The sequence below is a fragment of the Salipiger sp. 1_MG-2023 genome, from assembly GCF_030547555.1.
In the GTDB taxonomy this organism is placed as follows: domain Bacteria; phylum Pseudomonadota; class Alphaproteobacteria; order Rhodobacterales; family Rhodobacteraceae; genus Salipiger.
In genome coordinates this window covers 1-95,626 of record NZ_JAUOQN010000014.1, presented here as the reverse complement: position 1 = coordinate 95,626, position 95,626 = coordinate 1, and the positions used below count along the sequence as shown (strand labels likewise).

General features: G+C 64.5%; 83 protein-coding genes and 1 riboswitch. Of the genes, 40 read left to right on the top strand and 43 right to left on the bottom strand.

From position 1 onward, the window contains the following. Positions 1-332 precede the first annotated feature (332 nt). The 4 genes from Q4543_RS09275 to Q4543_RS09260 form a co-directional block, all read right to left on the bottom strand. Positions 333-458: a hypothetical protein gene (locus Q4543_RS09275; protein ID WP_256444141.1), complete on the bottom strand. Its 126-nt coding sequence runs from the start codon at positions 456-458 to the stop codon at positions 333-335. A 236-nt stretch (positions 459-694) separates the two neighbouring features. Next, positions 695-1,096 (bottom strand): 8-oxo-dGTP diphosphatase MutT, encoded by a 402-nt coding sequence (gene mutT / locus Q4543_RS09270; protein WP_216001907.1) that lies wholly within the window; start codon positions 1,094-1,096, stop codon positions 695-697. An 86-nt stretch (positions 1,097-1,182) separates the two neighbouring features. Next, positions 1,183-2,412, bottom strand: a complete 1,230-nt coding sequence (gene argJ, locus Q4543_RS09265) for a bifunctional glutamate N-acetyltransferase/amino-acid acetyltransferase ArgJ (protein ID WP_303437605.1) — start codon at positions 2,410-2,412, stop codon at positions 1,183-1,185. Further along, positions 2,412-3,257, bottom strand: coding sequence for a peptidylprolyl isomerase (locus Q4543_RS09260; protein WP_303437604.1), 846 nt, complete (start codon positions 3,255-3,257; stop codon positions 2,412-2,414). Before Q4543_RS09260 ends, argJ begins: the two co-directional genes overlap by 1 nt. 221 nt (positions 3,258-3,478) lie before the next feature. On the opposite strand from Q4543_RS09260, the gene secA reads away from it, so the two are divergent. The 5 genes from secA to Q4543_RS09235 all read left to right on the top strand — a co-directional run bounded on the left by secA (position 3,479) and on the right by Q4543_RS09235 (position 11,051). Beyond that, entirely contained in the window at positions 3,479-6,226 is a 2,748-nt protein-coding gene (gene secA / locus Q4543_RS09255) for a preprotein translocase subunit SecA (RefSeq protein ID WP_303437603.1), read from the top strand. Between the two features lie 556 nt (positions 6,227-6,782). Then, the gene (locus Q4543_RS09250) at positions 6,783-7,862 is read left to right on the top strand and encodes an MlaE family lipid ABC transporter permease subunit (RefSeq protein WP_303437602.1); all 1,080 of its coding nucleotides are present in this window, start codon (positions 6,783-6,785) and stop codon (positions 7,860-7,862) included. Continuing rightward, on the top strand, positions 7,862-8,689 hold the full coding sequence (locus Q4543_RS09245) for an ABC transporter ATP-binding protein (RefSeq protein ID WP_303437601.1): 828 nt from the start codon (positions 7,862-7,864) through the stop codon (positions 8,687-8,689). Before Q4543_RS09250 ends, Q4543_RS09245 begins: the two co-directional genes overlap by 1 nt. After that, a complete protein-coding gene (locus Q4543_RS09240; protein ID WP_303437600.1) occupies positions 8,679-10,421 on the top strand; it encodes an MlaD family protein in 1,743 nt (580 codons plus the stop codon). The genes Q4543_RS09245 and Q4543_RS09240 overlap by 11 nt, the downstream gene beginning before the upstream one ends. Before the next feature lie 6 nt (positions 10,422-10,427). Further along, a complete protein-coding gene (locus Q4543_RS09235) occupies positions 10,428-11,051 on the top strand; it encodes an ABC-type transport auxiliary lipoprotein family protein (RefSeq protein ID WP_303437599.1) in 624 nt (207 codons plus the stop codon). A 223-nt stretch (positions 11,052-11,274) separates the two neighbouring features. On the opposite strand, the gene Q4543_RS09230 is transcribed toward Q4543_RS09235, so the two are convergent. Next, entirely contained in the window at positions 11,275-12,168 is an 894-nt protein-coding gene (locus tag Q4543_RS09230) for a LysR family transcriptional regulator (protein WP_303437597.1), read from the bottom strand. A 202-nt stretch (positions 12,169-12,370) separates the two neighbouring features. Here Q4543_RS09230 and Q4543_RS09225 point away from each other — a divergent pair, with 202 nt between their 5' ends. Genes Q4543_RS09225 through Q4543_RS09205 form a run of 5 tightly spaced genes read left to right on the top strand, consistent with a single transcriptional unit; the run spans position 12,371 to position 19,427 of the window. Beyond that, the gene (locus Q4543_RS09225) at positions 12,371-13,936 is read left to right on the top strand and encodes an ABC transporter substrate-binding protein (protein ID WP_303437596.1); all 1,566 of its coding nucleotides are present in this window, start codon (positions 12,371-12,373) and stop codon (positions 13,934-13,936) included. Between the two features lie 11 nt (positions 13,937-13,947). Then, entirely contained in the window at positions 13,948-14,871 is a 924-nt protein-coding gene (locus tag Q4543_RS09220; RefSeq protein WP_303437595.1) for an ABC transporter permease, read from the top strand. Between the two features lie 12 nt (positions 14,872-14,883). Beyond that, positions 14,884-16,866, top strand: coding sequence for a dipeptide/oligopeptide/nickel ABC transporter permease/ATP-binding protein (locus Q4543_RS09215; RefSeq protein WP_303437594.1), 1,983 nt, complete (start codon positions 14,884-14,886; stop codon positions 16,864-16,866). Continuing rightward, complete coding sequence (locus Q4543_RS09210; RefSeq protein WP_303437593.1) at positions 16,856-18,010, top strand: ABC transporter ATP-binding protein; 1,155 nt, start codon at positions 16,856-16,858, stop codon at positions 18,008-18,010. The genes Q4543_RS09215 and Q4543_RS09210 overlap by 11 nt, the downstream gene beginning before the upstream one ends. A 31-nt stretch (positions 18,011-18,041) precedes the next feature. Beyond that, positions 18,042-19,427: an LLM class flavin-dependent oxidoreductase gene (locus tag Q4543_RS09205; RefSeq protein ID WP_303437591.1), complete on the top strand. Its 1,386-nt coding sequence runs from the start codon at positions 18,042-18,044 to the stop codon at positions 19,425-19,427. A gap of 127 nt (positions 19,428-19,554) precedes the next feature. Here the strand turns inward: Q4543_RS09205 and Q4543_RS09200 are convergent, their stop codons facing one another. The 7 genes from Q4543_RS09200 to Q4543_RS09170 form a co-directional block, all read right to left on the bottom strand. Next, positions 19,555-20,910, bottom strand: a complete 1,356-nt coding sequence (locus Q4543_RS09200; protein WP_303437590.1) for an LLM class flavin-dependent oxidoreductase — start codon at positions 20,908-20,910, stop codon at positions 19,555-19,557. Positions 20,911-20,997: 87 nt separating this feature from the next. Next, positions 20,998-22,737 (bottom strand): ABC transporter substrate-binding protein, encoded by a 1,740-nt coding sequence (locus tag Q4543_RS09195; RefSeq protein ID WP_303437589.1) that lies wholly within the window; start codon positions 22,735-22,737, stop codon positions 20,998-21,000. A gap of 38 nt (positions 22,738-22,775) precedes the next feature. After that, positions 22,776-23,768, bottom strand: a complete 993-nt coding sequence (locus tag Q4543_RS09190; protein ID WP_303437588.1) for an ABC transporter ATP-binding protein — start codon at positions 23,766-23,768, stop codon at positions 22,776-22,778. Continuing rightward, complete coding sequence (locus Q4543_RS09185; RefSeq protein WP_303437587.1) at positions 23,765-24,778, bottom strand: ABC transporter ATP-binding protein; 1,014 nt, start codon at positions 24,776-24,778, stop codon at positions 23,765-23,767. Before Q4543_RS09185 ends, Q4543_RS09190 begins: the two co-directional genes overlap by 4 nt. Beyond that, on the bottom strand, positions 24,753-25,697 hold the full coding sequence (locus Q4543_RS09180; protein ID WP_303437585.1) for an ABC transporter permease: 945 nt from the start codon (positions 25,695-25,697) through the stop codon (positions 24,753-24,755). The genes Q4543_RS09185 and Q4543_RS09180 overlap by 26 nt, the downstream gene beginning before the upstream one ends. A gap of 4 nt (positions 25,698-25,701) precedes the next feature. After that, on the bottom strand, positions 25,702-26,670 hold the full coding sequence (locus tag Q4543_RS09175) for an ABC transporter permease (protein ID WP_303437584.1): 969 nt from the start codon (positions 26,668-26,670) through the stop codon (positions 25,702-25,704). Between the two features lie 215 nt (positions 26,671-26,885). Then, positions 26,886-27,824, bottom strand: coding sequence for a LysR substrate-binding domain-containing protein (locus tag Q4543_RS09170; protein ID WP_303437583.1), 939 nt, complete (start codon positions 27,822-27,824; stop codon positions 26,886-26,888). An 881-nt stretch (positions 27,825-28,705) separates the two neighbouring features. Here Q4543_RS09170 and Q4543_RS09165 point away from each other — a divergent pair. Beyond that, positions 28,706-29,662 (top strand): translocase, encoded by a 957-nt coding sequence (locus Q4543_RS09165; protein WP_303437580.1) that lies wholly within the window; start codon positions 28,706-28,708, stop codon positions 29,660-29,662. 44 nt (positions 29,663-29,706) lie between these two features. Next, complete coding sequence (locus Q4543_RS09160; RefSeq protein WP_303437578.1) at positions 29,707-31,260, top strand: phosphate ABC transporter substrate-binding/OmpA family protein; 1,554 nt, start codon at positions 29,707-29,709, stop codon at positions 31,258-31,260. Here Q4543_RS09160 and radC read toward each other — a convergent pair. The 4 genes from radC to dnaK all read right to left on the bottom strand — a co-directional run bounded on the left by radC (position 31,257) and on the right by dnaK (position 35,966). After that, on the bottom strand, positions 31,257-32,021 hold the full coding sequence (radC, locus tag Q4543_RS09155; protein ID WP_303437577.1) for a DNA repair protein RadC: 765 nt from the start codon (positions 32,019-32,021) through the stop codon (positions 31,257-31,259). The genes Q4543_RS09160 and radC overlap by 4 nt on opposite strands. Before the next feature lie 34 nt (positions 32,022-32,055). Then, positions 32,056-32,682 carry a DedA family protein gene (locus tag Q4543_RS09150; RefSeq protein ID WP_303437575.1) on the bottom strand — a complete coding sequence of 209 codons (627 nt, stop codon included), beginning with the start codon at positions 32,680-32,682 and terminating at the stop codon, positions 32,056-32,058. A gap of 129 nt (positions 32,683-32,811) precedes the next feature. Continuing rightward, entirely contained in the window at positions 32,812-33,966 is a 1,155-nt protein-coding gene (dnaJ, locus tag Q4543_RS09145; protein WP_303437574.1) for a molecular chaperone DnaJ, read from the bottom strand. An 80-nt stretch (positions 33,967-34,046) separates the two neighbouring features. Continuing rightward, entirely contained in the window at positions 34,047-35,966 is a 1,920-nt protein-coding gene (gene dnaK, locus Q4543_RS09140) for a molecular chaperone DnaK (protein WP_303437573.1), read from the bottom strand. Between the two features lie 219 nt (positions 35,967-36,185). Here dnaK and Q4543_RS09135 point away from each other — a divergent pair, with 219 nt between their 5' ends. Continuing rightward, the gene (locus Q4543_RS09135; protein WP_303437572.1) at positions 36,186-36,791 is read left to right on the top strand and encodes an alpha-ketoglutarate-dependent dioxygenase AlkB; all 606 of its coding nucleotides are present in this window, start codon (positions 36,186-36,188) and stop codon (positions 36,789-36,791) included. A gap of 117 nt (positions 36,792-36,908) precedes the next feature. Here Q4543_RS09135 and gcvP read toward each other — a convergent pair whose 3' ends face one another. The 4 genes from gcvP to Q4543_RS09115 all read right to left on the bottom strand — a co-directional run bounded on the left by gcvP (position 36,909) and on the right by Q4543_RS09115 (position 42,158). Continuing rightward, complete coding sequence (gcvP, locus tag Q4543_RS09130; protein WP_303437570.1) at positions 36,909-39,752, bottom strand: aminomethyl-transferring glycine dehydrogenase; 2,844 nt, start codon at positions 39,750-39,752, stop codon at positions 36,909-36,911. 116 nt (positions 39,753-39,868) lie between these two features. Next, the gene (gene gcvH, locus Q4543_RS09125) at positions 39,869-40,228 is read right to left on the bottom strand and encodes a glycine cleavage system protein GcvH (RefSeq protein ID WP_216002081.1); all 360 of its coding nucleotides are present in this window, start codon (positions 40,226-40,228) and stop codon (positions 39,869-39,871) included. Positions 40,229-40,250: 22 nt separating this feature from the next. Beyond that, positions 40,251-41,366: a glycine cleavage system aminomethyltransferase GcvT gene (gcvT, locus tag Q4543_RS09120; protein WP_303437568.1), complete on the bottom strand. Its 1,116-nt coding sequence runs from the start codon at positions 41,364-41,366 to the stop codon at positions 40,251-40,253. Between the two features lie 182 nt (positions 41,367-41,548). Next, positions 41,549-41,634: riboswitch (glycine riboswitch) on the bottom strand. Positions 41,635-41,654: 20 nt separating this feature from the next. Beyond that, positions 41,655-42,158, bottom strand: a complete 504-nt coding sequence (locus Q4543_RS09115) for an Rrf2 family transcriptional regulator (RefSeq protein ID WP_303437567.1) — start codon at positions 42,156-42,158, stop codon at positions 41,655-41,657. 106 nt (positions 42,159-42,264) lie between these two features. Here Q4543_RS09115 and Q4543_RS09110 point away from each other — a divergent pair, with 106 nt between their 5' ends. Together Q4543_RS09110 and Q4543_RS09105 are read left to right on the top strand one after the other, a co-directional pair. Continuing rightward, positions 42,265-42,831, top strand: coding sequence for a gamma-glutamylcyclotransferase (locus tag Q4543_RS09110; protein WP_303437565.1), 567 nt, complete (start codon positions 42,265-42,267; stop codon positions 42,829-42,831). Continuing rightward, positions 42,828-44,057 carry a DUF2254 domain-containing protein gene (locus Q4543_RS09105; RefSeq protein ID WP_303437564.1) on the top strand — a complete coding sequence of 410 codons (1,230 nt, stop codon included), beginning with the start codon at positions 42,828-42,830 and terminating at the stop codon, positions 44,055-44,057. Before Q4543_RS09110 ends, Q4543_RS09105 begins: the two co-directional genes overlap by 4 nt. Here Q4543_RS09105 and gltX read toward each other — a convergent pair. Next, positions 44,054-45,391 (bottom strand): glutamate--tRNA ligase, encoded by a 1,338-nt coding sequence (gene gltX, locus Q4543_RS09100; protein WP_216002082.1) that lies wholly within the window; start codon positions 45,389-45,391, stop codon positions 44,054-44,056. The two genes, Q4543_RS09105 and gltX, sit on opposite strands and share 4 nt — an antisense overlap. Before the next feature lie 121 nt (positions 45,392-45,512). Here gltX and Q4543_RS09095 point away from each other — a divergent pair, with 121 nt between their 5' ends. Next, positions 45,513-46,463, top strand: coding sequence for a 1-phosphofructokinase family hexose kinase (locus Q4543_RS09095; RefSeq protein WP_303437562.1), 951 nt, complete (start codon positions 45,513-45,515; stop codon positions 46,461-46,463). A 335-nt stretch (positions 46,464-46,798) separates the two neighbouring features. Next, complete coding sequence (locus Q4543_RS09090; protein WP_303437561.1) at positions 46,799-47,725, top strand: MBL fold metallo-hydrolase; 927 nt, start codon at positions 46,799-46,801, stop codon at positions 47,723-47,725. A gap of 50 nt (positions 47,726-47,775) precedes the next feature. On the opposite strand, the gene Q4543_RS09085 is transcribed toward Q4543_RS09090, so the two are convergent. After that, entirely contained in the window at positions 47,776-48,327 is a 552-nt protein-coding gene (locus Q4543_RS09085; protein WP_303437560.1) for a 2OG-Fe(II) oxygenase, read from the bottom strand. 126 nt (positions 48,328-48,453) lie between these two features. Between Q4543_RS09085 and Q4543_RS09080 the strand changes: the two genes are divergently transcribed. Further along, positions 48,454-48,843 (top strand): metallopeptidase family protein, encoded by a 390-nt coding sequence (locus Q4543_RS09080; RefSeq protein WP_216001944.1) that lies wholly within the window; start codon positions 48,454-48,456, stop codon positions 48,841-48,843. Here Q4543_RS09080 and Q4543_RS09075 read toward each other — a convergent pair. After that, positions 48,840-49,886 (bottom strand): glycosyltransferase family 4 protein, encoded by a 1,047-nt coding sequence (locus Q4543_RS09075; RefSeq protein WP_303437559.1) that lies wholly within the window; start codon positions 49,884-49,886, stop codon positions 48,840-48,842. The two genes, Q4543_RS09080 and Q4543_RS09075, sit on opposite strands and share 4 nt — an antisense overlap. After that, complete coding sequence (locus tag Q4543_RS09070; protein ID WP_303437558.1) at positions 49,879-51,537, bottom strand: NAD+ synthase; 1,659 nt, start codon at positions 51,535-51,537, stop codon at positions 49,879-49,881. Before Q4543_RS09070 ends, Q4543_RS09075 begins: the two co-directional genes overlap by 8 nt. 149 nt (positions 51,538-51,686) lie before the next feature. Between Q4543_RS09070 and Q4543_RS09065 the strand changes: the two genes are divergently transcribed. After that, positions 51,687-53,132 carry an MORN repeat-containing protein gene (locus Q4543_RS09065; RefSeq protein WP_303437556.1) on the top strand — a complete coding sequence of 482 codons (1,446 nt, stop codon included), beginning with the start codon at positions 51,687-51,689 and terminating at the stop codon, positions 53,130-53,132. Positions 53,133-53,135: 3 nt separating this feature from the next. Here Q4543_RS09065 and Q4543_RS09060 read toward each other — a convergent pair whose 3' ends face one another. Further along, positions 53,136-53,585 carry a hypothetical protein gene (locus Q4543_RS09060; protein ID WP_303437554.1) on the bottom strand — a complete coding sequence of 150 codons (450 nt, stop codon included), beginning with the start codon at positions 53,583-53,585 and terminating at the stop codon, positions 53,136-53,138. A 167-nt stretch (positions 53,586-53,752) separates the two neighbouring features. On the opposite strand from Q4543_RS09060, the gene Q4543_RS09055 reads away from it, so the two are divergent. Next, positions 53,753-54,664 carry a YihY/virulence factor BrkB family protein gene (locus Q4543_RS09055; protein WP_216002083.1) on the top strand — a complete coding sequence of 304 codons (912 nt, stop codon included), beginning with the start codon at positions 53,753-53,755 and terminating at the stop codon, positions 54,662-54,664. 216 nt (positions 54,665-54,880) lie between these two features. Here Q4543_RS09055 and Q4543_RS09050 read toward each other — a convergent pair whose 3' ends face one another. The 3 genes from Q4543_RS09050 to Q4543_RS09040 form a co-directional block, all read right to left on the bottom strand. Further along, on the bottom strand, positions 54,881-55,942 hold the full coding sequence (locus Q4543_RS09050; protein WP_303437553.1) for an AI-2E family transporter: 1,062 nt from the start codon (positions 55,940-55,942) through the stop codon (positions 54,881-54,883). A 200-nt stretch (positions 55,943-56,142) separates the two neighbouring features. Next, the gene (locus Q4543_RS09045) at positions 56,143-57,018 is read right to left on the bottom strand and encodes a metallophosphoesterase (protein ID WP_303437552.1); all 876 of its coding nucleotides are present in this window, start codon (positions 57,016-57,018) and stop codon (positions 56,143-56,145) included. Continuing rightward, positions 57,015-57,968: a diacylglycerol kinase family protein gene (locus Q4543_RS09040; protein ID WP_303437551.1), complete on the bottom strand. Its 954-nt coding sequence runs from the start codon at positions 57,966-57,968 to the stop codon at positions 57,015-57,017. Before Q4543_RS09040 ends, Q4543_RS09045 begins: the two co-directional genes overlap by 4 nt. A gap of 210 nt (positions 57,969-58,178) precedes the next feature. On the opposite strand from Q4543_RS09040, the gene Q4543_RS09035 reads away from it, so the two are divergent. Further along, entirely contained in the window at positions 58,179-58,898 is a 720-nt protein-coding gene (locus Q4543_RS09035; RefSeq protein WP_303437550.1) for a CbiX/SirB N-terminal domain-containing protein, read from the top strand. Continuing rightward, positions 58,895-59,329 carry a GNAT family N-acetyltransferase gene (locus Q4543_RS09030; RefSeq protein WP_303437548.1) on the top strand — a complete coding sequence of 145 codons (435 nt, stop codon included), beginning with the start codon at positions 58,895-58,897 and terminating at the stop codon, positions 59,327-59,329. The genes Q4543_RS09035 and Q4543_RS09030 overlap by 4 nt, the downstream gene beginning before the upstream one ends. Before the next feature lies 1 nt (position 59,330). On the opposite strand, the gene polA is transcribed toward Q4543_RS09030, so the two are convergent. Together polA and mbfA are read right to left on the bottom strand one after the other, a co-directional pair. Then, on the bottom strand, positions 59,331-62,135 hold the full coding sequence (polA, locus tag Q4543_RS09025) for a DNA polymerase I (RefSeq protein ID WP_303437546.1): 2,805 nt from the start codon (positions 62,133-62,135) through the stop codon (positions 59,331-59,333). Positions 62,136-62,371: 236 nt separating this feature from the next. Continuing rightward, complete coding sequence (gene mbfA / locus Q4543_RS09020; protein ID WP_303437545.1) at positions 62,372-63,346, bottom strand: iron exporter MbfA; 975 nt, start codon at positions 63,344-63,346, stop codon at positions 62,372-62,374. 179 nt (positions 63,347-63,525) lie between these two features. On the opposite strand from mbfA, the gene Q4543_RS09015 reads away from it, so the two are divergent. Next, positions 63,526-64,146, top strand: a complete 621-nt coding sequence (locus Q4543_RS09015; protein WP_303437544.1) for a TetR/AcrR family transcriptional regulator — start codon at positions 63,526-63,528, stop codon at positions 64,144-64,146. A gap of 66 nt (positions 64,147-64,212) precedes the next feature. Here the strand turns inward: Q4543_RS09015 and Q4543_RS09010 are convergent, their stop codons facing one another. From Q4543_RS09010 to gloB, 5 genes are all read right to left on the bottom strand, one after another. Then, positions 64,213-64,923 carry an NYN domain-containing protein gene (locus tag Q4543_RS09010; RefSeq protein WP_216001956.1) on the bottom strand — a complete coding sequence of 237 codons (711 nt, stop codon included), beginning with the start codon at positions 64,921-64,923 and terminating at the stop codon, positions 64,213-64,215. Beyond that, positions 64,924-65,445, bottom strand: coding sequence for a GNAT family N-acetyltransferase (locus tag Q4543_RS09005; protein WP_303437541.1), 522 nt, complete (start codon positions 65,443-65,445; stop codon positions 64,924-64,926). Beyond that, a complete protein-coding gene (locus tag Q4543_RS09000; RefSeq protein ID WP_303437539.1) occupies positions 65,442-66,215 on the bottom strand; it encodes an ion channel in 774 nt (257 codons plus the stop codon). Before Q4543_RS09000 ends, Q4543_RS09005 begins: the two co-directional genes overlap by 4 nt. Before the next feature lie 215 nt (positions 66,216-66,430). Next, on the bottom strand, positions 66,431-68,761 hold the full coding sequence (gene clpA, locus Q4543_RS08995) for an ATP-dependent Clp protease ATP-binding subunit ClpA (RefSeq protein WP_216001959.1): 2,331 nt from the start codon (positions 68,759-68,761) through the stop codon (positions 66,431-66,433). 160 nt (positions 68,762-68,921) lie between these two features. Then, positions 68,922-69,677 carry a hydroxyacylglutathione hydrolase gene (gene gloB / locus Q4543_RS08990; RefSeq protein ID WP_303437537.1) on the bottom strand — a complete coding sequence of 252 codons (756 nt, stop codon included), beginning with the start codon at positions 69,675-69,677 and terminating at the stop codon, positions 68,922-68,924. A 63-nt stretch (positions 69,678-69,740) separates the two neighbouring features. Between gloB and Q4543_RS08985 the strand changes: the two genes are divergently transcribed. From Q4543_RS08985 to Q4543_RS08950, 8 genes are all read left to right on the top strand, one after another. After that, positions 69,741-70,490 carry a class I SAM-dependent methyltransferase gene (locus tag Q4543_RS08985; RefSeq protein ID WP_303437536.1) on the top strand — a complete coding sequence of 250 codons (750 nt, stop codon included), beginning with the start codon at positions 69,741-69,743 and terminating at the stop codon, positions 70,488-70,490. Between the two features lie 475 nt (positions 70,491-70,965). Beyond that, positions 70,966-71,559: a F0F1 ATP synthase subunit delta gene (locus Q4543_RS08980; protein WP_303437535.1), complete on the top strand. Its 594-nt coding sequence runs from the start codon at positions 70,966-70,968 to the stop codon at positions 71,557-71,559. Continuing rightward, complete coding sequence (atpA, locus tag Q4543_RS08975; RefSeq protein ID WP_303437534.1) at positions 71,560-73,098, top strand: F0F1 ATP synthase subunit alpha; 1,539 nt, start codon at positions 71,560-71,562, stop codon at positions 73,096-73,098. It abuts the gene before it with no gap. 21 nt (positions 73,099-73,119) lie between these two features. Continuing rightward, positions 73,120-74,001, top strand: coding sequence for a F0F1 ATP synthase subunit gamma (locus tag Q4543_RS08970; RefSeq protein ID WP_216001964.1), 882 nt, complete (start codon positions 73,120-73,122; stop codon positions 73,999-74,001). A 16-nt stretch (positions 74,002-74,017) separates the two neighbouring features. Beyond that, a complete protein-coding gene (gene atpD, locus Q4543_RS08965; protein WP_303437533.1) occupies positions 74,018-75,442 on the top strand; it encodes a F0F1 ATP synthase subunit beta in 1,425 nt (474 codons plus the stop codon). A 51-nt stretch (positions 75,443-75,493) separates the two neighbouring features. Further along, a complete protein-coding gene (locus Q4543_RS08960; protein ID WP_303437532.1) occupies positions 75,494-75,928 on the top strand; it encodes a F0F1 ATP synthase subunit epsilon in 435 nt (144 codons plus the stop codon). A gap of 152 nt (positions 75,929-76,080) precedes the next feature. Then, the gene (locus tag Q4543_RS08955; RefSeq protein ID WP_303437531.1) at positions 76,081-76,749 is read left to right on the top strand and encodes a MarC family protein; all 669 of its coding nucleotides are present in this window, start codon (positions 76,081-76,083) and stop codon (positions 76,747-76,749) included. Between the two features lie 57 nt (positions 76,750-76,806). Continuing rightward, complete coding sequence (locus Q4543_RS08950) at positions 76,807-77,157, top strand: H-type lectin domain-containing protein (protein WP_216001968.1); 351 nt, start codon at positions 76,807-76,809, stop codon at positions 77,155-77,157. 4 nt (positions 77,158-77,161) lie between these two features. Here Q4543_RS08950 and Q4543_RS08945 read toward each other — a convergent pair whose 3' ends face one another. Beyond that, entirely contained in the window at positions 77,162-78,172 is a 1,011-nt protein-coding gene (locus Q4543_RS08945) for a ribose-phosphate pyrophosphokinase (RefSeq protein ID WP_216001969.1), read from the bottom strand. A gap of 100 nt (positions 78,173-78,272) precedes the next feature. Here Q4543_RS08945 and Q4543_RS08940 point away from each other — a divergent pair, with 100 nt between their 5' ends. Then, on the top strand, positions 78,273-78,872 hold the full coding sequence (locus tag Q4543_RS08940; RefSeq protein WP_303437528.1) for a 2-hydroxychromene-2-carboxylate isomerase: 600 nt from the start codon (positions 78,273-78,275) through the stop codon (positions 78,870-78,872). Between the two features lie 621 nt (positions 78,873-79,493). Here Q4543_RS08940 and plsY read toward each other — a convergent pair. From plsY to Q4543_RS08920, 4 genes are all read right to left on the bottom strand, one after another. Beyond that, entirely contained in the window at positions 79,494-80,102 is a 609-nt protein-coding gene (plsY, locus tag Q4543_RS08935; protein WP_303437526.1) for a glycerol-3-phosphate 1-O-acyltransferase PlsY, read from the bottom strand. A 3-nt stretch (positions 80,103-80,105) separates the two neighbouring features. Further along, positions 80,106-81,386 carry a dihydroorotase gene (gene pyrC, locus Q4543_RS08930; protein WP_303437524.1) on the bottom strand — a complete coding sequence of 427 codons (1,281 nt, stop codon included), beginning with the start codon at positions 81,384-81,386 and terminating at the stop codon, positions 80,106-80,108. Between the two features lie 141 nt (positions 81,387-81,527). Continuing rightward, positions 81,528-82,073, bottom strand: coding sequence for an aspartate carbamoyltransferase catalytic subunit (locus Q4543_RS08925; protein WP_303437522.1), 546 nt, complete (start codon positions 82,071-82,073; stop codon positions 81,528-81,530). Continuing rightward, on the bottom strand, positions 82,070-83,020 hold the full coding sequence (locus Q4543_RS08920) for an aspartate carbamoyltransferase catalytic subunit (RefSeq protein WP_303437520.1): 951 nt from the start codon (positions 83,018-83,020) through the stop codon (positions 82,070-82,072). The genes Q4543_RS08925 and Q4543_RS08920 overlap by 4 nt, the downstream gene beginning before the upstream one ends. Before the next feature lie 151 nt (positions 83,021-83,171). Here Q4543_RS08920 and Q4543_RS08915 point away from each other — a divergent pair, with 151 nt between their 5' ends. From Q4543_RS08915 to Q4543_RS08895, 5 genes are all read left to right on the top strand, one after another. After that, complete coding sequence (locus Q4543_RS08915; protein ID WP_303437519.1) at positions 83,172-83,957, top strand: uracil-DNA glycosylase family protein; 786 nt, start codon at positions 83,172-83,174, stop codon at positions 83,955-83,957. Next, positions 83,954-84,484: a hypothetical protein gene (locus Q4543_RS08910; protein WP_303437518.1), complete on the top strand. Its 531-nt coding sequence runs from the start codon at positions 83,954-83,956 to the stop codon at positions 84,482-84,484. The genes Q4543_RS08915 and Q4543_RS08910 overlap by 4 nt, the downstream gene beginning before the upstream one ends. 4 nt (positions 84,485-84,488) lie before the next feature. Continuing rightward, positions 84,489-85,031: a molybdenum cofactor biosynthesis protein B gene (gene moaB, locus Q4543_RS08905; protein ID WP_303437517.1), complete on the top strand. Its 543-nt coding sequence runs from the start codon at positions 84,489-84,491 to the stop codon at positions 85,029-85,031. Positions 85,032-85,126: 95 nt separating this feature from the next. Beyond that, positions 85,127-86,572, top strand: a complete 1,446-nt coding sequence (locus Q4543_RS08900; protein WP_303437516.1) for an efflux RND transporter periplasmic adaptor subunit — start codon at positions 85,127-85,129, stop codon at positions 86,570-86,572. A gap of 2 nt (positions 86,573-86,574) precedes the next feature. Beyond that, entirely contained in the window at positions 86,575-89,955 is a 3,381-nt protein-coding gene (locus Q4543_RS08895) for an efflux RND transporter permease subunit (RefSeq protein ID WP_303437515.1), read from the top strand. Here Q4543_RS08895 and Q4543_RS08890 read toward each other — a convergent pair. Further along, entirely contained in the window at positions 89,952-90,734 is a 783-nt protein-coding gene (locus Q4543_RS08890) for a protein-disulfide reductase DsbD domain-containing protein (RefSeq protein ID WP_303437514.1), read from the bottom strand. The genes Q4543_RS08895 and Q4543_RS08890 overlap by 4 nt on opposite strands. Positions 90,735-90,885: 151 nt before the next feature. Between Q4543_RS08890 and Q4543_RS08885 the strand changes: the two genes are divergently transcribed. Further along, a complete protein-coding gene (locus Q4543_RS08885; RefSeq protein WP_216001981.1) occupies positions 90,886-91,461 on the top strand; it encodes a YqgE/AlgH family protein in 576 nt (191 codons plus the stop codon). 85 nt (positions 91,462-91,546) lie between these two features. Here the strand turns inward: Q4543_RS08885 and Q4543_RS08880 are convergent, their stop codons facing one another. Continuing rightward, a complete protein-coding gene (locus Q4543_RS08880; protein WP_303437513.1) occupies positions 91,547-92,494 on the bottom strand; it encodes an L-threonylcarbamoyladenylate synthase in 948 nt (315 codons plus the stop codon). Positions 92,495-92,613: 119 nt separating this feature from the next. Here Q4543_RS08880 and Q4543_RS08875 point away from each other — a divergent pair, with 119 nt between their 5' ends. Continuing rightward, on the top strand, positions 92,614-94,314 hold the full coding sequence (locus tag Q4543_RS08875) for an acyl-CoA dehydrogenase (protein ID WP_303437512.1): 1,701 nt from the start codon (positions 92,614-92,616) through the stop codon (positions 94,312-94,314). A gap of 24 nt (positions 94,315-94,338) precedes the next feature. Continuing rightward, positions 94,339-95,358 carry an MBL fold metallo-hydrolase gene (locus tag Q4543_RS08870; protein ID WP_303437510.1) on the top strand — a complete coding sequence of 340 codons (1,020 nt, stop codon included), beginning with the start codon at positions 94,339-94,341 and terminating at the stop codon, positions 95,356-95,358. On the opposite strand, the gene Q4543_RS08865 is transcribed toward Q4543_RS08870, so the two are convergent. Continuing rightward, positions 95,355-95,626: integrase core domain-containing protein (locus Q4543_RS08865; protein WP_303437508.1), on the bottom strand; the 272-nt coding region annotated here is incomplete at its 5' end. The genes Q4543_RS08870 and Q4543_RS08865 overlap by 4 nt on opposite strands.

The following is a 95,626-nucleotide window of genomic DNA, read 5'->3' as shown; positions in this document are numbered from 1 at the left end:
GTGTCTTCTTCATCGGAATCTCCTCGTTCATCCTGCCGAGAAAATTCTACTTCCGCATCCACTTAAGATCGGGGGGGATTACCCCATGCGGGCGCAACGCTCAGGATCGTCGGTCAGGTGATCGGTGCAAAGCGTTCAGTAGACGGCGAGATCAGGCGAGAATAGCGGCGGGCATCCGACTGCCTTGCCGATCTGGTTCGGTATCTGGCCACCACTCCCACAGGCAGTACACGCCGCCCATTGCGGGTTTGATGTGGTGGAGAAAAGAAAACGCCCGGGCAAAGGCCCGGGCGCTGGTCGAAATCTGGTGACGCGTGAAAGCGCGCGAATCTTCAGGCGGCGGGACGGCCGGTAAAGATCTGGCCGCCGACGCGGACCGAAATACGACCGTCCGGCAGCACCTTTTCAACGATGCCCTGAACGGAGTGACAAGTTCCAACGATGATCGTACGCAGCATTTTCAAGTTCCCCGTGTTCGCTTTGGAGTTTCCCCGGATGGTTGAGTGTTCGACCCGGAAGCCAGTGTTACGGAAATATGAATACGCAAGAATCGTTAACAAAACTAGAAGAAACCGTGTCAATGGCGCCTAAGTGTTAACCAAATGTAGGTTTTTCTTTAGGCAATCCATGCTGCGCTGCAGAAAAAGCTTTACAAAGTTGCGAGTGCACTCGGATTAAGCGCAGATTTTCCGAATCACAGCCAGTCGCGAAGAATCGGAATCAGCGGAATATCGGCCGGGGGCATTGGATAAGACGCCAGTTCGTGCGCCTTGACCCATTTGAGTGCCTGGCCTTCCTGCGACCGGGGCGTGCCCTGCCATTTTCGACAGGCGAAAAGCGGCATCAGCAGGTGAAAATCCTTGTAGGCGTGCGAGGCGAAGGTCAGCGGCGCGAGGCAGCTTTGCCATGTGTCGATGCCGAGCTCTTCCTGCAATTCGCGGATCAGTGCCTGTTCGGGAGATTCGCCCGGCTCGACCTTGCCGCCTGGAAATTCCCAGAGACCGGCAAGGGATTTGCCCTCGGGGCGTTGGGCCAGCAGGATGCGGCCGTCCGGATCGATCAGGGCGACGGCTGAGACGAGGACGATCTTGGTCATGTGCCTGTCCATGTTGTGACGGCAGACGTGGGGGCCAGCCCCCACACCCCCGGAGTTTAAGGGCAAGATGAAGGGGCGGGCCGCGCTCAGGAGCGGTAGTCGGCGTTGATGCTGATGTAGCCGTGGGTGAGATCGCAGGTCCAGACGGTAGCGGCGCCAGTGCCAAGACCGATGTCGACGGAAATCGCGATCTCGGGCTGTTTCATGATCGCGGCGCCGTCGGCTTCCTTGTAATCGGGCGACACCCAGCCTTTTTCGGCGACAAGCACGTCACCGAAGCGGATGGTGAGCGCGTCGCGCTCGGCGGCGGCGCCGGATTTGCCGATGGCCATGACGATGCGGCCCCAGTTGGGATCTTCGCCAGCGATGGCGGTTTTGACCAGCGGCGAATTGGCGATGGCCATGGCGTGGGTGCGAGCGTCGGCGTCGGTTTCTGCGCCGGTGACGCGGACGGTGACGAATTTCGTCGCGCCTTCGCCGTCCTTGACGACCTGATGGGCAAGGTCGAGGAAGATCGTTTCCAGCGCGTCGGCAAAGGCGGTGTCGGCGGGGGTGACGGTGACGCCAGAGGCGCCGGTCGCGCCCATCAGCAGGGTGTCGGAGGTCGAGGTGTCGCTGTCAACGGTGATGCAGTTGAAGCTGCGCTCGTTGATGGCGCTGACCATGGCCTGCAGGTCTGCCTGTGCGATCCTTGCGTCGGTGAACAGGTAAACCAGCATGGTTGCCATGTCGGGGGCGATCATGCCCGAGCCCTTGGCAAAGCCGGCGATCCTGACCGTGCCGCCGGGCAGCGCGACCGTGGCCGCCGCGCCCTTGGGAAAGGTGTCGGTGGTCATGATGGCGCGGGCGGCTTCTTCGCCTTTGGTGGCGTCGAGTGCGCCGTGCAGCTCCGGGAGCTTGGCGACGATGCGCTCATGCGGCAGGCGTTCGCCGATCACACCGGTCGAGCTGGTGAAGACGCGCGCGGCGGGCAGGCCGGTGGCCTCTGCCACTGCCGTGCAGATCGCCGCCACGGACGCATCGCCCGCCGCGCCGGTGAAGGCGTTGGAATTGCCCGAGTTCACGAGGATCGCGGCACCGTCGGCGCTGGCCTGACCGATCTTGGCCTGACAATCGCGCACGCAGGCCGAGCGGGTTTTTGAGCGGGTGAACACCCCGGCGATGGCGCTGCCGGGGGCGAGCAGGGTCAGCATCACGTCCGTCCGGCCCGCGTAGCGGACGCCAGCCGCAACAGAGGCGAAGCGGACGCCCTCGATCACCGGCAAGGCCGGAAAAGAGGCGGGGGCGAGCGGCGAGACGGACGTGATCTTGGCCATTACTGTTCCAGAAGCTGCAGGTTGGAGATTGCCTCGATGGGGGCCTCGGCCTTGTCCATGCGGGTGACGCTGGCGGAGGTCAGTTTCTCGTCGATGTATTCCTGCACCGCGGTCTGCTGCAGCGTCATGACGATTTCGTCGCGGACCTCGTCGAGGGCCGGGGCGGCCTTGTCGCGCAGATCGTTGAGCTTGATCACATGCCAGCCGAACTGGGTCTGCACCGGGCCCGAGATGTCACCGACGGACATGGTTTCGACGGCTTTCTGGAAGGGCTCGACCATCATGCCTGCGCCGAACCAGCCAAGCTCGCCGCCATTGGGGCCGGAGGGGCCGGTGGATTTGGTCTTTGCCAGCTCGGCGAAATCGGCGCCGCCGTTCAGTTCGGTGACGAGCTCTTCGGCCTCGGCCTCGGTTTCCACCAGAATATGCGAGGCGTTGAATTCCTTGCCAAGGCCGTCTGCGGTGTATTGCGCATCATAGGCGCTGCGCACGGCATCGTCGCTGACGGCGGCCTCGGCCACGGCCTTGACGGTTTCGGCGGCGAGCAGGGCGCGGCGCTCGTTCTCGATCGCCAGCTTGACCTGTGTGGACTCTTTGGCCTTGTCGTCGGTCGAGAGCACGGCCTGCTGCACGAGCTGGTCGAGGATGCCATCCCACAGCACGTCGTCGGGCAGTTGCTGGTATTGCTCGGGCAGGCCGGAGCGGACCACCAGCATGTGACCAAGCGTGATGTCGGTGCCATCGACCGTCGCCACGACGGTGTCGAGGCTCTGGGCATGGGCGGGAAGCGCCACGGACAGCGCAAGTACAGCTGCCGCGCCAAGTTTAAAGAGCGAATTCGCCATTGGGCTCGGATCCTTTCCCGGATTGTTCCGGTATCGTGTCGTTTCGGTTGTCTGCCATGTGTCGAGCGGGCAGGCAACGTTGACAGTATGGTAGCCGGTGCTTACATGGCTTGAGGCTCTGCAAGGCCGGTCGTTCCCCTGTTTCATATGGGCTGTGTGCGAGGCGGGCAAGCGGATGCCATCGCACGAACACGGTTTTGTCAGACAGGAAACGGGCACGAATGCTGGGCATCGGAACGATTGCACGAAAGGTCTTTGGTACGCCGAACGACCGCAAGGTCAAGGCAACGCGCCCGCTGGTCGAAAAGATCAACGCCCTCGAGCCCGAGTTCGAAGCGCTCGATGACGCCGGGCTGGTCGCGAAGACCAAGGAATTCCAGAAACGCATCGCTGACGGCGAAAGCCTTGATCACCTGCTGCCGGAAGCCTTTGCAAACTGCCGCGAGGCCGCCAAGCGGGCGCTTGGCCTGCGGGCGTTTGACACGCAGCTGATGGGCGGGATCTTCCTGCATCAGGGCAATATCTCGGAGATGAAGACGGGCGAGGGCAAGACCCTTGTCGCGACCTTCCCGAGCTATCTTCGGGCGCTGACCGGCAAGGGCGTGCATATCGTCACGGTCAACGATTACCTCGCCCGCCGCGACGCCGAGTGGATGAGCAAGGTCTATGGCGCGCTTGGCCTCACCACCGGCGTGGTCTATCCGCAGCAGCCCGAGGACGAAAAGCGCAGCGCCTACGCCGCCGACGTGACCTATGCCACCAACAACGAGCTGGGCTTCGACTATCTGCGCGACAACATGAAATCCGAGCTGAGCCAGATGATGCAGCGCGGGCACTACTTTGCCGTCGTCGACGAGGTCGACAGCATTCTGGTCGACGAGGCGCGCACGCCGCTGATCATCTCTGGCCCGTCGCAGGATCGCTCTGACCTTTACATGTCGATCGACAAGATCATCCCGGCCCTGCCGGAAGAGGCCTATACGATCGACGAAAAGACCCGCAACGTCACCTTTACCGAAGAAGGCAACGATGCGCTCGAAGAGGTGCTGCACCAGCGCGGTATCCTTCCCGAAGGCCAGACGCTGTACGACCCGGAAAGCACCACCGTGGTGCACCACGTCAATCAGGGTCTGCGGGCACACAAGCTTTACACCCGCGACAAGGATTACATCGTTCGCGATGGGCAGGTGGTGCTGATCGACGAATTCACCGGCCGCATGATGAGCGGGCGGCGGCTGTCGGACGGTCTGCATCAGGCCATCGAGGCCAAGGAGGGCTGCCAGATCCAGCCTGAGAACGTCACCCTCGCGCAGGTGACCTTTCAGAATTACTTCCGCCTGTATGACGGGCTGTCGGGCATGACCGGCACCGCCGTCACCGAGGCCGAGGAATTCATGGAGATCTATGGCCTTGGCGTGGTCGAGGTGCCGACCAACCGCCCCATCGCGCGCATCGACGACGATGACAGGGTGTTCCGCACCGGGCGCGAGAAATACGACGCCATCGTCGAAGAGATCAAGGTGGCGCATGGCAAGGGCCAGCCGGTTCTGGTGGGCACCACGTCGATCGAGAAATCCGAGATGCTCTCGCAGCTTCTGGGCAGCGCCGGGCTGCCGCACAATGTCCTGAACGCGCGCCAGCACGAGAAAGAGGCGCAGATCGTCGCCGACGCGGGCAAGCTGGGCGCGATCACCATTGCGACCAACATGGCCGGGCGCGGCACCGACATCAAACTGGGCGGCAACGTCGAGTTCAAGGTGATGGAGGCGCTTGCCGCCGAGCCCGATGCCGACCCCGAGGCGATCCGTGCCCGCATCGAAGCCGCGCATGCCGGCGATGAAGAGGCGGTCAAGGCCGCCGGGGGCCTGTATGTTCTGGCCACCGAGCGCCACGAAAGCCGCCGCATCGACAACCAGCTGCGCGGCCGGTCGGGCCGTCAGGGCGATCCGGGGCGCAGCTCGTTCTACCTGTCGCTCGAAGACGATCTGATGCGCATCTTCGGCTCGGAACGGCTGGACAAGATGCTTTCGAAGCTGGGCATGAAAGAGGGCGAGGCGATCATCCACCCTTGGGTGAACAAGTCGCTGGAACGCGCCCAAGCCAAGGTCGAGGGCCGCAACTTCGACATCCGCAAGCAATTGCTGAAATTCGACGACGTGATGAACGATCAGCGCAAGGTGATCTTTTCGCAGCGGCTCGAGATCATGGAAGCCGAAGACGTCTCGGAAATCACCGAAGACATGCGTCACGAGGTGATCGAGGAATTGGTCGACCTGTATATCCCGGCGCGCAGCTACGCCGATCAGTGGGATACGCAGGGACTCTATGCTGCCTGCATCGAGAAACTCTCCATTGATGTGCCGGTGATCAAGTGGGGCGAGGAAGAAGGCGTCGACGCCGAGGTCATCCGCGAGCGTCTCGTAGAGGCGGCCGACAAGGCGATGGCGGAAAAGGCCGAGGCCTTCGGCCCGGACACCATGCGCCAGATCGAAAAGCAGGTGCTGCTGCAGACCATCGACCAGAAATGGCGCGACCACTTGCTGACGCTCGAACATCTGCGCTCGGTGGTGGGGTTCCGCGGCTATGCGCAGCGCGATCCGCTGAACGAGTACAAGACCGAGGCGTTCCAGCTGTTTGAAACGATGCTGGAATCGCTGCGTGAGCGGGTGACGGAGCAGCTTGGTCGCATTCGCCCGATGACCGCCGATGAGCAACAGGCGATGATGGGGCAGCTGGCCCAGCAGCAGGCGGCGCTTCGCCAGCAGACAGATCAGGCCGCCCCGGTGCCCGCTGGCAACGCTTCGGCAGCCACTGGCGAGGCTCCGGCGCCGACGCAGGTCGCCAACGCGTCTGCGCGCCCCGGCTTCGACGAAACCAACCCCGCGACCTGGGGCAATCCAAGCCGGAACGATCCCTGCCCCTGCGGGTCGGGAGAAAAGTTCAAGCATTGCCATGGCAGGCTCGCCTGATCTGATTGTCGAAGAAGACGGCGACGTTCGTCCCAAATCGGACCAAGTTTGTCCAAAGGTCTGTATATAGGGGTGCCAAGCGGCGCCCCTATTTCATTTGTCAGCAGTCTCGCATCATTCAACTGAAACTGACCGGCCGCCGCGGTGCGCTTGGGGTGGCCTAGGGGCCAGTCCGGGTGACCATCCCGCCGACGGTGGCGTCGCAGCAGTGCAAAGCCATGGCGCTTTACCTGATCCGCTGGCGCCGTAGCGGAGACCCTGCGGCAGTGTGACCAAGGCGCTGGAACAGCTCTTGCCTTGACCGGGCGGTGAACTGGTCCTCATAACATGGGGATGGATCGGATTTTCACGGAACGTCTGGGGTTGCCCTGCAATGGAAATCTACAGGGTCTGAAACCGGATAGTAGAATGTCATGATCAGCCAGCCGCCATTTTCAGTTCATACAGCCGATGCACCGGGCGTGGTATCGGGGCGGCGGAGAGCTGCGGGGCGTCCGCAGGCTTTGGCTGTCGGCGTGGTCCGGTGGGCGTGGGTCGGTCAGCCCGCGAACGGTCGATGAATCTGCAGCTGACTGGCCGTCTCGTGGTCGCAAGGCTGGATGAGGCCCGCGCGCAATTCTCGACGGTGGCGGATGCGCGGGAGCTGTGCGTGGATCTGTCGGGCATCGAGGCTCTGGATACCGCCGGGGCTTGGCTGATCATCGACACGCAGAGCGCCATTCAGGCCCGTGGCGGGCGCTGCGAGATTGTCGGCGCGTCGCCGCTTCAGGGCGAATTGCTGGACGTGGTCCGGCAGAGTCTCCCCGAAAAGGCCGCGCCCACGGCATCGCGGCACGATTTTGTCTACTGGGTCGAGGCGATCGGCAAGAACACTTGGCACGGCATTCTCAAGCTGATCGAGATCCTCAGCTTCTTTGGCGCGGTGCTGGCGTGCTTCGCTGGGGTGGTCCGGCATCCCTCGCGGTTGCGGCTGACGGCGCTTGTGCATCACATGCAGCAGATCGGGGTCAATGCCACGCCCATCGTGTCGCTGATGGCCTTTCTGATCGGTGTGGTCATGGCGTTTCAGGGGGCCGTGCAGTTGCGCCAGTTCGGGGCAGAGGTGTTTGTCGTCGATCTGATCGCGATCTCGGTGCTGCGCGAACTGGGCATCCTGCTGACCGCGATCATTGTCGCCGGGCGATCGGGGGCTGCGTTTACCGCCGCCATCGGGTCGATGAAGATGCGCGAAGAGATCGACGCGATGCGCACGCTTGGGCTTGATCCGATCGAGGTGCTGGTCCTGCCACGGGTTCTGGCGCTGGTCCTTGTGCTGCCCTTGCTGGGGTTCGTGGCGGATATCATGGGGCTGCTCGGCGGAGGACTCATGTCGTGGATCGAACTGGGCGTCTCGCCGGGCATGTTCCAGACCCGACTCTATGAATCCGTCGATGTCTGGCACTACGCCGTGGGTCTGATCAAGGCGCCGTTCTTTGCCGTCATCATCGGGATCATCGGCAGCTACGAGGGCATGAAGGTTGGCGGCGACGCCGAGTCTCTGGGCAGCTTGACCTCGACCTCGGTCGTGCTGTCGATCTTCCTCGTCATCCTTGCCGATGCGCTGTTTTCCATCTTCTTCGCGGTGGTGGGGGTGTGATGGGGGATAGCAACGACGCCGTTATCCGGGTGCGCGGCCTGCGCACGCAGTTCGGCACGCATGTGGTGCATGACGGGCTGGACCTCGATGTGCGTCGCGGCGAGGTGCTGGGCATCGTCGGCGGGTCGGGAACGGGAAAATCGGTGCTGTTGCGGGCCATCGTTGGTCTGCTCGAGCCGGCGGCGGGCAGCGTCGAGGTGTTTGGCACCAGTTTGCTGAACGTCTCGGCGGATACGCGGCAAGCCGTCGGCCGGCGCTGGGGCGTGATGTTTCAGGACGGGGCGCTGTTCTCGTCGCTGACGGTGCGCGAGAATGTCGAAGTGCCGATGCGCGAACAGACCGATCTGGATGCGCCGACCCGGCGCGCCCTTGCCGAGCTCAAGATCTCCATGGTCGGCCTGCCGCCGCTGGCCTGTGACAAATATCCCTCGGAGCTGTCGGGCGGGATGCGCAAACGCGCCGGGCTTGCGCGCGCGCTTGCGCTGGACCCCGAAATTGTTTTTCTGGATGAACCCACGGCGGGGCTGGATCCGATCAGCGCCTCTGCCTTCGATGCGCTGATCAAGAAGCTTCAGACCACGATGGGGCTGACCGTGTTCATGGTGACCCATGATCTGGACAGCCTGCATGCAATCTGTGACCGCATCGCCGCGCTTGCCGAAAAGAAGGTGCTTGCCACCGGCACGATGGCGGACATGCTGAAGATGGATCACCCTTGGATGCACCAGTATTTTCACGGACCGCGTGCGCGTGCGGCGGGGCTGGACCATGATGCCCCCGCCGTCACGACCCCGGTAATCGAAGGGCCGACTGCCGATGGAAACTAAAGCCAACTTCGTTCTGATCGGAGCCGTGACCCTCGCCGGGCTGCTGGGGATGATGGGTCTGCTGGTCTGGTTCGCCAAGATCGAGATCGACCGCCAATACGCCGTCTACGAAGTGCTGTTCGACGATGCCTCGGGGCTGGGGATGGCGGCGGACGTGCGCTACAACGGGCTGGCGGTCGGCAAGGTCATCGGGCTCGATCTGGACCAGAGCGATCCCAGCAAGGTCCGGGTACAGATCGAAGTCGCCGCAACCACCCCCATCAAGACCGACACAACGGCGCAGCTGAACTCGCTGGGGGTTACCGGCGTCGGCTTTGTCGCGCTGACCGGCGGCAGCGCCGAGGCGCCGCTGTTGCGCGACACCGAAGACCCGAACGCGGTAAAACTGATCGAGTCGGAACGCTCGGTCGTTCAGGCGCTGTCCGAAGACGCCCCGGATCTGGTGGCCGAGGCCGTCGCGGCGATCCGGGAGGTCCGCAACTTTCTCGGCGCTGAAAACCAGCAATCGGTGGCCAATGTGCTGAACAATCTCGAAAGCGCGTCGGGGCAGCTTGAAACGGCGCTGAGCGATTTTTCGGATATCTCCCGGACGGTCTCGGACGGCGTGGGCGAAATCACCAAGTTCACCGGGCGGCTGGATGTCATCGGCACATCGGTAGAGACGGCGCTGGTCTCGATCACCGAAACGCTGGACGTCGCCAAACTGGCCATTGCCAGTGTCGAGCCGACGTTCCGCTCGGCGAGCGAAGCGTTCACCACCGCCGAGGCAACCATCGACGACGTCGATACCTTCGTGCAGACCCGTGTGCCGCAGATTGCCGATGATCTGACGGCAGCCATCCGCTCCGTCGAGACCGCCACGGCGGAGCTGCAACCGCAGCTCGAAGAGGTGCTGGCGCAATTCGGCGGCACTGCCACGGCCGCAACGCAGCGCTTTGACGAGCTTGAAGCCACCATCGCCGGTCTGGATGCGACGCTTGCAGAGGCGCAGGCCTCCTTCGGGGCCATCGAAACCGCCTCTGGCGCGTTTCAGCTTCTGGTAAGCGGCGAGGGGACGGCACTGGTCACCGACGCCCGCGCGACCCTGACCTCGGTGAACGAGGCCGTCGCCAGTGTGGACAGGATGCTGAAGGACGACATTCCCCCCATCGTTGCCGACATCCGCAGCGCTGTCAGCTCTGCGAGCGGCGTGATCGACACGGTGTCCGCCGATGTGAGCGCCTTTACCAACAGCCTCGACCCGCTGGCGGCCAGCGGCGAGGAAACCTTGAAGGCGGCGACACAGACCTTGCAGAACGCCGACCGCACGCTGGCCAATCTCGACCGGGCCCTGACTACAACCGAGACGACACTGGAGACCGCAGAGGGCGCGTTCGCAAAGGCCGACACGGTGTTGTCCACCGATCTGGGGCCTGCGGTGGCCGATATCCGGACCGCCGCCGGGCAGGTCGAGACAACGATGTCCTCGCTGGCCGCCGATATTCCCGCCATCACCACCGACCTGCGCGCAGCGGCAGCGCGCACGCTGAGCCTTGTCGAGAACATCGAAGCGACGGTGGCAGCCAGCGCGCCGCCCGTGCAGGCGTTTGCCCGTGACGGGCTGCCGGAGTTCACGAGGTTCGCCCTTGAGGCACAGCAACTGGTGACGCGACTGGAACAGGTGGCCAAGAAACTGGAACGCGACCCGGCCCGGTTCTTCTTTGGCAACAGCCTCCCGGAATTCAGGAGATAGGCAGACATGAGATTTCGTAGTGCAATGCGACGGGCGGTGCTGACGCTTGGGCTGGCCACCTTGGCCGGGTGTTCGGCGCTTTCCAGCATCGATTCCGCCTCAAAGCCGCTGAATACCTATGAACTGAGCCCGCTGCCCGCGGTGTCGGGCTCAGTGCGGCGCGGGCGCGCATCGATCGAGGTGGCGATGCCCACGACCACAGGGGCGCTGAGCAGCGATCGCATCGTGATCAAGCCCACCCCGCGCGAGATTCAGACCCTGCCGGATGCCCGCTGGGTCGATGACGCGGCGGCGCATGTCCAGCTGCTTCTGGTGCGCTCTCTGGCGAATTCGGGGCGGTTCTCACTGGTCACCAGCGCCGGGGTGGGGCCAACGCCCGATTATGTGCTGATGAGCGATCTGCAGGCGTTTCAGGCCGAGGTGTCCGGTGACGAGGTCAATGTGGTCATCCAGTCGACACTGACCCTGCTGCGCGACAGCGATGGCGCGATCCTCGCCTCGCGCAGCTTCAGCAGCGCCGTGCCGGTGGCTGATACCTCGGCGGCGCGCATCGTCGAAGCCTTCGACATGGCCATGACCGCGCAATTGACCGAGATGGTCGACTGGCTAGCCAGCACGCGCGGGCTGTAGCAACGGCCCAAACGCAGGTTCGAGACTCGCCCGATGATCGCTCACGCGGGCGGCTTGGGCGAAAGCGGTGGGGATCTGGCCTGATGCAACCGGCGGGCGGTGCAAAAGATGCATATCGAAGCAGCATTTGCATGTGGCTTGTATCACATGCCGCAGGTTGACTCATAACCAGAAGTTCAGAAGCGCCCCCCGCATGCAAGCTGCGGCCATGCGAGCCCAAGGTTCAGACGTTGCGGCGCGCTGCGGTCACATCCAGCAAATGTTCGACGAATTTGCGCGCGATCAGGGTTTGCGGCTTGATCGGATTCTGCAGCAGATAGATCGGAACCGACAGCGGCTCTGCGAGCGGGCGCACCACCACATCCGCGCGGTCGAACAGTTTGGCGGATTCCTCGTCGACGACGCCGATGCCGTGGCCGTCAGCGACCATCCGGCACAGCATCGCGCCGATGGCCACCTCGATCTGGCTGCGCAGCGGCAGTCCTGCCATCAGCATCGAAGCCTCGAATTTACGGCGTATTTCATCGCCAGCGCTGAGAGACAGCAGCCTTTCGCTGCTGAGCTGGTCCAGCCGGATCTGTTTCTCGCGGCAGAGGCGGTGGCGCGTTGGCAGCACGCAGACGGCGTGCAGATCGAACAGCACGGTCTTGTCGACCGACAGGTCTTCGCTTCGGGCTTGCGAGATACCGATGTCGAGCTCTCCGCGCGCCACGCGCTGCACCGTTTCGGGCGAACTGACCGACCGGAACGACAGTGAAAGGTCGCTGTATTCATACAGAAAATCGCGGATTGCGCCGGGCAGCCACCCGGTTGACAGCGCCGGAATGCAGCTGATTTCAAGGCGCGCATGTTCAAGCCGTGCCAGCCCTTGGGCGAAGCTTTCCAGATGGCCGAAGCTTTCGGTCATCCGCGCCGCTTCAAGATAGAAAGACCGGCCTTCATCGGTCGGGTTCAGCCCCTTGGCGCCACGTTTGAAAAGCCGGACGCCCAGCTCTGCTTCAAGCATTTTCAGAGACTTGCTGACGGCCGGTTGCGACAGAGACAGACGCTGGGCGGCGGCTGTGACCGATCCGGCCTCAAGCGTGGTCACAAAGATCTCGCATTGCCTGTAATTCATCTGCTTCCATAACCTGAGGTAATAAAACCCTAGCATACATGATTTGACAGCAAAGTTGGCTGTTGCGCAAGCTGGGCTCACTTACACGGGAAAGCCGCCGCAGAGCAGGATACCCCGGATCAGCGATTTGCAGATTTTCCTCCAGATCTCCCGCAGCCTTGCGCTTTGCGGGCCCAGAAATTTGTTGCCAACGGGACATGACATGAACCAGATCTTCCCTACGCGTCGGCCGGCCCTGTCCGTCCGCTCGTTTGCCGCCTCAGTCTTGCTTGCCACCGCGCTTCCGCTTGCCGCCATCGCCGCGCCCGAGGGCGAGCTGCGCATCGCCGTGGGGGCGGATGCGACCACCTTTCACCCGCATGTGAATTCGCTGCCCGTGGGCAACGCCGTTGACGGGCTGGTGTTTCAGCAGCTGTTCCGGATCGACGGTGAAAATCAGGTCGTGCCGTCGCTGGCCACCGACTGGAGCTGGTCCGAAGACGGCATGACCTTTTCGGTGACCTTCGAAACCGGCCATAAGTTCAGCAACGGCAGGCCGGTCGATGCAGCCGCCGTAGCGGCATCGTTCAACCAGCTTCTCGACCCTGACAGCGGGTCGATCTACGCCGGGCTCTACGGCTCGCTGGGCGAGGCGGTTGCGCAGGGCGAAGATACCGTCGTGTTCAATATGGCCGAAAAGAACGGCCACGTTCTGATGCTGCTGGCCAACAGCGCCGCCGGGATCATCGACACGCAGGCCAACGCCGAGATGGGCGCGGAATACGGCCGCAAGCCGGTGGGCAGCGGCCCCTACATGGTCGCTGAATTCATCGGTGGCGAGCGGTTCAGCCTTGTGCCGAACCCCGATTACACCGGATCACGCCCGGCGACGCTGGAAAAGATCACCTTCATGGCGGTGCCCGAAGACGGATCGCGGATGGCGTTGCTGGAAACCGGCGATGTCGACATCGTCGATCGGGTGCCGGCGGAATCCATCCCCACCATCAACGCGCTTGACGGGGCTACGGTGATCCTGCCCGACAGCATGTTCTCGATCTCGATGGAGATGGTGCTGCGCGGCCCGCTGACCGACAAGCGGGTGCGCGAGGCACTGAATATCTCGCTCGACCGCGCCGGCATGGTGCAGGGCATTCTCGGAGGGCTTGGCACGCCGTCGCAGGGGCAGGTTGGCCCCGGCACCGAAGACGCGCTGCGCGTGACCTTCGACGAAAAACCCTATGATCCAGAGCGCGCCAAGGCGCTGCTGGCCGAGGCCGGCTATGGCCCGGGCAACAAGCTGGAACTGCGGGTCAACTGCCCCAATGGGCGTTACATCAAGGATGCGCAGGTGTGTCAGGCGCTGACCGGGCAGTGGCAGGCCATCGGCATTGATGCCAAGGCCAACATCCTGGATCTGCCCAGCTGGTCTGCCGCGCACCGGGTGCCGCTGGACGAGCGCACCTACGATATGTCGATGATCGGACGCGCCACGGCGGGCATCGATTTCACCCTGTACCGGCTGTTCCACACCGGGGTCAGCGCCAACACCTCTGGCTTCAGCGACGAGCGGGTCGACCGCCTGCTGGCCGAGGGCCGCGCCAGCACCGATATCGACGCGCAAAAGGCCGATTACGCCGAGATCCAGAAGATCATCTGGGATGAGATGCCGTTTGTCTTCCTGTGGTACCAGAAGCAGGCCATCGGCATCGCGGATAACGTGACCGGTTTCACCATTCGCCCGGATGAAACCATGCTGTTCGATGACGTTCACGTCTCGGCCGGCGGCTGAGGAGGCGGGCCATGTTCATCCTCAAGCGTCTTCTTGCCGCCATCCCGACCTTGTTCGTGGTCAGTCTGCTGGCCTTCTGGTTTGTCGACCTGATCCCGGGCGATCCGGCGGCGCAGCTTGCGGGGAACATGGCCACCGATGCCGAAATCGCCGATATCCGCCATCATCTCGGGCTCGATCGGCCACCGTACGAACGCTATCTGCTGTTCCTGCGCGGCGTGGTTGATCCCGAGATCGCCACATCCTTTCGCACCTCGCGCCCGGTGGTGCTGGAAATTTCCGAACGGATGCCCAAAACGCTGATCATCGCCATCGGTGGTCTGCTCATCGGGCTGGGCTTTGGCGTGGTCACCGGGGTGATCTGCGCGCTGCGGCAGGGCGGGTGGTTCGATGCCATCGTCACGGTGCTGACGCTGGCGGGAATTTCCATGCCGATCTACTGGCTGGGCCTGCTGTGCATCTGGCTGTTTGCGGTCAATCTTGGCTGGCTTCCCGCCGCCGGGGCGGCGACGCCCGCCCATTACGTGCTGCCGGTGCTGGTGGTCGCGACCCGCCCGGCGGCGCTGTTCAGCCGGCTTGTCACCGCCAATCTGCTCGAGGTGATGGGCAAGGATTACCTTGATACCGCTCGCTCCAAAGGGCTGCCGGAACGGGTGGTGATCCTGCGCCATGCGCTGCGCAATTCGCTGGTCGCCGCCGTCAGCGTGGCGGGGGTGCAGTTCGGTGGCATGCTTGGCGGATCGGTGGTCACCGAAACCGTGTTCGGCGTGCCGGGGCTGGGGCGCCTGTTGGTCAGCGCCGTCGGCAGCGGAGATTACCCGGTGATCCAGTACAGCGTGTTGATGTTCGCGGTGTTCTTCGTGGTGATCAACCTTGCGACTGATCTGCTGGGCCAGTGGCTGGACCCGCGCACCCGCGATTACGCGGCTGCCTGACAGGATGACTTCATGACCATGACCTTTGCCACCAGTGACATCGCCGCCCACCCCGGGACGCGTCTGATCCAGCACCCGCGCCTTGCAACGCTGCGCCGCATCGCCAGCGCGCCCAAGGGGCTGATCGGTCTGGCGATCGTGTCGCTGATGATGATCCTTGCGCTGCTGGGGCCGTGGCTGGCGCCGCTTGACCCATATGCGCAGGATTTCATGGCGACGCTTCAGCCGCCCTCTGCCGCGCACTGGTTCGGAACCGATCAGCTGGGGCGCGACGTGTTCAGCCGCATTCTCGTGGGGGCGCGCTCGTCCTTGGGGATTGGGGTTGGCGGGGTGGCCGTGGCCTTTGTCATCGGGGTGCCGCTGGGGCTGGCCGCGGCCTACCTGCGCGGCACCTTCGATCAGTTGCTGATGCGCGGCGTCGATATCCTGCTGTCATTCCCGGATATCGTCTTTGCGCTGGCGATTGTCGCGATCATGGGGCCGAGCACCTTCAACGTAATCCTCGCAGTAGGCATCGTGTCGATCCCGGTGTTCATCCGCACCACCCGCGCGGTTGCCATGAGCACCCTGAGCGAGCCCTTCGTCGAAGGCAGCGTATCGCTTGGCTGTTCGCCGCTGCGGGTGATGGGGCGGCATGTACTGCCGAACATGGGCGGCATTCTCGTGACGCTGTGCAGCCTGCTGTTCGCCTCGACCCTGCTGACGGCATCTGGCCTTAGCTTTCTGGGGCTGGGCACGCAGCCGCCCGAACCTGAATGGGGCACGATGCTGGGCGAGAGCCGGTCCTACATTCGCACCCATCCATACATGGCGAGCTTTCCGGGGCTGTTTCTGGCGCTGTCGGCGCTGGGCTTCAATCTACTGGGCGAAGAGCTGCGCCACATCTATGATCCGACCGCCGCAAAACGGCGCAAGGGGCAGGGGCTGCTGGCGCGACTGAGGAAAACCGCCCCGCGCGAAACCACGGCGCAGGCGCGGGCGCTTGCCAGTACCGTCAGCGATGCCGCCGCGCTGGGCCGCGATCTCGAGATTTCCTATCTGACCGACAAGGGCCAGCTTCCTGCGGTGCGCGGCGTCGATTTCGTTCTGCGCCGGGGCCGCACGCTGGCGGTTGTCGGGGAAAGCGGGTCGGGCAAGTCGACGCTGCTGCGCGCCGTCGGCACGCTGCTGCCGCGCGGGCAGGCCATCGTGTCGGGCGGATCGCTGCGGATCGCGGGCGAAGACGCGTCCGGGTTGACCGGCCCGCAGATCCAGACCCTGCGCCGCAAGCATATCGGCATGGTGTTTCAGGATGCCGCCAGCGCGCTCAACCCGGTGATGACCATCGGGGCGCAACTGGCCGAAGCGATCAGTGCGGGCCAACCCATGAGCGCAAGCGCGCTGCGTGCCCGCTCCGTCGCCCTGCTCGACGCGGTGCAGATTGCCGACCCCGAAAGCCGCCTTTCGGCCTATCCACATCAGTTTTCCGGGGGCATGAAGCAGCGCATCGTGATCGCCATCGCGCTGGCGCAAGAGCCGCAGATCCTGCTGGCGGACGAGCCGACCTCGGCGCTGGATGTGACCATCCAGCAGCAGATCCTTGCGCTGCTGCGCAAGATGCAGAAGGACCGCGATATGGCGATGATGCTGGTGACCCATGATCTGGGGTTGGTGGCGCGCTATGCCGATGACGTGGCGGTGATCTATGCCGGGCGCATCGTCGAAACCGGGCCGGTGGACGAGGTGTTCTGCAACCCGCGCCATCCCTACACCCGCGCGCTTGCCGCATCGACGCCCAAGCTGCGCCATGACGGATCGACCCGGCGTCTGCCCGCGATTACCGGCGAGCCGCCGATGCTCGGCCAGTTGCCCGCAGGCTGTGCCTTTGCGCCGCGCTGCGGGCGGGCCACAGGCCGGGCGATTTGTGCCACGCACCAGCCAGAGCTGACCGCGCGCGGCAGCAGCGCCGCCGCCTGCCATTTCCCTGATGAAACGGAGAGTGCCGATGCCCCGTGACATGCGCCATATGCGCCCGGCGATCTCGCCCGAAGGCGCGCTGCTGACATCGCCCGAAGGCGGGGGCGAAAATGACGTTCAGGCACCCGGCGACATATTGCAGGTGCGCGATCTTTGCGTGTCCTTTCCGGTCGGCAAATCGCTGTTTCGCAGCAGCGCGCGGCGCTATGTGCGTGCGGTGCAGAACGTCAGCTTTTCGGTGCCGCGCGGCGGCTGCTACGCCATCGTCGGGGAAAGCGGGTCGGGCAAAAGCACGCTGGCCCGTGCCATCGTCGGGCTTGTCGGCATGACCTCGGGCGAGGTGATCATCACCGGGCACAAGCTGTCGGGGCTCGGCGCGCGCGAGCGGCGCAAGCTGCGCCGCCGGGTGCAGCTGGTGTTGCAGGATCCGCGCGCCTCGATCGACCCTCGGATGCGGGTGCGCGAGGTGCTGCGCGAGGCGCTGCTCGTACATGACATCGCCCGCGACAAGGCCGATCAGGCCGAACGCATCGACCGGGTGATCCGTCAGGTCGGGCTGAGCACCGCCCATCTGGACCGCTTTGCCAACGAGCTGTCGGGCGGGCAGCGCCAGCGCGTCGCCATCGCCCGCGCGGTTATTCTGGAGCCGGAGATCCTTGTGCTGGACGAGCCGGTCAGCGCGCTCGATGTGTCTATTCAGGCGCAGATCATCAACCTTCTGGTCGATCTTCAGGATCGGCTGGGCCTGACCTATGTGATGATCACCCATGATCTGGCGCTGGTCAGCCATTTCGCCGACAGCACCGGCGTGATGTATCTGGGGCGGTTTGTCGAACAGGGCAGCGCCCGGCAGGTCTGCAACGCGCCGCGCCATCCCTATAGCGAAAGCCTGCTGTCGGTGGTCGCCAGCGATGACCCCGAGGTCGAGCGGACCCGCGATGTGACCCTGCTCCAAGGCTCCATCCCAAGCCCGCTTGCTCTGCCATCGGGATGCGCCTTTCACACCCGCTGCCCGCATACCGTTCGGGTGGCCGCCACGCTGCCGCCCGAGTCCCGCATGGCGCGCGGTACGTCCGAAATCCCCCGGCGCTGCGCCGAAGTGGCCCCGCCCAACGCCGGCGGTGCGCCCGCCAGCGGCTGCCATTGCCATTATCCGCTTGCGCCGGCCGCAAGCGATCACTGACCTCCGGCGCCGCCGGAAAAAGGAGAAGACGATGCCCAAGTCCCCCCGCCGCATGAAGATCGGCATCAACATGGTGCAGAACGGCGCGCATAATTCCGGCTGGCGTCACCCGGACGCAAACGCCGGGATCGCCAATGATTTCAAGGGCTATGCCCGGATCATCCAGAAGGCCGAAGCGCAAAAGCTGGATTTCATGTTTCTGGCGGATGGCGCTGCGGTGCGCATTCCGCACAAGGATGCCGAAGAGCTGAGCCGCCACGGCCATATCGACCGGTTCGAGCCGCTGACCTTGCTGGCGGCGATGTCGGCGGTGACCGAACACATCGGCCTGATCTGTACGGCCTCGACCACCTACAATGAACCCTACGCCCTGGCGCGCAAATTCGCCTCGCTGGATCATATCAGCGACGGGCGCGCCGGGTGGAACGTGGTGACGGGCTGGTCTGAGGAAGAGGCGCTGAATTTCAGCCGTGACGCGCTGATGGAGCATTCCGAACGCTACGAGAGGGCCAATGAATTCTTTGACGTGGTGACCGGGCTCTGGAACAGCTGGGATGACGATGCCTTTGTGCGCGACAAGGAGGAAGGGCGCTATTTCCGCCCCGAGAGCATGCATCTGCTCAACCACAAGGGCCCGCATTATCAGGTTCGCGGGCCGCTCAACCTCGAACGCTCGCCGCAGGGCTATCCGGTCATCGCGCAGGCCGGGGGCTCGGGGCCGGGGCGCGATCTGGGCGCGCGGATCGCGGATATCATCTACACCGGGCAGAAGGACAAGGCCATCGCGCAGGAGTTCTATGCCGACATGAAGGCGCGGGTTGCTGCCGCCGGGCGCGACCCGGACGGGGTGATGATCATGCCGGGCATGATGCCGATCATCGGCGCCACCGAAGCCGAGGCGCAGGCCAAGCTCGACGAGCTGAAGGCGCTGGTGCACCCGGCGGTCGGGCTTCAGCTGATTTCCAAGATGTTCGGTGATCTTAGCGGATATGACCCTGAGGCGCTGATGCCGCTGCCGCTGCCGGATTCGAACGGGGTCAAAAGCGCCATCGAGCAATGGGAGCGGCGGCTTGCAAAGACCCCGATGACTATCCGGCAGGTCTACGAGGAAATCTCGATCTCGTCGGGGCACAATGTTTGTTGCGGAACGGTCGAACAGATCGCCGATGTCATGCAGGACTGGTTCGAAACCGGGGCCTGCGACGGCTGGAACCTGATGGCGCCTTACATGCCGGGCGGGGCAGAGGAGTATCTGGATCTGCTGGTGCCCGAGCTGCGCCGCCGCGGGCTAGCCCAGAGCGAGTATTCTGGCGACACGCTGCGGGCGCGGCTGGGGCTGGAATCGCGGCCCAACCCGCTGTCCGGTAAGGATGGTGCCGGCTCGGTGTCGGACGAGCCCATCGCGATGAGCCATTAGAGAGTCCCCGCCGGGGGGTGCTCCCTCCTTCCGGTTCGACTGGGCGGGTCTTCGGGCCCGCTCTTTTTCGTCGCGGGTGCAGGGCAACCCTCCGCGCCGGGGCGCGGGGGGGGTAAGGCCAGCAAGATCAGGCGGGCGAAGTTTCGCGCGCCCGCATCGCGCTGTAGCGGTTGCGATGCGCCGGCAGGCCAAGGTTTTCGCGCAGGGTACGCCCTTCGTATTCGGTGCGGAACAATCCGCGCCGCTGCAATTCGGGCACCAGAAGATCGGCCACATCCGCCGCGCCGCAGGGCAGGTGCGGCACCGTCAGGTTGAACCCGTCGCAGGCGTGTTTGTGGAACCAGTCTTCCATGATGTCGGCAATATCGGCAGCGGTGCCGACATAATTGCTCGACGCCTGACCCGCCTGTTCCAGATAGAGTTCGCGGATCGTCTTGCCATCCTGACGGGCGCGCGCGATCAGCCGGTCGGCGCCGCCGCTCAGCCCTTCACGCTCGCCCGAGGGGGTGTAATCTTTGGGGATCGGTTCATCCAGCGGCAGGCCGGACAGATCACCAAAGGTGTCGGCAAGGAACGACAGCCCCACCACCGGGTCGATCAGCCCTTGCAGCATCTCGAATTTTTCCTGCGCCTCGTCGCGCGACTGGCCGATATAGGTGCGAAAGCCCGGCATCACCCGCAGCGCATCGGTGGGCCGGGCGAATGCCTCCAGCCGCTCGCGCATGTCGGCGTAATATTCCAGCGCCTCCTCCACGGTGCGCGAGGCGGTATAGATCACCTCGGCATGTTTTGCGCCGATGTCGCGCCCGGCGGGTGAATTGCCCGCCTGTACCACGATCGGACGGCCCTGCTGCGACGGGCGCGCGTTCAGCGGGCCGCGCACCTTGAAATGCTTGCCCTCATGGTTCAGCCGGTGCATCCGCGTGTCGTCGAAGAACACGCCCGAGTCCTTGTCGAGCGTGAAGGCATCGTCTTCCCAGCTGTCCCAGAGCCCGGTGACCACATCGGCGCATTCTGCGGCGCGCTCATACCGCTCGTTGTAATCGCGCACCTGTTCGAGGCCGAAGTTCTTTGCCTCTTCGTTGGACCACGAGGCGACGATGTTCCACCCGGCGCGGCCATGGCTCATCAGGTCCAGCCCGGCAAAGCGCCGGGCAAGATTGTAAGGTTCGTTATAGGCGGTCGAGGCGGTGGTCACGAGACCAAGATGCGTGGTGATCGCCGAAATCGACGCCAGCAGCACGGTGGGTTCGATGTCGGTGATATACTGGCCGAGGCGCGCAAGAGAGCCGCGCGGCGTGTCCTTGGCCCGCACCCCCGCACCATCGGCAAAGAAGATCATGTCGATCTTGCCGCGCTCGGCATGGCGGGCGACCGTATGGTAATGTTCGATCTGGCTGGCGCCGTTGGCAGGCACATCCGGGTGGCGCCATGCGGCAGGGTGATATCCAAGCCCGCGCATCGACAGGCCGAGCCTCATCATTCGTTTTGTCATCGTCGTAGTCCGTTTTCCGAGCTGGTGTGCGGGCAAATGGCCCTTGGGCGCGGCGCTGCGCCCAGGGGCATGGCATCAGTAGACGTAGCCGGCCTTGGTCATGAAGTCGCGCGCGATTTCAAGGCTGTACTCGATGGGCTTCAGCGTCTCGGCATCGTATTCCGGTGCGGTGAAGGGCATCGGCACAGTGCCCGGCGCGCCAAAGCCGCTGGCGATTTCCGACACGATCTGTTCGCGCAGCATGGCGTGGCTGAAAGCCTGCCGGACATAGGCGGCGGCTTCGGCAGCGCGGCTTGGGTCCTTGCGCCCCAGCGGTGTGTCGACACCGGTGCCGAAGACCGGATGCTTGAGATTGTAGCAGACATGCTGCCACTTGTAGCTGTCGTAGGTGTTCACCTTGCCCCAGGACGGATCGATAGTGTCGACCAGCGATCCGATGTCATACATCGGGTCATGGGCGTCGATCTCGCCGGATTTGAGCGCGGAGAGAACCGCGTCCGAGCCTTGAATGTTCACAAGGTAATAGGTCTGTACGTTGCCCGGCGTGTCCTTCCAGTAATCGGGGTTCTTGGTATAGACGAAAGCCTTGCGCATCTGGTCCTGACCTTCGCAGACCCACGGGCCGGTGCCGACGCCGCCCTTGGCGGTGTAGGCCGATCCATCCGACAGGGCGACCTCGTACGCGCTGTTCCACGTGTTGAACGGATGGGCGCGCAGATCGCCCGGCGCGATGCCCTGCAGCACGTGCTTGGGCATCACCTGCATCGCATTCATCACCCAATGTTCGAACTGGATGGTGAATTTCGGCAGCTCCACGGTGACCTCAAGCAGGCCGGTGGCCCTGAACGCATCGGGCGAGCCGAAAATCTCGGTGAAGGCGGCGTTGAAGGGCGAGGCATAGGCCGGGTCCATGATCATCGACCATGTGAACACCACGTCTTCGGCGGTGAAAGGCTCGCCGCTGTGCCACGTCACGCCCTCGCGCAGCGAGATCACCCATTTGGTGCCATCGTCCGACATGGTGTGGCCGGTGGCGAGCGCCGGCATGATCTGCTTGGAGTCCCAATCCTTGTATTCATACAGGCGGTTGTAGAGCGGGCCAAAGACGTTGGCGTCGGAATAGCCGCCAGTATACATCGGCGTCAGGTTCTGAGGCGGCTGCCACGACGCAAAGGCGGCGCTGGCATCGTCGCCGCCGTCTTCGATGATCCAGTTTTCCGGATCGGGGAAGAACACCGGGTTGAAGGTGGTGCCGGAAAAGCCCGACAGCTTGGGGTTCGTGGCGATGACGTCTTCGGGATAGAACAGGATGGTCATTGGCTGGATGTCGTACCAGCGTTTTTCAAAGCGCTTGATCGCGTCCATCCGCGCGGCTTCGTCGCGGGCGGCGGCGTAATCGGCCAGCGCCTCGTCGATCTGGGCATCGTCGACGTAATAGTAATTCTGCCCGCTGGGCGGAAAGGCGGTGGACGAGAACAGGTTGTTCGGTAGCGGCGTGATCGAGTTGTAATAGTAGCGCTCCAGATAGGCATCCCAGCCGCCCTCGGGATGGGGTTTGCCCTTGCCATTGGTGCGGCGCGGGGTGATCACCGACCATGGTACGTAGCTCGATTGCACGTCGATCCCCAGCTTGGAAATCTGCTGCGCCGCCAGCGTGCCCCAGATCATCCGGGCGGGCTGGTTGTTGGGGATCATCATGTACATCTTGAAGAACGGCTCGGCGGCGCGGGTTATGCCCGGCGCCGACCCTGCCAGCGCGGCGGCGGCCACACCCGAGGTCTTGAGGAAATTTCGTCTTGTCTGATTGACGTTCATGGTACTGTTTTCCCTGTTGTTTTTATCATCTGGTACGGTCAGCCCAGCGGGTGATGGCAGGCCAGCTTCCGCCCCGCCGGGGTTGTGGTCATCTCGGGTTCATGGGTCTTGCAGATGGCGCTGGCCTGCGGGCAGCGGGTGTGAAACCGGCAGGCGGCGGGCATGGTCATGGCGCTCGGGATCTCGCCCAGCAGCGTGTTGCGGGCCGAGGGCCGATCCGGGTCCGGCACCGGAATCGCGCTGAGCAGCGCGCGGCTGTACGGGTGGCGCGGGGCGTCGAACAGCGCATCGACATCGGCAATTTCCACGATCTTGCCGAGGTACATCACCGCAACGCGGCTGCTGAGAAACCGCACCGAGCTGAGGTCATGCGAGATGAACAGGTAGGTCAGCCCCAGTTCGGCCTGAAGCTGCGCCAGAAGGTTCAGGATCTGCGCGCGCACCGACACATCCAGCGAGGACACGGGTTCATCAAGGATCAGCAATTCGGGGTCGACCGCCAGCGCGCGCGCGATGCCGACGCGCTGGCGCTGCCCGCCGGAAAACTCATGTGGGTAGCGGTCGGCGTGGTGGGGTTCCAGCCCGACGAGGTCGAGCAGTTCGATCACCCGCGCGCGCCATGCGGGCTGCGGAAGCAGCTGATGCACCCGCAGCGGTTCGGTCAGGGTCTGGGCGATGGTCCAGCGCGGGTTGAGCGACAGGTACGGATCTTGGAACACATATTGCGCGCGCCGCCGCATCGCCAGTTCGGCCTTACGGTCCGCCCCGCCGAGCGGCCCGAGAAGATCCTTCCCGCCCAATCGGACCTGCCCGCCGCTGGCGCTGATCAAGGCAAGGATCGAGCGCGCGGTGGTGGATTTGCCGCAGCCGGATTCCCCCACAAGGCCCAGTGTCTGGCCGCGCGCCACGCTGAAGGAAACGTCATCGACGGCGCGGATCACCCCGATTTGCCGCCGCCGAAACAGCCCGCGCCTGCTGATCGGATAGAGCTTTTGCAGGCCACTCACTTCAAGCAGATCGGGGGCGGTCATGCGGCATCCTCTTCGATCTGCGAGCCGCGGCGCAGGCAGCTGACCGCATGGCCCGGCCCGCTGGCACTCATCCTTGGCAGCCTCGCGGCGCAATCGGGCATGGCCTCGGCACAGCGAGGGTGAAACTGGCAGCCGCCGGGGCGCTGGGCGGGGTTGGGCGGGCGGCCACCGATGGCGGGCAGGTCGCGCGAACCGGGCGCATAGCGGGTGTCGATGCGCGGCGTGCTGCCCAGCAGGGCGCGGGTATAGGGGTGCTGGGGGTCGCGAAACACCGCCCGCACCGTGCCGCTTTCGCAGATGCGCCCGGCGTACATCACCGAAATCCGGTCGGCCATGCGCGCCACCACGCCCATGTCATGGGTCACCAGCAGAATCGAGGTGCGGAAGGTCTCCTTGATCTCGTCCAGAAGATCGAGGATCTGCGCCTGAATCGTCACATCGAGGTTGGTGGTCGGTTCATCGGCAAGGATCAGCGCCGGATCGCAGAGCAGCGCGCGCGCGATGCAGACCCGTTGTTTCATGCCGCCCGACAGCTCGTGCGGGAACTGTCCCAGCCGGCTGCTGGCGTCAGTGATGCCGACCTGCCGCAGCAGGTGGCTGACCCGGTCGCGGGTTTCGCCCCGGCCCGCGCCGCTGTGCCATGCATAGATCTCGCCCAGTTGCTTGCCGATGGTCAGGATCGGGTTGAGCGAATGCGCCGGGTTCTGGAACACCATCGCCATGCGCCGCCCGCGTAGCTTGCCCAGTTGGGCGGTGGACATCGCGGTCAGCTCGGCGCCTTCGAACATCACCCGCCCGCCGGTGATCTGTGCGCCCGAGGGGGCAAGCCCCATCAGCGACAGCGATGTCACCGATTTGCCCGAGCCGGATTCGCCGACAAGGCACAGGGTTTCCTGCGCTCCGACGCTCAGATCGACGCCCATCACCACCGGCACGTGACCGAAAGCGACCGACAGGCCGCGCACATCCAGCAGGGCTTCGGGATCATTTGACACGGGGGTTGAAAGCATCGGACAGCCCATCTGCAAGAAGGTTGAAACCCAGCACGGTGACAAAGATCGCGGTGCTCGGGGCGATCGAGGCCCAGGGCGACACCTTGAGCTGCTCGTAGTTGAAATACAGAAGCTGGCCCCAGCTGATCGCTTCGGGATCGCCAAAGCCAAGGAAGCTGACCATCGCTTCGGACAGGATGGCCGAGCCGATCCCCAGCGCGATGATCACCACCAGCGACGGCATGGCGTTGGGCAGGATGTGGCGCAGCAGGATATCGGTGCGGGTGGCGCCGATGCAGCGGGCGGCCTCGACGAATTCCATGGATTTCAGGCGCATGAACTCGGCCCGCGCGATACGGGCGATGGGTGGCCAGCCGAACAGGCCCAGCAGCACCACGATGGTGGTCAGGTTGAGATAAGGGATGTCTTCGAGCGGGGTGCCGACGACGATCACCCCGAACAGGCGCACCACCGCAAGGATCACCACGAACACCGGCAGCACCAGAAAGAATTCGGTGACGCGCATCATCACCTCGTCCGCCCAGCCACCGACATAGCCGCTGATGCCCCCCACCAGCAGACCCAGAACCGACGCCACCAGCATTGTGCCCAGCCCCACCGCCAGCGCCGTCGGCGCGCCATAGACGATGCGGGTGAACACGTCATAGCCCATCCGGTCCGTGCCAAACGGATGCGCAAGGCTGGGCCCGGCCCGCGAGCCGAAGCTGAGCATCGCGGATTGATCATCCGCAGCATAGGGCGCGATCAGCGGCGACAGGATCGCCACCAGCACCACGAAGCTTACCAGCGCAAGGCCCAGCATGCCGCTGCGGTTGCGCCGAAAGCGCCCCCAGCCCTGAGCCCACATGCCGCGAGGGCGGACCTTGTCGCGCGGTTTCGCCTCCGCCGGGGCGGGGAAAGGGTCGGTCGATGCCATGACGTCAGTCCAGTCTGATACGGGGGTCGATGAGCACATAGGCGATGTCCGTCAGCAGCGTGACGAACACGAGCATCACCGAAATCGCCATGGTGACCCCTAGGATCACCGGATAATCCAGTTGCTGGATCGCGTTGATGTACAGGTAACCGACGCCGGGCCATGTAAACACTGCCTCGGTCACCGGGGCAGTTCCCAGCATCAGCCCGAACAGCAGCGATAGATAGGTCAGCACCGGGATCAGCGCGTTGCGCAGCGCGTGGCCGTAGATGATGCGCCGCTCGGGCAGGCCACTGGCGCGCGCTGCAGTGATGAAATCATGGCGCAGGATGTCCACGAGGTTGGAGCGCATCAACAGCGTCAGCGCGGCGGTGTTGAAGAAGGTCAGCATCGCCACCGGCAGCACCATGTGCCACAGCGCGTCAAGCAGCGGGCTGCCCCACAGCGGGCTGCGCATCGAATAGGCGCCGTAGGATGGAAAGATCCCCAAGCTGTAGGAAAACACCAGAATCAGCAGGATGCCGACAAAGAACCCCGGCAGCGACTGGCCCAGCATGGCGCTGGCCATGACACCAAAATCCACCTTGGTGTATTGCCGCATCGCCGCCGTGACCGCCATCACCGTGGCAATCACCAGCGCGATGAGGATGCCGGGAACCTGAATTTTCAGCGTTTCCAGCCCCCATGTGGTCAGCATCTGCCACACGGGTTGGTTATAGATGATCGAGGTGCCGAATTCGCCCCGAAGCAGGTTGCCCGCCCAGATCAGGTAGCGGGTCGTCGCCGGCTGATCGAGGCCGTAATAGGCGGTCATCTGGTCGATGGCCTGCTGGCTGATGCCGGGACGTTCGGCCAGCAGGATTTCGATCGGGTTGCCCACCGCATTGACCAGCGCAAACACGATGACGCTAACGCCAAACAGCAAAATCGCGGAAAAGATCAGGCGGCGGATGATGAATTGGGTGAGCAGCAAGCCAAGGCTCTCCTGTGTCCGCAGGGCGGGTTCAGCGCGCCTTCGGATCAATGTTTTCAAGGGGTTCTGTTGCGATCAGGTTGCGCCGCGCCGACCGACAGGGTCAAATTCCAAATTCTGCGTGTCCACCTGCCTCAGGTTATGGGGCGGGCGCGGCAACGCGAAAAAGGCCCCCGCCGAATGGGGGCCTTGGTGATGTGCTGCGGTGCGAAGGGTCAGGAATGGGCGGGCATGGCCGTGCTGTCATGGGTTGGCCGCCCCAGCGCAGGCCCGAGGCTTTCGGCATGGGCGCGGGCCTGTTCGATGAAGCGGCGAACCTGCGAGCTGCGCGGCCGGTGGCGCGGCAACAGCAGCCGCACTTCGGAACTGACGGTGGGCGAAAACGGCCGGCAGGTCAGCAATTCGGTAAACGCGCCAAGATACAATGGATTAAGCAGCGCAACCCCGGTGCCCCGCACCACCATGGCACAGATGCTCGGAGCCATCGACGCTTCGGTGACGATGTCGCGCTGCACACCGGCATGGGCAAAGATATCGTCCATCTGGGCCCGCAGATCCGATGTCGGGGTGAAGTTGATGAAGCGCTCGCCTTGCAGATCCCGGGGCGTCAGCGCCGCTAGCTTTGCAAGGCGATGCCCATGCGGCATGACGCAGACATAGGGGCGACGATCCAGCGCGATATGCTCGATCTCGGGGTTGTCGAGCGGGTGCGTGGACACCCCGATATCAAGCCCGCCCGAAATCAGCATATCCGCGATCTTGAGCGTGCTGCGCGCGTGCAACGCCACCCGTGCGGCGCGGTTGCTGGCTTGGTATTCGACGATCAGATCCTGAATGAACCCGGTCGACAGCGCTGGCATGACCCCGACCGACAGCAGCATGCCTTTCATGTTGCGGATGTCAGAGGCCGCGGTTTCCAGCCGGTCAAGCCCGCGGTACAGGCGGGTGATCTCTTCGAACAGCAAGAGCGCGTCGCCGGTGGGGCGGATGCGGCCCGGGCTACGCTCGAACAGCGACAGCCCGGTATCCTGTTCCAGATGCTGGAGCAGCTTGCTGATGGCAGGTTGCGAAACGCACAGGCGCGACGCGGCGCGGCTGACGGTGCCGGTTTCGATAACCGCCTTGAAAGCCTCGATTTGTCGAACGTTGAGCATGGGCATCCCTTTCAGGTCGCGCCGGTGATTGTTGGGTCTGCGATAGATCTTTGCTTCTGCGATCACCGCAGAAAGTCCGGGTGTCCGGGCCGCAAGACAACAACGCATGTGCTGCTCTTTGTTCGGGCACGGGGCCGGGAAATTGTTGCGGAATGGGCAGACTGGAAAGGCGCGCTCCGGGGGAAGGGTCGCACCCTGCGTTCTGCCCCCGGACGTTGCAGCCTGCGGGGCGCCGTAGCGCGGATCTGGCTTGCGTCGCTGGCAGGCCGAGTCGGCTGGCGGGGGCCCCTGCGTGGCATCCCGGGCGATGTGCTGGACGAAGGCGCGGGCGATGACAACCTGCTCGGCGGCGACGGCAACGACTAGATGCGCGGCTCTTATGACAACGATGCGCTCTATGGCGGGGCGGGAGGCGACTAGCTCTGGGGCGGGTTCAGCGATGACGCCGTCCACATCGAGAACGGCTTTGGCAACGATGCAGTGGATGTCGAAGGCGTGGCGCAAACCAGTGGCGATCTGCTGAGGGCCTCGGCCGATTCCCAACCTGACGCTGCTGCTCGGGGAGATCAGCAGCGTGAGCATCGCCCAGAATGGATCGTTCTGGAGCGACGACAGCGCCAGTGTCGACAACGCCGCATCGTTGACGACCTTGGGCAGGGCGGATTTGATGGAGGCGCTGATGTCAGCCTGCCGTGTCGGTGGCAGAAACAGGCGCCTGTCCAAGGCCCTGCCAGCGGGAGGATGGACCGAAACGCCGCGGTGTCAGGTCGAGCCTGCCGCAGCTTTGACACGGTGACTCCCTGTTGCTGCCCGATCTTTGCCGCTTTGTTTGACACATTATTAATTAATGTATTGAAGTGGGTAGTGAGTGAGGAGCCAGAATGGCACATCTCAAGACAGTTCTTCTTGGCGTTGCAACGGTGGGCGTCGCATTGAGTATCGGCCACGTGATGCAATATGGCACCGTTAAAGCCGCGCCCGAAATTTCAACCGCGGATATCGATGCACGCAGCATCGTCGACACCTCTTCTGCCATGCGGCGGCACCTGTCGACGCAGGCCGCCAACCTTGAGCGCCTGCCCGAATCGGTGACTCTTGCGGCGATCCGGGAGGAGGTCATCTCTTCGCTACCGCTTGCTGCAAAAGCCGAGATCGTTGATTGCGCCGTGTCGCTCAGTGCCGCGCCCCGCGCCGGGGCGGTTGTTGCGCTCAGCCTGACGGCCCCCTGCTACGGATCCGAGCGGGTGACCTTTGATCACCGCGGCCTGACCTTCACCGAGATCACCGCCCCGGATGGCACGCTGCAGGTCAACGTGCCCGCGCTGTCGGAAGACGCGCTGTTCGTGGCGACCTTTGACGGAGGGGCCACGGCGAGCGTGCGCACCGATGTGCCGGCCCTGCCGTTCTACGACCGCGTCGTGCTGCAATGGACCGGCGACAGCGGCCTTTCGCTGCACGCACGCGAATTCGGCGCGACGTATTTCAGCGAAGGGCACATCTCGGCGGCCAGGGACGGCGAGATGAGCCGCACGGCAAGGGGCGAGGGCGGGTTTCTGAACCTGCTCGGCAATTCCGCCGCGCCCGGGGCCCAGGTTGCAGAGATCTACAGCTTTCCGGTCGGCACTGTTCGCAGGGAGGGGACGGTCGAACTGACCATCGAGGCCGAGGTGACGCCAGCCAATTGCGGTCGAGAAATCGCGGCGCAGACGCTGGAATACCATAACCTGCTGCCGCTCAAGCGGCGTGAGCTGAGGCTCGACATGCCGGGCTGCGACGATGCAAGCGGATTTCTGGTGTTGAAAAACGCCGTCGAAGACCTGAAGATCGCAGCCAGATAACAGGTGGCGCGCCAAGCGCCGCCCAAGGGGCAAGAGACGATCCGATGACAGGTTTGCGTGCGGCGGTCCTCGCCGCACTCTGCGTTTTGGCAGGGGGCGCTTCGGCGCAGGACATCATGCTGCGGTCCCGCGACGGCGGCATCGAGATCACCGGCGACCTGCTGGGGTTCGACGGCGAATTCTACCGGATGATGACACGTTTCGGAGAGCTGACTGTCGATGCCTCGGGCGTGCTGTGCGACGGCGTCGGCTGCCCGTCGCTGACCGATTTCGTGGCGGAAATGCGGGTGTCCGGCTCTTCTTCGATCGGCAGCGTGCTGATGCCCGCGCTGCTCGAAGCCTTTGCCCAACGCGATGGGCTGACCGCCACGCGCGAGACGAGCGGCGCAGATCGGTTCACCTACGTGCTGAGAGATCCCGAAAAAGACAGGATTGTCGGGCGCTTTGACTTTCGCGTCGGCAGCACCGACGCCGGGTTTGCCGAACTGCTTGCCGACGAGGCCGATGTGGTGATGGCCCTGCGCGAGATTCGCCCGGAAGAACGGCGGGCTGCGCAGGCGGGCGGGTTGGGCGATTTGACCGATCACAACCGCAGCCGCGTGCTGGCGCTGGATGCGCTGATCCCGGTGGTGTCACCGGGCAATCCGGTGAATTCGCTGTCGCTGTCCGATCTGGCGGCGATGCTGTCGGGCAAGCTGACCAACTGGCAGGCGCTTGGCGGGCCCGACGCGCCCGTGGTGCTGCATCTGCGCGGCGAAGACAGCGGGCTGACCCAAAGCATCGAAGACCGCTTGCTGCGGCCCTCGCAGCTGACTCTTGGCGGCGAGATTGTCCGGCATGACAGCAACGCGGCGCTGGCGGCGGCGGTGACGAATGACCCTTTTGGCCTCGGGCTGGCCAGTGCCTCCGAGCCGGGCAACAGCAAGGCGCTGTACCTGTCGGGCAGCTGCGGTTTTCACCTGCGCGGGCAGCGCGCCGCCATCAAGACCGAAGATTACCCGCTGACCGCGCCGATGTTCCTGTACATGCCGGCGCGGCGGCTGCCGGCGCTGGCGCGCGAATTCCTGACCTTCACCCGCAGCGCCCCGGCGCAGATCGTCATTCGCCGCGCCGGATTTGTCGATCAATCGCCCGAAGAGCTGCCGCTGTCGCAACAGGGCGACCGGCTGGCCAACGCGGTAAGCGTGGCCGATGGGCCAGAGGGGCTGGCGGGGTTGAAGCGAATGGTCGGGGTGTTGTCTCCGATGCGGCGTCTGACCACGTCGTTCCGGTTCGAACCGGGCTCGGTGCGGCTGGATGCGCAGTCGCGCTCGAATGTGCAGCAACTGGCGCGCTCGCTCGAGCTTGGGGAATACGACGGGCGACGACTGATGTTCGTGGGGTTTTCAGACGGGCAGGGGCCGGCGTCCAGCAATCTGGACATTGCGTCGAAGCGGGCGCAGGCGGTGCGTCTTGCGGTCGAAGCCGCCGCCGAGGCCGCCGATCTGTCGCGCATCGACATTGCCACCGAGGCGTTTGGCGAGGCCATGCCAATGGCCTGCGACGACACCGTCTGGGGGCGTCAGGTGAACCGGCGGGTCGAGGTCTGGCTGCGTTAAAGCAGCCCTTCGGAGCGAAAGCTCAGCTCGCGCGATTTTCCGATGACAAGATGGTCGTGCAGCGTGATCCCCAGCGCATCGGCGGCGAGCTGGATTTGCGCGGTCATTTCGATATCGGCCTGACTTGGGGTCGGATCGCCCGATGGGTGATTGTGCACCAGAATGATGGCGCTGGCGTTCAACTCTAGCGCGCGTTTCACCACCTCGCGCGGGTAGACCGGAACGTGATCGATGGTTCCGCGGGCCTGCCGTTCGTCGGCGATCAGCACATTCTTGCGGTCAAGGAACAGGATGCGGAACTGTTCGATATCGCCATGCGCCATGGTGGTCTGGCAATAATCGATCAGCGCATCCCACGAACTGACGATCTGGCGCTGAAGCACCTTCGAGCGCGCCAGCCGGTGCGCCGCCGCCTCGACGATCTTCAGCTCGGTCGCCACGGCCTCGCCCACGCCATTGACCTGTCGCAACCGCGCCGCCGGGGCCGACACCACCCCGTTGAAATCGCCAAAGGTTTCTAGCAGCTGTCGTGCCAGAGGCTTGACGTCGCGGCGCGGAATGGCGCGGAACAGCACCAGTTCGAGCAATTCGTAATCGGGCAGTGCATCGGCACCGCCGATCATGAAACGCTCGCGCAATCGGGCGCGGTGATCCTTGATATACGAGGGCAGCGCGCCGCCCCGCGGGATGGATGTTGCCTGCGCCTCGTCATGGTCGAACAGCGCGGCTTGGGAATCGGAGAAATGCGGTCCTCTGGTCATGCTGCCAGAGTGCCTGCCCTTGGTTAGCGAAGGGTTAACCGTCCTGCGTCTCTTCGCGCTTTTCGATGCGCCGGTTGTAGGTCGCAACGCGCCACAGGTAGGTGCCGATCAGCCCGGCGACGACCAGCGTCGAAATCGGATCAAGCCATTGCGACACCGCGTCATAGCCGCCTTCCAGCCAATAGCCCGCAAGGGTCAGAGCCGTGGTCCAGGCCACGGTGCCCACGGCGCTCAGGCCGATGAACCAGCCGCGATGCATCCGCCGCACCCCGGCCGGCACCGAGATGAAGGTCCGCACCGTGGGGATCAACCGCCCGATCAACACCGCGCTGCCGCCATGGCGGGAAAACCAGTGGTTCGCCTGATCGAATTCCTTCGGCGAGACCGACAGCCAGCGGCCATGCGCCTCGGACAGGCGGCACAGCCGTTCGTAGCCGATCCGCCGCCCGATCCAGTACCACAGATAGGCCCCGGCCAAGGACCCCGCGCTGCCCGCCGCGATCACCAGCGGCAGCGACATGGTGCCTCGCGCGGCGTTGAACCCCGCAAGCGGCATGATCAACTCGGATGGAATCGGCGGAAAGACGTTCTCGAGGAACATCAGCAAGGCGACGCCAAGCGCGCCCATGGACTCGATGAGGGTGGTGATCCAGTCGAACATGAAAGGTCTCTCGAAAAGCAAAGGGCTCGGGGGATGAACCCCGAGCCCTCGCATTGTGTTCCATGTGAATGGGTCACTCTGCCCCAAGGCAGCCTCTGATCGGTGTGCCGGTCGGGGGCGTGCGTGCGATCAGCCCTTCATCGATTCCCAGAAGCTTTTTACCGAAGAGAAAAAGCTGTGGGATTCCGGGTTGTTGTCTTCGGACAAGTCTTCGAATTCGCGCAGCAGCTCTTTTTGCCGCGAGGTCAGGTTGACCGGCGTTTCCACCGCAAGCTCGATGAACATATCCCCGGCCGCGCCGCCACGCAGCGCGGGCATGCCCTTGCCACGCAGGCGCATCTGACGGCCCGACTGGCTGCCCGCCGGGATCTTGACGCGCGAGCGCCCGCCGTCGATGGTCGGCACCTCGATGTCGCCGCCAAGCGCCGCCGCCGCCATGCTGACCGGCACGCGACAATGCAGCTCAAGGCCTTCCCGTTCGAAGATCTCGTGCTGTTTCACCTCGATGAAGATGTACAGATCGCCCGGAGGGCCACCGCGCATCCCCGCTTCACCCTCACCGGCAAGGCGGATGCGGGTGCCGGTCTCGACCCCGGCGGGAATGTTCACTGAAAGCGCGCGTTCCCGGCGCTGTGTGCCGGCACCGCCGCATTTCTTGCAGGGGTTCTTGACGATCTGGCCAAGGCCCGAACAGGTCGGACAGGTGCGCTCGACGGTGAAGAAGCCTTGCGTTGCCCGCACCTTGCCCATGCCCGAACAGGTCGGGCAGGTGGTCGGCTCGGCGCCGCCTTCCGCGCCGGATCCGTGGCATTCGCCGCATTGAACCGAGGTCGGAACGTTGATCGTCTTTTGCAGCCCCGTGAAGGCGTCTTCCAGCGTCACGCGCAGGTTGTAGCGCAGATCGGCCCCGCGCGAGGCGCGTTGACGCCCACCGCCGCCGCCGCGCCCGCCCATCATGTCGCCGAACAGATCGTCGAACACATCCGAAAAGGCCGAGGCGAAATCGCCCTGTCCGTGGAAGCCGCCACCCGGACGCCCGCCGCCGCCGCCCATACCGCCTTCGAACGCGGCATGGCCATAGCGATCATAGGCCGCCTTCTTGTCGGCGTCCTTCAGCACATCATAGGCTTCGTTGATTTCCTTGAACTGGGCTTCCGCGTCGGGATTGTCGGCGTTCCGGTCCGGGTGAAGTTCCTTCGCCTTCTTGCGATAGCCCTTCTTGATTTCGTCCGCAGAGGCCCCTTTGGCGAGGCCGAGCAGGTCGTAATAATCACGCTTGGACATTCATGTCCTCCTTTTGCTCCGAAACGGAAGAGGGCCGGCCCGGTATCCGGACCGGCCCCCGATCTGTTCCGGGAGCTGGCTCAGCTCCGCTTGTCGTCGCCGAGATCTTCGAAATCGGCATCGACGATGGTGTCGTCATCCTCGCCACCGGATTTCGCCGCTCGCGGCTCTTCCTGCTCACCCTCTTCGGCCTGCGCCTTGTAGATCGCCTCGCCAAGGCGCATCGCAACCTCGGTGACGTTCTGGATGCCGGACTTGAGCTTGTCGGCCTTGACGTCCTCTTTCTCGAGATCGTCCTTGAGGGCCGCAATCGCCAGCTCGATCGCCTCGACGGTGGTCGGGTCGACCTTGTCGCCATGCTCTTCGACCGATTTCTCAGTCGAATGGATCAGGCTTTCCGCCTGGTTCCGGGCTTCGACCAGCTCGCGACGCTCCTTGTCCTTCTCGGCGTTGGCCTCGGCGTCCTTGACCATCTTGTCGATGTCAGCGTCCGACAGACCACCCGATGCCTGGATGGTGATCTGCTGCTCTTTGCCGGTGCCCTTATCCTTGGCGCCGACCGACACGATGCCGTTGGCGTCGATGTCAAAGGTCACCTCGATCTGGGGCATGCCGCGCGGAGCGGGCGGGATGTTCTCAAGGTTGAACTGGCCCAGCATCTTGTTGTCGGACGCCATCTCGCGTTCACCCTGGAAGACACGGATCGTCACGGCGCCTTGGTTGTCCTCAGCGGTCGAGAAGATCTGCGACTTCTTGGTCGGGATCGTGGTGTTGCGGTCGATCAGGCGGGTAAACACGCCACCCAGCGTTTCGATGCCAAGGCTCAGCGGGGTCACGTCCAGCAGAACCACGTCCTTGACGTCGCCCTGAAGCACGCCAGCCTGAATCGCGGCGCCCATGGCGACCACTTCATCCGGGTTCACGCCCTTGTGCGGCTCCTTGCCGAAGAACTTGGTCACCTCTTCGACGACCTTCGGCATCCGGGTCATACCACCGACCAGAACCACCTCGTCGATCTCTTCCTTGCCAAGACCGGCGTCCTTGAGGGCAGCGGCGCAGGGCTTCAGAGAGTTCTTGATCAGATCACCGACAAGCTGTTCCAGCTTGGAGCGGGTCAGCTTCATCACCATGTGCAGCGGCTGGCCGCCAGCGCCCATCGAAATGAACGGCTGGTTGATTTCGGTCTGGCTGGACGAGGACAGTTCGATCTTGGCCTTTTCCGCCGCCTCTTTCAGGCGCTGAAGGGCCATCTTGTCCTTGGTCAGGTCGACCTGATGCTCTTTCTTGAACTCGTCGGCGAGGTAGTTGACGATGCGCATGTCGAAATCTTCACCGCCAAGGAACGTGTCCCCGTTGGTCGATTTCACTTCGAACAGGCCGTCGTCGATTTCAAGAATCGTCACGTCGAAAGTACCGCCGCCAAGGTCATAAACCGCGATGGTTTTCGATTCTTTCTTGTCGAGACCATAGGCCAGTGCTGCAGCGGTCGGCTCGTTGATGATGCGCAGCACCTCAAGACCGGCGATCTTGCCGGCGTCCTTGGTGGCCTGACGCTGGGCGTCGTTGAAATACGCCGGAACGGTGATGACCGCCTGCGTGACTTCTTCGCCAAGATAGGACTCGGCGGTTTCCTTCATCTTGCCAAGGATGAACGCCGAAATCTGGCTGGGCGAATACTTGTTGCCCTTGGCCTCAACCCAGGCGTCGCCATTGCCGCCATCGACGATGGCATAGGGAACGATGCCCTGATCCTTGGTGACTTCGGCGTCGGTGGTCCGGCGCCCGATCAGGCGCTTGACCGCAAAGATGGTGGCTTCGGGGTTGGTGACCGCCTGGCGCTTGGCCGGCTGGCCGACAAGCCGCTCGTCGTCGGTGAAGGCGACGATCGACGGCGTGGTACGGGCACCTTCCGCGTTCTCGATGACTCGGGCCTGACTGCCGTCCATGATGGCGACGCAGGAGTTGGTGGTGCCAAGGTCGATACCTATGACTTTACCCATGTTCGATCCCTTTCCAATTCAAGGCGATGACGCGAGGAGCATGACCCGATTACGGCATCAGAGCCCCGCTAGATGATGAACCGTTTGGCCGGGGCCTCGCGGCTTCCGCGTGTATATAAGGAGGGGGTTTGGAGCCTGCAAGCGTCGCGTCCCGCCGGATTTCGGCAAATGTGGGGATTTTCTTTGCCCCGGCGCAACGATTGCGAAAGGAATGGGCGCATGAGTGATCCACTGACCATCCGCGGCTTTCACATCTATCCGGGCCATCTGGGCCGCCCCGAACAAGAGGCACTGGCAGAGGATCTGCGCGCCTGCCTGCGCGCCGCGCCGCTGTACCAGCCGGTGACACCGCGCGGACAGGCGATGTCGGTGCGCATGTCCTCGGCAGGGCGCTTCGGTTGGGTCACCGACCGCCGCGGTTACCGCTACGAGCCGCGCCACCCCGACGGCACGGACTGGCCGCCGATCCCGGACAGCATCCTGCACATCTGGCAAGAGCTCGCCAATTTCCCGCGCCCGCCCGATTGCTGCCTGATCAACTGGTACGGCGAAGGCGCCCGCATGGGCCTGCACCAGGACAAGGACGAAGCCGATTTCTCTGCCCCCGTCCTGTCGATCTCGCTGGGCGACGACGGCCTGTTCCGCATGGGCAACACCGAGCGCGGAGGCACGACACAATCGCTGTGGCTGCACTCCGGCGATGTCGTTGTCATGGGCGGCGAGGCCCGGCTGAAATACCACGGCGTCGACCGCATCCGCTTCGGCTCCTCGACGCTGCTGCCGAAGGGTGGGCGCATCAACCTCACCCTGCGCGTCGTCACCTGAAACGAAAGAGGGGCGCAGAAACCCGCGCCCCTCCTTCATCTTGCCCCTAAACTCCGGGGAGCGCGAGGGGCTGGCCCCTCGCTGTCGCAACCGCTCAGGCTGTCGGAGCGCTTGCCCTTACTCCGCCGCCTCGGCATAGGCACTCATCGGCGGGCAGGTACAGACAAGGTTGCGATCGCCATAGGCATTGTCCACCCGGTTCACCGGCGGCCAGTACTTGTCGACCCGGAACGCCCCCGGCGGGAAACACCCCTGTTCGCGCGAGTAGGGGCGATCCCAATCGCGCACCAGATCCTCCATCGTATGCGGCGCATGACGCAGCGCGCTCTGCTCCACTGCCATGTCGCCGCTTTCGATGGCCCGGATCTCCTCGCGGATCGCCAGCATCGCATCGCAAAACCGGTCCAGCTCGGCCTTGGTCTCGCTTTCCGTCGGCTCCACCATCAGCGTTCCCGCCACCGGCCAGCTCATCGTCGGCGCATGGAACCCGCAGTCGATCAACCGCTTGGCAATATCCTCGACCGTGACCCCGGCGCTTTTTTCAAAGGGCCGCACATCCAGAATGCATTCATGCGCCACCCGGCCCGATTCAGCGGTATACAGGATCTCATAGGCCCCGCTCAGCCGCGCCGCGATGTAGTTGGCACTGAGGATCGCGGCCCGCGTCGATTGCGTCAGCCCCTCGCCGCCGCTCATCAGGATATACCCCCACGAGATCGGCAGCAGCGACGGCGAGCCAAAGGCGGCCGCCGACACGGCACCCTCTCCGGTCACCGGATCGCCCGGAAGATGCGGCACCAGATGCGATTTCACCCCGATCGGGCCCATGCCGGGGCCTCCGCCGCCATGCGGAATGCAGAAGGTCTTGTGCAGGTTGAGGTGAGACACATCCCCGCCAAGATCGCCGGGCCGCGACAGCCCCACCATGGCGTTCATGTTGGCCCCGTCGATATAGACCTGCCCGCCATGCCGGTGGGTGATCTCGCAGACCTCGCGCACCGTCTCCTCGAACACGCCATGCGTCGATGGATAGGTGATCATGCAGGCCGCCAGCGCGTCCGAATGCTTTTCCGCCTTGGCGCGGAAATCCTCAAGATCGATGGATCCCTTGGCATCGCAGGCCACCGGCACAACCTTCCAGCCGACCATCTGCGCCGACGCGGGGTTGGTGCCATGCGCGTTCACCGGGATCAGGCAGACATTGCGCTGCCCCTCGCCGCGCGCCGCCTGCCATGCCGCGATGGTCAACAGCCCGGCATATTCCCCCTGCGCCCCGGAATTGGGCTGCATGGAAAACGCATCGTAACCGGTGATCGTGCACAGCTTCGCCGACAGATCCGCGATCATCTCGCCGTAACCCGCCGCCTGATCGACCGGCGCATAGGGATGCAGTCCGGCGAACTCCTTCCAGCTGACCGGCATCATCTCGGCCGCCGCGTTCAGCTTCATCGTGCAGGACCCAAGCGGGATCATCGCCCGATCCAGCGCCAGATCGCGGTCCGCCAGACGGCGCATGTAACGCATCATCTCGGTCTCGGCCCGGTTCATCTGAAACACCTCATGGGTGAGGTAATTGCTGGTCCGAATCAGCGCCTCGGGCAGACGGTAGGCGCTTGGCTCCTCGCCATAATCGCGCACCAGCCCAAAGGCGCGCCACACCGCTTCGATCTGCTTGGGGCGTACCGTCTCGTCGATTGTAATGCCGATCTTCGTCTTGCCGACGCGCCGTAGGTTGATGCCCTCGCGCACCGCCGCCGCCAGAATGCCGCGCTGAAGCAGCCCGACCTCGACCACCACCGTGTCGAAAAACGCCTCCGGGCCAACCTCATAGCCCGCAGCCGTCAGCCCTTCGGCCAGCCGCACCGTCTTGAGATGGATGCGTTGCGCGATGGCCTTGAGCCCCATGGGGCCATGGAAAACCGCATAAAACCCCGCCATCACCGCCAGCAATGCCTGCGCGGTACACACGTTCGATGTCGCTTTTTCGCGGCGGATATGCTGCTCGCGGGTCTGCAGCGCCAGTCGGTACGCCCGGTTCCCCAAGGCATCCACCGACACGCCGACGATCCGCCCGGGCATCGCCCGCTTGTACGCATCGCGGCAGGCCATATAGGCCGCGTGCGGCCCGCCATAGCCCAAAGGCACGCCAAAGCGCTGCGTCGAGCCAACGGCGATATCCGCCCCCATCGCGCCCGGCTCGGTCACAAGACACAGCGCCATGATATCCGCCGCGACGATGCCGATGGCCTTGGCCTCGTGCAGGGCGTCCATGGCAGGCGTCAGATCGCGCAGCCCGCCAAGCGTGCCAGGATATTGAAACACCGCCCCGAACACCGCTGACGCGTCAAGATCTTCCGGCGCGCCAACGATCACCTCGATCCCCAACGGTGCCGCCCGCGTCTTCATCACTGCGATGTTCTGCGGATGGCAGCCCTCGTCGACAAAGAACGCCTTGGCCTTCGACTTGGCCACGCGTTTCGCCATGGTCATCGCCTCAGCGCAGGCGGTCGCCTCGTCCAGAAGCGACGCATTCGCCACCTCAAGGCCGGTCAGATCGCTCACCATGGTCTGATAGTTCAGCAGCGCTTCAAGCCGCCCTTGCGAAATCTCGGGCTGATAGGGCGTATAGGCGGTGTACCACGCGGGGTTTTCAAAGATATTGCGCTGGATCGCGGGCGGGGTGATCGTGCCATGATAGCCCATGCCGATCAGCGAGGTCAGCACCCGGTTCTTCTCGGCCACCTCCTGCATGCGCCACAGCATCTCGCGCTCCGACAGCGCCGGGCCGAAATCCAGCGCCTCGGCTTGCCGGATGCCCGCTGGCACCGCCTCGTCGATCAGCGCATCAAGGCTGGCCACCCCCAGCACCTCGCACATCGCATCCATCTCGGCCAGAGACGGGCCGATGTGCCGCCGGTTGGCAAAATCATAGGGCTGATAGTCAGTCGGCTCAAAGCTCATGTCACACCTCTCCGGGGCACCGCCCGCGCGGCCCCCATGTTTCTTCTGGCCTCAAATATCCCGGGGGGAGCGCGCCGCGCGGGGGGCAGCGCCCCCCTCGGCCTCCGGGCCGGGGGTCAGCCGACGAACTTCTTGTACGCCGCCTCGTCCATCAGATCGTCCATCTGCGACATGTCCTCGACGCGCAGCTTGAAGAACCACGCCTCGCCCTCGGGGTCTTCGTTGACCTTGCCGGGGTCCGCGACGATGGCCTCGTTGACCTCGACCACCTCGCCGTCGATCGGGGCCAGAATGTCGGATGCGGCCTTCACCGATTCGATCACCACGACCTCGTCATCCTTGCTAACCGTGACCCCGACATCCGGCACCTCGACGAACACGACGTCGCCCAGTTGCTCTGCCGCATGGGCGGTGATGCCGACCACCACAAGATCGTCCTCGACCCGCAGCCACTCGTGTTCCTCGGTAAACTTCATCATCGCGCTGGCTCCTTCTTCGTCAGCGTTTGTAGCCTTGTTCGACAAAGGGCAGCGCCACGACCTCTGCGGCCATGCGCTTGCCCCGAACCTCTCCGTAAATCCGCGTGCCGGGCGTGGCCAGCGCCGCGGGGACATATCCCATCGCCACCGGTCCGCCCACCGTCGGGCCAAACCCGCCCGAGGTAACACGGCCAATCGCCTCGCCCCCGGCCTCGCCCTCGAAAAGCACAACTCCTTCGCGCATCGGCGCGCGCCCCTCGGGGCGCAGGCCAACGCGAGCGGTTTGCGCGCCGTCGGCCAGTTCCGCCAGCACCACAGAGGCGCCGGGAAACCCGCCCTCGCGCGCACCGCCGGCGCGGCGCGCCTTCTGGATCGCCCATTTCAATCCGCCGGCAACCGGCGTCGTGCCGGTGTCGATGTCATGCCCGTAAAGGCACAGCCCCGCCTCAAGCCGCAGCGAATCGCGCGCGCCAAGGCCGATCGGCTCGACCGCGTCGATCTCGAGCAGCCGCCGCGCAAAGCCTTCGGCGGTGTCTGCGGGCAGCGATATTTCGTAGCCATCCTCGCCGGTATAGCCCGACCGCGAGATCCACAGATCGCCAAAGGCGCGGCTGTCCATGAAACGCATGTCCTCGACGCCGGGCACCAGATGCGACAGGGCCTGCGCCGCGCCGGGCCCTTGCAGCGCGATCAGGGCGCGGTCCTGAACCTCGATCTCGCAGGTGTCGGACAGATGCGCGCGCAGATGCGCAATGTCGGCCTCCTTGCAGGCGGCGTTGACCACGAGGAACAGCGCCTCGTCCCAGCGCGCGACCATCAGGTCGTCAAGGACGCCGCCGGTTTCATTGGTGAACAGCGCATAGCGCTGCCGCCCCGGCTTCAGCCCCAGCACATCCACCGGCACCAGCGCTTCCAGCGCCAGCGCCGCGTCATCAACATCGCCAGACAGCGGGCGCAGCAGAACCTGCCCCATGTGGCTGACATCGAACAACCCACAGGCGGCGCGGCAATGCAGATGCTCTTTCATCACGCCAAGAGGGTATTGCACCGGCATGTCGTAGCCAGCGAACGGCACCATCTTTGCGCCAAGCGCAAGGTGCAGATCAAACAGAGGCGTCCGGTTCAGATCATCCATAGGCGTCTCACATCCCGTTTGGCCGGAAGGTGAGGCAAGACCCGCGAAGATCCGATATAGCCCCGTCCCGGACATCTCCCGCACGAAGGCCCCATGCCCACGCGCACAAAATGCCCCCTCTGTCCGTCAGCCTGAGATCGTTATCCCTTCGGCGGGCGCGAACGCCACTCTCCAGAGTCTTGATACCCGCGACGGTCCTGAAGCCTGAGAGTTTCCGGGGCGGTTGCTCCTTCGGCACCGGCAAAGCCGGTTCTCCCATCGCGAATGCCTATCAGGCTATTATGATTTTCACTGGGCCGCAAGCACCTGTTGCGTCGCGTCGTGCGGTGCGTCGGGCGCCGAGGCCCCGCGGCAGCCGGTTCCGGGCGCAAGAATGTCGATCAGCGGGGCGTTGTCGCAGACCAGCGCATCCAGCGTGATTGGATCGAGCGTCGCGTAAAACGCGTTGGCCGCGTCGGTCAGCGCGACCCGCAGGCGGCAGGCGTCGGTCAGCGGGCAGGTGTTGTCGACATCGGCAAAGCATTCGGCCAACGGCACCGGCGCTTCCAGCGCGCGGAACACGTCTCCGACGCGGATCTGATCGGCCGGGCGGCCAAGTTCCAGCCCGCCGTTGCGGCCACGCCGGGTGTGTAGGTAGCCAAGCTGCGCCAACTGGTTGATCACCTGCGCCAGATGGTTCTCCGACGCATTGCAGCGCTGCGCGATTTCGGATTTGGTGACAAGGCGGCCATGGTTGACCGCGCAATGCATCAGCACACGAATGGCAATATTCGTTCTCTTGGTTACTCGCACCGTACCGATCCTCGATGACCCTTTGCCACAGGGTAGATACAGCATCGCCAAAATAGCGTTTTGACATACATCAAAACCGAGTCCCCCCGGCACAAGGAATACAGGCATGTCTGGTGCGTTCTTTTTCGGCTACGGCTCTCTGGTTAACCGGGGGACTCATCACTTCTCCCCTCTGCACCCGGCTACCGCCCATGGCTGGCGCCGGGCCTGGCGCTGCACCGACGCGCGCGAGGCGGCCTTTCTGACCGCCGTGCCCGATCCCGATTGCACCCTGCTCGGGATGATCGCCCATGTCCCCGCCGACGACTGGGCGGCTCTGGATGAGCGCGAGGCCGCCTATGACCGGCTTGGCGCGGGGCTCAAGATTACCCACGAGGCACCCGGCGTCGCCGAGCTGGCGCTTTACGCCATTGCGCCCGAGCGGATGCGCGGCCCGAGCGATGCGCATCCGCTGCTGCTGAGCTATCTCGACGTGGTGGTGCAGGGCTACCTGCTGGAATACGGCGTTGAGGGCGCCGAGCATTTCTTTGCCACCACCGATGGCTGGGACTGCCCGATCCTCGACGATCGCGCCGCGCCGCGCTATCCGCGCGCGCAGCGGCTGGGCGATCCGGAACGCGCAGTGGTCGACACGCATCTGGCGCGGCTCGGCTCGCGGAGGATCGCGGCATGACCCTCAGCAAGCTGCTTATGCTGCTGCGACGGCTGGCGCGCAACCTTGCGGCGCGGGTGCTGTTCGGCGCGGTGCTGGCGCTGGCGATGGCAGGGCTGGCCCCCGAGATCCTGCCGCTGGTTCCCAAGAACTGGCAGGGCCGCATCAAGCCGGACGCGGTGATCCCGATCCTGAACGTTCTGGCCGGCACCATGCTGACCGTCACCACGTTTTCGCTGTCTGTCATGGTCTCGGCCTTTCAGGCGGCGTCCAGTCAGGCGACGCCGCGCGCTTACCGGCTGCACCTGTCCGACACCACCACCCACACCGTGCTGGCGGTGTTCACCGGGGCGTTTCTGTATTCGCTGACGGGCCTCGTGATGTACCGTGCCGGATTCTATGCCCCGGAAACCTCGGTGGTGATCCTTGGGGTGACGATCCTTGTCATCGCGGCCATCGTGGTGGCGATGCTGCGCTGGATCGCGCATCTGAGCACGCTTGGCAGTCTTGATGAAACGCTGGGCAAGGTCGAGGCTGCCGCCAGCGGGCCACTGATGCGTGCCATGCAAAGCCCGGCGCTTGGCGGGCTGCCGCTGGCGCCGGATGCGGTGATCCCGGACAGCGCAACGCCGGTGCGCGCGGCGCAGGGCGGCTATGTGCAGTTCATCGACATGGTCAGGCTGAACGGTATCTTGGCCAAAACCGGCGCGACGCTGACCCTTGCCGTGCTGCCGGGTGAAAATGTTCTCAAGGGTGTTCCCATCGGCTGGACAATGGGAGACGTGGCCGACCCGGACGCGCTATGCGCCTGTTTCACCATCGGCGCGATCCGCACCGCCGAACAGGACGCCCGCTATGGCATCGTCGTGCTGGCCGAAGTGGCGCTGCGCGCGCTGTCCCCCGGCATCAACGATCCCGGCACGGCCATCGACGCCATTCACCGCATCACCCGCCTGCTCTGGGATTGCGGCGCGCCAGCGCGGGTGCCGCCAGCGTATCCCAGCATCGAGGTGCCGCAACTGCGCGCCGCCGACCTGATCGAGGATGGCTTCATGGCGGTGATCCGGGCCGGGGCCGACCAGCCGCAGGTGGTTGGCATCGCAATTGATGCGCTGGTGCAGCTGGAACGGTCGGAGTGGCATGAAATGGGCGCTGCGGCAAAACGGGCGCAAGGCTATGCCCTGCGCCACGCCCAGCAGCACCTTGCCGTGCGCGAGGATCGAGACACCCTCGCGCAGCGGCTTTAGCTCTTTGCCAGCGCCCGCGCCGGAACCTGTTCCAGCAGCGGCATGACGTCGGCCATTTCGGGGCCGCGTTCAAGGCCGGTCAGCGCCTTGCGCAGCGGCATGAACAGGCCCTTGCCCTTGCGCCCGGTCGCCGCTTTGACCGCGGCGGTAAAGGTGCCCCATGTCTCATGGGTGAACGGACCTTCGGGCAGCAGCGTCATCGCCTCGGCGATGAAATCGCGGTCTTCCTCGGCGATCAGCGGCTCTGCCCCGTCGCGGAACAGCGCCCACCACCCCGGAAGATCCTTGCGGGTGGCGATGTTGTCACGGGTGACCGACCAGAACAGCGCGGCCTTGGCCTCGGGCACGCCAAGCGCCGCGATCTCGTCTTTCACCGCCTCGAACGGCAGCTCGTGCAGCTTGCGCGCGGTCAGCGGGTACAGGTCCTGCTCGTCGAATTTCGTCGGGGCCGAGCCGAATTGCGACAGCTCGAAGCCCTCGGCGATCTCGTCCAGCGACAGCTTCAGCTCGACCGGCTGGCTCGAGCCCAGCCGCGCCATCAGCGACAGCAGCGCCTCGGGCTCAACCCCAGCCTCGCGCAGATCGCGGATCGACAGCACGCCAAGCCGCTTGGACAGCGATTCCCCCTGCGGGCCGGTCAGCAGCGAATGGTGGGCAAAGCCCGGCGCGGTGCCGCCAAGCGCCTCGATGATCTGTATCTGCGTCGCGGTGTTTGTAACATGGTCAGAGCCGCGCACGATATTGGTCACGCCCATATCCATGTCATCGACCACCGAGGCCAGCGTGTACAGGATCTGCCCGTCGCCGCGGATCAGCACCGGGTCGGAAACGCTGGCCGCGTCGATGGAAATGTCGCCAAGGATGCCGTCGGTCCAGTCGATCCGTTCCTGGATCAGCTTGAAGCGCCACACGCCATTGCCACGCTCGGCGCGCAGCGACTCTTTGTCCGCATCGCTTAGCGCCAGCGCCGCGCGGTCATAGACCGGCGGTTTGCCCATGTTGAGCTGCTTCTTGCGCTTGAGATCCAGCTCTGTCGGGGTTTCGAACGCCTCGTAGAACCGTTCCATGCCGCGCAGCTTGTCGGCGGCGTCGAGATAGCGGTCCAGCCGGGCGCTCTGCCGTTCGGTCTTGTCCCAGGTCAGGCCCAGCCATTCCAGATCGCGCTTGATGCCATCGACATATTCTTCCTTGCTGCGCTCGGCGTCGGTGTCGTCGATGCGCAAGATGAATGTGCCGCCGGATTTGCGGGCGATCAGGTAGTTGAACAGCGCCGTGCGAAGGTTGCCGACATGGATGTGGCCAGTGGGCGACGGGGCGAAACGGGTGACGGTCATGCTGAGCTCCTGCTTACGGGTGTGGCAATTCCACAGGCGGGGCGATTTGTCCAGTTCGCCTCGCTTGGCCTTGGGGGCATAGGGTGCCATGCTGCCAGCATTCCGGGAGAAATTGATCGCCATGAACGACATCCTTACCGTCACGCTGAACCCCGCACTTGATCTGTCGACCTCGACCGACCGTGTCGTGGCCGGGCCCAAGCTGCGCTGCGACGCGATGAGCGTCGATCCGGGCGGCGGGGGAATCAATGTCGCCCGCGTTGTGGCCGAGCTGGGCGGGCGCGCCCGCGCCTTTGTCGCGCTGGCCGGTCCGTCGGGCATGCGGCTCGAGGAATCGCTGGCGCAGCTGGGCCTGCCGCTGGTGCGGATGAAAGCGCCGGGCGAGACCCGCGAGAGCTTTGCCGTGCATGACCGCAGCACCGGCGAGCAGTTCCGCTTCGTGCTGCCCGGCCCGGTCTGGTCAGAGGCCGACGTGGCCGAGTCGCTTCACGCCATTGCAACCGCCGTTCCGCAGGGCGGCATCGTGGTGCTGAGCGGCAGCCAGCCGCCGGGGGTGCCGCTGGAATTTCCCACGGAGCTGTGCCGGGCGCTGAAGGCGCGGGGGGCCTATGTGATCGCCGATACCTCGGGCGAGGCACTGACCTATCTTGCCGCCGGGACCGACCCCGCGCCCGCCGTGCTGCGCATGGACAGCGCCGAGGCCGAAGAACTGGCCGGTCGCCCGCTGGTGAGCCGGCGCGAGTCGGCAGAGTTCGCCGCCGAGCTGGTGGCGCGCGGGGCGGCAGAGCGGGTGATCCTTGCGCGCGGCGCGGACGGCTCGGTCATGGCAGGACCCGAAGGCTTGACACAGGTCAGCGCCGCCAAGGTGTCGGTCCTGTCGGCGGTGGGTGCCGGAGACAGCTTTGTCGGCGCCTTCGCCTATGGGCTTGCCAGCGGCATGAGCGCGCCGGATGCGCTGGCACTGGGCGCGGCGGCGGCCAGTTCCACGGTGACAACCCCCGGAACGCAGCTGTGCACCGGCGATCATGTGCGCGAGCTGCTGGCGCAATGCGGGGCAAGTTTCATCGCGTAAGGGCCAAGGCCGAGCCGCATCGAAACTTGCGGATGCGCGAGCGCGCTTGGTGACAGGCCCCTTGGTGTCAGGCGATCGCCAATCTTCGTCTTGGGCGAGCATCGCAGGGGCCGGCTGACAAGAAGTTTAGTTGCCAGACCGGCGCCGCCAAGGTCTTATTCGACGGACAGCGCGCGTTGTTAGCAAGGGTTGCACATTTCGGGAAAGATTACGGGCCCTTGACCTGCGGCTGCTTGCTTGGTCACGGGGGCATTCATTTCGAATGAATTGTGGTTTCTGGATGTGTCGCGTGGGCTGCCTACATCATGGAACGTCGCAGCAAGAGGAACGGCACAATGAACACAGGTTTCAAGATCTCTCGGCGCGCAGCGCTGACGGGCGCGGCGGCGTTGCCGCTGGCCGCAGGGCTTGGGTCCGGCGCAGCGGCGCAGGTCGCTCAGAAGGGCGGACAGATGCCGCGGGTCAACCGCGTCATGCTTGGCGATTTCGAGGTTACCGCGCTGATGGCGGGCACGGCCACCCGCGAAGCGCCGCACGAGATCTTTGGTCTCAATGTCGACGACGCGACCTTCGAAGAGGTCTCGGCCGAGGCGAACATCCCGACCGATAAGGCGCAATTCTTCTTTACCCCGACGCTGGTGAACACCGGCGCCGAGCTGATCCTGTTCGACACCGGGCTGAACCCCGAAGGCATCGTCGCGGCGGTCGAGGCCGCGGGCTATAGTGCCGATGAGGTGACGCATATGGTCATCACCCATATGCACGGCGATCACGTCGGCGGGCTGACCGGCGGCAACGGGCCGACCTTTGCCAATGCGCAGCACGTGACCGGGCAGGCGGAATTCGACTATTGGAAGGGCACCGACAACGCGACCTTCGCCGGCAAGGTCGCGCCGCTGGCGGATCGGTTCTCTTTCATCGGGGATGGCGCTGCGGTGGCGTCGGGGGTGACGGCCATGCTGACGCCGGGACACACGCCGGGGCATATGGGCTACATGCTGGAAAGCGGTGGCAAGCAGCTGATGCTGTTCGCGGATGTGGCAAACCACTATGTCTGGTCGCTGGCCTATCCCGACTGGGAGGTCAGCTTTGACACCGACAAGGCAGAGGCGGCGGCGACCCGGCGCAAGGTGCTGGACATGCTGGCGACCGACAAGGTGCCGTTCATCGGCTACCACATGCCGTTCCCGGCGCTGGGCTATGCCGAAACCCGCGAGGACGGCTTCCACTATGTGCCGCACAGCTACCAGCTGATGCTGTAAGATCCTGCCGGGCGCCGTCGGTCGGGGCCCGGCATTCGTTTCGCAACGTTCTAGCGGAAGGACGGGCCGTGCGCCCAGATCGTCAGCGAGTGCCGCTCACCGCTGTCCACCGGCGTGACCCGGTGCAACATGTAAGACGGAAACAGCGTGGCGGTGCCCCGCTCTGTCGGGGCCTGATGGGTCTGCGCCGAGGGCATCACCTCGAGCCGCCCGCCGGTATAATCGCTCGCCGCAGACAGCTGGATCACCAGCGTCAGCTTGCGCCGCGCCGCAAGATGGCCGTCTCCGATATCGGAATGCCAGTCGAAATGCCCCTGCCGTTCGGAGCCATAGCGCGCAAGCTGGGCGCTTTCGTCGAACCCGTCGAGATCGAAGCTATAAGCGTCGCGATTGGCCTCGCGCACGATGTCGATGATACGATCCATGATCCACGCGGCTTCGGGCTGTTCGTCGATCCAGACCAGATCGGCGCGGCGCAGGTTGTGGTCGCGGTTGCGCCCGACAAGCCGGGCGTCGCTGCTCGGGGCGGCGCGGGCAAGATCGATGGCGCGATCGCAATCGGCGTTGGAAAAGGCGGCGGGGATGTGGTGGACGGTCAGCATATGAGGGGAATCCGTTGACGGGTCGCAAGCCTTTAGCGCGATCGCCAGGACATGCTGTCCGGTTTGCGACCTGATGTGCCTAAAACGACCTTTTCCTTGCGGAGCGCTGCCATCATATCTGGCGGCATGAGCAGACACGGCCCCGAACAGATCGAAACCATCGCCCGCAACACCGTCGAGGGCTTTCCCGAACCGTTCCGGTCCGGCGCGCAGGACGTGCTGATCGAGGTGGTGGAATGGCCGCCCGCCGATGTTCTGGCCGAACTGGGTATTCGCGATCCGCGCGATCTGACCGGGCTTTATGAGGGCGTGCCGGTCACCGAACGTTCGGTCTCGGACCCGGTCACATGGCCCGACCGGGTGACGCTGTATCGCCAGCCGATCCTGACCGAGCTGCGCGAGCGTGGCAATGTCACGCTTGAGGAGCTGGTGAGCCACATCACCGTGCACGAATTCGCCCATCATTTCGGCTGGTCGGACGACGATATCGCCTCGGTCGATGAATGGTGGCTTTAGCCCTCGGCGATCAGCGCCGCCATGCGTTGCACAAAGCGCTGCGGGCCAAGCTCGCTCAACGCGGTGTCGCGGGCACCGGCGCCAAGACGGGCGCGCAGGGCCGGATCGTCGATCAGGCGTGACAGCGCGTCGGCGATGGTCCGGGGCTGGTGCGGGTCGATGACGATGCCGTTTTCGTCGCTCAGATAGCCCGCCGAGCCCGCTTCGGACGAGATCACCGGCACGCAGCCATAGGCCATCGATTCCGCCGGGGCAAAGCCTAGCGGTTCATCAAAGCTCGGCAGGATGCAGATGTCAGAGCGGGCATAAAGCGCGGGCATCTCGGGGAAGGGCACGCGGCCTGCCATCTCGATCCACGGCTCGGCCTTGGCGGCGGCGTAAAGCGCGGCAAGGTGGGCGCGGTCTTCGGGCGCGTCGAACACGCTGTCGGAGCCAGCAAGGATCAGCCGCGCCTTGCCAGCCTGCCCATGCGGGCGCAGGGCGTCGATCACCAGATCCTGCATCTTGCGCCGCTTGCCCAGCTTGGCGGCGCATAGCACCGTTACCGGGCCAGTGTTGTCGCGCAGGGGCATTGGCGGCGGCGGGTCCGCAACCACGGGCCAGGGCAGGTAGCGGGCACCGCGATCTGGTGTCACATCCGACAGCCCGCGCGTTGCCGTCACCCGGCGGATCGGCAAGCCCTTGCGCCAAAGGTAGAATTTGCGCGACAGCGGCTCGCGCCGGTGAAACGGGTGCAGATCGTATGACCACAGCGCCGTGCCCTCGCGCCGCCCGATCTTTGCGGCGGCAACGCGCAATTCGGCGCTGTTGCGCAGGAAGGCGATGTCGGGGGCGGCGTCGCGCCAGGATGTGCGCATCGCCTCCTGTTCATCGGGCCTGAACACCTGCGGAGACACCAGCGAGTGATCTTCGGGGCCGTCGGATTTGCTGGCCCAGACCGTGACCTTTGCCCCCGCGGCCACCAGCGCCCGCACCGCGAAGGACAGATTGGTGTGAAACCGCGCGACGACAAACAGGACCGACTTGCCCGCAAGCTCAGCCATTGTCGCGCCAGCGATTGGCGATAGGATAGCGCCGATCCAGCCAGAAGGCGCGGGGCGACAGCCGCACGCCGGGCGCCGACTGGAACCGCTTGTATTCCGAGATATACAGCAGGTGCTCGATCTTCTTGGCATCCTCGCGCGTGTACCCTGCCGCGAGGCAATCGGCGATCGAACCATCATCATCGACGAGGATCTTAAGGATGCCATCCAGCACCGGGTAATCGGGCAGCGAATCGCTGTCCTTCTGATCGTCGCGCAGTTCGGCCGAGGGCGGCTTGGTGATGATCCGCTCGGGGATGACCTCGCCTTCGGGGCCCATCATCCATGGGCGCTGATGCGCGTTGCGCCAGCGGCAGATGTCAAAGACGCGCGTCTTGTAGAGATCCTTGATCGGGTTGTAGCCGCCCGCCATGTCGCCGTAGATCGTGGCATAGCCCACCGCGACCTCGGATTTGTTGCCGGTGGTCAGCAGCATCTCGCCGAACTTGTTGGACAGCGCCATCAGCAGCAGGCCGCGCAGACGCGACTGGATGTTTTCCTCGGTCAGATCGGCGCTCCGGCCTTCGAACAAGGGGGCCAGCGTGGCGGTGATGGCGGCGCGCCCCTCGGCGATGGGCACGAAATCGTAATGCGCGCCGATGGCGCCCGCGCAGGCCTTGGCATCCTCCAGTGAATGCTCCGAGGTGTATTCCGACGGCAACATCACACAGCGGACATTTTCGGCCCCCAGCGCATCGACGGCAATGGTCGCCACAAGCGCCGAATCGATGCCGCCCGACATGCCCAGCAGCACCTTACCGAACCCGGTCTTGCGGCAATAATCGCGCAAACCCAGCACCATGGCGTTGTAATCCTGCTCCAGCGTATCGGGCTGCGGCGCGAAGGTGCCGTCGAGCGCGCGCCAGCCGTCATCGCCGCGTTGCAGATCGACATGGGCGATGGCTTCGGCAAAGGCCGGAAGCTGCAGCGCCAGCTTGCCATGCGGATTAAGCACAAAAGACGCGCCGTCGAAGACCTGATCGTCCTGTCCGCCCACCATGTTGAGATAGATCAGCGGCAGCCCGGTTTCGACCACGCGCCCGACCATGTGGTTCAGCCGCGTCTCGTGCTTGCCGCGATGATAGGGCGAGCCATTGGGCACCAGCAGGAATTCCGCGCCGGTTTCGGCATGGGTTTCGGCCACGTCCTCGTACCAGGCATCCTCGCAGATCGGGCTGCCGATACGGATGTTGCCGATGGCGTAGGGGCCGTCGATGGGGCCGCTGTCGAAAACGCGCACCTCGTCGAAGACCTCGTTGTTGGGCAGGTGATGCTTGAACACATGGCTGGTGATCTTGCCGCCCCGGCAGATCAGGTAGGCGTTGAACAGCTCGGCGCCCTCGACCCAGGGGCAACCGATCGCCAGTGCCGGGCCATCGGCGCAATCGGCAGCCAGCTGGCGGGCAGCCTCCATGCAATCCAGCGTGAAGGCGTTTTTCAGCGGCAGATCCTGCGCGCTGTAGCCAGCGATGAACATCTCGGGCAACGCGACAAGATCGGCGCCTGCGGCCTTGCCCTGCTCCCATGCCTCGCGGGCCCTTGCGGCATTGCCGGCAAGGTCGCCCACGGTGGGGTTCAACTGCGCGATGGTCAGGCGGAAACGGTCAGCCATGCCCTTGTCCTTTCGGTCAGCTTGCCGTGCCGACATAGCAGAACCACGCCCGAGGGAAAGCCGGGCAGCGTCAAAAGACATTGTCAGGGGCGGGGGGCTTCTTTACCATTTCCAGCAAGGGAATGCGAAACTCCGGCAGGGCAGAACACATGAAACGCGCAGGCATCACGCTCGTCGCAGCCATCGCGGTCTTTGCTGCGGCGGCGATGGCGCAGGACGATGGGACGCTCACCAAGCAATTCGACGATGGCGGGGTGTATCAGGGCAGCTTTGTCGACGGGCTGCGCGATGGCACCGGCACCTACAGCCTGCCGAACGGATTCGAATATACCGGCGACTGGCGCGCGGGCGAGATCGAGGGCAAGGGCGTGGCCCGCTACCCCTCGGGTGCGGTCTACGAGGGGCAGTTTTCCAAAGGCAAACCCGAGGGCATGGGCAAGATCGTGCTTGGCGACGGCTCGGTCTACGAAGGCTCGTGGCAGGATGGCAAGATCACCGGCAAGGGGGTGATCCAATACGCCAGCGGTGCCCGCTATGAAGGCACTTTTCGCAATGCGCTGCACCATGGGCGCGGCGTGATGACCATGCCCGATGGCTATCGCTACGAGGGCGACTGGGTGAACGGGGTCGAGGAAGGCAACGCCACGATCACCTATCCCGGCGGATCGGTCTATGTCGGGCGGATCGCCAATGGCAAGCGCTCGGGCGAGGGCACGCTGACCATGACCGACGGTCTGACCTATGTCGGCATGTGGCGCGACGGCCAGCAGGACGGGCAGGGCAAGCTGACGCTGCCCAATGGCGATGTCTACGAAGGCGCGCTGCTTGACGGCCGCCGCGACGGGCAGGGGCGCGAGACCTATGCCGCCTCGGGCGATGTCTACGAGGGCAGCTTCGACAACGATCAGCGGCAGGGGCAGGGCGTGTATATCGGCGCCGATGGCTACCGGCTGGAAGGCAACTGGGTGGCGGGGCAGATCGACGGGCAGGGTAAGGTCACCTATCCCGACGGTTCGGTCTACGAAGGCGAGATCAAGGGCGATCTGGCCAACGGGCAGGGCCGCACGGTCTATCCGGACGGCTCGACCTACGAAGGGGACTGGGTCGACGGGGTGATCGAAGGCAAAGGCACGGCGCGCTATCCCAACGGCACGGTCTACAGCGGCGATTTCGTCAATGCGCGCTATGATGGGCAGGGCACCATCACCTACGCCGATGGCTACAGCTACACCGGCGACTGGAAGAACAATCGCCGCAACGGCACCGGCACGGCGCGCTACGCCGACGGCGCGGTCTACACCGGCGATTTCCGCGATGATCAGCGCCACGGGCATGGGCGGATCGAGATGGCCGATGGGTTCACCTATGAGGGCGCCTGGGTGTCTGGCCGCTTTGAAGGCGAGGGCGTCGCCACCTATAGCAACGGCGATATCTACGAAGGCCAGTTCGAGGATGGCAAACGCGCCGGGCAGGGCACGCTGCGCTATGCCACGGGCGAAGTGGTGTCGGGCGACTGGGTCAGCGGCGTGCTGACCACTGCAACCCCGGTGCCAGAACTCGAAGACCCGGCGAGCGATGCCCCTGCGGGGAACTGAGCGTCACCGACAGCGCGGAATGCCAAGCCCGATCAACGCCTCGCCGCGCAGCGCCACATAGCCGCTGGCGACGTGGCGGGCGGTGGTCATGAACCAGCCCGCCACCGGTGGCGGGTAATGCGCTGCCATCGCCCGCGACCAGTGGTCGAACCGTTCGCGCGCCATCGGGCGATCAGGGTAGACCGGGCCGTGGAAGCCGAATTCCGTCTGCGGCAGGATGCACAGATTGCGCACTCCCAGATACAGCGTGCAGGCCGAATGGCAGTGGGCGCCTCTGATCTCGACCCGCGCGCCGCGCGCGTTGAGGCGCTGCACCTCGGCGAGCCGTTGCCGCAGCGGGCCGCCATCATCATTGCCGATGACATGCACGGTTGCGGTGATCTGTGCCTGCGCCAGCGCGGCCCCCGCGCAAAGCGTTAGCAGCAGGGCGAGGGTCGAGACGATGCCTGTCATGCGCGAGGCCCTTGTTCTGCCGGGGCTGGCGTGCCCCTGACCCAGTGGGCCGGATACGCCCTGATTTTTCGTTAAGGTGTGCCGATTTGTCCCAGAGATCAGCCAATCCGCGTGCCGGGCGTGCGCTGCCATTGACCCGGACCGCGTGGCACGATCAAATTTGCGGCATGGAAGAGATTGCTGGCAACCCGCCTCCCGCCGCGCCAGAGCGCCCCGACCCGACCCGCCCGGTTCTTACCGTGGGGGACTGGCTGCGCGCGATCTGGGGGACCTGGATGAGGATGGACGAGCGCAATCTCGGGCTGATCTCGGCGGGGGTGGCGTTTTATGCGTTTCTGTCGCTGTTCCCTGCGATCTCGGCGGTGATTGCGATCTGGGGCTACTGGGCCGATCCGGTGGTGATCTCGGAGCAGATGGAACTGGTGCGCGAGATGATGCCGGAACAGGCCTATGTGCTGTTGTCGGATCAGGTGACGGCGCTGATCTCGACCAATCGCTCGACGCTGCAATGGGCCTCGGTGATTTCGATCATCGTGGCGATCTGGTCGACGCGCGCCTCGGTCGCGGCGCTGATCCGCGGGCTGAACGCGGTGAATGATGCCCCGCACCGCGAAAACGCAATCCGAAGGCTGCTGGTCGCGGTCGGGCTGACATTGTTGCTGGTGCTGGTGGCGCTGGTGGCGTTTGCGGCGGTGGTGATCCTGCCTGCCGCCTTTATGCTGCTCGGCTTGCCGCTGCATCTCGAACTGATCGCGGCGGCGGTGAAATGGCTGATCCTGCTGGGCGTGGTGTTCTTTGCCATCGCGCTTGTGTACCGCTACGGGCCGAACCGGCGGGCGCGGCGGATGCGCTGGCTGACGCCCGGCGCGGTGCTGGCGCTGCTGGGCTGGGCGGCGGGGTCTTTTGCGCTGACAACCTATGTACGCAATTTCGACCGGCTCAACGAGGTCTACGGATCGCTCGGGGCGGTGGTTGCCTTGCTCATGTGGTTCTACGTCAGCGCCCTTGTGACGCTGCTGGGCGCCCAGCTGAACGGCGAGCTTGACCGGCTGCGCCGCGAGCGCCTCGAAAATCATTAGAAATTTTTCGATGCCTGCGGAACCTGATCGCGCCCCGCGTGTTGTCATCCCAAGGGCGCGTATATTGCCCTGTCCCTCTGCGGATCGTTTCCCTATCCTGACTTCCCTCGGCGATCCGCGTTTTAGTAGCCCGCTCTTCGGTTTCGAAGAGCGGGTTTTTTTCATACCTGTCCAGTGCAACACAAACGGCGCGCCCCGCAAGGCGCGCCATGATCCTCAGGCGGCGCGCACCGCGGGCTTGGCGGGAGGCGACGAGCTGTCGCCGAGGATGTCGAACAGGCGCAGGAAGATCAATGTCACCGGGATCGCCACGATGCCGCCGATCGGCCCCCAGAGCCAGAGCCAGAAGACCAGCGCGACAAACAGCAGGAACGGGTTGAGCTGGACGTGTTTGCCAACCAGCGCCGGCGTGACGAACTGCGCCTCGGTCATGTTGCAGGCCAGATAGATCGCCATCGGGCCAAAGCTTGCAAGCCCGTCGAAATTGACGATCCCCGCCAGCAAGAGCGCCGCCGCTATCGCCGCTGGCCCAAGATACAGCACAAAGTTCAAAAGCCCGGCGGCAACGCCCCAGACAACAGCGCCCGGCAAGCCATAGGCCATCAGCGCCCCCCCCACCGCAAGGCCCAACCCGGCGTTGACCGTAGACACGGCCGCAAAGTAGCGCGACACTGTCGCTTCGGCGGCGAAGAAACGTTCAAGAAACAGATGCGTCTCTGCCCCGGACCCAAGACGCGCCGACAGCCAGCTGTAGATCGACTTTCGCGTCAGCAGGAAAAAGAACAGCGCGCCAAGAAACACCAGAAGCTGCGCAAACAGCGCCGGGGCAAGCCACATGGCGTCGGTCAGGCTTGGAAGCGACTCGATCTGCTCGGCGGTGGCTTCGGCATCGGCGCCAAGCGCGGCTTTCATCTCTTCGTTCATCTCGCCGATGCCTTGGATCAGGCCGCGATATTCGAACATCAGCTTGTGAAGTTCGTAGCGGATCGACGGCAGCTCGTCGATCGCGGCGGTGATGTAAGGTTCGATCAGAAATACCAGCGCGGCCCCGATCATGAAGAACGCGATCAGCACCGACAGTGCGCTTATTCCGGCGGGCACACCCAGACGTTTGAGACGGTCAGAGAGGGGGGCGACGATGACGCCCACCACGATGGCAAGCACCAAGGGTGCAAAAATGTCCTGCGTTTCCTTCAGCCCAACGATGACAACTCCGGTTGCCACGATCACAGAAGAGACACGCAGCACCTGGTCAGAGGCGATCATGGGCTGTTTCATGTGTGTTCAACCTCGGGCCGAGGCGGAAGTTCCGCCTTTGTGCGGCGATATTTCACAAGGCCTGTGCTCGGTGGCCCCCCCGCGCCAGCAGGCCGGTTCGGCCGGTTTTGAAAGAGCCTGCCCCTGCTCCTGCTCCGCCCATGCAGAGGATCATACATCCGCTCGCCGGATTCTGCGCCAGCCACGTGCAGGTTTACGCATTACGAGCCTTCGGTTTCGGAGGGGGGCTCGCGCCCTTCAGCGGTGAACGTGCCGCTCTTGCTGGCGGCGCCAGCGGCCTCTGTGTCGCCTGTCTCGTGCCAGCCATCCGTTCCGAAGGAAAATTCCCGCACGCCGGCGGGTTCGAAATTGCTGCCTCGGGCGACCATCCGGGTCACCCGCGCCGTCGTGGCGCTGACATCCAGCAGGGCAAAATCGTTTTCCTGCCCGCGCAACCGCGTCGACAGGCCGGTGCCGACATGCACCTGAAGGATCTGTCGCCCATGCTTTGCCGACAGGAACGGCTCTGTGCGCCAGCGATGCAGATGCCCCGACAGCACCAACTGCACGCCGCATTCCGCCAATTTCTCGATCCCCAGATGGGCGTGCTTCATCAGGCTTTTCTTGATATCCTCGTCCTGTTCGAACGGGTGATGTGCCAGAACCACCCGAATACCGTCTGTCTGCGACAGCAACTCGCAGGCGCGGTGCAACTGCGCGCGGCGCACCTTGCCACGCTGCACCCGGAAGCGATCAACCGTGTTGAGCCCGATCGCCATAAAGCCTTCGGCCTCGTGCACGGTCAGCAGATCACTGGCGATATGCTTGCGATAGCGCGCATAGGGCCGCATGAACCGCAGCCACAGATTGTCGAGCGACACATCGTGGTTGCCCGGAACTGAAAGCCACGGCGCCTCCAGCCGGTCCAGAAAGGCGCGGGCGTCGCGATACTGGCTGCGCCGGGCGCGCTGGGTGAAATCTCCGGTGGCGGCCACGAGATCGGGCTTTGCCGCGTTCAGGGCGCGGATCAGCGGATCCAGAAGCTCGGGGTCGCTGCGGCCGAAATGCAGGTCTGAGATATGGGCAATGCGGGTCATGAGCTGGCGGCAATGTCCCTTTCGGTGGTGGTGTCGGTCGAGGCGTCGGGTGTGGGCACGATCACCTGCAACGGGCGCTCGCGCATCTTGATACGGATCGGCGTGTGCATCAGGCTCTTTTCGCCATCGCGCGCAACCAGCGCCCGCTTGCGCCCGGTTTGCAGCGTGATGTCGCGCCCGGTCACAAGATCGAAATCCTCGCCTTTCTGCGCGGCCCCGCCGGCAAGCCTGAATGCCGTGCGCGCTAGATCCAGAGTGCTTCCGTTGCGGGCGGTGAACAGGGCGAATTCGCCTCGCTTCAGCGCCGCGACCCCATCGAGGTTGAAGCGATCCAGCTGAAAGACGCTGTTGGCGACAAAGATCAGCGGGGTGCGCAGATGAATGTCGCGCCCGTCGACGGTGATGGTCATCCTGAGCGGGCGGCGCATGCCGCTCAGCGTCAGCAGCACCGACCAGTAGGCCGCGATGCGCGAACGCCCCCAGCGGGCATAGATGCTCTCACGCTTTTGCAGGATCAGCGGATAGATCCCAAGGCTGGTGTTGTTCAGAAAGACCGCGCCATTGGCTTCGGCAAGCGCCACCTGTTCAAGCTGTCCCCCGGCCAGCACCTCGATGGCGGCCTCGGCGTCTTCGGGAATCCCGAGACCGCGCGCGAAATAGTTGAACGTGCCCTGCGGGATCACCCCCATCGGAATCTCTGCGTCATGCGCAGCGGTCGCCACGGCCGCGATGGTCCCATCGCCGCCCGCTGCGACAATGACATCCGCCTGACTGCGCCGGATCGCCTCGCGCGCGGCGTCTTCCAGCCGTTGCTTGCCATTGGGAGTAACAATCGTTGCACTCACCCCCGCAGCGTCGCACAGCGCCGTCAGCCGGGCGCGGCGTTCATCCTCGCCTTGGTCGCCGGAGCGCCCATTCAGGAAGATGCAGAATTTGCGGTTGGGTGACACGTCGGGCGCTCCTGTTTGAACCTGTCGTCAACGCGTCGGAGCGTGTCACGGTTCCGCACCCGGCAGCGCAGGTCTCTTGCCGGATGCGCATTTTTTGCCCCGTGCCCGCGGGCATGTCGGAATGTCTTGGTTGACGCTTGAAACGAAAGGGGCAGTGCATCACCTTCACAAGACGCGCATGACATCAGAACCAGGATCACCAAAGCTCTAATGACCAGCATTTCCGGGTCCCAGCGGACCGCAATTCTCGTCGCCCATGGCAGCCCCTCCGACCCCGGCTCGCAAGAGGCCGCGCTGCGCGCCCTTGCGTCGCAGGTTCAAACGCGCATGTCGGGCTGGCGGATCGGCAGTGCGACGCTGGCGGCCAAGGGACGGTTCGAGGACGAGATCGAAAGCCTTGGCGCCCCGCTGATCTATCCGTATTTCATGGCGAAGGGCTGGTTCACCGGGCAGGTTCTGGCGAAAAAGGCGCGCGGTCTGGGGCTGACGATGCTTGACCCTTTCGGGGTCGAGCCGGGACTGATCGATTGCGCCGCCACCGAGCTGCGGGCGCTGCTGGCACAGCAAGGCTGGCAGCCCGAGGACACCGCGCTGATCGTTGCCGCCCATGGCAGCGCCATGTCCAAGACCAGCGCCGACAGCGCCTATGCCTTTGCGCGCGCGCTGCAGTCCGGGCTTGGCCTGCGCGTCACGCGCACCGGGTTCATCGAACAGCCACCGTTTCTCAAGGATGTTGCGCAGACCGTCGGGCAGGCGATCTGCCTGCCCTATTTCGCGCAGAACTCGGGCCATATGGAAGACGATGTACCAGCGGCGCTGTCGGCGGCGGGCTTTGACGGGCCGATGTTGCCGCCTTTCATCGAATGGGCGGATACGGCGCAGCTGATCGCCACCAGCATCGCGCGTCAGGCGATGGACATAGCAGAATGATCCGCCCCGCGCGCGAGGCGGACGAAGCGGCGATCCGCGATTGCGCCCGGCAGGCCTATGGCGGTTATGTGCCGCTGATCGGGCGTGAGCCCGCCCCGATGAGCGCCGATTACGCGGCGCAGATCGCGGCGGGCGAGGTGTTCGTGGCCGAGGATGGCGGCTTTCTGGGCTTCATCGTCTACCGGATGGCGCCGGATCACCTGCTGCTGGAAAACGTCGCGGTGCTGCCCCGGGCAAGCGGGCGCGGCATTGGCAAGGCGTTGATCGCGGCCTGCGAAGACGCGGCCCGCGCCGCTGGCCTGCCGGTGCGGCTTTATACCAACGCGAAAATGACCGCGAACCTGTCGCTGTACCCAAGGCTTGGCTACACCGAGACCGGCCGCGTCAGCGAAGACGGGTTCGATCGGGTGTATTTCGAAAAGCAGCCCTAGCTCAGTGCGCTTCGGCCCAGTTGCGGCCCATTCCGGCATCAACCACCAGCGGCACGTCAAGCTTGACCACCGGCTCTGCCGCGCCTTCCATGACGCGCTTTGCGGTGGCGATCAGCTCGTCTTCGGCGCCCTTGTCCACCTCGAAGATCAATTCGTCATGAACCTGAAGCAGCATCGTCGCAGGCAGCTTAGCAATGGCCTCGGGCATGCGGATCATCGCGCGGCGGATGATGTCGGCGGCGGTGCCCTGAATCGGCGCGTTGATCGCGGCGCGCTTGGCAAACCCGGCGCGCGGCCCGCCAGCGGCGATCTCGGGGGTGTGGATCACCCGCCCGAACAGGGTTTCGACCCGCTTGTGTTCCTTGGCAAAGGCGGTGGTGTCTTCCATGTAGGTCTTGATGCCGGGGAAGCGTTCGAAATAGCGGTCGATGAATCCCTGCGCCTCGGAGCGCGGAATCCGCAGGTTGCGCGCAAGGCCGAAGCCCGAAATGCCATAGATAACACCGAAGTTGATCGCCTTGGCCTGACGGCGCACCTCCGGGGTCATCTCCTCCATCGGCACGTTGAACATCTCTGAGGCGGTCATCGCGTGAATGTCCTGCCCATCGCGGAACGCCTGTTTCAGCGCTTCGATATCGGCCATGTGGGCAAGGATGCGCAGCTCGATCTGCGAATAGTCGAGAGAGACCAGCGTGCGCCCTTCGGCGGCGACAAAGGCTTCGCGGATGCGCCGCCCTTCTTCGCTGCGCACGGGAATGTTCTGCAGGTTCGGATCGGTCGATGCCAACCGCCCGGTGCTGGCCCCGGCGATGCTGTAGGAGGTATGGACACGCCCCGTGTCGGGGTTGATATGGCCCTGCAGCGCATCGGTATAGGTCGATTTCAGCTTGGAAATCTGCCGCCAATCCAGCACCCGCCCGGGCAATTCATGTTCGGTGGCAAGGTCTTCGAGAACATCGGCCCCGGTGGCATAGGCCCCGGTCTTGCCCTTCTTGCCGCCCGGCAGGGACATCTTGTCGAACAGGATCTCGCCCAGCTGTTTGGGGGAGCCGACGTTGAATTTCTCCCCGGCAAGCTCGTGAATTTCATCCTCGAGCTGCGCCATCTTCTGGGAAAACGCATTGGACATGCGCGACAGCGTCTCGCGGTCGACCTTGACGCCGGATTTTTCCATCTCGGCCAAGACCGGCACCAGCGGGCGTTCCAGCCCTTCGTAGACACGGGTGACGCGGGCGCGGTGCAGCTGCGGTTTGAACAGCATCCACAGGCGCAGGGTGATGTCGGCATCCTCGGCGGCGTATTTCACCGCGTCCTCGATCGGCACCTTGTCGAAGGTGATCATGCTCTTGCCGCTACCAAGGAGCGACTTGATCGGGATTGGCTCATGCGACAGGTAGCGTTCGGACAGCGTGTCCATGCCATGCCCATGCAGGCCCGCGTGCATGGCGTAGGACATCAGCATGGTGTCATCGATGGGCGCAACGCCGATGCCATAGCGCGACAGCACCTTGGCATCGTATTTCATGTTTTGCCCGATCTTGAGGACGCTTGGGTCTTCGAGAAGCGGCTTGAGCAGAGCCAGCGCTTCGTCCAACGGCATCTGCCCCTCGGCCAGCGCGTCGCTGCCGAACAGATCGTCGGTGCTGGCGGCGCGGTGAATGAACGGGATATAACAGGCCTGCCCCGGCTCGATGGCCAGCGACACGCCAACCAGATCGCAGGTCATCTCATTGAGGCCGGTGGTCTCGGTATCGACCGCGACCCAGCCGCGCTGATGCGCCTGCGCGATGAAGGGGGCGAGGTCTTCGGCGGTCTTGACCCAAATATAGCCGGCCGGGTCGATGGGCGGCATTTCAGGCGCGTCCTGCGGGGCAGAGGCCTCGGGCGCGGATTCGGTGATCACGGGGGCCTCGGCCTGAAGCGCATTGGCAACGCGCTTGGTCAGGGTGCGGAACTCCATTTCGGTCAAGAATTTCAGCAGGATGTCGGCGTCGGGTTCGCGCACTTCCAGCCCGTCGAGCGTGACGTCCTCCATCACCATCTGGTCATCAAGCTGCACCAGCTTTTGCGAAAGCTCGATCTGTTCGCGCTTTTCCACAAGGGTCTGGCGACGCTTGGGCTGCTTGATGGTCCCGGCCTGATCCAGTAGGGTCTGTAGATCGCCGTATTCATTGATCAGCAAGGCGGCGGTCTTGATGCCGATGCCGGGCGCGCCGGGGACGTTGTCGACGGAATCGCCCGCGAGCGCCTGCACGTCGACCACGCGCTCAGGGTAGACGCCGAATTTCTCGTGCACCCCGTCGCGGTCGATCAGCTTGTTCTTCATCGCGTCGAACATCACGACTCCGTCGCCGACCAGTTGCATCAGATCCTTGTCCGACGAAACGATGGTCACCGCGCCGCCCGCCTCGCGTGCCTGCCGGGCGAGGGTGGCGATAATGTCGTCAGCCTCGAAGCCTTCTTTCTCGATACAGGCAATGTTGAAGGCGCGGGTGGCGTCGCGGGTCAGCGGGATCTGCGGACGCAGATCTTCGGGCATCGCCTCGCGGTTGGCCTTGTAAAGGTCGTAAAGATCGTTGCGGAAGGTGTGGCTGCCCTTGTCGAAGATGACCGCCACATGGGTTGGTGCATCGGGGCCAGCGTTATCTTCGACATACTTCTGCAACATGTTGCAAAAGCCCGAAACCGCCCCGATGGGCAGCCCGTCGGATTTGCGGGTCAGTGGTGGCAGCGCATGGTAGGCGCGGAAGATAAAGGCCGATCCGTCGATCAGGTGCAGGTGGCAGCCCTTGCCGAACTGGGTCATGGTCGCGTCTCCCGGTGCTATGCGCTGGAGCCCGGTTTGCCATGCCGCGCGCTCGCCTTCCAGAGGGAATGGCGTGTTGGTGGGGGCAGAGGGGGGCCAGCCCCCCGCCTTCGGCTCCCCCCGGAGTTTATTCAGCAAGATGAAGATGGGCGCGGCGCCTTGTCTTCATCTTGCCAAATAAACTCCCGCCGGAGGCAGGCCGGATATCTCAAGCCGGTGCGTCGAATGGGCAGGGGTTAACCGCTGCCGATCAGGACCCCTGCCGCAAGCACCAGAGCGCCGCCCAGAACAACTTGCATGGATGCCCGCCAGAAGGGCGTTTCCATAAAGCGATTCTGAATCCAGGCGATGGCCCAGAGTTCGAAGAATACGATGATCCATGCGATGGTCGTTGCGGTCCAGAAATGTGGGATCAGGTAAGGCAGGGCGTGTCCCAGTCCGCCGACCGTGGTCATCACGCCCGAGGCGATGCCGCGTTTCAGCGGGGAGCCCCGACCCGACAGTTCGCCGTCGTCCGAAGCGGCCTCGGTGAAGCCCATCGAGATGCCCGCGCCGACCGATGCCGCAAGGCCGACGAGAAACGTCGTCCAGGGGTCCTGCGTTGCGAAGGCTGTGGCGAAGATCGGGGCGAGCGTCGAGACCGAGCCGTCCATCAGCCCTGCAAGCCCCGGCTGCACCCATGTCAGAACGAATTTGCGGTGGGCCATGCGGTCTTCGTCTTCGCGGGTGTCGTCGTCGAGATGGGTTCGTTCAAGCTCGAGCGAGCTTTTCCCATGGCGGGCTTCGGCAGCCGCAAGATCGCCCAGCAGCCGGCGAGTCGAGGCGTCGGTGCTGTGCCGGGCGGCGTCTCGGTAAAAGCGTTCGGCGTCGTGTTCCATGTTCTCCGCCTCGGCGCGGATACGCTCCAGCGACAGGTTTGCGGTCAGCCAGACCGGACGGCGGGCGTAGAACCCGGCGACATGTTCGCGCCGGATCAACGGGATCACATCGCCGAACCGCACCCGGTGCGCCGCGATCAGCGCCTTGCGATGGGCGTCTTCTTCAGCCGCCATACCGTCGAACACCTTGGCGCTGTCGGGATAGTCCGCGCGCAGCATTTCTGCGTAGCTGCGGTAGATGCGCGCGTCGTCTTCTTCGGAGGAGATCGCGAGGGCAAGCACCTCTTGTTCGGAGAGGTCGCGGAACCGGCGGCGCTGGTTGAAGAATCGCATGTTGGGGCCTATGATTTAGAATGATTCTAAGGTACTGCCTTGCTCAGAGGATGCAAGTCGGAAACGCCAGCACGTACGCGGCGGATGCGCCCATTGCCTTGACCTTGCTCAAGCTGAGCGGGGCTTGCCCGGATTGCGACCGCCGCGCTATGGTCCTGTGCACTATGGGGAGGCAGTCGATGGAGGACGGCGCGGGGCCCGTGCGGCGCGGTCGCAAATACACACAGGTGTTGCAAGGCGCCGGCGAGGTGTTCCTGCGCGATGGGTTCGAAGGTGCCAGCGTCGATGATATCGCCCGCGCGGCAGGCGTGTCGAAGGCAACGCTTTACAGCTATTTCCCCGACAAGCGCCTGTTGTTCATGGAGATGGCCCGCGCGCAGTGCAGCGCCCAGGCTGATGACGCGATGACCGCGATCAATCGCTCACTGCCGCCAGCTCAGGTGCTGCGCGAGGCAGGGATGCGGTTTCTGCACTATATTCTGTCTGAGAAGGCGCTGCGGGTGTTCCGCATCTGCGTCGCGGAGGCCGACAGGTTCCCCGAACTTGGAACCGAATTCTATGCCTCTGGCCCGCGTCTGATGCATGGACAGCTCAGCGCCTACTTTGCCGAAGCCGCCGCGCGCGGCGAGTTGTCGATTGACGATTTGTCCATCGCCACCGACCAGTTCATCGAGCTTTGCAAGGCGGACCTGTGGCTCAAGCGGGTTTTCGGCATCCGCGACAGCTTTTCCGCCGAAGAGCAAAGCCACATTGTCAGTGCCGCGGTGGCCACCTTTCTTGCCCGCTACGGGCCGGCGTGATCGCTGCGAGAGGCCCTTCGAGAGCAGAAGGGGGCAAGCAGCGATCGTGTCCTTGCGAGGCGGCCCTTAGTCGAGTCGGCGCACCAGCAGCTGATTGCCGGGGCCGCGCTTGGTCTCGAACACCTTCAGGTCTGACACCAGATCCGACAGCTTGCGCTTGCCATAGGTGCGGGTGTCGAAATCGGGGTTTGCCGCGGTGATGAACTGGCCGAGCTGGCCAAGCGTGTACCAGTCGTCTTCCTGCTCGATGGCGTCCATGGCGGTGAAGATCAGGTTGCGGGCCTCATCCAGTTTGCCGGTCGGCTTGGGGGCCTGATTGCCGGGTTTCTGTTCCGGTGCGCCGTCAAGGTTTTCCAGAAAGATGAACCGTTTGCAGGCCTTGCGGAAGGCATCTGGCGTTTTCTGCATCCCCATGCCGAACACGTCGAGCCCTTGTTCGCGGATGCGGCTGGCGAGCCGGGTGAAATCGCTGTCGGAACTGACCAGCACGAACACGTCGAACCGCCCGGTGTGCATCAGGTCCATCGCGTCGATGACGAGGCTGATGTCCGAGGCGTTCTTTCCGACGGTGTTGGCAGGCGAGTGCAGCGGCACGAGGCCGAATTCGGCGGTGATCTTCGACCAGCCCGCCATTTGCTGGCTGGAGAAATCGCCGTAAAGACGCCGCACCGACGCCTCTCCAAGCGAGGCCAGCTCGTCGAAAATTGCCTTGCAATACTTGGGCGAGGTGTTGTCGGCGTCGATCAGGACGGCAAGCAGTCTTGGCGCATCGGCCATTCAGGTATCCTTCCCGGCGGACGGGTCCGCCTTGAGTGTCTTGTACATCACCAGAGCATCGACGTAGCCCTTTGTCGGGTGATGGAAAGCGTTGGGCAAGCGCCCGACGATGTCAAAGCCGCCCCGTTCCCACAGGCCAACGGCCCGGGTGTTGGTCGAGACGACAAAATTGAATTGCATGGCGTGAAACCCCATGTCGCGCGCGGTTTGCAGCGCGTGTTCCAGCATGCCCCGCGCCACGCCACGCCCCTTCTGGGCGGGGTCGGTGACAAAGCCGCAGTTGCACACATGGCTGCCGCCGCCGGCCTGATTGCGCAGGATGTAATACGAGCCAGAAAAACTGCCGCCCAGCGTTGCGCTGAACACGCTGCGCCCCGGTCCGGTCCAGTAAGCAATGGCCGCCTCGCGCGGGATGTCCGGGTCGATGGCATAGGTGTCGCCCGCACGAAACACCGGCTCGAGCACGCGCCAGAGCTGCTCGCTGTCGCGGGGGTCGTAGGGGCGGATGGCGAGGTCGGTCATGTTTCTCCCTCAGTCTGGATATGGATGTGGGCGCCGCAATGCTTGCAATGGATCGCGTCGCGGTCGTGCAGCGACAATCCGCAGCGGTGGCAGGCCTGACGCACCTTGGCCGGGCGGAACAGCACCTGCGCCAACCGCAGGAACAGCGTGACGCCAAAGATCATCACCAGCACCGAGATCAGCCGCCCGAGCGAGCCTTGCAGCGTGATGTCGCCGAAACCGGTCGTGGTCAGGGCGGTGACGGTGAAGTACAGCGCATCGGCGTAATTGGCAATCTGCGGGTTTTGCAGATGCTGGGTGGCATAGACGAGGCCGGTCATCACGAAGACAAAGACAATCAGGTTCAGCGCTGCGGTGAACTCGTCCTGATAGCGGCGAAAGAACGGGACGTCGCCGCGCAGCCGGGCCAGCAAATGGTAGGTGCGCAGAAACCGCAGCGTGCGCACAACGCGCAGAAAGCCCAGCCCTTCGCCGGCCAGCGGGGCCAGAAACGACACGATCGAGGCCAGATCGGCCCATGTGTGGGGGTTGATGAAAAACCGCAGCCGGTTGCGTTCGATGATCAGGCGGGCGGCAAAATCCGCAAGGATGACGACGCCGAACATCATGTCCATAATCGCGACCGCCCGGCCATGTTCGGTGAACGAGGTCGCGATGACGAAAAGGATCGTCACCACGTCGAACAGCAATATCCCGTAGCGGAAGCGATGCGCGGTATCGCTGCCGCCCTCGTAAAGCTCCCGAACTGTATCGAGCGCCTTGCCCGCCATGCCCAACCTGTCGCTAATGCCTTGGTCTTCAACCTATAGGGCGGGGCAGGCGGGGCGGGCAAGGCGCTATTGCCAGCGAGGGCCGGGCCCGACGGGTCGGCCATGTTCTGACCCTGGGGCGGGGCGGTCGGCCATGGTGGCTTTTGGGGCGGGATCTGGAAATGAAAACACCGCCGCGCTGGGGGCGCGGCGGTGTGTCTGTTCTGTGCTGGCGATCAGTCAGCCGTCAGAAGCGGAGGCTTTTTCGAGGCAAGGCGCAACTTGTCCGGCCCTTCGACCTTCAGGTCGAGTTCGCCGTTCTTGACGCCAACCTTGACCACGCCGCCCTTCATGAGCTTGCCGAACAGCAGCTCTTCGGCGAGCGGCTTCTTGAGGCTTTCCTGAATGACGCGGCCCAGCGGGCGCGCCCCCATGCGGTCGTCATAGCCCTTGTCGGCAAGCCATTCCGCCGCCGGGCGGGTCAGCTCGATCGACACGTTGCGATCCATCAGCTGCGCTTCGAGTTGCAGCACGAACTTCTCGACCACCGAAAGGATGACCTCCTTGGGCAGCGGCTGGAAGCTGATTACCGCGTCGAGACGGTTGCGGAATTCCGGCGTGAAGGTCCGCTCGATGGCGGCAGTATCCTCGCCGGTGCGCCGGTCGCGGCCAAAGCCGATCGCCGCCTTGGCCTGTTCCGCGGCCCCGGCGTTCGAGGTCATGATCAGGATCACGTTACGGAAATCGACCGAGCGCCCGTTGTGATCGGTCAGCGAGCCATGATCCATGACCTGAAGCAGGATGTTGTAGACATCCGGATGCGCCTTTTCGATCTCGTCGAGCAGCAGCACGCAATGCGGATGCTGGTCGACGCCGTCGGTCAGCTGGCCGCCCTGATCAAAACCGACATAGCCCGGAGGCGCGCCGATCAGACGGGAAACCGCGTGCTTTTCCATGTACTCCGACATGTCGAACCGCAGCAGTTCGACCCCGAGCGAGCTTGCAAGCTGCTTGGCGACCTCGGTCTTGCCGACGCCGGTAGGCCCCGCGAACAGGTAGTTGCCGATGGGCTTTTCCGGTTCACGCAGCCCTGCACGCGCCAGCTTGATCGCAGCCGAGAGCGCCTCGATCGCGGGGTCCTGTCCGAACACCACGCGCTTGAGGGTCTTTTCGAGATCCTTGAGCACCTCGGTGTCGTTCTTCGACACGTTTTTCGGCGGGATGCGCGCGATCTTGGCCACGACATCCTCGATCTCCTTGGCGCCGATGGTCTTGCGACGCTTTGATTCGGCCACAAGATGTTGCGCCGCGCCCGCCTCGTCGATCACGTCGATCGCCTTGTCGGGCAGCTTGCGGTCGTTGATGTACCGCGCCGACAGCTCCACCGCCGATTTGATCGCATCAGCCGTGTATTTGACGCTGTGATGCTCTTCGAAATAGGGCTTGAGACCTTTGAGGATCTTGACGGTATCGGGCACCGACGGCTCGTTTACGTCGATCTTCTGGAACCGGCGCGACAGCGCGCGATCCTTTTCGAAATGCTGGCGGAATTCCTTGTAGGTGGTCGATCCCATGGTGCGCAGCTTGCCGCCCTGAAGCGCCGGCTTGAGCAGGTTCGATGCATCCATCGCCCCGCCGGATGTCGCACCGGCACCGATCACGGTGTGAATCTCGTCGATGAACAGCACCGCGTCGGGGTGTTCCTCAAGCTCGTTGACCACGGCTTTCAGCCGCTCTTCGAAATCGCCGCGATAGCGGGTGCCCGCCAGCAGCGCGCCCATGTCGAGCGAAAAGATCGTGGTCTTGGACAGCACCGCCGGGGTGTCGCCCGAGACGATCTTTCGCGCCAGACCTTCGGCGATGGCGGTCTTGCCAACGCCCGGATCGCCCACCAGCAGTGGGTTGTTCTTGCGGCGGCGGCACAGCACCTGAATGCAGCGTTCCACCTCGTGTTCGCGCCCGATCAGCGGATCGACATCGCCCTTGCGCGATTTCGCGTTCAGATCGACGCAATATTTGCCAAGCGCCGATTCCTTGTTGTCGGCGGGGGCTTCGGACTGGGCGGCTTTCACCGGCTCTTCCTCTTCCTGCGCACCGGAGACCGGGCGTGCCTCGCCGTAGGCCGGGTTCTTGGCCACGCCATGGGCAATGAAATTGACCGCGTCATAGCGCGTCATGTCCTGCTCTTGCAGGAAATAGGCCGCGTTCGATTCACGTTCGGCAAAGATCGCAACGAGCACATTGGCACCCGTCACCTCGGTGCGCCCCGAAGACTGCACATGGATCGCGGCACGCTGGATGACGCGCTGGAAAGCGGCGGTCGGCACCGCTTCGGAGCCTTCGATATCGGTGACGAGGTTCGACAGATCCTCGTCGATGAATTCCACCAGTGTCGTGCGAAGCTCTTCCGTATCCACGGAGCAGGCCTTCATCACACGGGCGGCATCGGGTTCGTCGATCAGGGCGAGCAGGAGATGTTCCAGCGTCGCAAATTCATGGCTGCGCGAGTTCGCGAGAGCCAGTGCAGCGTGAATGGCCTGTTCCAGGGTATTCGAGAAAGACGGCACGGCGGGCTCTCCTCATTGTCTGTGTCGGGCGTTCGGTCTCACCCAACATCGCCTTGTATGGTTAAAGTTTGGTCGATACCGACGATCCATCAAGAAGTTTCTGTGACTGATCCGCTCACATTTGTTGTCAAAGTGTGAACTTGGCGTCAAAAGCGGCGGCTCAGAAACGATCCTTGCGGGCGCGGATCTCGGCAAAGACCTCTGCGTCGCTTGCGGCTTTCATACCCAGTAAATCGCGAATTGCCGGGGAATCGGGTCGCAGGAACGGGTTGGTGGCCAGTTCTTCGGACAGCGTACAGGCGGCGGTCGGGCGTCCCTCTGTCCGAGCTTTGGCGATGGCGTCTGCTCTTAAGATAAGCGCTTCGTTGCGGGGATCAACGGTCAATGCGAACTTGGCATTGGACGCGGTGTACTCGTGCCCGGAATACACCATTGTCTCCGAGGGCAGCGCGGCGAGCTTGCTCAGGCTGTCCCACATCATCGGCGCGGTGCCTTCAAAGATCCGCCCGCAGCCAAGCGCCATCAGGCTGTCGGCGGTGAATACCGCGCCGGCGGACGGCAGGTAAAAGGCGACATGGCCAAGGGTGTGGCCGGGCACATAAATCACCTGCACCTCGACGCCGCCCGCTTCGAACGTATCGCCGCCCTGTACGGCGCGATCGAGGCTGGGCAGTTTTTCCGCTTCGGCACGCGGGCCAGTGACGGTGCAGCCGTATCTTTCGCGCAGCGCAACAACGCCGCCGACGTGGTCGTGGTGATGATGGGTGATCAGCAGATCGCTGAGCTGCCAGCCCCGCGCCTCAAGCGCCGCGACGATGGGCGCGGCCTCGGGCGCATCGATCAGCGTCACGCCTGTCGGACCCTTCACAAGGTAGGCGTAATTGTCGCTGAGGCAGGGAACGGTGATGATCTCCATGGTCTTTCCTTCGTGGCTTTGCCAGACTGCCGTGAAGACTGGCGGATCGGAGGCCCCACCGCAATGCACCTCGATGTGCACTCACTGCGCGATTTCTACTATCGCAGCGCGCTCGGGCGCGCGGCGCAGCGTGCCGTGCGTGATCAGGTGTTGCGCTACTGGCCCGATTGCAAGGGGCAGACGGTGGTGGGCTACGGATTTGCCGTGCCGCTGCTGCGCCCGTACCTGCGCGAAGCGCGCCGGGTCGTCGGGCTGATGCCCGCGCCGCAGGGGGTCATGCCGTGGCCGCAGACGATGCCCAACGTCACCGCCCTGTGCGAGGAAACGATGTGGCCGCTGGAAACCGGCCATGTCGACCGGCTGGTGCTGATGCACGGGCTGGAAACCTCGGAGCGCCCGTCCGAGGTGCTCGAGGAATGTTACCGCGTGCTTGGTCCCGGCGGCGAGGTGCTGTTCATCGTCCCTAACCGGTCGGGGCTCTGGGCGCGGTCGGACAACACGCCCTTTGGCTTCGGGCGGCCCTATTCGCTAAGCCAGCTCGACAGCCAGTTGCGCCAGTATGACTTTGTCCGCCAGAGCCATGTCAGCGTGCTGTACCAGCCGCCCTCGCCCCGGCGGTTCTGGATGCGCACCGGGCCGATGTGGGAAAACATCGGGCGGGCGATCCCGGCGGTGGTGGCGGGCGGCGTACTGATCGTGCGGGCGGCAAAACGCTATCCGCCGCAGCGCAAGGGGTTGGGCGACCGGGTGCGGGTGCCAAGCCCGCTCGAGGTGCTGGCACCGGTTCCGAAAAAGGAACCCAAGGCGATCTGACTTCGGCTGGGATCACGGATCGCTCAGCACTTTGTGAGCGGCGTGGGCCGTGCGCGGCGGGGAATCGGCTTGCCTTCAGCGACATGAAGCATAGCTTGCGTCCTCTGCGTGACCGCTAACATGCTGCCGTCGAGAGGCTGACGCCTGCGACAAATGGGCAGCTTGAAGGGGGCATGCAGCGGGGGCGCGCCGCGACCTCCCGTACGTTTGCGCTATCGACAGGAGGCCTTTCTGCAACGCCACGGCAAACGCTGAAAAGTTTAACAAATCCTGAAAAACCGCCATTTTTCATAGCCCTGTTCCCCGGTTAGCCGCCTCCACCCCGGCGCTACCGGAAAAAACCCGCGTGCCAACGCCACTTAAAACGCTGCAAGCTTGTTGCGAGGGCGGGGAGGCTCTGCTACATCCGCGCTGATTTCGACGTCCTGAGACAGATCAGGGCAGGGACACGCCTCCGGATATCGGGACCATCCCGATGTCGCGGGGGCCTTATATCGGAAGGGTGGACGTGTCAGAACCAGCTTCGATCTCCAGCGGCATCGCGGCACGCTATGCGACAGCGATCTTCGAGATCGCGAACGAGTCCAATGCTCTCGACCAGCTTGCAGACAACGTGAACGACCTTTCGCAGGCCTTGGCGGACAGCCCGGACCTGCGCGATCTTGTGTCGTCGCCCGTCTACCCGCGCGCGTCGATGAGAAAGGGTATCATGGCAGTCGCGGCACAGATGCAACTGATGCCGTCGTTTCAGAACGCGCTTGGCCTGATGGCCGAAAAGCGCCGCCTGTTCGCGCTGCCGCAGCTCATCGCGCATCTGCGCGCCAAGATTGCCGAAGCAAAAGGTGAGGTCACGGCCGATGTGACCTCTGCCACGGCGCTGACCGAGGACCAGGCGAGCCGCCTGGCGAAGACCCTTGCCGACAACATCGGCAAGCAGGTGACCCTGAAAACCACCGTCGATGAAAGCCTCATCGGTGGTCTCGTCGTCAAGGTTGGCTCCAAGATGATCGACACGTCGGTCCGCTCGAAGCTCAACGCTCTCCAGAATGCAATGAAAGAGGTCGGATAAATGGGTATCCAAGCTGCCGAGATCTCGGCGATCCTGAAGGAGCAGATCCAGAACTTCGGGAAAGAAGCCGAAGTCGCCGAAGTCGGCCGCGTGCTGTCCGTCGGTGACGGTATCGCCCGCGTGCACGGCCTCGACGCGGTGAAAGCCGGTGAAATGGTCGAGTTCCCCGGCGGCATCATGGGGATGGCGCTGAACCTCGAAACCGACAACGTCGGTGTCGTGATCTTCGGCTCTGACCGCGACATCAAGGAAGGTGACGTCGTCAAGCGCACCGACTCGATCGTGGACGTGCCCGCCGGTGAGGGCCTGCTGGGCCGCGTCGTCGATGGTCTCGGCAACCCGCTGGATGGCAAGGGTCCGATCCAGTACACCGAACGCCGCATCGCCGACGTGAAAGCGCCGGGCATCATCCCGCGCAAGTCGGTGCACCAGCCGATGGCGACCGGCCTCAAGGCCGTCGACGCCATGATCCCGATCGGCCGTGGCCAGCGCGAGCTGATCATTGGCGACCGTCAGACCGGCAAGACCGCGATCGCGCTCGATTCGATCCTGAACCAGAAGTCGTACAACGACGCGGCTGGCGATGACGACAGCAAGAAGCTGTACTGCATCTATGTCGCCATCGGCCAGAAGCGCTCGACCGTTGCGCAGCTGGTGAAGCGTCTGGAAGCCACCGGCGCCATCGATTATTCGATTGTTGTGGCCGCAACCGCATCCGACCCTGCGCCGATGCAGTTCCTTGCCCCCTACGCCGCGACCGCCATGGCGGAATATTTCCGCGACAACGGCAAGCACGCGCTGATCATCTACGATGACCTGTCCAAGCAGGCCGTGGCCTACCGCCAGATGTCGCTGCTTCTGCGCCGCCCGCCCGGCCGCGAAGCCTATCCGGGCGACGTGTTCTACCTTCACTCGCGCCTGCTGGAACGCTCGGCCAAGCTGAACGAAGATCATGGCGCTGGCTCGCTGACGGCTCTGCCGATCATCGAAACACAGGGCGGCGACGTGTCGGCGTTCATCCCGACCAACGTGATCTCGATCACCGACGGTCAGATCTTCCTCGAGACCGAACTGTTCTTCCAGGGCATCCGCCCCGCCGTGAACACCGGTCTGTCGGTGTCGCGCGTCGGCTCCTCGGCCCAGACCAAGGCGATGTCCTCGGTGGCTGGCCCGGTGAAACTGTCGCTGGCACAGTACCGCGAGATGGCTGCATTTGCGCAGTTCGGCTCTGACCTCGACGCCGCGACCCAGCGCCTGCTGGCCCGTGGTGCCCGTCTGACCGAGCTGATGAAGCAGCCGCAGTATTCGCCGCTGTCGAACGCCGAAATCGTCTGCGTCATCTTCGCAGGCACCAACGGCTATCTCGACAAGGTTCCGGTTCGCGAAGTCGGCAAGTACGAGGCCGCTCTGTTGGCGTTCCTGCGCGGTCAGCGCAAGGATATCCTCGACTGGATCGAAGCCGAGGATCCGAAGATCAAGGGTGAACCCGCGGACAAGCTCAAGGCGGCTCTGGACGAATTCGCCAAGACCTACGCCTGAGCGCTCTGAAAGGACAGGATCATGCCTAGCCTAAAGGACCTCAAGACGCGGATCTCGTCGGTCAAATCGACCCGTAAGATCACCAAGGCCATGCAAATGGTGGCCGCCGCAAAACTGCGGCGGGCACAGGATGCTGCTGAACAGTCCCGCCCCTATACCGAGCGCTTCAATGCGGTGCTCGGTGCCATGGCGGCGTCGGTCGGTGGCAGCGCGTCTGCCCCCAAGCTGCTGTCGGGAACCGGCAAGGACGATGTGCACCTGCTCATCGTCATGACCGCCGAACGCGGCCTTTGCGGCGGCTTCAACTCGTCCATCGTCAAGAAGGCGCGGATCGAGATCGAGAAGCTGAAAGCCGCTGGCAAGACGGTCAAAATTCTGACCGTCGGCAAGAAGGGCCGCGAGCAGCTCAAGCGTGACTACGCTTCGCTGTCCGTTGGGCATGTCGATCTGAGCGACGTCAAGAAGCTTGGCTATGTCGACGCGCAGAAGATCGCGCGCGACGTGCTCGGCCGCTTCGACAAAGAAGAGTTCGACGTGGCGACGCTTTTCTACTCGAAGTTCGTGAACGTGGTGAGCCAGGTGCCGACGGCACAGCAGATCATCCCGGCGGCCTATGATGCGCCGGAATCGCCCGAGGAGTCGGTTTCGACCCTCTACGACTACGAGCCCGGTGAGGAACAGATCCTCGCCGACCTGCTTCCCCGTGGTGTCGCAACCCAGATCTTCTCGGCTCTGCTGGAGAACGCGGCCTCGGAACAGGGGGCTCGGATGAGCGCGATGGACAATGCCACGCGCAACGCCGGCGACATGATCGATAAGCTGACGATCGAATACAACCGGTCGCGTCAGGCTGTCATCACCAACGAACTGATCGAAATCATCTCGGGCGCCGAGGCGCTCTAAGAACCGGAGACGATAAATGGCAAACGCAAAAGGCAAAGTGACTCAGGTCATCGGCGCCGTGGTCGACGTTCAGTTCGCCGACCACCTGCCCGAAATCCTGAATTCGCTGATCACCTACAACGACGGCAAGAAACTGGTTCTTGAAGTTGCACAGCACCTCGGCGAATCGACCGTCCGCACCATCGCGATGGACGCGACCGAAGGTCTGGTTCGCGGTCAGGAAGTGATCGACAGCGGCGGCCCGATTTCGGTGCCCGTCGGCAACGCGACCCTCGGGCGCATCCTCAACGTCGTGGGCGAGCCCGTCGACGAAAAGGGCCCGATCGAGGCGACCGAGACCCGCGCCATCCACCAGCCCGCCCCCGAGTTCGTCGAGCAGTCGACGGAATCGGAAATTCTTGTCACCGGCATCAAGGTCATCGATCTGCTGGCCCCCTATTCCAAGGGCGGTAAGATCGGCCTGTTCGGCGGCGCCGGCGTGGGCAAGACGGTTCTGATCATGGAACTGATCAACAACATCGCCAAGGTGCACTCGGGCTACTCCGTGTTCGCCGGCGTGGGGGAGCGGACCCGTGAGGGCAACGATCTCTACCACGAGATGATCGAATCCAACGTCATCAAGCCCGACAACCTGTCGGAATCGCAGGTGGCTCTGGTCTACGGTCAGATGAACGAGCCGCCGGGTGCCCGTGCCCGCGTCGCGCTGACCGGCCTGACCCTGGCCGAACAGTTCCGCGACCAGTCCGGCACCGACGTTCTGTTCTTCGTGGACAACATCTTCCGCTTCACGCAGGCAGGCTCCGAAGTGTCGGCTCTGCTGGGTCGTATCCCCTCGGCCGTGGGCTACCAGCCGACGCTCGCGACGGACATGGGCCAGATGCAGGAACGCATCACCTCGACCAAGAACGGCTCGATCACCTCGATCCAGGCCGTCTACGTTCCCGCGGACGACCTTACCGACCCGGCCCCGGCCACGACCTTCGCGCACCTCGACGCGACGACGGTTCTCAACCGCGCCATCTCGGAACTCGGCATCTACCCGGCCGTGGACCCGCTGGACTCGAACAGCCGTATCCTCGACCCGCAGATCGTCGGCGAAGAGCACTATCAGGTTGCACGCGACGTTCAGGGCATCCTTCAGCGCTACAAGTCGCTTCAGGACATCATCGCCATCCTCGGGATGGACGAACTGTCCGAAGAGGACAAGCTGACCGTGACCCGTGCGCGCAAGATCCAGCGCTTCCTGTCGCAGCCCTTCGACGTTGCCAAGGTGTTCACCGGCTCTGACGGTGTGCAGGTTCCGCTCGAAGACACGATCTCGTCCTTCAAGGCCGTGGTTGCAGGCGAATACGATCACCTTCCCGAAGCTGCCTTCTACATGGTCGGCGGCATCGACGAAGTGCTCGCCAAGGCCGAGAAGCTGGCTGCGGAAGCTGCCTGATGACTGCCGGGGGACTGCATTGCGGTCCCCCTTCACCAACCGGAGGCCCTGATGGCTGATACGATGCAATTCGACCTGGTGAGCCCCGAGCGCAGGCTTCTTTCGACCAAGGCCACCGCGGTGTCGATCCCCGGGTCCGAGGGCGACATGACGGCGATGCCGAACCACGCAGCCACGATCACCACGCTGCGCCCCGGCATCCTCAAGGTCACCACCGAGAGCGGCGCGGCGGAATTCGTCGTCACCGGCGGCTTTGTCGAGATCGGCGAAGGCGTCACGGTGCTGGCCGAAAAGGCCGTCCCGCACGAGGATATGGATCAGGCGACCTACGAGGCGCTCGTCACGGAAGCCGAGGCCGCTTACCGCGAGGTCAAGGAGACCTCGGCCAACGAGCCGGGCCTTGTCGACGATGCGGCCAAACTGCTGCAGGACATGGTCGCGATTGGCACCCATATCGGGCTTGACCCGAAACAGCCGAACTTCTGATCCTGCCGAAAGGCTGATCGAAAGCCCCGCCTTGGCGGGGCTTTTGCGTTGTCCGGGGCGCTTTTGCGCCGATTTGACGCTAACTGCTTGCGCAAATCCGCCGGGGGTGGCAACCGCAAGAAAACCCTTCTCATACGGAGTACGCCCCGCCGATGCCGAGCCTCGACATCACCTCGCTGTTGCGCGAATTCATCACGCTGTTCGTGGTGATAGATCCGATCGGATCACTGCCGGTGTTCTATTTCGCGGTGGCTGGGGTGCCCGCCGCGCTGCACTGGAAGATCGCGGTGCGGGCGGTGCTGGTGGCCTCTGGGGTGCTTCTGGCCTTCCTTGCGGTGGGGCAGGTGCTGATGGATACGCTGGGGCTGCGGCTGGGCTCGTTCCAGATCGCGGGTGGCATCATCCTGTTCCTGTTCGCCCTGACGATGATCTTTGGCGATAGCAAACCCGCCCGCGAGATCGAAGAGGCCGAACGCGATCACATGGCGGGCGCGGTGTTCCCGCTTGCCATGCCGTCAATCGCATCGCCCGGTGCCATGCTGGCCATCGTGATCCTGACGGACAACAACCGCAACTCGATCCCCGACCAGATGGTGACGGCGGTAATGCTGCTGGCGGTGCTGGCCTCGACGCTGGTGCTGCTCTTGCTCGCAGGGCGGCTGCGCCGCCTCATCGGCCTGACCGGAACCAGCATCATCAGCCGCGTCATGGGCATCATTCTGGCCACTGTGGCGGTGGACAACGTGCTTGGCGGTTTCGAGGCGGTCGGGCTGATTTCGTTGGCCCAGCCCGAAGGCGTGGTGCTCGAGATCGAGGGCTGATCTTTTCATCCGGCGCAGGATCGTCAATGATGATGCCCCGCGGGACGGAGAAAACACATGCGCAAGATGGAGGGGAGCCGGGTCGGCGTCGATCAGGGCAATACAGAGATTTTCTCTGAGTTTGCCACGGGCGGCGACATGTGGACCGGCTCTGGCACGCGCGAGCGGCGCAAGACGATCCGCTTCGCAGAACCCTTCCGCACGCCTCCGGTGGTGCAGGTGTCGCTGTCGCTGTGGGATATGGATCAGGGCGCCAATCTGCGGGCTGACATTTCCGCCGACAAGGTCACCGAAAATGGTTTCGACCTTGTGTTCCGTACGTGGTCGGACACGCGCGTGGCGCGGGTCCGCATGTCGTGGCTGGCCATTGGCGAGCTGCCAAACGAGGACGACTGGCAGCTTTTCTAGGCGCTCAGATGATGCCTTCGTAGATCGGCCCCAAGGTGTCGGTCTCGAACAGCGACGACACCGAGGTGCCGTTCCAGATGTTCAGGATCGCCTGTGCGAACATCGGCGCGGTGGGCACGATGCGGATGTTCTCGGCCCCGGCGACCTCTTCTGTCGCGGCGATGGAATCGGTGATCACCAGCGATTTCATCACCGAGGCTTTGACCCGTTCGACAGCCGGGCCGGACAGCACGCCGTGGGTGATATAGGCATGCACCTCGGTTGCGCCGTGGTTCATCAGGATTTCGGCGGCCTTGCACAGCGTTCCGGCAGTGTCGCAGATGTCGTCGACGATGATGCATTTCTTGCCCGTCACATCGCCGATCACCGTCATTTCGGCGATCTCTCCGGCCTTCTCGCGGCGCTTGTCGACGATGGCCAGCGGCGCATTGATCCGCTTGGCCAGCTCACGAGCCCGCGCCACGCCGCCGACGTCGGGCGAGACGACCATCACGTCTTCCAGCTCGCCTTCGAACTGTTTCAGGATATCCAGCGCGAACACCGGCGAGGCATAGAGATTGTCCACCGGGATGTCGAAAAAGCCCTGAATCTGCGTGGCGTGCAGATCCATGGTCAGCACCCGCTCGATTCCGGCCTCGTGGATCATGTTGGCGACCAGCTTGGCGGTGATCGGGGTGCGTGCCTTGGTGCGGCGATCCTGACGGGCATAGCCGAAATACGGAATCACGGCGGTGATACGCGCCGCCGACGAGCGGCGCAGCGCGTCGGCCATGATCAGCAGTTCCATCAGGTTGTCGTTCGCCGGGCGCGAGGTCGACTGGATGATGAACATGTCTTCGCCGCGGACGTTCTCGTAGACCTCGACAAAGATCTCCTGATCATTGAACCGCTCGACACGGGCGTCGACCAGCCCCACGGACATGCCGCGATAGAGCGACATGCGCCGCGCGATGGCATTGGCAAGCGGGCGGTTGGAATTTCCAGCGATAAGCTTGGGTTCGATGACGGTTGGCATGGGGGAGGGGCCTCGGCAGCGATGACAGATTGATGACGTTGCGGGGGCCTTAGCACGCGGTTACCGTGACGCAAAGCCATCTGCCACCAAAGGGGTGAACATGAGCCATATCGACTACTATTTTACGGTGCTTTCGCCGTATGCCTATCTTGCCGGGCTGCAACTCGAAGAGATCGCCGCAAAGCACGGCGCCAGTATCACTTACAAACCGCTCGACATCATGGCGCTGTTTCCGCGTACCGGCGGCGCCAAGCCATCGGAGCGCCATCCGATCCGCATGGAATATCGCGCCATGGAACTTCCGCGTCAGGCGAGAAAGCGGAAGATGCCGCTGAACTTCAAACCGGCGCATTGGCCAACCAATGCTGCGCCTGCATCCTACGCGATCATCGCGGCGCAAAACGCCGGCGGTGGCGATCTTGGCGCGCTGACCCATGCCATCCTGCGAGCGTCCTGGGTCGAGGAAAAGGACATCGCCGAAGACGAGGTGGTGCAAGCCTGCCTGAAGGAGGCCGGGTTCGATCCGTCCCTGACCTTCTCCGGCTTGCTGACCGGCGCCGAAACCTATGCGAAGAACCTCGAAGAGGCGGTGAACGCAGGTGTCTTCGGCTCGCCCTTCTACGTGCTGGATGACGGGGCCAAATTCTGGGGTCAGGATCGGCTAGACGATCTGGACGCGCACCTGTCAGGTACGCTTTAGCGTCAGGCCTTGGGCTGAATCTGCCCGGTCAAGGCTGCCTTCTCGGATGCGACGGGAAGGCGGCCTGCCCACCAGATCGCTGCCCCTGACAGACCAAAGAAGCCAAGGACGCAGGCAATCATCAGGGACAGGACGAGAAGGGCGCTCATATTTTTGATTCCGTGTTATTTGCTTTTGTCTGCCCATCAACGGGTCCGATCGTAAATTTGTTCCTAACGGGCGGGGGACTCTCGCTCAAGATTGACGTCTGCGACAGTTGTGCAACAGGGTGTAGGCGTGGCGCGGATGCCACTTTTCCGCCACGGGCCGTCACAGGGCGAGGCGGCGACATTTCGGCGGGGCTTGCATGCAACACTCTGAAAATGTGGCATGACGGCGGCTGACCTGACCAAGCCGGGCAGGGGCGCGATCTGTCTCAAGAGCTGGCCTGCAGTGTCGAGCAACGGCTGGCACGCTGTGCCGTAAGGCGCTTTATGACCTGCGTGATGGCGCAAGGATGCATCGCGAACAGCTGCGCTTTTCCGCTCTTCAGCCTGTCGCCAAGGGGCCACGTAAGCGTGATCAAGCAGCTCAGGTTTCGGCGAGCCAAGGCCGGGAAGGCGCTGTGAGGGACCGGCTGGTCTATTTCTTGCCGATCTTCGGTTCGATGCCCTTGCGCAGGCGGGAGATGTTCTCGCGGTGGCGCCAGAGGATCAGGGCCGTCAAGGCGATGGTCAGTGCCGTCATGTCATATTCACGCAGCAGGATCATCCACGCGGTCGACAGCACCGCCGCGACCAGTGCGCTCAGCGACGAGATCCGCCCCATCACCGCCGCCGCCAGCCAGGTGGCGCAGCTCATCAGGCCGACCGGCCAGCTCAGCGCGAGGATCAGCCCGAGGAAGGTCGCAACCCCCTTGCCGCCCTTGAACTTCAGCCATGCGGGGTAGCAATGGCCCAGAAAGGCGGCGAACCCGGCCAGCTGCGCCGCGTCTTCTGCTGCCAGCCAGCGCGCCAGCAGCACCGCCACCGCGCCTTTGCCGCCATCGAGGAGCAGCGTTCCTGCCGCCGCCGCCTTGTTGCCGGTGCGCAGCACGTTGGTCGCGCCGATGTTGCCCGAGCCGATCTTGCGCAGATCGCCAAGCCCCATGGCGCGGCTCAGCAGGATGCCGAAGGGGATCGACCCCAGCAGATAGCCCAGCACGGCCCAAAGGGCGAGCACGGCGGGCGTCGAGGTGATCTCGGGCAGCATGGGTCAGCTCCGGTAGACGGGTTTGCCGGCGACGAAGGTCGCCAGCACCTTGCCCTGAAGTCGGGCACTGTCGAAAGGGGTATTCTTTGATTTCGACTGAAGCTTGAAGCGATCCAGCACAAAAGGCTTGTCAGGGTCGAACAGCACCAGATCCGCGGGCGCGCCCCTTGCCATGCGCCCCGAGTCCAGCCCCAGTCGCTTTGCCGGGTTCAGCGACAGCGCGCGGAACAGGGTCGGCAGGTCAAGCTCGCCCGAATGGTACAGCCGCAGCAGCACCGGCAGCATCGTCTCAAGCCCCACCGCGCCGCTGGCGGCTTCTTCAAAGGGCAGGCGCTTGGATTCCTCGTCTTGCGGGGTGTGAAAGCTGCCGATGATGTCGATGAGGCCGCTGCGCAGCGCCTCGACCGTGGCCTGCCGGTCGTCTTCGCAGCGCAGCGGCGGCTTGACCTTGAAGAAGGTGCGGTAGTCGGCCACGTCCATGTCGTTGAGCGTCAGGTGATGCATCGAGGTGCCCGCCGTGACATCCAGCCCGTTGGCGCGGGCACGTTCCAGCGGGGGCAGGGCGCGCGCGGTGGTGATCTGGTCGGCGTGATAGCGCACGCCGGTCATCTCGACGAGCGCGAGATCACGATCAAGGCCCATGCGTTCGGCCATCGGCGACACGGTGGGCAGGCCGCGCAGGGTGGCGAACTTGCCGCTGGTGGCCGCGGCGCCTTGCGACAGGCCCGGTTCTTGCGGGTGGCAGAGCACCAGCGCGCCAAGGCTGCGGGCATAGCTCATGGCGCGGCTGAGCACCTTGGTATCGGTGCAGACATGGTCGCAATCGGTAAAGGCGACGGCCCCGGCATCCAGCAGAAAGCCGATTTCGGTCATTTCGCGGCCCAGACGGCCCTTGGTCAGCGCGGCCATCGGCAGCACGTTGACCAGCGCGTCGTCCTTGGCGCGATCCTTGATGAATTCCAGCACCTCGGGGGTGTCGATGGGCTGGGCGGTGTCGGGGCGGGTGACCATGGTGGTCACGCCTCCGGCGGCGGCGGCCAGCCCGGCGGACTTGTAGCTTTCCTTGTGGCGCTCGCCCGGCTCGCCGACCTTGACGCCGATGTCGATGATGCCGGGGGCAAGAAACGCCTCATCCGCATCGATGCGGGTGGCGTCGATGGCTTCGGGGAAGGGAGTCTCGAACAGCTCGGCGATAAGGCCATCCTTGAGCAGGACGGCGCCGGGGCGGATGCTGCCCGCCTCGGGATCGACGAGGCGCGCGTTGGTGATAAGCGTGGCGGTCATGGGGCGGTGTCCATCGTCGGGTCTGGCACGGGGCGGCGTTTTGGCTTGATCCGTGAGTATGCGAGCAAGGAGGGAAGGAAAAGGGTCATGCGCCGCTGCCTCGGGCTATCCGGACGGCAGCGCGGCTGGGCAAAAGGCGGATCATGAGATCTGCGCCAGCGTGCCCGCGATCAGCACCACCAGCAGGGCGATGGCGATCAGCGTGATATACATGGCCCGGCGGCTGCCGGGACGGGCGTCGTCGCTTGCCGGATCGGCGCTGTGCCATGCCGCCTTGCTGCGCAGGGCGGGGCCGCGCGGACGCGGGGCGGCCTCGGCAAAGGTGGCGACCCAGCGCAGCGGCGCCGCGATGGTCAGCTCTTGGCTGGCATGATCGAACGCCTGACTCGGCAGCACCACGACATGGCCCCGGAGCGCATCGATGCGCGGCTTCATGTCGTCAAGTTCCGCCTCGGGGATGGCGTAGGCGCTGCGCAGATATTCCGACAGGGCCATGTCGCCAAGATCATCGACATCGACCACATCGACAAAGGCCGGGCGCAGCTGCGCCGCGCCAAGCCCGTATTTCAGCGGGTATTCCCCGGTGCCTGCCTGCGTGGTGAAGCGTTCCACCGCCTGCGGCGGCAGGTCGAGGTGAAACAGCCGGACAACCCCTGTTTCCGAGCCGTTCACCTGCATCTTGGTCATGCCGACAGCTCCGTCGGACGGGCGCGCAGGTTGCGGGCGAGCAGATCCATGCAGGCCATACGCACCGCGACGCCCATTTCCACCTGTTCCTGAATGACCGAGCGGTTGATGTCGTCGGCCAGCGTTCCGTCGATCTCGACCCCGCGGTTCATCGGGCCGGGGTGCATGACGATGGCGTCGGGCTTGGCGACGCTCAGTTTTTCGGCGTCGAGGCCGAAGCGGTGATAATACTCGCGCTCGGACGGGATGAAGCCGCCATCCATGCGCTCCTTTTGCAGGCGCAGCATCATCACCACGTCGGCGTCGGCAAGGCCTTCGCGCATGTCCTCGTAGATCTCCACGCCGAATTCGCTCAGCACCGGCGGCACCAGCGTGGTGGGGCCGACTAGGCGGATGCGGTTTTCCATCTTGTGCAGCAGCAGGATGTTGCTGCGGGCCACGCGCGAATGGGCGATATCGCCGCAGATCGCGATGTTGAGCCGGTGCAGACGCCCCTTGGCGCGGCGGATGGTCAGCGCATCCAAAAGCGCCTGCGTGGGGTGTTCGTGCCGCCCGTCACCGGCATTCAGCACGGCGCAGTTGACCTTTTGCGCCAGCAGGTCGACCGCGCCGGAATGCGGGTGGCGCACCACCAGCAGATCGGGGTGCATGGCGTTCAGCGTCAGCGCCGTGTCGATCAGCGTCTCGCCTTTCTTGATGGAACTGGCCTGCATCGACATGTTCATCACATCCGCACCCAGCCGCTTGCCCGCGATCTCGAAGCTGGCCTGCGTGCGGGTGGAATTTTCAAAGAACATGTTGATCTGGGTCAGGCCCGCCAGCGCGCTCGAATGCTTTTCGCGGCGGCGTGACAGCGTCACGTATTGCTCGGCAAGATCGAGGATGGTGGTGATCTCGTCGGGGCGCAGGGGCTCGATGCCCAGAAGGTGACGCTGGTCGAAACGCATGTGGGGGCTCCTGTCGGTCTTGCAGCGGTTATAGAAAGACGGCGGCGGCGCGACAAGGGTCGGCCGAGACTGGCCGCATTTGAATGAACTTGGCAAGGCACAAGCGATCTTGGCCATTTCCGGCGGCGCGGCAGGCGGATAGGATGGGCGCATGGATTCGGCATCAGACATGGATTGGCACGCGGCGCGGGCGGCGCTGGAATGGCAGCTAGAGCTGGGCGCCGATGAATGCATCGCCGATGCGCCCGTCGACCGCTTTGCTGCCGAGATCGAGGCGCGCGAAGCCAAGGCCGCGCCCGTGGCTGCCGCGCCGGTGGCCGGACAGGCCGTGACCGCCGTCGAGCAGGACCCGGTGCAGGAAGCCGAGCGCGCCGCCGCCGGGGCCGCCACGCTCGAGCAGCTGCGCGAGGCGATGGCGGCGTTCGATCTGTGCGATCTGCGCCATGGCGCCCGCAATCTGGTGTTCTGCGACGGGGTGCCGGGCGCAAAGGTGATGATCGTCGGCGAAGCGCCGGGGCGCGACGAGGACCGGCAGGGCAAGCCCTTTGTCGGGCGCGCGGGGCAATTGCTGGACAAGATGCTTGCGGCGATCGGGCTGTCGCGCAGCGAAAATGTCTATATCACCAATGTGCTGCCGTGGCGGCCACCGCAGAACCGCGATCCGCGCCCCGCAGAAATCGCCATGATAAAGCCGTTTCTGGCGCGTCACATTGCGCTCGCCGATCCCGATCTTCTGCTGATCGTGGGCAATATCTCGTGCAACGCGCTGCTGGGCAAGACCGGCATCACCCGTCTGCGGGGCCATTGGGCTGAGGCCGAGGGCCGCCCCGCGATCCCGACCTTTCACCCCGCCTACCTGCTGCGCCAGCCGCAGGCCAAGCGCGAGGCATGGGCCGACATGCTGGCGCTGTCCGCTCGGCTGAGGGCACTGAAATGAGCGCGCTTCTGGCGCTGGTGCTGCTTGCGGCGGAAAGCTTTGCCATCGATTACGGGCAGGTATTTCGCGACCATGCCGATGATATCATGGTGGCCGAACCGGGGGTGCTGCATCAGGAATTGCCGGGGCCGGTGATCCTTGAGCGGCGCGGCAAGCGCTTCCACGCCGAGGATCAGTCGGGCTGGGGGCCTGCGGGCTGCGCCATCGACCGGCTGTTCGTCGCCGGAGCGGCGGTGACCGCCTGCCCGGACATGTTCTCGCCCGAGCAGCGCGACCGCGTCGCCAGCCAGCTGATCCGGGGCGTGCAGTTCTTTGCGCTCAACACCGTGCCACAGATGAGCGAGACCGCCGCAACCGAGGCGATGCTGGGCGAACTGGCCCGCCGGCGCGATCGCTTGTCGTTGCTCTGCGTTCCGGGCGAGCCGGAACTGGCCTTTGCCGCCCATATCGCCGAGGATCAGTCCATCGCGCGCTTTGGCAAGATCTTTGCCGCGCCGCGACTGCCCGTTCTCGAACCATGCAGGTAATATCATGTCGCGCATCGACGACTCTAGGGATTTCATCGCGGTCCGCATCGCCGTTCTGACGGTCAGCGACACGCGCTCGCTGGCCGAGGATCGCTCTGGCGATACGCTGGTGCAGCGGCTGACCGACGCCGGGCATATCCTTGCCGCCCGTGACATCTGTACCGACGACCGCGCCCTTATCGCGGACCGGCTGCGCGCCTGGGTGGCAGACCCGCAGATCGACGTGATCCTGTCGACCGGGGGCACCGGCCTGACCGGACGCGATGTCACCGTCGAGGCGCATCGGGATGTCTATGAAAAGGAAATCGACGCTTTCGGCACGGTTTTCACCATCGTGTCGATGCAAAAGATCGGCACCAGCGCGGTGCAAAGCCGCGCCACCGGCGGCGTTGCCGGGGGCACCTATCTGTTTGCGCTGCCCGGCAGCACCGGCGCCTGCAAGGATGCATGGGACGAAATTCTGAGCCTTCAGCTCGATTACCGGCACCGTCCCTGCAATTTTGTCGAAATTTTTCCACGTCTGGACGAGCACAAGCGGCGGAAGTGACGCAATCGTGCGTATCAGTCAGGATGCACGTTGCATCCTGAACAGATAGACTTTCGTGAATAGACACGCCGCCCCTTGCCGCAGGACGACGCCCCATGCGATTTCTTCGCCAGAGCCTTATCGGTTTGTTCCTTGTTTCCCTGACGCTTGGCCTGCTGGTCTGGGCGGGGGCGCTGGTGCAGGGGGCGGTGCAATCGCGGCTGAACGACACGCCGCGCATGCCGCAATCGCGCGAACGGGTGTTCGCGGTGAACGTGGTGCCGGTACAGTTCGAAACCGCAACCCCGGTGCTGACCGCCTTTGGCGAGGTGCAAAGCCGCCGCACGCTGGAGTTGCGCACCGCCGTCGATGGCGTGCTGACCGATTTCGCACCGCAATTCGTCGATGGCGGGCGGGTGGCGGCGGGCGCGCTGCTGGCCCGGATCGACCCTGCCGACATGCAGGCGGCGCTTGACAGCGCAGACAGCGATCTGGCCGACGCCGAGGCCGAACTGCACGAGGCACGCCGCGCCGTGGAACTGGCCGCCGAGGCGCTGGCCGGAACCGAGGAACAGGCGCGGCTGCGCCAACAGGCGTTCGAGCGGCAACAGGATCTGGAACAGCGCAGCGTCGGCACCGCCGCGCAGGTCGAAGAGGCAGAGCTTGCCGCGTCGAGCGCGCGCCAGTCGGTGACCACGGCGCGCCAGTCTCTGGCCAGCGCCGAGGCGCGCGTCGATCAGGCGCAAACCGCGCTGGCCCGCGCCGGTATCGCCCGCGACGAGGCCCGGCGCCGCCTTGACGAAACCCGGATCTGGGCGCCCTTCGACGCCCAGCTGTCGGATGTGAGCGTGGTCGCGGGGCGCCGGGTCTCGGCGAATGAGATGCTGGCCATGCTGGTCGATCCTGATGCGCTTGAAGTGGCGTTTCGGGTCTCGGTGCAGCAATATGCGCGGCTTCTGGGCGAGACGGGGAGCTTGGGCGATGCGCCGGTGCGCGTGGTGCAGGATCTGCAGGACGGGCAGCTAGAAACCACCGGTCATCTCACCCGCGAAGGCGCGGCGGTGGGCGAGGGGCAGACCGGGCGGCAACTTTACGCGACGCTGGACCGGGCGGCGGGCTTCAAGCCCGGTGATTTCGTAACCGTGCGGGTGAGCGAGCCGCCGCTGCGCCGGGTGGCGCGCCTGCCAGCCACCGCGCTGGATGCGGCGGGCGAGGTGCTGGTGATCGGCGCCGGGGATCGGCTCGAGGCGCTGCCGGTGACGTTGCTGCGCCGGCAGGGCGACGAGGTGCTGGTGCGCGGCGCGGCCATCGAGGGCCGCAGCGTCGTGGCGCAGCGCACCCCGCTGCTGGGCGCGGGCATCAAGGTGCGCCCGCTCAATGCCGAAGCCGAACCCGAAGCGATGCTGGAGCTGGACGCCGAGCGCCGCGCCCGACTTGTCGCCTTTGTCGAGGCCAGTACCCGGATGCCCGCCGAAGCGCGCCAGCGCATCCTTGGGCAGCTGGCGCAGGACAAGGTGCCTGCCTCGGTGGTGGCCCGGCTTGAAGAGCGGATGGGAAGCTGACGATGCGACAGGTTTCTCCGCGGATCTCGGGACAGGCCTCTGGCATCCTGTCGTATTTCACCCGGCACCCGACGGTGGCGAACCTGCTGCTGGTGATCCTTGTCGCCGCTGGGCTGCTGGCGGTGCCCAACATGCGGGCGCAGTATTTCCCTGATGTGATCGACGATGACGTCACCGTCTCGGTGTCATGGGACGGGGCCGGGGCGAATGATGTCGACACCGGCATCGTGCAGGTGCTGGAACCGACGCTGCTGGCGGTCGAGGGGGTGGTGAATTCCGAAAGCCGCTCGACCGAGGGCAGCGCCCGCATCGAGCTGGAATTCGAACCGGGCTATGACATGATGAAGGCCGTCGACGATGTCGAAACCGCGGTCGATGCCATCACCACCCTGCCCGAGGATGCCGACGATCCGACCATCCGCACCGGCGGCTGGGCCGACCGGGTGACCGATGTGGTGATCTCGGGGCCGGTGGCGACCGACCAGCTGGCGCGGTTTGCCGATGAATTCGTGCTGCGCCTGTTCGCCGAGGGCGTGACGCGCACCACCACGCGGGGCCTTGCCGCACCGCGCATCGTCGCCGAGGTGCCGACGGTGAACCTTGTCGGCTACGACGTCAGCATGGACGAGATCGCCACCGCCATCGCCGGCGAGGTCGATGCCACGCCCGCCGGCGACGTGACCGGCGCCAATGCCCGCGTGCGCGCCGGGGTCGAAACCCGCACCGCCCGCGACATCGCCGCCATCGTGCTGCGCTCGCAACCCGATGGCACCAACCTGACCGTTGGCGATGTCGCCCATGTGCGCACCGAGGGCATCGACCGCGAGCGCAGCTATTTCGTCGGCGGCAACCCGGCGATCTCGATCCGGGTCGACCGCTCGGCAGAGGGCGATGCGATCAAGATCCAGCGCAGCGTCGAAGAGGTTGCCCGCGACTTTCAGGCGCAATTGCCCGAAGGCACCACCATCGAGCTGATCCGCACCCGGGCCGAGCAGATCACCGGGCGGCTTGATCTGCTGCTCGACAATGGCGCGATGGGGCTGCTGCTGGTGGTGGTGCTGCTGTTCCTGTTCCTTAACGCCCGCACCGCGATCTGGGTGGCGATGGGCATTCCGACCGCGATGCTGGCGGCGCTGGCGCTGATGTATGCCTCGGGGCTGACGATCAACATGATCTCGCTGTTTGCGCTGATCCTGACGCTGGGCATCGTGGTCGATGACGCCATTGTGGTGGGAGAGCACGCCGATCACATGTCGCGTCACGGGCTGGGCCCGATCGAGGCATCGGAAACCGCCGCGCGGCGCATGGCGCTGCCGGTGATCTCGTCGACGCTGACCACGGTGATCGCCTTTTTCGGGCTTGTCGTCATCGGCGGGCGCTTTGGCGATCTGATCAAGGACATTCCCTTCACGGTGATCGTGGTGCTGCTGGCCAGTCTGGTGGAATGCTTCCTGATCCTGCCGCATCACATGTCCCATGCCATCCGCGCCGCGCAGCGCCAGCATTGGTACGACTGGCCGTCGCGGCAGGTGAACCGGGGCTTCCGCTGGCTGCGAGAGACGCTGTTCCGGCCCTTCATGTGGGGCGTGGTACGGGCGCGCTACGTGGTGCTGGCGGGGGCGCTGCTGGCGCTGGCGTCGCAGGCGGCGCTGTTCATCCGGGGCGATGTGCAATGGCGCTTCTTCAACGGGCCAGAGCAATCGTCGATCACCGGCAATTTTGCCATGGTGTCCAGCGCCACGCGCAGCGACACGCTGGCGCAGCTTCAGCTTCTGCAACAAAGCGTCGACGAGGTTGGGCGCGAATACGAGGACCGGTACGGTCTTAATCCCATCACCTATGTTCTGGCCGAGATCGGCGGCACTGCCGGGCCGGGGCTGGCCGGGGCCGACAGCAAGGATGACGACCAGCTTGGCGCCATCTCGATCGAGATCATCGATGCCGACGACCGCCCCTATTCCAGCTTTGCGCTGGTCGAGGATCTGCAACAGCGCATGTCGGCGCATCCCATGGTCGAGACCATCAGCTTTCGCGGCTGGCGCTCTGGTCCCGGCGGCGATGCGCTGGACGTGCAGTTCTACGGCGCCGATTCTGAAACGCTGAAAGCCGCCGCCGAGGATCTGAAAACCGCGCTTTTGCCGTTTCCCGAAGTGTCAGCTGTCGAGGACAACCTGTCTTACGACAAGGAAGAGCTGATCTTGCAACTGACCCCGCAAGGCGACGCGCTGGGCTTTACCATCGACGATCTCGGCACGGTGCTGCGCCAGCGCCTTGCCGGGATCGAGGCCGCAACCTTCCCCGATGGGCCACGCTCGGCCGAGGTGCGGGTCGAACTGCCCGACAGCGAGCAGACGGCGGATTTCCTTGACCGGATGCAGATGCGCACGCCGGACGGGGCCTATGTGCCGCTGGCCGATATCGTCAGCGTATCGCGCCAGACCGGGTTCAGCACCATCCGGCGCGAAAACGGCATCCGGCTGATTTCCGTGACCGGCGATATTTCCGAAGACGATCCGCAGCGCGCCGCCGACATCATGCAGGCGCTGCGACAGCAGATCCTGCCGACCATGGCCTCCGAACGGCAGGTGGAATACCGCCTGTCGGGTCTTTCGGAACAAGAGGCGGAATTCCTTGGCGATGCGCGCACCGGGCTGATCCTTGTGCTGCTGGGCATCTACCTGACGCTGGCTTGGGTCTTTGCCAGCTGGACGCGGCCGCTGGTGGTGATGTCGGTGATCCCCTTCGGACTGGTTGGGGCGGTTTACGGGCATTACCAATGGGGCGTGCCGCTGAGCATGTTCACCGTGGTGGGCCTGCTGGGCATGACCGGGATCATCATCAACGATTCCATCGTGCTGGTGACGCAGATCGACGAATATGCCCCGGATCGCGGCATCTTTCAGGCCATCGTCGATGGTGCGGCAGACCGGCTGAGGCCGGTGTTTCTGACCACCGCGACCACGGTGATGGGGCTTGCGCCGCTGCTCTATGAACGTTCAAGCGATGCGCAGTTCCTCAAGCCGACGGTGATCACCCTGTGCTATGGGCTTGGCTTCGGGATGCTGCTGGTGCTGATGGTGGTGCCCGCGCTGATCGCGGTGCAACACGACATATCGCTGCGGGTCGGCGCGTTCCGCCACGGGCTGCGCTTTCGCCGCGCGGGCCTGCGCTGGGGCATCACGGCGGTGTTCGGCGTGGTGCTGGTATGGCTGGGCGCGACCATGGGCGCGGTGGCCATCGGCGCGCCGGGGGTGGTGCTGCCGATGCTGTCGGGGGCCGCGCCGATGGCGGGCGCCTTCCTGAGCTTTGTCGCGGGGGTGGCAGCGCTGGTGGCGGTGCTTTGGCTGGGCAGCTTTGCGATACCGCGCAAGCCGCGAACCTAGCTGTCGCAGCCCTGAATATCGACGGCGTGATCTTTGCCCAGAACGGTGATCCGCACCCGCGAGCGATCCAGCATGATGGGCTTGCCCTCCATGTGCCGCAGCCGGGTTTCCGTCACCAGCGTGTTGCCAACGCGGCTGGTGGCGGGCTCTGACGCCCAGACCTCGGGCAGGCCCGGCTCGATGACCGCGTTTTCGGCGCCGCCGGAGGTGGGCATCTCGATTTCGGTACGCAGGGTCAGGCCGCCGCTGTCCGGGCGGATGGCGCAGTGCACCTTGCCCACTTGCGCCTCGCCCTTGGTAAAGGGCACCGAGGCCATCGCCGAGGCGATCATCGGGTCGGGCTTGGTTTGCGGTGGCAGCACCGCCGAAATATGCAGCGTGTGCGGCAGGCAGATATCTTTGCACAGGCCCAGTTGCATTTCGGTGGTCAGCCGGATGTCGCCATCGCTGCGCGGTCGGATGCGGATCGGCAGCACCAGCTCTTCCTCGTAGCCGATCGAGCGCATCCCCGATTGCCAGAACACACGCGGCGTTGGCCAGATCACGCCAAGGTCTCCGACATTCTCGGACCCGGCCCAGTCGAACAGCGGCGGAATGCCCGCATCGCCGGGGGCGCGCCAATAGGTGTGCCAGCCCGGCGCAAGCGTCAGGTGCAGCGCCGCGACATGGTCACCATTGGGAAGACGCCAGCCCGGCCGCAGCTCTGCGGTGATCGGCTCTTCGGCGGCGAGGGGCGAGGCCAGCACGAGGCAGGCAGCAAGGGTCCGGGTAAATCTCATGCGCCACACATGCGGCGCGGCGAATGCTCCGTGCAAGTCACATCGCGGCGAGCGCGGGTGAGGCGATGCGAAGTGTTGCGCCTCGTCCCTTGCCAGCCTGCCCCTGCAACGCCATGTTGAAGGGGCAGCCAAGGCCTACGGAAAGGACCCCATGGACATCACTTCGGACGCATCGGACCTGACGGGCAAAATGCTTATCGCCATGCCAGCCATGGGAGATTCGCGTTTCGACCACGCGGTGATCTACGTATGCGCCCATTCCGACGAGGGCGCGATGGGGCTGATCGTCAACAAGCCATCCGAAGACGTGACCATGGCGGCGCTGCTTGAACAGCTGTCGATGGAGCCCGCGCCGGGTCTTGAGTTACGGCAGGTGCATTTTGGCGGCCCGGTCGAGATGGGCCGCGGCTTTGTTCTGCATTCGCCCGATTACAAGTCGGGGCTGACCACGCTGGAAGTCGATGATTCGTTTTACATGACCGGCACGCTCGACGTGCTGGAAGGTATCGCCAAAGAGGACGGGCCACGCCACTGGATGGCGATGCTGGGCTATGCGGGCTGGGGGCCGGGGCAGTTGGAATCGGAACTGGCGCAGAACGCCTGGCTGGTCTGCGATGCCTCGCCCGAACTGGTTTTTGGCACCGCCGATCCGTCAAAATGGGAGGCGGCGCTGAACTCTATGGGTATCCCGGCGCATCTGTTGTCCGCCGAGGGCGGCACGGCCTGAATAATGTCCGCAGAGGGCGGCACGGCTTGAGTATTGTCCGCCGGGGGCGGCACGGCCTGATCCCGCTGCTCGCCGAAGGCGGCGCCTAGTCCCTTGGGGCGGCGGCGCGGCTCAGCCGGTCGTTGATCGCCACGCCAAGGCCGACATGGGGCACCGGCATCACCGCGATGCGGCTCGCGCCGGTGGCGTCCAGCCGGTAGAGATATTCGAACAGGTTCGCCGCCGCCTCGATCAGGTCGCCGCCGGGCGAGAGGTTGAGATCGCAGCTTTCCGCCGGGCCAAAGGCCAGCCGCGCCTCGCCCGGCTGCCAATCCATCGCATTCAGCCGTACGTGAGCGTTTGGCGCGTAATGCGAGCTCATCTGGCCGGGAGCCGAGATCTGGTCTGTGTCCTTGCGTTCCACCACCGGGCGGCCAAGCAGCTCGGTCAGGGCTTCGGCGGTGATGCGACCGGGGCGCAGCAGGCGCGGTCTTGGCGCAAGCCCGAGGATGGTCGATTCCAGCCCGACGTCGCAGGCCCCGCCATCCAGCACCGCGTCGATGCGCCCGTCCAGCGTTTCCAGAACATGCGCCGCCCGCGTCGGGCTGATCCGGCCCGAGCGGTTCGCCGACGGGGCTGCCACCGGCACCTCTGCCAGTTCCAGTAGGGTGCGCGCCACCGGGTTGGCGGGCATGCGTACCGCCAGAGTGTCCAGCCCCGCCGTCACCAGCTTTGACAGCTTGGCGCCCGCGCGCAGCGGCAGCACCAGCGTCAGCGGCCCCGGCCACAGCGCATCGGCCACGCGCTGCGCCATGTCCGGCCATTCGACATATTCGCGCACCGCCTCCAGCGAGGCGAAATGCACGATCAGCGGGTTGAAGCTGGGCCGGCCCTTTGCGGCAAAGATCCCCGCCACCGCGCGATCATCCAGCGCGTTGCCGCCAAGGCCGTAAACGGTCTCGGTCGGGAAGGCGACAAGCTTGCCGTTGCGCAGCAGCGTGGCAGCGGTGGCAAGCCCGTCGGGCGATGCGTCAAGGCGAAGAGTATCGGTCATGGGGTATGACGCCGCGTTCTTGTTGCTGATAGGGGCAGGATGGCTAGGCTCCGGCCCCGAAGGATGCCGCCCTGACTAGCCGAGCGCCGCCGCCTTGCCAACCGCGATTGGAGCCCATGATGCCGTACCGTGCCCCCGTTACCGAATTCTCGTTTCTGATGGACAAGATCGTGAATTTTTCAGCGGTGCAGGAGACGGAACGCTTCGCCGAGGCCAGCACCGACATGGTTCACGCGGTGCTGACCGAAGCCGCCAAGCTGAGCGACGAGGTGATGGCCCCGCTGCAACGTGCTGGCGATCTGACCCCGGCGCGGCTGGAAAACGGCGTGGTGCGCGCCTCTCCGGGGTTTGCCGAGGGCTATCGCGCCATTGCCGAGGGCGGCTGGGTGGCGATCACCGCCGATCCCGAGCACGGCGGCATGGGCCTGCCGCTGACCGTGGCGACGGCGGTGAACGAGATGATGGCCGGGGCCTGCCTGTCGCTGCAACTCAACCCGCTGTTGACCCAAGGGCAGATCGAGGCGCTGGAGCATCACGCCGACGATGCGATGAAGGCGCTGTACCTGCCAAAGCTGATTTCGGGCGAGTGGACCGGCACCATGAACCTGACCGAACCGCAGGCGGGGTCCGATGTGGGCGCGCTGTCGTCCAAGGCCGAAGAGAGAGGCGATGGCACCTATGCCATCACCGGGCAAAAGATCTACATTTCATGGGGCGATACGGATTTCGCCGACAATGTCTGCCATCTGGTGCTGGCGCGTCTGCCGGGCGCGCCGGCCGGCACGCGGGGCATCAGCCTGTTCATGGTGCCCAAATACATCCCCGATGCCGATGGCAATCCGGGGGTGGCCAACAGCCTCAAGGTTGTCAGCCTTGAACACAAGATGGGTCTGCATGGCTCTCCGACCTGCGTGATGAGCTATGAGGGCGCGACCGGCTGGATCGTCGGCGCGCCGGGGGGCGGGATGAAGGCGATGTTCACCATGATGAACAACGCCCGGCTGGGCGTCGGCGGGCAGGGCGTGGGCGCGGCGGAAGGCGCCTATCAGCATGCGCTGGCCTTTGCGAATGAGCGCAAGCAGGGCAAGTCCCCCGAGGGCACCATCATCGGCCACGCCGATGTGCGCCGGATGCTGGCCACGATGAAGGCCGAGATCTTTGCCGCCCGCGCCATTGAACTCGATTGTGCGCTGTCCATCGACATGGGGCGCGCGGCACCCGCGCCCGAATGGCAGGCCCGCGCCGCCTTTCTGACCCCCATCGCCAAAGCATTTGGCACCGATATCGGCTGCGCCGTGGCAGACATGGGCGTTCAGGTGCATGGCGGCATGGGCTATGTCGAGGAATCCGGCGCGGCGCAATATTACCGCGACGTGCGGGTGACGGCGATCTACGAGGGCACCAACGGCATTCAGGCGATGGACATGGTCGGGCGCAAGCTGATGGATGGCGGCGATGCGGCATATGGGCTGATCGACGAGATCGAAGCCGGTGTCGAGGCGGCCAAGGCCAGCCAGCCCGAGCTTGCCAATGCAATCTGGGAGGCGGCGGCGTCGTTGCGCGAAACCACGGAATGGCTGGTCGCGCAGGAGATGACGGCGCGCTTCGCCACCGCCGTGCCCTATCTGCGGGCCTTTGCGCGGGTGTTGGGCGGGCATTATCACCTGCGCGCGGCGCTGGCAGACCCGGGCGGCGCACGCGCCCGTCTGGCGACGTTCTACATCACGCGGCTGCTGCCCGAACATGTCGGCCTGCTGGCGCATGTGCGGGCTGGCGATGCCGCGCTGATGGCGATCACGCCCGACGACCTTGCCGCCTGAGCGCACCGGGCGTAGGCAGACGGCATGATACGCAACGCCTTTGATGCCCCGCCAGAGCCCGGCACTGCCACCGAAATCGCCGAGGGCGTGCTGTGGATGCGCCTGCCGCTGCCGATGGTGCTCGATCACGTCAATGTCTATGCGCTTGACGATGGCGATGGCTGGACCATCGTCGATACCGGGCTGAATTCGAGCCGCACCCGCGCGGCATGGGAGGCGCTGCTGGCCGGGCCGTTGCAGGGCAAGCCGGTGCACCGGGTGCTGCTGACCCATCATCACCCCGATCATGTCGGCCTTGTCGGATGGTTCATGCAGCGCGGCGCCGAGCTGGTCACCACCCGCACCGCGTGGCTGATGGCACGGATGCTGCAACTGGACGCGCAAGACCGCCCCGGCCCCGAACAGCTGAGCTTCTGGCAACGCTGCGGCATGGCGGCCGCGATCCTGCACAAGCGCGCGCAGGAGCGGCCGTTCAACTTTGCCGATTGCACATGGCCGCTGCCGCTGGGCTTCACCCGCATCTCCGAAGGCGACGTGTTTCAGGCCGGCGGGCGCACATGGGATATTCGCATCGGCAACGGCCACGCGCCCGAACACGCCACGCTGTGGTCGCGCGATGACCATCTGGTGCTCAGCGGCGATCAGGTGATCTCGACCATCAGCTCCAACATCGGCGTCTATGCCACCGAGCCCGAGGCCGACCCCATCGCCGACTGGCTGGAAAGCTGCGAGCGCCTCAACCTGTTTGCCCGGCCCGATCATCTTGCCCTGCCGGGGCACAAGCTGCCCTTTACCGGGATGCCGTTTCGCCTGCGCCAGCTGATCGACAACCATCATTCCGCGCTGGATCGTCTGCACGGCCACCTGTCCGAGCCGAAGACCGCGACCGATTGCTTTCCCGTGCTGTTCAAGCGCAGTATCGACGATGGCGCCTATGGTCTGGCCATGGTCGAGGCGATGGCGCATTGTCAGCACCTGTGGCTGACGGGGCGCGCATCGCGCCATTTGCGCGACGATGGGGCTTTTGTCTGGCAGGCGACCTAGCTGTCACATCCCGGCAGGTAATATGGCTGTTTCTTGAACAGCTCTGGCTTGAGTTTGTGCCAGTCCTTCATCGCGTGCAAGGGCGTCTTGCTGCCCAGGGCTGATTGCGGGAGCTGCTGGTTGTAAAGCCAGACGTAGCGGTGCAACGTCGTCTCCAATTCTTCGCCTGATCGGAAATGATGGCTTTGCAGCACTTCTTCGATGCGGCCATTGAAGCGCTCGACCATGCCGTTGGTCTGAGGCGACTTCGGCGGGGTCAGGCGATGCT

Excerpts from the sequence above, each read along its gene's own strand:
- Q4543_RS09275 (WP_256444141.1), bottom strand. The coding sequence starts at position 458 with ATGCTGCGTACGATCATCGTTGGAACTTGTCACTCCGTTCAGGGCATC.
- mutT (WP_216001907.1), bottom strand. The coding sequence starts at position 1,096 with ATGACCAAGATCGTCCTCGTCTCAGCCGTCGCCCTGATCGATCCGGAC.
- argJ (WP_303437605.1), bottom strand. The coding sequence starts at position 2,412 with ATGGCCAAGATCACGTCCGTCTCGCCGCTCGCCCCCGCCTCTTTTCCG.
- Q4543_RS09260 (WP_303437604.1), bottom strand. The coding sequence starts at position 3,257 with ATGGCGAATTCGCTCTTTAAACTTGGCGCGGCAGCTGTACTTGCGCTG.
- secA (WP_303437603.1), top strand. The coding sequence starts at position 3,479 with ATGCTGGGCATCGGAACGATTGCACGAAAGGTCTTTGGTACGCCGAAC.
- Q4543_RS09250 (WP_303437602.1), top strand. The coding sequence starts at position 6,783 with ATGAATCTGCAGCTGACTGGCCGTCTCGTGGTCGCAAGGCTGGATGAG.
- Q4543_RS09245 (WP_303437601.1), top strand. The coding sequence starts at position 7,862 with ATGGGGGATAGCAACGACGCCGTTATCCGGGTGCGCGGCCTGCGCACG.
- Q4543_RS09240 (WP_303437600.1), top strand. The coding sequence starts at position 8,679 with ATGGAAACTAAAGCCAACTTCGTTCTGATCGGAGCCGTGACCCTCGCC.
- Q4543_RS09235 (WP_303437599.1), top strand. The coding sequence starts at position 10,428 with ATGAGATTTCGTAGTGCAATGCGACGGGCGGTGCTGACGCTTGGGCTG.
- Q4543_RS09230 (WP_303437597.1), bottom strand. The coding sequence starts at position 12,168 with ATGAATTACAGGCAATGCGAGATCTTTGTGACCACGCTTGAGGCCGGA.
- Q4543_RS09225 (WP_303437596.1), top strand. The coding sequence starts at position 12,371 with ATGAACCAGATCTTCCCTACGCGTCGGCCGGCCCTGTCCGTCCGCTCG.
- Q4543_RS09220 (WP_303437595.1), top strand. The coding sequence starts at position 13,948 with ATGTTCATCCTCAAGCGTCTTCTTGCCGCCATCCCGACCTTGTTCGTG.
- Q4543_RS09215 (WP_303437594.1), top strand. The coding sequence starts at position 14,884 with ATGACCATGACCTTTGCCACCAGTGACATCGCCGCCCACCCCGGGACG.
- Q4543_RS09210 (WP_303437593.1), top strand. The coding sequence starts at position 16,856 with ATGCCCCGTGACATGCGCCATATGCGCCCGGCGATCTCGCCCGAAGGC.
- Q4543_RS09205 (WP_303437591.1), top strand. The coding sequence starts at position 18,042 with ATGCCCAAGTCCCCCCGCCGCATGAAGATCGGCATCAACATGGTGCAG.
- Q4543_RS09200 (WP_303437590.1), bottom strand. The coding sequence starts at position 20,910 with ATGATGAGGCTCGGCCTGTCGATGCGCGGGCTTGGATATCACCCTGCC.
- Q4543_RS09195 (WP_303437589.1), bottom strand. The coding sequence starts at position 22,737 with ATGAACGTCAATCAGACAAGACGAAATTTCCTCAAGACCTCGGGTGTG.
- Q4543_RS09190 (WP_303437588.1), bottom strand. The coding sequence starts at position 23,768 with ATGACCGCCCCCGATCTGCTTGAAGTGAGTGGCCTGCAAAAGCTCTAT.
- Q4543_RS09185 (WP_303437587.1), bottom strand. The coding sequence starts at position 24,778 with ATGCTTTCAACCCCCGTGTCAAATGATCCCGAAGCCCTGCTGGATGTG.
- Q4543_RS09180 (WP_303437585.1), bottom strand. The coding sequence starts at position 25,697 with ATGGCATCGACCGACCCTTTCCCCGCCCCGGCGGAGGCGAAACCGCGC.
- Q4543_RS09170 (WP_303437583.1), bottom strand. The coding sequence starts at position 27,824 with ATGCTCAACGTTCGACAAATCGAGGCTTTCAAGGCGGTTATCGAAACC.
- Q4543_RS09165 (WP_303437580.1), top strand. The coding sequence starts at position 28,706 with ATGGCACATCTCAAGACAGTTCTTCTTGGCGTTGCAACGGTGGGCGTC.
- Q4543_RS09160 (WP_303437578.1), top strand. The coding sequence starts at position 29,707 with ATGACAGGTTTGCGTGCGGCGGTCCTCGCCGCACTCTGCGTTTTGGCA.
- radC (WP_303437577.1), bottom strand. The coding sequence starts at position 32,021 with ATGACCAGAGGACCGCATTTCTCCGATTCCCAAGCCGCGCTGTTCGAC.
- Q4543_RS09150 (WP_303437575.1), bottom strand. The coding sequence starts at position 32,682 with ATGTTCGACTGGATCACCACCCTCATCGAGTCCATGGGCGCGCTTGGC.
- dnaJ (WP_303437574.1), bottom strand. The coding sequence starts at position 33,966 with ATGTCCAAGCGTGATTATTACGACCTGCTCGGCCTCGCCAAAGGGGCC.
- dnaK (WP_303437573.1), bottom strand. The coding sequence starts at position 35,966 with ATGGGTAAAGTCATAGGTATCGACCTTGGCACCACCAACTCCTGCGTC.
- Q4543_RS09135 (WP_303437572.1), top strand. The coding sequence starts at position 36,186 with ATGAGTGATCCACTGACCATCCGCGGCTTTCACATCTATCCGGGCCAT.
- gcvP (WP_303437570.1), bottom strand. The coding sequence starts at position 39,752 with ATGAGCTTTGAGCCGACTGACTATCAGCCCTATGATTTTGCCAACCGG.
- gcvH (WP_216002081.1), bottom strand. The coding sequence starts at position 40,228 with ATGAAGTTTACCGAGGAACACGAGTGGCTGCGGGTCGAGGACGATCTT.
- gcvT (WP_303437568.1), bottom strand. The coding sequence starts at position 41,366 with ATGGATGATCTGAACCGGACGCCTCTGTTTGATCTGCACCTTGCGCTT.
- Q4543_RS09110 (WP_303437565.1), top strand. The coding sequence starts at position 42,265 with ATGTCTGGTGCGTTCTTTTTCGGCTACGGCTCTCTGGTTAACCGGGGG.
- Q4543_RS09105 (WP_303437564.1), top strand. The coding sequence starts at position 42,828 with ATGACCCTCAGCAAGCTGCTTATGCTGCTGCGACGGCTGGCGCGCAAC.
- gltX (WP_216002082.1), bottom strand. The coding sequence starts at position 45,391 with ATGACCGTCACCCGTTTCGCCCCGTCGCCCACTGGCCACATCCATGTC.
- Q4543_RS09095 (WP_303437562.1), top strand. The coding sequence starts at position 45,513 with ATGAACGACATCCTTACCGTCACGCTGAACCCCGCACTTGATCTGTCG.
- Q4543_RS09090 (WP_303437561.1), top strand. The coding sequence starts at position 46,799 with ATGAACACAGGTTTCAAGATCTCTCGGCGCGCAGCGCTGACGGGCGCG.
- Q4543_RS09085 (WP_303437560.1), bottom strand. The coding sequence starts at position 48,327 with ATGCTGACCGTCCACCACATCCCCGCCGCCTTTTCCAACGCCGATTGC.
- Q4543_RS09080 (WP_216001944.1), top strand. The coding sequence starts at position 48,454 with ATGAGCAGACACGGCCCCGAACAGATCGAAACCATCGCCCGCAACACC.
- Q4543_RS09075 (WP_303437559.1), bottom strand. The coding sequence starts at position 49,886 with ATGGCTGAGCTTGCGGGCAAGTCGGTCCTGTTTGTCGTCGCGCGGTTT.
- Q4543_RS09070 (WP_303437558.1), bottom strand. The coding sequence starts at position 51,537 with ATGGCTGACCGTTTCCGCCTGACCATCGCGCAGTTGAACCCCACCGTG.
- Q4543_RS09065 (WP_303437556.1), top strand. The coding sequence starts at position 51,687 with ATGAAACGCGCAGGCATCACGCTCGTCGCAGCCATCGCGGTCTTTGCT.
- Q4543_RS09060 (WP_303437554.1), bottom strand. The coding sequence starts at position 53,585 with ATGACAGGCATCGTCTCGACCCTCGCCCTGCTGCTAACGCTTTGCGCG.
- Q4543_RS09055 (WP_216002083.1), top strand. The coding sequence starts at position 53,753 with ATGGAAGAGATTGCTGGCAACCCGCCTCCCGCCGCGCCAGAGCGCCCC.
- Q4543_RS09050 (WP_303437553.1), bottom strand. The coding sequence starts at position 55,942 with ATGAAACAGCCCATGATCGCCTCTGACCAGGTGCTGCGTGTCTCTTCT.
- Q4543_RS09045 (WP_303437552.1), bottom strand. The coding sequence starts at position 57,018 with ATGACCCGCATTGCCCATATCTCAGACCTGCATTTCGGCCGCAGCGAC.
- Q4543_RS09035 (WP_303437550.1), top strand. The coding sequence starts at position 58,179 with ATGACCAGCATTTCCGGGTCCCAGCGGACCGCAATTCTCGTCGCCCAT.
- Q4543_RS09030 (WP_303437548.1), top strand. The coding sequence starts at position 58,895 with ATGATCCGCCCCGCGCGCGAGGCGGACGAAGCGGCGATCCGCGATTGC.
- polA (WP_303437546.1), bottom strand. The coding sequence starts at position 62,135 with ATGACCCAGTTCGGCAAGGGCTGCCACCTGCACCTGATCGACGGATCG.
- mbfA (WP_303437545.1), bottom strand. The coding sequence starts at position 63,346 with ATGCGATTCTTCAACCAGCGCCGCCGGTTCCGCGACCTCTCCGAACAA.
- Q4543_RS09015 (WP_303437544.1), top strand. The coding sequence starts at position 63,526 with ATGGAGGACGGCGCGGGGCCCGTGCGGCGCGGTCGCAAATACACACAG.
- Q4543_RS09010 (WP_216001956.1), bottom strand. The coding sequence starts at position 64,923 with ATGGCCGATGCGCCAAGACTGCTTGCCGTCCTGATCGACGCCGACAAC.
- Q4543_RS09005 (WP_303437541.1), bottom strand. The coding sequence starts at position 65,445 with ATGACCGACCTCGCCATCCGCCCCTACGACCCCCGCGACAGCGAGCAG.
- Q4543_RS09000 (WP_303437539.1), bottom strand. The coding sequence starts at position 66,215 with ATGGCGGGCAAGGCGCTCGATACAGTTCGGGAGCTTTACGAGGGCGGC.
- gloB (WP_303437537.1), bottom strand. The coding sequence starts at position 69,677 with ATGGAGATCATCACCGTTCCCTGCCTCAGCGACAATTACGCCTACCTT.
- Q4543_RS08985 (WP_303437536.1), top strand. The coding sequence starts at position 69,741 with ATGCACCTCGATGTGCACTCACTGCGCGATTTCTACTATCGCAGCGCG.
- Q4543_RS08980 (WP_303437535.1), top strand. The coding sequence starts at position 70,966 with ATGTCGCGGGGGCCTTATATCGGAAGGGTGGACGTGTCAGAACCAGCT.
- atpA (WP_303437534.1), top strand. The coding sequence starts at position 71,560 with ATGGGTATCCAAGCTGCCGAGATCTCGGCGATCCTGAAGGAGCAGATC.
- Q4543_RS08970 (WP_216001964.1), top strand. The coding sequence starts at position 73,120 with ATGCCTAGCCTAAAGGACCTCAAGACGCGGATCTCGTCGGTCAAATCG.
- atpD (WP_303437533.1), top strand. The coding sequence starts at position 74,018 with ATGGCAAACGCAAAAGGCAAAGTGACTCAGGTCATCGGCGCCGTGGTC.
- Q4543_RS08960 (WP_303437532.1), top strand. The coding sequence starts at position 75,494 with ATGGCTGATACGATGCAATTCGACCTGGTGAGCCCCGAGCGCAGGCTT.
- Q4543_RS08955 (WP_303437531.1), top strand. The coding sequence starts at position 76,081 with ATGCCGAGCCTCGACATCACCTCGCTGTTGCGCGAATTCATCACGCTG.
- Q4543_RS08950 (WP_216001968.1), top strand. The coding sequence starts at position 76,807 with ATGCGCAAGATGGAGGGGAGCCGGGTCGGCGTCGATCAGGGCAATACA.
- Q4543_RS08945 (WP_216001969.1), bottom strand. The coding sequence starts at position 78,172 with ATGCCAACCGTCATCGAACCCAAGCTTATCGCTGGAAATTCCAACCGC.
- Q4543_RS08940 (WP_303437528.1), top strand. The coding sequence starts at position 78,273 with ATGAGCCATATCGACTACTATTTTACGGTGCTTTCGCCGTATGCCTAT.
- plsY (WP_303437526.1), bottom strand. The coding sequence starts at position 80,102 with ATGCTGCCCGAGATCACCTCGACGCCCGCCGTGCTCGCCCTTTGGGCC.
- pyrC (WP_303437524.1), bottom strand. The coding sequence starts at position 81,386 with ATGACCGCCACGCTTATCACCAACGCGCGCCTCGTCGATCCCGAGGCG.
- Q4543_RS08925 (WP_303437522.1), bottom strand. The coding sequence starts at position 82,073 with ATGACCAAGATGCAGGTGAACGGCTCGGAAACAGGGGTTGTCCGGCTG.
- Q4543_RS08920 (WP_303437520.1), bottom strand. The coding sequence starts at position 83,020 with ATGCGTTTCGACCAGCGTCACCTTCTGGGCATCGAGCCCCTGCGCCCC.
- Q4543_RS08915 (WP_303437519.1), top strand. The coding sequence starts at position 83,172 with ATGGATTCGGCATCAGACATGGATTGGCACGCGGCGCGGGCGGCGCTG.
- Q4543_RS08910 (WP_303437518.1), top strand. The coding sequence starts at position 83,954 with ATGAGCGCGCTTCTGGCGCTGGTGCTGCTTGCGGCGGAAAGCTTTGCC.
- moaB (WP_303437517.1), top strand. The coding sequence starts at position 84,489 with ATGTCGCGCATCGACGACTCTAGGGATTTCATCGCGGTCCGCATCGCC.
- Q4543_RS08900 (WP_303437516.1), top strand. The coding sequence starts at position 85,127 with ATGCGATTTCTTCGCCAGAGCCTTATCGGTTTGTTCCTTGTTTCCCTG.
- Q4543_RS08895 (WP_303437515.1), top strand. The coding sequence starts at position 86,575 with ATGCGACAGGTTTCTCCGCGGATCTCGGGACAGGCCTCTGGCATCCTG.
- Q4543_RS08890 (WP_303437514.1), bottom strand. The coding sequence starts at position 90,734 with ATGAGATTTACCCGGACCCTTGCTGCCTGCCTCGTGCTGGCCTCGCCC.
- Q4543_RS08885 (WP_216001981.1), top strand. The coding sequence starts at position 90,886 with ATGGACATCACTTCGGACGCATCGGACCTGACGGGCAAAATGCTTATC.
- Q4543_RS08880 (WP_303437513.1), bottom strand. The coding sequence starts at position 92,494 with ATGACCGATACTCTTCGCCTTGACGCATCGCCCGACGGGCTTGCCACC.
- Q4543_RS08875 (WP_303437512.1), top strand. The coding sequence starts at position 92,614 with ATGCCGTACCGTGCCCCCGTTACCGAATTCTCGTTTCTGATGGACAAG.
- Q4543_RS08870 (WP_303437510.1), top strand. The coding sequence starts at position 94,339 with ATGATACGCAACGCCTTTGATGCCCCGCCAGAGCCCGGCACTGCCACC.